The 114,192-nt window shown below is 70.6% G+C and carries 103 protein-coding genes (2 of these 103 only partly in view); 46 read left to right on the top strand and 57 right to left on the bottom strand.

Annotation, left to right across the window (positions count from 1 at the left end):
- The 4 genes from uppS to IEY88_RS05010 all read left to right on the top strand — a co-directional run.
- A protein-coding gene (gene uppS, locus IEY88_RS05025) for a polyprenyl diphosphate synthase (protein WP_189153575.1) crosses the window boundary here: on the top strand, positions 1-48 show its end. It extends 699 nt beyond the left edge of the window; only the last 48 of its 747 coding nucleotides appear in the window; its start codon lies beyond the left edge, outside the window; it ends in the stop codon at positions 46-48.
- 2 nt (positions 49-50) lie between these two features.
- Positions 51-773: a polyprenol monophosphomannose synthase gene (locus IEY88_RS05020; RefSeq protein WP_189153318.1), complete on the top strand. Its 723-nt coding sequence runs from the start codon at positions 51-53 to the stop codon at positions 771-773.
- A gap of 45 nt (positions 774-818) precedes the next feature.
- Positions 819-1,769 carry a polyphosphate kinase 2 gene (gene ppk2, locus IEY88_RS05015; RefSeq protein ID WP_268241208.1) on the top strand — a complete coding sequence of 317 codons (951 nt, stop codon included), beginning with the start codon at positions 819-821 and terminating at the stop codon, positions 1,767-1,769.
- A 344-nt stretch (positions 1,770-2,113) separates the two neighbouring features.
- Positions 2,114-2,734: a hypothetical protein gene (locus IEY88_RS05010; RefSeq protein WP_189153316.1), complete on the top strand. Its 621-nt coding sequence runs from the start codon at positions 2,114-2,116 to the stop codon at positions 2,732-2,734.
- Between the two features lie 4 nt (positions 2,735-2,738).
- On the opposite strand, the gene vanX is transcribed toward IEY88_RS05010, so the two are convergent.
- The 4 genes from vanX to IEY88_RS04990 all read right to left on the bottom strand — a co-directional run bounded on the left by vanX (position 2,739) and on the right by IEY88_RS04990 (position 5,991).
- Entirely contained in the window at positions 2,739-3,338 is a 600-nt protein-coding gene (gene vanX, locus IEY88_RS05005) for a D-Ala-D-Ala dipeptidase VanX (RefSeq protein WP_189153315.1), read from the bottom strand.
- A complete protein-coding gene (locus IEY88_RS05000; RefSeq protein ID WP_189153314.1) occupies positions 3,335-4,327 on the bottom strand; it encodes a D-alanine--D-alanine ligase family protein in 993 nt (330 codons plus the stop codon). The genes vanX and IEY88_RS05000 overlap by 4 nt, the downstream gene beginning before the upstream one ends.
- Positions 4,324-5,283, bottom strand: coding sequence for a D-isomer specific 2-hydroxyacid dehydrogenase family protein (locus IEY88_RS04995; protein ID WP_189153313.1), 960 nt, complete (start codon positions 5,281-5,283; stop codon positions 4,324-4,326). Before IEY88_RS04995 ends, IEY88_RS05000 begins: the two co-directional genes overlap by 4 nt.
- Positions 5,284-5,352: 69 nt before the next feature.
- Positions 5,353-5,991 (bottom strand): TetR/AcrR family transcriptional regulator, encoded by a 639-nt coding sequence (locus tag IEY88_RS04990; RefSeq protein ID WP_189153312.1) that lies wholly within the window; start codon positions 5,989-5,991, stop codon positions 5,353-5,355.
- Positions 5,992-6,125: 134 nt separating this feature from the next.
- On the opposite strand from IEY88_RS04990, the gene IEY88_RS04985 reads away from it, so the two are divergent.
- The 3 genes from IEY88_RS04985 to IEY88_RS04975 are packed head-to-tail and all read left to right on the top strand — an operon-like array spanning position 6,126 to position 9,619.
- Positions 6,126-6,929, top strand: a complete 804-nt coding sequence (locus IEY88_RS04985) for an SDR family NAD(P)-dependent oxidoreductase (protein ID WP_189153311.1) — start codon at positions 6,126-6,128, stop codon at positions 6,927-6,929.
- A gap of 3 nt (positions 6,930-6,932) precedes the next feature.
- On the top strand, positions 6,933-8,060 hold the full coding sequence (locus IEY88_RS04980; RefSeq protein WP_189153310.1) for a DUF5938 domain-containing protein: 1,128 nt from the start codon (positions 6,933-6,935) through the stop codon (positions 8,058-8,060).
- Entirely contained in the window at positions 8,060-9,619 is a 1,560-nt protein-coding gene (locus IEY88_RS04975) for an acyl-CoA synthetase (RefSeq protein WP_189153309.1), read from the top strand. Before IEY88_RS04980 ends, IEY88_RS04975 begins: the two co-directional genes overlap by 1 nt.
- On the opposite strand, the gene IEY88_RS04970 is transcribed toward IEY88_RS04975, so the two are convergent.
- A complete protein-coding gene (locus IEY88_RS04970) occupies positions 9,595-10,020 on the bottom strand; it encodes a hypothetical protein (protein ID WP_229693086.1) in 426 nt (141 codons plus the stop codon). The two genes, IEY88_RS04975 and IEY88_RS04970, sit on opposite strands and share 25 nt — an antisense overlap.
- Positions 10,021-10,138: 118 nt before the next feature.
- Positions 10,139-11,041: a pentapeptide repeat-containing protein gene (locus tag IEY88_RS04965; RefSeq protein WP_189153308.1), complete on the bottom strand. Its 903-nt coding sequence runs from the start codon at positions 11,039-11,041 to the stop codon at positions 10,139-10,141.
- A 45-nt stretch (positions 11,042-11,086) separates the two neighbouring features.
- Here IEY88_RS04965 and IEY88_RS04960 point away from each other — a divergent pair, with 45 nt between their 5' ends.
- Complete coding sequence (locus IEY88_RS04960) at positions 11,087-12,220, top strand: hypothetical protein (protein WP_189153307.1); 1,134 nt, start codon at positions 11,087-11,089, stop codon at positions 12,218-12,220.
- A gap of 62 nt (positions 12,221-12,282) precedes the next feature.
- Positions 12,283-12,891: a TetR/AcrR family transcriptional regulator gene (locus IEY88_RS04955; protein ID WP_189153306.1), complete on the top strand. Its 609-nt coding sequence runs from the start codon at positions 12,283-12,285 to the stop codon at positions 12,889-12,891.
- Here the strand turns inward: IEY88_RS04955 and IEY88_RS04950 are convergent.
- Together IEY88_RS04950 and IEY88_RS04945 are read right to left on the bottom strand one after the other, a co-directional pair.
- Entirely contained in the window at positions 12,888-15,935 is a 3,048-nt protein-coding gene (locus tag IEY88_RS04950) for an MGH1-like glycoside hydrolase domain-containing protein (RefSeq protein ID WP_229693085.1), read from the bottom strand. The two genes, IEY88_RS04955 and IEY88_RS04950, sit on opposite strands and share 4 nt — an antisense overlap.
- A gap of 24 nt (positions 15,936-15,959) precedes the next feature.
- Entirely contained in the window at positions 15,960-17,114 is a 1,155-nt protein-coding gene (locus tag IEY88_RS04945) for a glycosyltransferase (RefSeq protein WP_189153305.1), read from the bottom strand.
- Between the two features lie 45 nt (positions 17,115-17,159).
- On the opposite strand from IEY88_RS04945, the gene IEY88_RS04940 reads away from it, so the two are divergent.
- Positions 17,160-17,813, top strand: a complete 654-nt coding sequence (locus IEY88_RS04940) for a class I SAM-dependent methyltransferase (protein WP_189153304.1) — start codon at positions 17,160-17,162, stop codon at positions 17,811-17,813.
- Here the strand turns inward: IEY88_RS04940 and IEY88_RS04935 are convergent.
- A complete protein-coding gene (locus tag IEY88_RS04935) occupies positions 17,770-18,393 on the bottom strand; it encodes a cation diffusion facilitator family transporter (RefSeq protein WP_189153303.1) in 624 nt (207 codons plus the stop codon). The genes IEY88_RS04940 and IEY88_RS04935 overlap by 44 nt on opposite strands.
- Positions 18,386-18,703, bottom strand: a complete 318-nt coding sequence (gene cmtR, locus IEY88_RS04930) for a Cd(II)/Pb(II)-sensing metalloregulatory transcriptional regulator CmtR (protein WP_189153302.1) — start codon at positions 18,701-18,703, stop codon at positions 18,386-18,388. Before cmtR ends, IEY88_RS04935 begins: the two co-directional genes overlap by 8 nt.
- A 234-nt stretch (positions 18,704-18,937) precedes the next feature.
- Between cmtR and IEY88_RS04925 the strand changes: the two genes are divergently transcribed.
- On the top strand, positions 18,938-19,513 hold the full coding sequence (locus tag IEY88_RS04925) for a class I SAM-dependent methyltransferase (protein ID WP_189153301.1): 576 nt from the start codon (positions 18,938-18,940) through the stop codon (positions 19,511-19,513).
- Here IEY88_RS04925 and IEY88_RS04920 read toward each other — a convergent pair.
- Positions 19,500-20,183, bottom strand: a complete 684-nt coding sequence (locus IEY88_RS04920; protein WP_229693084.1) for a TetR/AcrR family transcriptional regulator — start codon at positions 20,181-20,183, stop codon at positions 19,500-19,502. The genes IEY88_RS04925 and IEY88_RS04920 overlap by 14 nt on opposite strands.
- Positions 20,184-20,236: 53 nt before the next feature.
- On the opposite strand from IEY88_RS04920, the gene IEY88_RS04915 reads away from it, so the two are divergent.
- Together IEY88_RS04915 and IEY88_RS04910 are read left to right on the top strand one after the other, a co-directional pair.
- A complete protein-coding gene (locus IEY88_RS04915) occupies positions 20,237-21,640 on the top strand; it encodes an MFS transporter (RefSeq protein WP_268241207.1) in 1,404 nt (467 codons plus the stop codon).
- Between the two features lie 92 nt (positions 21,641-21,732).
- On the top strand, positions 21,733-23,094 hold the full coding sequence (locus IEY88_RS04910) for an alpha-amylase (RefSeq protein WP_189153299.1): 1,362 nt from the start codon (positions 21,733-21,735) through the stop codon (positions 23,092-23,094).
- A 211-nt stretch (positions 23,095-23,305) separates the two neighbouring features.
- Here IEY88_RS04910 and IEY88_RS04905 read toward each other — a convergent pair whose 3' ends face one another.
- From IEY88_RS04905 to IEY88_RS04890, 4 genes are all read right to left on the bottom strand, one after another.
- On the bottom strand, positions 23,306-24,439 hold the full coding sequence (locus IEY88_RS04905) for a S1 family peptidase (protein ID WP_189153298.1): 1,134 nt from the start codon (positions 24,437-24,439) through the stop codon (positions 23,306-23,308).
- A gap of 158 nt (positions 24,440-24,597) precedes the next feature.
- Entirely contained in the window at positions 24,598-25,698 is a 1,101-nt protein-coding gene (locus IEY88_RS04900; RefSeq protein WP_189153297.1) for a zinc-binding dehydrogenase, read from the bottom strand.
- Positions 25,695-26,135 (bottom strand): acyl-CoA thioesterase, encoded by a 441-nt coding sequence (locus IEY88_RS04895; protein ID WP_189153296.1) that lies wholly within the window; start codon positions 26,133-26,135, stop codon positions 25,695-25,697. The genes IEY88_RS04900 and IEY88_RS04895 overlap by 4 nt, the downstream gene beginning before the upstream one ends.
- Before the next feature lie 2 nt (positions 26,136-26,137).
- A complete protein-coding gene (locus tag IEY88_RS04890; RefSeq protein WP_189153295.1) occupies positions 26,138-28,507 on the bottom strand; it encodes a helix-turn-helix transcriptional regulator in 2,370 nt (789 codons plus the stop codon).
- Positions 28,508-28,730: 223 nt separating this feature from the next.
- On the opposite strand from IEY88_RS04890, the gene bdeA reads away from it, so the two are divergent.
- Positions 28,731-29,546 (top strand): bis(hydroxyethyl) terephthalate hydrolase, encoded by an 816-nt coding sequence (bdeA, locus tag IEY88_RS04885; protein ID WP_189153571.1) that lies wholly within the window; start codon positions 28,731-28,733, stop codon positions 29,544-29,546.
- 241 nt (positions 29,547-29,787) lie between these two features.
- Here the strand turns inward: bdeA and IEY88_RS04880 are convergent, their stop codons facing one another.
- Positions 29,788-31,032, bottom strand: coding sequence for an FAD-dependent monooxygenase (locus IEY88_RS04880; RefSeq protein ID WP_189153294.1), 1,245 nt, complete (start codon positions 31,030-31,032; stop codon positions 29,788-29,790).
- Positions 31,033-31,084: 52 nt separating this feature from the next.
- Here IEY88_RS04880 and IEY88_RS04875 point away from each other — a divergent pair, with 52 nt between their 5' ends.
- Entirely contained in the window at positions 31,085-31,654 is a 570-nt protein-coding gene (locus IEY88_RS04875) for a TetR/AcrR family transcriptional regulator C-terminal domain-containing protein (protein ID WP_229693083.1), read from the top strand.
- Positions 31,655-31,745: 91 nt separating this feature from the next.
- On the opposite strand, the gene IEY88_RS04870 is transcribed toward IEY88_RS04875, so the two are convergent.
- Positions 31,746-32,987: an MFS transporter gene (locus IEY88_RS04870; protein WP_189153293.1), complete on the bottom strand. Its 1,242-nt coding sequence runs from the start codon at positions 32,985-32,987 to the stop codon at positions 31,746-31,748.
- 281 nt (positions 32,988-33,268) lie between these two features.
- Here IEY88_RS04870 and IEY88_RS04865 point away from each other — a divergent pair, with 281 nt between their 5' ends.
- Positions 33,269-35,524 (top strand): NHL repeat-containing protein, encoded by a 2,256-nt coding sequence (locus IEY88_RS04865; protein ID WP_229693082.1) that lies wholly within the window; start codon positions 33,269-33,271, stop codon positions 35,522-35,524.
- Between the two features lie 3 nt (positions 35,525-35,527).
- Here IEY88_RS04865 and IEY88_RS04860 read toward each other — a convergent pair whose 3' ends face one another.
- Positions 35,528-36,526, bottom strand: a complete 999-nt coding sequence (locus IEY88_RS04860; protein WP_189153292.1) for a helix-turn-helix transcriptional regulator — start codon at positions 36,524-36,526, stop codon at positions 35,528-35,530.
- A 95-nt stretch (positions 36,527-36,621) separates the two neighbouring features.
- Between IEY88_RS04860 and IEY88_RS04855 the strand changes: the two genes are divergently transcribed.
- Positions 36,622-37,017, top strand: coding sequence for a RidA family protein (locus tag IEY88_RS04855; protein ID WP_189153568.1), 396 nt, complete (start codon positions 36,622-36,624; stop codon positions 37,015-37,017).
- Positions 37,018-37,107: 90 nt separating this feature from the next.
- On the opposite strand, the gene IEY88_RS04850 is transcribed toward IEY88_RS04855, so the two are convergent.
- Entirely contained in the window at positions 37,108-37,896 is a 789-nt protein-coding gene (locus tag IEY88_RS04850; RefSeq protein ID WP_229693081.1) for a PaaX family transcriptional regulator, read from the bottom strand.
- Positions 37,897-37,985: 89 nt separating this feature from the next.
- Between IEY88_RS04850 and IEY88_RS04845 the strand changes: the two genes are divergently transcribed.
- Genes IEY88_RS04845 through IEY88_RS04825 form a run of 5 tightly spaced genes read left to right on the top strand, consistent with a single transcriptional unit; the run spans position 37,986 to position 42,907 of the window.
- Positions 37,986-38,864, top strand: a complete 879-nt coding sequence (locus IEY88_RS04845; protein WP_189153291.1) for an SDR family NAD(P)-dependent oxidoreductase — start codon at positions 37,986-37,988, stop codon at positions 38,862-38,864.
- A gap of 11 nt (positions 38,865-38,875) precedes the next feature.
- Complete coding sequence (locus tag IEY88_RS04840) at positions 38,876-39,751, top strand: amidohydrolase family protein (RefSeq protein ID WP_189153290.1); 876 nt, start codon at positions 38,876-38,878, stop codon at positions 39,749-39,751.
- Complete coding sequence (locus IEY88_RS04835; RefSeq protein WP_189153289.1) at positions 39,748-40,206, top strand: MaoC family dehydratase; 459 nt, start codon at positions 39,748-39,750, stop codon at positions 40,204-40,206. Before IEY88_RS04840 ends, IEY88_RS04835 begins: the two co-directional genes overlap by 4 nt.
- Before the next feature lie 9 nt (positions 40,207-40,215).
- Complete coding sequence (locus IEY88_RS04830; RefSeq protein ID WP_189153288.1) at positions 40,216-41,532, top strand: MFS transporter; 1,317 nt, start codon at positions 40,216-40,218, stop codon at positions 41,530-41,532.
- Positions 41,471-42,907: an acyl-CoA synthetase gene (locus IEY88_RS04825; protein ID WP_189153287.1), complete on the top strand. Its 1,437-nt coding sequence runs from the start codon at positions 41,471-41,473 to the stop codon at positions 42,905-42,907. Before IEY88_RS04830 ends, IEY88_RS04825 begins: the two co-directional genes overlap by 62 nt.
- Here the strand turns inward: IEY88_RS04825 and IEY88_RS04820 are convergent.
- Positions 42,876-43,508, bottom strand: a complete 633-nt coding sequence (locus IEY88_RS04820; RefSeq protein WP_229693080.1) for a TetR/AcrR family transcriptional regulator — start codon at positions 43,506-43,508, stop codon at positions 42,876-42,878. The two genes, IEY88_RS04825 and IEY88_RS04820, sit on opposite strands and share 32 nt — an antisense overlap.
- 96 nt (positions 43,509-43,604) lie before the next feature.
- Between IEY88_RS04820 and IEY88_RS04815 the strand changes: the two genes are divergently transcribed.
- Positions 43,605-44,375: an SDR family NAD(P)-dependent oxidoreductase gene (locus IEY88_RS04815; protein ID WP_189153286.1), complete on the top strand. Its 771-nt coding sequence runs from the start codon at positions 43,605-43,607 to the stop codon at positions 44,373-44,375.
- Here the strand turns inward: IEY88_RS04815 and IEY88_RS04810 are convergent.
- A complete protein-coding gene (locus tag IEY88_RS04810) occupies positions 44,364-47,177 on the bottom strand; it encodes an ATP-binding protein (protein ID WP_189153285.1) in 2,814 nt (937 codons plus the stop codon). The genes IEY88_RS04815 and IEY88_RS04810 overlap by 12 nt on opposite strands.
- Before the next feature lie 53 nt (positions 47,178-47,230).
- Between IEY88_RS04810 and IEY88_RS04805 the strand changes: the two genes are divergently transcribed.
- Complete coding sequence (locus tag IEY88_RS04805) at positions 47,231-48,085, top strand: alpha/beta fold hydrolase (protein WP_189153284.1); 855 nt, start codon at positions 47,231-47,233, stop codon at positions 48,083-48,085.
- 220 nt (positions 48,086-48,305) lie between these two features.
- On the opposite strand, the gene IEY88_RS04800 is transcribed toward IEY88_RS04805, so the two are convergent.
- From IEY88_RS04800 to IEY88_RS04775, 6 genes are all read right to left on the bottom strand, one after another.
- The gene (locus tag IEY88_RS04800) at positions 48,306-48,665 is read right to left on the bottom strand and encodes a sunset domain-containing protein (RefSeq protein ID WP_189153283.1); all 360 of its coding nucleotides are present in this window, start codon (positions 48,663-48,665) and stop codon (positions 48,306-48,308) included.
- A gap of 9 nt (positions 48,666-48,674) precedes the next feature.
- A complete protein-coding gene (locus IEY88_RS04795) occupies positions 48,675-49,640 on the bottom strand; it encodes a hypothetical protein (protein WP_189153282.1) in 966 nt (321 codons plus the stop codon).
- Between the two features lie 103 nt (positions 49,641-49,743).
- Positions 49,744-50,262, bottom strand: a complete 519-nt coding sequence (locus IEY88_RS04790) for a hypothetical protein (RefSeq protein ID WP_189153281.1) — start codon at positions 50,260-50,262, stop codon at positions 49,744-49,746.
- On the bottom strand, positions 50,255-51,361 hold the full coding sequence (locus IEY88_RS04785; RefSeq protein WP_189153280.1) for a hypothetical protein: 1,107 nt from the start codon (positions 51,359-51,361) through the stop codon (positions 50,255-50,257). The genes IEY88_RS04790 and IEY88_RS04785 overlap by 8 nt, the downstream gene beginning before the upstream one ends.
- Positions 51,362-51,534: 173 nt before the next feature.
- Positions 51,535-51,921, bottom strand: a complete 387-nt coding sequence (locus IEY88_RS04780) for a FixH family protein (RefSeq protein WP_189153279.1) — start codon at positions 51,919-51,921, stop codon at positions 51,535-51,537.
- Entirely contained in the window at positions 51,918-53,252 is a 1,335-nt protein-coding gene (locus tag IEY88_RS04775) for a DUF8832 domain-containing protein (RefSeq protein ID WP_189153278.1), read from the bottom strand. Before IEY88_RS04775 ends, IEY88_RS04780 begins: the two co-directional genes overlap by 4 nt.
- 135 nt (positions 53,253-53,387) lie before the next feature.
- On the opposite strand from IEY88_RS04775, the gene IEY88_RS04770 reads away from it, so the two are divergent.
- Positions 53,388-54,521: a sensor histidine kinase gene (locus tag IEY88_RS04770; protein WP_189153277.1), complete on the top strand. Its 1,134-nt coding sequence runs from the start codon at positions 53,388-53,390 to the stop codon at positions 54,519-54,521.
- Positions 54,518-55,177 carry a response regulator gene (locus IEY88_RS04765; protein WP_189153276.1) on the top strand — a complete coding sequence of 220 codons (660 nt, stop codon included), beginning with the start codon at positions 54,518-54,520 and terminating at the stop codon, positions 55,175-55,177. The genes IEY88_RS04770 and IEY88_RS04765 overlap by 4 nt, the downstream gene beginning before the upstream one ends.
- A 29-nt stretch (positions 55,178-55,206) precedes the next feature.
- Here IEY88_RS04765 and IEY88_RS04760 read toward each other — a convergent pair whose 3' ends face one another.
- The 4 genes from IEY88_RS04760 to IEY88_RS04745 all read right to left on the bottom strand — a co-directional run bounded on the left by IEY88_RS04760 (position 55,207) and on the right by IEY88_RS04745 (position 59,087).
- Positions 55,207-55,833: a hypothetical protein gene (locus IEY88_RS04760; protein WP_189153275.1), complete on the bottom strand. Its 627-nt coding sequence runs from the start codon at positions 55,831-55,833 to the stop codon at positions 55,207-55,209.
- A 94-nt stretch (positions 55,834-55,927) separates the two neighbouring features.
- Positions 55,928-56,572, bottom strand: a complete 645-nt coding sequence (locus IEY88_RS04755; protein WP_189153274.1) for a response regulator transcription factor — start codon at positions 56,570-56,572, stop codon at positions 55,928-55,930.
- A complete protein-coding gene (locus IEY88_RS04750; protein ID WP_189153273.1) occupies positions 56,557-57,609 on the bottom strand; it encodes a hypothetical protein in 1,053 nt (350 codons plus the stop codon). The genes IEY88_RS04755 and IEY88_RS04750 overlap by 16 nt, the downstream gene beginning before the upstream one ends.
- Positions 57,606-59,087 (bottom strand): sensor histidine kinase, encoded by a 1,482-nt coding sequence (locus tag IEY88_RS04745; protein ID WP_189153272.1) that lies wholly within the window; start codon positions 59,085-59,087, stop codon positions 57,606-57,608. The genes IEY88_RS04750 and IEY88_RS04745 overlap by 4 nt, the downstream gene beginning before the upstream one ends.
- 107 nt (positions 59,088-59,194) lie before the next feature.
- On the opposite strand from IEY88_RS04745, the gene IEY88_RS04740 reads away from it, so the two are divergent.
- From IEY88_RS04740 to IEY88_RS04730, 3 genes are read left to right on the top strand one after another with little or no spacing between them, the layout of a single operon-like run.
- Entirely contained in the window at positions 59,195-59,767 is a 573-nt protein-coding gene (locus IEY88_RS04740; protein ID WP_229693079.1) for a VanZ family protein, read from the top strand.
- Between the two features lie 39 nt (positions 59,768-59,806).
- Positions 59,807-60,472, top strand: coding sequence for a response regulator transcription factor (locus tag IEY88_RS04735; protein ID WP_189153271.1), 666 nt, complete (start codon positions 59,807-59,809; stop codon positions 60,470-60,472).
- Positions 60,465-61,541, top strand: coding sequence for a sensor histidine kinase (locus IEY88_RS04730; RefSeq protein ID WP_189153270.1), 1,077 nt, complete (start codon positions 60,465-60,467; stop codon positions 61,539-61,541). Before IEY88_RS04735 ends, IEY88_RS04730 begins: the two co-directional genes overlap by 8 nt.
- On the opposite strand, the gene IEY88_RS04725 is transcribed toward IEY88_RS04730, so the two are convergent.
- Positions 61,516-62,103, bottom strand: coding sequence for a GrpB family protein (locus IEY88_RS04725; RefSeq protein WP_189153269.1), 588 nt, complete (start codon positions 62,101-62,103; stop codon positions 61,516-61,518). The two genes, IEY88_RS04730 and IEY88_RS04725, sit on opposite strands and share 26 nt — an antisense overlap.
- Before the next feature lie 100 nt (positions 62,104-62,203).
- Entirely contained in the window at positions 62,204-64,321 is a 2,118-nt protein-coding gene (locus IEY88_RS04720; RefSeq protein ID WP_189153268.1) for a discoidin domain-containing protein, read from the bottom strand.
- A 180-nt stretch (positions 64,322-64,501) separates the two neighbouring features.
- Here IEY88_RS04720 and IEY88_RS04715 point away from each other — a divergent pair, with 180 nt between their 5' ends.
- Positions 64,502-65,410: a DUF1996 domain-containing protein gene (locus IEY88_RS04715; RefSeq protein WP_229693078.1), complete on the top strand. Its 909-nt coding sequence runs from the start codon at positions 64,502-64,504 to the stop codon at positions 65,408-65,410.
- 42 nt (positions 65,411-65,452) lie between these two features.
- Here IEY88_RS04715 and IEY88_RS04710 read toward each other — a convergent pair whose 3' ends face one another.
- The 5 genes from IEY88_RS04710 to IEY88_RS04690 all read right to left on the bottom strand — a co-directional run bounded on the left by IEY88_RS04710 (position 65,453) and on the right by IEY88_RS04690 (position 73,392).
- On the bottom strand, positions 65,453-66,196 hold the full coding sequence (locus IEY88_RS04710; protein WP_189153266.1) for a substrate-binding domain-containing protein: 744 nt from the start codon (positions 66,194-66,196) through the stop codon (positions 65,453-65,455).
- Positions 66,193-68,331 carry a discoidin domain-containing protein gene (locus IEY88_RS04705; protein ID WP_373294020.1) on the bottom strand — a complete coding sequence of 713 codons (2,139 nt, stop codon included), beginning with the start codon at positions 68,329-68,331 and terminating at the stop codon, positions 66,193-66,195. Before IEY88_RS04705 ends, IEY88_RS04710 begins: the two co-directional genes overlap by 4 nt.
- 164 nt (positions 68,332-68,495) lie before the next feature.
- A complete protein-coding gene (locus tag IEY88_RS04700; protein WP_229693077.1) occupies positions 68,496-69,524 on the bottom strand; it encodes a LacI family DNA-binding transcriptional regulator in 1,029 nt (342 codons plus the stop codon).
- Positions 69,518-72,121 (bottom strand): glycoside hydrolase family 3 C-terminal domain-containing protein, encoded by a 2,604-nt coding sequence (locus IEY88_RS04695; protein WP_189153264.1) that lies wholly within the window; start codon positions 72,119-72,121, stop codon positions 69,518-69,520. The genes IEY88_RS04700 and IEY88_RS04695 overlap by 7 nt, the downstream gene beginning before the upstream one ends.
- A gap of 77 nt (positions 72,122-72,198) precedes the next feature.
- The gene (locus IEY88_RS04690) at positions 72,199-73,392 is read right to left on the bottom strand and encodes an ROK family transcriptional regulator (protein WP_189153263.1); all 1,194 of its coding nucleotides are present in this window, start codon (positions 73,390-73,392) and stop codon (positions 72,199-72,201) included.
- A 197-nt stretch (positions 73,393-73,589) separates the two neighbouring features.
- Between IEY88_RS04690 and IEY88_RS04685 the strand changes: the two genes are divergently transcribed.
- From IEY88_RS04685 to IEY88_RS04665, 5 genes are read left to right on the top strand one after another with little or no spacing between them, the layout of a single operon-like run.
- On the top strand, positions 73,590-75,248 hold the full coding sequence (locus tag IEY88_RS04685) for an ABC transporter substrate-binding protein (protein WP_189153262.1): 1,659 nt from the start codon (positions 73,590-73,592) through the stop codon (positions 75,246-75,248).
- Positions 75,245-76,276, top strand: coding sequence for an ABC transporter ATP-binding protein (locus IEY88_RS45420; RefSeq protein ID WP_373294019.1), 1,032 nt, complete (start codon positions 75,245-75,247; stop codon positions 76,274-76,276). Before IEY88_RS04685 ends, IEY88_RS45420 begins: the two co-directional genes overlap by 4 nt.
- Entirely contained in the window at positions 76,273-77,253 is a 981-nt protein-coding gene (locus IEY88_RS04675) for an ABC transporter permease (RefSeq protein ID WP_189153261.1), read from the top strand. Before IEY88_RS45420 ends, IEY88_RS04675 begins: the two co-directional genes overlap by 4 nt.
- Complete coding sequence (locus tag IEY88_RS04670) at positions 77,253-78,134, top strand: ABC transporter permease (protein ID WP_189153260.1); 882 nt, start codon at positions 77,253-77,255, stop codon at positions 78,132-78,134. The genes IEY88_RS04675 and IEY88_RS04670 overlap by 1 nt, the downstream gene beginning before the upstream one ends.
- The gene (locus tag IEY88_RS04665) at positions 78,131-79,120 is read left to right on the top strand and encodes an ABC transporter ATP-binding protein (protein ID WP_189153259.1); all 990 of its coding nucleotides are present in this window, start codon (positions 78,131-78,133) and stop codon (positions 79,118-79,120) included. Before IEY88_RS04670 ends, IEY88_RS04665 begins: the two co-directional genes overlap by 4 nt.
- Before the next feature lie 38 nt (positions 79,121-79,158).
- Here the strand turns inward: IEY88_RS04665 and IEY88_RS04660 are convergent, their stop codons facing one another.
- Genes IEY88_RS04660 through IEY88_RS04640 form a run of 5 tightly spaced genes read right to left on the bottom strand, consistent with a single transcriptional unit; the run spans position 79,159 to position 86,933 of the window.
- The gene (locus IEY88_RS04660; protein WP_189153258.1) at positions 79,159-82,083 is read right to left on the bottom strand and encodes a CBM35 domain-containing protein; all 2,925 of its coding nucleotides are present in this window, start codon (positions 82,081-82,083) and stop codon (positions 79,159-79,161) included.
- A gap of 34 nt (positions 82,084-82,117) precedes the next feature.
- Positions 82,118-82,978 carry a carbohydrate ABC transporter permease gene (locus tag IEY88_RS04655; RefSeq protein WP_189153257.1) on the bottom strand — a complete coding sequence of 287 codons (861 nt, stop codon included), beginning with the start codon at positions 82,976-82,978 and terminating at the stop codon, positions 82,118-82,120.
- A complete protein-coding gene (locus IEY88_RS04650; protein WP_189153256.1) occupies positions 82,975-83,934 on the bottom strand; it encodes a carbohydrate ABC transporter permease in 960 nt (319 codons plus the stop codon). Before IEY88_RS04650 ends, IEY88_RS04655 begins: the two co-directional genes overlap by 4 nt.
- Before the next feature lie 3 nt (positions 83,935-83,937).
- A complete protein-coding gene (locus IEY88_RS04645) occupies positions 83,938-85,302 on the bottom strand; it encodes an ABC transporter substrate-binding protein (RefSeq protein WP_189153255.1) in 1,365 nt (454 codons plus the stop codon).
- 17 nt (positions 85,303-85,319) lie between these two features.
- Positions 85,320-86,933, bottom strand: coding sequence for a glycoside hydrolase family 13 protein (locus tag IEY88_RS04640; protein WP_189153254.1), 1,614 nt, complete (start codon positions 86,931-86,933; stop codon positions 85,320-85,322).
- Between the two features lie 145 nt (positions 86,934-87,078).
- Between IEY88_RS04640 and IEY88_RS04635 the strand changes: the two genes are divergently transcribed.
- Both IEY88_RS04635 and IEY88_RS04630 read left to right on the top strand, forming a co-directional pair.
- The gene (locus IEY88_RS04635; protein WP_189153253.1) at positions 87,079-88,104 is read left to right on the top strand and encodes a LacI family DNA-binding transcriptional regulator; all 1,026 of its coding nucleotides are present in this window, start codon (positions 87,079-87,081) and stop codon (positions 88,102-88,104) included.
- The gene (locus tag IEY88_RS04630; protein WP_189153252.1) at positions 88,101-88,418 is read left to right on the top strand and encodes a hypothetical protein; all 318 of its coding nucleotides are present in this window, start codon (positions 88,101-88,103) and stop codon (positions 88,416-88,418) included. Before IEY88_RS04635 ends, IEY88_RS04630 begins: the two co-directional genes overlap by 4 nt.
- A gap of 262 nt (positions 88,419-88,680) precedes the next feature.
- On the opposite strand, the gene IEY88_RS04625 is transcribed toward IEY88_RS04630, so the two are convergent.
- The 5 genes from IEY88_RS04625 to IEY88_RS04605 are packed head-to-tail and all read right to left on the bottom strand — an operon-like array spanning position 88,681 to position 95,785.
- Positions 88,681-91,401 carry a DUF5682 family protein gene (locus IEY88_RS04625; protein WP_189153251.1) on the bottom strand — a complete coding sequence of 907 codons (2,721 nt, stop codon included), beginning with the start codon at positions 91,399-91,401 and terminating at the stop codon, positions 88,681-88,683.
- Entirely contained in the window at positions 91,398-92,510 is a 1,113-nt protein-coding gene (locus tag IEY88_RS04620; protein ID WP_189153250.1) for an ATP-binding protein, read from the bottom strand. The genes IEY88_RS04625 and IEY88_RS04620 overlap by 4 nt, the downstream gene beginning before the upstream one ends.
- 31 nt (positions 92,511-92,541) lie before the next feature.
- Positions 92,542-93,906: a VWA domain-containing protein gene (locus IEY88_RS04615; RefSeq protein WP_189153249.1), complete on the bottom strand. Its 1,365-nt coding sequence runs from the start codon at positions 93,904-93,906 to the stop codon at positions 92,542-92,544.
- Positions 93,903-95,318 (bottom strand): hypothetical protein, encoded by a 1,416-nt coding sequence (locus tag IEY88_RS04610; protein ID WP_189153248.1) that lies wholly within the window; start codon positions 95,316-95,318, stop codon positions 93,903-93,905. Before IEY88_RS04610 ends, IEY88_RS04615 begins: the two co-directional genes overlap by 4 nt.
- Positions 95,288-95,785, bottom strand: a complete 498-nt coding sequence (locus IEY88_RS04605) for a hypothetical protein (protein ID WP_189153247.1) — start codon at positions 95,783-95,785, stop codon at positions 95,288-95,290. The genes IEY88_RS04610 and IEY88_RS04605 overlap by 31 nt, the downstream gene beginning before the upstream one ends.
- 718 nt (positions 95,786-96,503) lie before the next feature.
- Here IEY88_RS04605 and IEY88_RS04600 point away from each other — a divergent pair.
- The gene (locus IEY88_RS04600; RefSeq protein ID WP_229693075.1) at positions 96,504-98,138 is read left to right on the top strand and encodes a CocE/NonD family hydrolase; all 1,635 of its coding nucleotides are present in this window, start codon (positions 96,504-96,506) and stop codon (positions 98,136-98,138) included.
- A 2-nt stretch (positions 98,139-98,140) separates the two neighbouring features.
- Here IEY88_RS04600 and IEY88_RS04595 read toward each other — a convergent pair whose 3' ends face one another.
- From IEY88_RS04595 to IEY88_RS04570, 6 genes are all read right to left on the bottom strand, one after another.
- The gene (locus IEY88_RS04595; RefSeq protein WP_189153246.1) at positions 98,141-98,872 is read right to left on the bottom strand and encodes a hypothetical protein; all 732 of its coding nucleotides are present in this window, start codon (positions 98,870-98,872) and stop codon (positions 98,141-98,143) included.
- 122 nt (positions 98,873-98,994) lie between these two features.
- Entirely contained in the window at positions 98,995-99,738 is a 744-nt protein-coding gene (locus tag IEY88_RS04590; protein WP_189153245.1) for a hypothetical protein, read from the bottom strand.
- Between the two features lie 10 nt (positions 99,739-99,748).
- On the bottom strand, positions 99,749-100,231 hold the full coding sequence (locus IEY88_RS04585; protein WP_189153244.1) for a hypothetical protein: 483 nt from the start codon (positions 100,229-100,231) through the stop codon (positions 99,749-99,751).
- A 122-nt stretch (positions 100,232-100,353) separates the two neighbouring features.
- The gene (locus IEY88_RS04580; protein ID WP_189153243.1) at positions 100,354-102,276 is read right to left on the bottom strand and encodes a GH36-type glycosyl hydrolase domain-containing protein; all 1,923 of its coding nucleotides are present in this window, start codon (positions 102,274-102,276) and stop codon (positions 100,354-100,356) included.
- Between the two features lie 45 nt (positions 102,277-102,321).
- A complete protein-coding gene (locus tag IEY88_RS04575; protein ID WP_189153242.1) occupies positions 102,322-104,658 on the bottom strand; it encodes a VIT domain-containing protein in 2,337 nt (778 codons plus the stop codon).
- Positions 104,655-105,221 carry a MerR family transcriptional regulator gene (locus IEY88_RS04570; protein WP_189153241.1) on the bottom strand — a complete coding sequence of 189 codons (567 nt, stop codon included), beginning with the start codon at positions 105,219-105,221 and terminating at the stop codon, positions 104,655-104,657. The genes IEY88_RS04575 and IEY88_RS04570 overlap by 4 nt, the downstream gene beginning before the upstream one ends.
- A gap of 132 nt (positions 105,222-105,353) precedes the next feature.
- On the opposite strand from IEY88_RS04570, the gene IEY88_RS04565 reads away from it, so the two are divergent.
- The 5 genes from IEY88_RS04565 (at position 105,354) to IEY88_RS04545 (ending at position 110,073) form a co-directional block, all read left to right on the top strand.
- The gene (locus IEY88_RS04565; protein ID WP_189153240.1) at positions 105,354-106,343 is read left to right on the top strand and encodes a hypothetical protein; all 990 of its coding nucleotides are present in this window, start codon (positions 105,354-105,356) and stop codon (positions 106,341-106,343) included.
- Positions 106,340-106,864, top strand: a complete 525-nt coding sequence (locus IEY88_RS04560; RefSeq protein ID WP_229693074.1) for a GNAT family N-acetyltransferase — start codon at positions 106,340-106,342, stop codon at positions 106,862-106,864. The genes IEY88_RS04565 and IEY88_RS04560 overlap by 4 nt, the downstream gene beginning before the upstream one ends.
- A gap of 81 nt (positions 106,865-106,945) precedes the next feature.
- Complete coding sequence (locus IEY88_RS04555) at positions 106,946-108,076, top strand: BMP family lipoprotein (RefSeq protein ID WP_189153560.1); 1,131 nt, start codon at positions 106,946-106,948, stop codon at positions 108,074-108,076.
- 204 nt (positions 108,077-108,280) lie between these two features.
- Entirely contained in the window at positions 108,281-109,123 is an 843-nt protein-coding gene (locus IEY88_RS04550; RefSeq protein WP_189153239.1) for an MEDS domain-containing protein, read from the top strand.
- Entirely contained in the window at positions 109,120-110,073 is a 954-nt protein-coding gene (locus tag IEY88_RS04545) for an anti-sigma factor RsbA family regulatory protein (protein ID WP_189153238.1), read from the top strand. Before IEY88_RS04550 ends, IEY88_RS04545 begins: the two co-directional genes overlap by 4 nt.
- Positions 110,074-110,085: 12 nt before the next feature.
- Here the strand turns inward: IEY88_RS04545 and IEY88_RS44030 are convergent, their stop codons facing one another.
- Positions 110,086-110,442, bottom strand: a complete 357-nt coding sequence (locus tag IEY88_RS44030) for an STAS domain-containing protein (RefSeq protein ID WP_229693073.1) — start codon at positions 110,440-110,442, stop codon at positions 110,086-110,088.
- Between the two features lie 250 nt (positions 110,443-110,692).
- Between IEY88_RS44030 and IEY88_RS04535 the strand changes: the two genes are divergently transcribed.
- From IEY88_RS04535 to IEY88_RS04525, 3 genes are all read left to right on the top strand, one after another.
- Positions 110,693-111,424 carry a ZIP family metal transporter gene (locus IEY88_RS04535; protein WP_189153236.1) on the top strand — a complete coding sequence of 244 codons (732 nt, stop codon included), beginning with the start codon at positions 110,693-110,695 and terminating at the stop codon, positions 111,422-111,424.
- Positions 111,425-111,608: 184 nt separating this feature from the next.
- Positions 111,609-112,748, top strand: a complete 1,140-nt coding sequence (locus IEY88_RS04530) for a glycosyltransferase (protein ID WP_229693072.1) — start codon at positions 111,609-111,611, stop codon at positions 112,746-112,748.
- 154 nt (positions 112,749-112,902) lie between these two features.
- Positions 112,903-113,328 carry a hypothetical protein gene (locus IEY88_RS04525; RefSeq protein WP_189153235.1) on the top strand — a complete coding sequence of 142 codons (426 nt, stop codon included), beginning with the start codon at positions 112,903-112,905 and terminating at the stop codon, positions 113,326-113,328.
- A 273-nt stretch (positions 113,329-113,601) separates the two neighbouring features.
- Here IEY88_RS04525 and IEY88_RS04520 read toward each other — a convergent pair whose 3' ends face one another.
- Positions 113,602-113,760 carry a hypothetical protein gene (locus tag IEY88_RS04520; RefSeq protein ID WP_189153234.1) on the bottom strand — a complete coding sequence of 53 codons (159 nt, stop codon included), beginning with the start codon at positions 113,758-113,760 and terminating at the stop codon, positions 113,602-113,604.
- Positions 113,757-114,192 carry the 3' portion of a hypothetical protein gene (locus IEY88_RS04515; RefSeq protein ID WP_189153233.1) on the bottom strand. The gene runs 215 nt beyond the window's last position, so the window shows 436 of its 651 coding nt (coding positions 216-651); its start codon lies off the right edge, out of view; its stop codon occupies positions 113,757-113,759. Before IEY88_RS04515 ends, IEY88_RS04520 begins: the two co-directional genes overlap by 4 nt.

The following is a 114,192-nucleotide window of genomic DNA, read 5'->3' as shown; positions in this document are numbered from 1 at the left end:
TTGGACTTCCTACGCGCCCTGCGCTCCTACTCCGACTCACGAGGATGACGATGGACCAGAAGGTCACCGTGGTCGTGCCGACCTACGACGAACGCGAGAACCTGCCCGTGCTGGCCGGCCTGCTCGCCGCACTGGACGTGCCGAACCTGCACGTCCTGGTTGTCGACGACGGCTCCCCCGACGGCACCGGAGCCTTGGCCGACGCACTGGCGCTCGACGGCCCGATCCCGCTCACCGTGCTGCACCGCACCGAGAAGAACGGCCTCGGCCGCGCCTACGTGGCGGGCATCCTGAAGGCACTGGGCGACGGCGCCGACGTGGTCGTGCAGATGGACGCCGACCTCTCCCACCCGGCCGGTGCCCTCCCCGCCATGCTCGACGTGTTGCGCACCACGGACGCCGCCGTCGTTCTCGGCTCCCGCTACGTACCGGGCGGCTCGGTCGCCGACGAGTGGAAGTGGCACCGCAAGGCGCTGTCCGCCTGGGCGAACTTCTACGTCAACGCCATCCTGCGGCTGCGCGTCAAGGACGCCACCGCCGGGTTCAAGGCCTGGCGCGCCGGCACCCTCCGGCAGATCGACGTCGCGTCGGTGCGCAGCAACGGGTACGCGTTCCAGGTCGAGATGAACCACCGCGTGGTCCGGCGCGGGATGCGCATCGCCGAGGTCCCGATCCGGTTCGAGGAACGGGCGGAGGGCGCGTCGAAGATGAGCCTCGCGGTGCAGGTGGAGTCGGCGGTCATGCCGTGGAGGCTGCTGTTCCGGAAGAGCTGACACAGAACGGTTTTTGGTCGCGAGACGTCGGGTATGTACGAATTCGTGACTGTCGATCCCGCAGAGCTGCTCGCCGAGGGCTACACCGCCGAGTTCCCCGACAACGACGAACCGATCCTCCTCGACGCGAACGGCCGCGAGGTCCTCACGTGGCAGGAGAACTACCCGTTCACCGAACGGATGTCCCGCTCCGAGTACGACCACCTCAAGCGCCTGATGCAGATCGAGCTGCTCAAGCTCCAGCACTGGGTGGCCGACACCGGGCAACGCCTCGTCATCCTCTTCGAGGGCAGGGACGCGGCCGGCAAGGGCGGCACCATCAAGCGGTTCACCGAGCACCTCGACCCCCGCGGCGCGCGCACGGTCGCTCTCGACAAGCCGAGCGAGCGCGAACGGGGTGAGTGGTACTTCCAGCGCTACGTCCGCGAGCTCCCGACCGCGGGCGAGATCGTGCTGTTCGACCGGTCCTGGTACAACCGCGCCGTCGTCGAGCACGTCATGGACTACTGCACCAAGGCCGAGTACGACCTGTTCATGCGGCAGGCCCCGCTGTTCGAGCAGATGCTCGTCGAGGACGGCGTGCTGCTCGTGAAGCTGTGGTTCTCCGTGTCCCGCAACGAACAGCGGACCCGGTTCGTCATCCGCCAGATCGACCCGGTGCGCCAGTGGAAGCTCAGCCCCAACGACATCAAGTCGCTGGACCGCTGGGACGACTACACCGAGGCCAAGGTCGCGATGCTGCGGTCCACCGACACCGACATCGCACCGTGGACCGTGGTCAAGAGCAACGACAAGAAGCGCGCCCGCATCGAGGCCATGCGCAGCGTCCTCGCCCGTTTCGACTACGACGACAAGGACGCGGACGTCATCGGCACGCCGGACGTCCGCATCGTCGGGTCCGCGGCGACGTTGCTGGAGGAGGGCGAGGACGAGACCGCGCTGAGCCCGACGCCGATCGCGCCCGGCACGGAACCGGGCCCCGGCTTACACCCGTGACACGAGGCCTGCTCCACCCCCGCCGTCGCGCCCGGCACAGAACCAGACCCCGGCTCACACCCGCGACACAGGGCCTGCCCGCTCCACCCCCACCGTCGCGCCCGGCACAGAACCAGACCCCGGCTCACACCCGCGACACAGGGCCTGCCCGCTCCACCCCCACCGTCGCGCCCGGCACAGAACCAGGCCCCGGCTCACACCCGCGACACAGGGCCTGCCCGCTCCACCCCCGCCGTCGTGCCCGCGGCGAACCAATCGCCAGGGGTGACGCGGGGGCCAGCCTCACCACGACCACTCCGGCCCACCCCAGTGATCATCGGCGCCGCCGCCGGTTGACTTCCCTCATGACCTCACCGCTGCCCCGGCGCACCGCCATGCGCGCCGCCGCCGTCGCCGCCACCACGGCGTTCGCCGCCACCACGGCGGTCGTCGCCACCCCCGCCGCGAACGCCGAGTCCCGCGGCAAGGAAGTCCGCGAGTCGTTCACCGTGCGCGACAGGCGGGGAAGGCAACGGGTGCTGGCCGACACCCGGCGCCCACCCGTGCTCATCGGCGGCGAGGTGATCCCCGCCGAGCAACGCCAGGGTCCCGAACACGGCACCTACCTCATCTTCAACGACGAGAACGGGTCCGAGCGCGGTGGCGTCGTCGCCGGGGCGTCGGAGGCGAGTCTCTCGCTCGACTACGTCAACGCGCAGGCGCTCACGCTCGGCACGAAGTGGCAGGGCGAGCACGGTGCGGCGGCGTTGTTCTTCAAGCAGATGCCGGACCCGGGTCTGCCCGCCGGGCAGACGCCGCCGATGCCGACCAGGGTCGAGCTCGTCTGGTCCACGGGGGACGGCGCCGTGCTCGCGCTCAACGACTCGAAGGGCCGGCCGCGCATCGTCCTCTCGGTGGATGCGGGTGACGTGCCGAGCATTCGCGTGCTGGACGAGCACGGTGCCGTGACCTCCCGCCTCCTCTGACCGTTCAGCCGACCGGGAAGTCGAAGTAGGTGTCCGGGTAGGGCTCGTCGATCAGCGTGTAGTGCCACCATTCGCTGTCATAGCGCCGGAACCCGCACGACTCCATGATCGAACAGAGGTGCCGCCGGTTCGCCGTCTCGGCCTCGCCGACCGGGGCACCGTGGTGCGAGATCGGATCCATCAGGTCGTGGTCGCCGCCCATCGGCGCGAGCTCGCCGGTGTCCAGGCGGTAGAGCGTGAGGTCGACGGTGCTGCCTCGGCTGTGGCCCGATCTCGTTGCCACGTAACCCTGTTCGAACATCTCCGCCCTGGTGATGCGCGGGTGGTGGCGTGCCTTGGTGCGGCCGTCCTCGGGCTGCGAGGCCCAGCGCAGGAAGCAGTCGACGGCGCGTTGCGGGCGGTAGCCGTCCCACAGCAGCAGGCCGAAGCCGAGCGACTCGGCCTTCTCGTGCGCCTTCTCCAGTGCGGCCGCCAACGCGCGGGTGCCGGCGACGCGGTTGACCAGGTAGCCGTCGACGGGCTTGCCGGTGAAGTTGTCCCACGTGGCGTACTTGGCGTCCCAGCGGATTCCGGGCCCGTCCACGAAGACGAAGTCGGCGTTCACTGGAGCTTGCCCGTCATCGCCAGCGACACCAGCCGGTCGATCACGTCGCCGAGCGACAGGCCCGCCGCCGCCATCATCCTCGGGTAGCGGCTGTAGGAGGTGAGGCCGGGCATGGTGTTGACCTCGTTGAGGACCACCTTCCCCTCCGGTGTCAGGAACATGTCCACGCGAGCGAGGCCCGTGCAACCCAGTGCGCGGTAGACGACCTGCGCCGTCTCCCGGACGAGCGCGCGTGACTCCGCCGGGATGTCCGCCGGCACGATGAACGTCGAGTTCTCCGAACCGGACTCCGGCGTGCTCTCCTGGTGGATCCGGAAGAACCCGCGGGTCAGCGCGACGCGGTCCAGTTCGCCGACGACCAGCTCCTGGTCGTCGCCTAGGATCGAGCAGCCGATCTCGCTGCCCGCCACGGCCGCCTCGATCACGACCTTCGAGTCGTACTGCCGGGCGACCTCCAGCGCCACGCCCAGCTCGTCCTCGGTGGACACCTTGGTCACGCCGAACGACGAGCCCGACCGCGCCGGCTTGACGAAGACCGGGTAGGTCACCGAGTCCGGCACGTCCGTCCAGAAGTCCGGCGTCGCGACCCCGGCGCTGCGGGCGACGACGTACGTGAGCGACTTGTCCATGCACAGCGCGGAACTCTGCACGTCGCAGCCGACGTAGGGAATGCCGGACAGTTCGAGCAGACCCTGCACCGCGCCGTCCTCGCCGTGCCGGCCGTGCAGCACCGGGAAGATCACGTCCAGGCCGATCGTCTCGAACCGCCCGTCGTCCAGGACCAGCAGGCCGCCGGGCGAGAGCACGACCCGGCGGCCGTCGTCCGCGCCCGGCCCCGAGCACAGCTTCCAGTCGCCGCCGCGTGTGATCTTGATCCAGAACGGGTCGTACTCGGCCGCGTCGAGGCTCCGTGCGACCTCCTGGGCGGACTTCACCGAGACGGGGTGCTCCTCGAACGACCCGCCGAAGATGACGCCGATCCTGATCATTGCGTTCCCCCGTTTTCGAAGCTGAGGCAGTTGATGAGAGTGTTTTCCACGGTGTCGCTGAGCGAGTGGTCCGTGTAATAGGCCGTGTGCGGGGTGATCAGCACGTTCGGCATCCGTTGCAACCGCGCCAGATCGCTGCCGACCTCTCTGGCGCGGCAGTCGGTGTAGAAGATTCCTTCCTCACCTTCGAGGACGTCCAACGCCGCGCCGCCGAGCCTTCCGCTGTCCAATGCCTCGATCAGGGCCTTGGTGTCGATGAGCGGGCCACGTCCGGTGTTGACGACGACGGCGCCGGGTTTCATCTGCGCGATTCGGTCGCGGTCGAGAAGGTGGCGTGTGCCTGGGTTCAACGGCACGTGCAGCGTGACGATGTCGCTCACCCGCAGGAGTTCGTCCAGCGGCACGTAGTCGGCCGAATTGCAGGGCCGGCTGTCGTGGGCCAGCACGCCGCAACCGAAGCCGCGCAACCGGTCCAGCACGGCCACGCCGATGCGCCCCGTGCCGATCACACCGATCGTCAGGTCGCGCAGCTCCCGTCCGCGCGTCGCGTTCAACCGGTAGTCGTGCAGGTCAGCGCGCCGGAGAACGGACCTCACGTCCCGCACTACCATCAGCATCGACATCACCGTGAAGTCGGCGACGCTGTCAGGTGAGTAGGCGACGTTCCCGACGGTGATGCCCAGGCTTTCGGCGTGCGCCACGTCGATGTGGTCGAAACCGACGCTGCGAGTCGAGATGTACCGGACGCCCACACGACTCAACGCCAGCAAAGAGGAATCGGTGACCCGGAACCGGTGCCCGACGCTGACGCACCGGTTTCCGCGCGCCAGTCCGGCATTGGCCTCGGACACCGGCGACGCGGTGATGGTCGGCGTCACTCCGCAGCGGGGCGCCATTTCCCGGAACAGGGCGGCCTCGTCCTGCTCGCACCCGTAGATGGTGATGCCTGTTGCCATGCCCCGAAGTCAACGAGACACGGTGTTGCGAGCGGGTATGCGGTTCTCGATACGTCCGCGATAAGACCGCTATCCGGCCTTGGTCACCAGCATGTCGATCACGCCCGGCAGTTCGGCGCGCAACTGGGCGACGGTGTCGGTGTTGCCCGTGAAGTGGTGCAGCAGCGCGCGTTGGAAGATTCCGTCGAGCGTCACGTAGATGGTGCCCGACGACGCGGCGGGCGTGCCGCCGAGCAGCTCTGCGTAACGGCTCACCACCCGCCACACCATGTCCTCGCGGTGGCCGTCGATCTCCAGCACGTCGGCGCGGAACGACTCGTCGAACAGGCTCTGGTTGCGCAGGTCGTACCAGAGGCGGTGCAGCGTCGCGTCCTGGCCGAGGGTGTCGAAGAACATCGCCACGAACCCGGCGCGCAGCTGCTCCGCCGTCGTCGACGTCGCCACGACCTCGTCGTAGCGCGTCACGCAGACGACCTCGTACTGGCGGACCGCCTGGGTGATCAGGTCGCGCTTGTCCTCGAAGTAGTAGTGCAGGACGCCGTGGGAGAACTCGGAGTTCTGCGCGATCTCCCGCAGGCTCGTGCGCGCGTACCCCAGTTCGGCGAGCGTGTGCAGCGTCGCCACGGCGAGCTCGGTCCGCCGGGCGTCGAACTTGTCGACCTGCCGGCGGGCGATGCGGTCCTGCTTGCGCGAAGCGACTTCTGTCACGCCCCGGAGCCTACCGCTCACTGCGACAAACCTTGACCATTCGTCCAACAAATCTTGGACAGTCGTCAAGGAAAAACTTGACGACTGTCAAGGAATAGCTAGTGTGTGAGCCAACTCACCGAGGAGGCGACTCAATGACGAGTTATCAGCTGAGCGGACGAAAAGCGCTGGTCACCGGCGGTGCGCGTGGCCTGGGAGCAGGCATGGCGCAGGCCCTCGCGGCGGCCGGGGCATCGGTCCTGATCGGCGACGTGCTGGAGGACGAGGGCAAGCAGACCGCCCAGGATCTGCGTGACTCCGGAGCAACGGCGGAGTTCGTGCCGCTGGACGTCACCGACGACGCGAGCTGGGCCTCAGCGGTGAGCACGGCCGTCGACGCCATCGGCGGCCTCGACATCCTCGTGAACAACGCGGGCATCGAGATCACCAGCCTGATCACCGAGCTCGAGACCGCGGACGTCCGCAGGATGCTGGACGTGAACGTGCTGGGCACCGCGCTCGGCATGAAGCACGGCCTGCGCGCGATGCGTCCCGGTGGCGCCGCGGGCAACGGCGGCTCGATCATCAGCGTCGCGTCCGTCGCGGCGACCATCGCCTTCCCCGGCATCAGCGTCTACTCGGCGACCAAGTCCGCCATCGACCGCCTGACCAGGGTCGCGGCCGCGGAGTCCGGCAAGCTCGGCTACGGCGTGCGCGTCAACTGCATCTACCCCGGCCTCACCCCCACCGCGATGGGCAACCAGCTGGCCGTCGACTGCGCGCGGCTCGGCCTCTTCCCGTCCGTCGAGGCGGCCGTCGGCGCGGTGGTGGGGCTGACGCCGCTCGGCCGGCTCGGGCAGGTCGACGACATGGCCGACGCGGTGGTGTTCCTCGCGTCCGACGCCTCGAAGTTCATCACCGGGGCGGGTCTCCCGGTCGACGGCGGAATGGGGATGTAGCAGATGCCTACTGACAAGCCTGTCGTCGTCTACGGAGCCTCCGGCTACACCGGGCGCCTCATCTGCGAGTACCTCCGCGAGTACGGGATCCCGTTCCTCGCCGCCGGCCGCGACGGCAAGAGGACCGAGGAAGCCGTCGGCGCGGTACCCGGCATCGACACCGTCTCCTACGACGTCGCCGAGGTCGAGCACACCGAGGAGGCGCTGACCGAGGCGTTCACCGGCGCGAAGGTCGTGCTCAACACCGTCGGCCCGTTCTCCCGCTACGGCCACGAGGCGGTGCGGGCGAGCCTGAACGTCGGCGCGCACTACACCGACACCAACGGCGAGCAGGACTGGATGATCGACGCCGACGCGCGGTACGGCGTCGAGTTCGCGAAGCAGGGTCTGCTGATCTCCCCCGGCATCGCGCAGATGTACACGGTCGGCGAGATCGCCGCGCAGATCTGCCTGGAGCAGCCCGGACTGGACACTTTGGACATCGGGGTGTTCTGGAAGGGTTATCCCACCGTCGCTTCCACGAACACCATCCTCACGAACGCCGCGTTCTCGAAGGCGTACTACCTCGAGCAGAACGAGTACGTGGAGTGGCCCGGCGACGCGGGCCTCTACGAGCTCGTCGTGCCCGGCCAGCACGAACTGGGCCTCGCGCTGCCGTGGGGCGGGACGGCGCATCCGGTGTGGTTCAAGAGAGATCCGCGCGTGGCGTCGGTGCGGGCGCTCGGCGGCGTGTTCAACCGGCCGTTGATGCTCGGTGTGCCGCAGATCGTCGCGGCCGCGCTCCAGGAGATGGAAGGCAAGTCGGACCAGGAGAAGTACGAGATCGTCGACGCGTTCTCCGCGCAGGTGCGCAGTGAGATGCCGCCGCGCGAGAACCCGCGGATCAACATCTCGCTCGACTCCGTGCACGCCTCGGGTCCGCTGGGCCGCGCGCACTGCGTGATCCACGGCAACTGCAACTACAAGCAGACGGCGTTGCTGAACGTGCACGCCGCCGTGCACCTGTTGCAGGACGCGCCTCGCCGTGTCGGGTTCGCGTCCGGGTGCCAGGCGTTCGGGCACCGCGAACTGCTGGGTGCGCTGCGGTCGTTCGGCCTGGTCCTCGACCCGATCCTCGAAGTGCACCGCTGATGAGGCTGTCCGACTACCTGGACAAGGGCGCGTCGCTCGGAGGTGACGCGCCCTGCCTCACGACCGGCGGCTCGACGCAGAGCTACGCCGAGGTCCAGCGGCGCTCCCGGGAGATCGCGGGGGCGTTGCAGGGCAGCGGGATCGGGCCGGGTGACCGGGTCGCGGTGCTGTCGGCGAACGACCCGCTGGCGCTCACGTGCGTGTTCGGCATCTCGCGGGCCGGGGCGGTGTGGTGCCCGGTCAACCCGCGCAACGAGGCGGCGGAGAACCGGGAGCTGCTCGACCTGTTCGGGTGCCGCTGCCTGTTCTTCCAGGCGGGGTTCGCCCCGCTCGTCGATCGCATCCGGGGTGATCTGCCGGCACTGACCACGCTGGTGTGCCTGGACGGTGAGGCGGAGGGCGCGATCACGTTCGACGCCTGGCTCGCGAAGTGCGGACGTGAGCCGGAACCGGTGGCGGTGGCGGACGACGACCTGTGCGTGCTGGCGGGCACCGGCGGCACGACCGGCCGTCCCAAGGGTGTGCGGCTGACCGGGCACAACCTGGAGACCGCGACCGCGCTGACGCTGATGAGCTACCCGTTCCGCCACCGGCCGCGCTACCTGGCGCTCGCCCCGCTCACGCACTCGGCGGGCGTCCTCACGTTCCCGATCATGTCGCTGGGCGGCGAGACGGTGATCATGCCGGCGCCGGACCTGGGCGAGTTCCTCGCGCTGGTCGAACGTCACCGGATCACGCACGCGTTCCTGCCGCCGACCGTGATCTACGGCCTGCTCGACCACCCCGCCCTCGACTCGACGGACCTCGGTTCGCTGCAGTGCCTCTGGTACGGCGCCGCGCCGATGTCCCCGGTGCGGCTGACCGAGGCGTTGCGGCGGATCGGGCCCGTCATGGGTCAGCTCTTCGGGCAGACCGAGGCGCCGAACATGATCGCGACCCTCTCCCCCGCCGACCACTTCCTGCCGGACGGGTCGATCGCCGTCAACCGGTTGTCGTCCGCGGGCAGGCCGTCACCGCTGACCCAGGTCGCGATCATGGCGGCGGACGGCGAGCTGCTGCCGCCCGGTGAACGCGGCGAGATCGTCGTGCGCGGGCCGTTGGTGATGGCCAGCTACCACGAGAACCCGGCGGCCACGGCCGAGGTGAGCGCGTTCGGCTGGCACCACACCGGCGACATCGGGTACCTGGACGCCGACAACTACCTGTTCATCGTCGACCGCGCCAAGGACATGATCATCACCGGTGGGTTCAACGTGTACTCGGCCGAGGTCGAGCAGGCGTTGCGGGCGCACCCGGCGGTCCAGGACAGCGCGGTGGTCGGGCTGCCCGACGAGAAGTGGGGCGAGCGGGTGACGGCGGTCGTGCAGCTGCGTGCCGCGGGCCACGCCGACCCGTCCGCGCTGATCGCGTTCGTGAAGGAGCAGCTGGGTAGCGTGAAGGCGCCCAAGCAGGTCGAGATCTGGCCGGACCTGCCGCGGTCCAAGGTGGGCAAGGTGCTCAAGGCCGAGATCAGGCAGCGACTCGCGGCGGAGGCTCACGGCGCAGGCACTCGCGCCTGACTCCTGGCCGGGATCACGAGGATCACCGACAGCACAACGAGCAGGCTCAGCAGGACGACGTTCAGCGCCTGGTCGAGCGGCTCGTACATGTGCAGCATCGTCAGGTGGTAGAGGAAGTGCAGGCCGTTGAACACCAGCAGCGCGGCACCCGCCAGCAGGGCGACGGCCTGCTTCCTCGCATGGATCAGCGCCACCAGGCTCAGCGCGGTGAACGCGAGGTAGAACGCGCCGACGTCCTTCGCGAAGTGCTCGTTGTACGGGCCGAGCTGCGGCAGCCAGCGCAGGCCGAAGCCGGGGAACGTGTCGTACCAGGTCCGCGGGGCGAAGTAGGCGAAGAACCCGACGTACGCCGCCGTGACGGCGTTGAAGGCCAGGCTGATCCGGTCCAGCAGGAGTTTCACGTGGGGATCCCTTGTTCGCGCCAGGGCACGAACGTAGGAAACCTGGATATCTGATGTCAAGGTTCGAGCCCTGCGTCGGGTGGCCTGCCGACCGAGTCGTGCATCACCCCGGCAGCGCCTACCTCACGACGTCGTCCAGCGCCTCGTCCGCGTGGTCGGCGCCGGTGAGGGTGGCGCCGGTCAGCGTCGCACCGGCCAGGTTCGCGCCGGTGAGATCGGCGCCGGTGAAGTCGGCCCGCACGGCGACCGCGTCGCGCAGATCGGCTCTCATCAGGTTGGTGGCGGTGAACTTCGCGTGGGCGAGGGTCGCCGCCGTCAGCCGCGCGCCGGTCAGGTCGGACCCGCTGAAGTCCGCGTCGGTCAGGTCGGTCTGGGCGAAGTCGGCGCCGCGCAGGTCAGCGTTGGTCAGGTCGACGTGCAGGTTCCGCCAGCGGTTGTCGTTCTTGCCGCTCGCGTCGACCAGCGTGGACAGGTGGCGGTTCAGGATGCGTTGCGCGGTGAGGCGCACCTGCACCTCCTGCTGGCTGCGTTCGAACAGGTCCTCGCTCTGCCCCTGGCTGGGCGGGGTGTGCGGCATCCGCAGGTAGGCGCAGATGACGTTGACGATCGTCGCGCGCTGGTCCGGTGCCCCGATGCCGACGCGTTCGAGCGCGTACAGCCCGGCCAGCCGCACCGGCGCCTTCTCGCTGCCGAGCTGGTCGGCGGCCTTCGTGTACAGCTCGGTGATCCGGCGCTCGGCGGCGTCGAGCTGGTTGGCCGCGTCCGCCCGCAGCTGGCGGCGGAGTTCGAGCTCCGTCGACCGCTGCTTGCGGGCGGCGAGCCACAGGGCGACGAGGCCGCCCGCCGCCACGACGATCGTGCCGGCGACCTTGACGACCTCGAGACGTGCTTTGGTGACCGGCCGGTCGTCGCCGAACTGCCAGAGCAGCACGACCGTGCACCCTGCCGCGATGGCGAGCAGCCCGACACCGATGAGTGCGATCGCCCGGTTGCCGAGGGCGGACCCCTGCTCGTTTGCCATAGATCATTAGTGACAGATCGAAGCCGGGATGTCACGGTTGGGGTCATGGGGATCTTCGCGCGCCGGACGGTGGACAGGCTGAGGCGGCGGGCGACGAGCGAGCAGAAGCTGTTCGACGCGTGCGTCCGGGCGGGTGACGCGGTCGGCGCGTTGCGGCACAGCGACCTGCAGGAACGGGCGATCGCGGAACTCGTCGAACGCGAGCCCGGCGAGAACTTCCACCGGTTCCAGCTGGCCGGTGTCCTCTACAACCGCGCGACGGTGCTCGACGCGATGGGCCTCGGCGGGGAAGCCGTCGACGCCGGACGGCGCGCGGTGGAGACCTACGCGACGTTCGACCCGGTCGGTGGTGCCTCCAGCGCGGTGCAACGGCAGCTGCGCGAGCTGCGGGCGGACGGGTTCGCCGCCGAGACACTGATCAGGCACACCGCCGACGCCCGTGCCCGGCTGGCCCGTCTGCTCGCCAAGTACGAGGGCTCGATCCAGGCCGACGCGGTGCACCGGCACGGCAAGGCCGCGATCGAGACCTACGAGGGCCTGCTGCGTCACGGCACCGAGACGACGCAGGCCGACCTCGACCGGGTCACCGCCCAGTACGAGGCCGCCCGGGAGCACCTCCGCCGACCGGCGAAACCGGTCGACCGCCGGCAACCCGCCAAGGCCCCCAAGGACAGCCGGGAGCTCAAGGCCACCCGCGACGCCATCACCCGCATCGAACGGACCGTCGCCAAAGATCCGACCGGCGTCGCCCGCGTCGCAAACCGGTCCGCGCTCGCCCGCCTGCACTACGACCAGGCCGCCCTGCACAACAACATCGGCAACGGACCCGAAGCCGTGCAGGCCGCCCGCACCGCCGAACGCCTCTACACCGACGTCGACCCGACCCACGGCGACCCGGCGCGCGTGGAGGCGGCGGTCAGGGAGTTCCGTCGTCTGCACCCCGGCTCGGTGGACGAGTTCGAGGCGCTGATCGGCGACGCGGCGAACGCGCGGTCCCAGCTCGCGTGGATGCTCGCGTGCCACCACGGCGCACCCGAGGCGGACACCGTCGAACGGCTCGGCACCAAGGCGATCCGGACCTACGAGCAGCTCGTCCTCGTCAGCCGCACGTACGGCCCCGACGACCTCCGGCTCGTCGCCGCCCAGGTCGCCCAGGCCCTCGCACTGCTCCGCCGCTGACCACTTCGGACGGTGTGCGTCCTTCCGCGGCCGAGCCGAGATCAACGGGTACCGTGCGGGTCGTGGAACCTGTCGCGCTGCCGTTGGGCCGTCCCCGCGAAGAGCGGGCCGACGCCGCGCGCAATCGCGCCCACCTGATCGAGGTCGCCCGCGAGATGGTCGCGGAACTGGGCGCGGACAAGGTCACGATGGACGGCCTCGCCGAACGCGCCGGGCTCGGCAAGGGCACCGTGTTCCGCCGTTTCCGCACGCGTGCCGGGATCTTCCACGCGTTGCTGGACGAGGAGGAGACGCGGTTCCAGCAGCAGGTGATGAGCGGGCCACCGCCGCTGGGACCGGGCGCCCCCGCGGTCGAGCGGCTGGTCGCGTTCGGCCGAGCCCGGCTCGAATTCCTCGTGCAGCACACCGTCCTCGCCCGCGCGTCGCTCGACCCAGGTCAGCCGATCCCGTCCGCCGCGAGCCCCTCGCGCTTCCACGTGCAGGTGCTGCTGGCCGAGGCCTGTCCCGGCGCCGCCGCGAGCGGCACGCTGGCGTTGCAGCTCGTGGCGGCGCTGGAAGGGCCGATCCTGCTGTACCTGCAGGCCCAGGACGGTGACGCGCCCGACCCGCGCACGGTGGTGAACGACCTCATCACCAGCTGGCAGGTCCTGGTCGAGCGCGTCTGCGGTTAGGGCTTCGTGCGCACCGTGAACCGGTCGATCGTCACCGTGCCCGCGTCCAGCCTCAGCCCGAGCCCCGGTGCCCACCCCGCGACCACCGCCGGATCGACGACCGAGCCGATCGGCGCGGACCGCAGCAGCGTCCACCGGTTCGCGTGCTCCTGCCAGCTGGTCAGCTGACCGTTCTCGACCACGACGGCGAGCCGGTCGCCCGGTGCCCAGGTCAGGGCCGCGCAGCAGCCGCCGGTCGCCTCGTCGCCCTTGCGGGACCCCGCCACCGTCACGTCGACGCCCGAGGCCTTGCCCGCGTTGTTGAACCAGGCCAGGGCGAAGTCGCGGTTCCCGGCGGTCTGGCCGAGGAACAGGCTGTCCTCGGGTGCCGAGCCCGCGAACGACCTCGGTTCGACGATCACCGCGGTCCCGCGCGCGGAACCGGCCACCGGCGCGGCCAGCACCGAACCCGCACGAGTCCCGGAACTCGCGGTCAGCACGCCGTTCGCGACCCTCAGCGCCGGCGGCGGTTCTCCGAACGGGCCGTCGACGCGGTACGAACCGATCCGGTCCGTCTCGAACGTGTCATCCCAGACGACGTTGGCGTAGGAGGCGGGATCGAAGACGGTCTGAGCGGAGCTCAACGCCGACGTGACACCACCGTCACCGGAAGCCGTTGCCAGCACACGGATCGGCACCCATTCACCCAGCTTCAGGCCGGCGGGAGCCGTGACGCGCCACCGGGTGACGAGACTCTGACCTGTCGCGAGTTGCGCGGCATAGGCAGAAGACAGCGGCACGGCACTCCACCCCGGCGGCACGGCGAGCGTCGCCTGAACACCGCGCAACAGTTGCTGCGCCTGCACAGTGGTGCTCGTCTCCACGGCACCGGCCCGCACCGCGAGATCGTCCGGAATCGATGCGCTCAACCCCCGCACGGGCACTCGCCACGACGAGAACGACGTGATGCCGACAGCTCCACCGTCCGCGCGGCGCGGCAGGACGCGCACCCGGCTGGTGGTCAGCGCCGGTTGCACCAGGACGCGGTTCACCTGACGTGCCACCGGTTGCGCGGGAGTTCGCTGCTGGCCGGGCACGTCCCGCCACTGGCCGTCCCAGTACTGCAGGTCGAACGTCGCCGGCACGCGCACTCCCCCGCCGTCGTCGTAGAACACGACGCGGAGGTCCGAGATCGACGTCGGCGCACCGAGGTCGACCTCCAGCCAGTCGGCGGCGTTCGGGCTGCCGTACGACGTCCAGCGCGTGCCCGGCACGTCGAGGTGGAAGTCCTGGCCGTCGATCGCCTTGGTGGGCGGGTCGGCGCTGTAGCTGTGGGACGCGCGGGCGGTGGGGAACCCGGTGCGGCTGACGTTCGCGAAGTCGTCGACCAGCTCCGCCACGTCCGCCGAGGTGCGCGCCGGGATCGTCAGGCGCACCGCCGCGAGGCCTGCCTGGCTGTGGGTGAGCCTGCCGTCGACCCAGACGCGCAGCCCGGCGCCCTTGCCGTAACGGTTGCCGTCCCTGTCCCACAACACGGTCAGGTTGTGACCGTGGTACGGCACGTTCTCGGCGGCGAAGTGGTTCCAGGAGTCCGGGACCAGAGGCGCGATCGACACCTCGTTCCCCAGCTGCGGCCGGATGCCGAGCAGGCCCGAGAGCACGTTGTCGTTGAACGTCGAGTGGTTGTAGTCCTCGCTGTGGCCCTTGCCGTCGTACAGCCAGCGGTTCTCGTCGGGGTGGTGGGCCTCCGCGACGTACGGCTCGCCGTTCTTGCGCTGTGTCAACGCATAGCCGCGCAGCACCGCCAGGTAGTCGTCACGATCCACATAGGACTGCGCCGGGTAGTCGATCAGCAGGTTCGCCATGGCGGTCAGGGTCTGGCTGGTCGCGAACGGCCAGCTGGGACCGTTCCAGCGGCAGCACCCGGTGAGCGCGTCCTTCATGAACCACGGGCTGCGGCGTTCGGCGGTGGTCGGCCCGTACGGGGACGCGAACCCCTGCGGGTCGGTCAGCTGCGCCCACGCCGCGCTGTTCGCCGCCGGGGGCATGTGAAAGTACCAAGGCACGAAGCCGATCTCTTCGCGGTCGGCTAGCTTCGTGCGGCCGGGGTTGCCGTCGCGCATCACGTGCTTGTAGAACTTGCCCGCGTCATCCCACAGCCACCGCTCCTGGTTGGCCTTGAGCGCTTCGGCAGCCTGGTCGAACCGTTGGGCGGCAGCGGTGTCACCACGTGACCGGTACAGCTCGGCGATCGCCTTCGCGTCGCCGTACTGGTAGGCGTTGAGCGTCGGCCGGAAGCCATCGCCGCCGTGGTAGGGATCGGGGCTCTGGTAGGAGCTGACGGTGTACTCCATCGCGTCCCACACCGGCGTCTGCCAGTAGAGGCCCAGGTCCTGGTTGAACTGCGGCGACCAGCGCTCCCACTGCCGTACGAGCTCGGGCAGCCGGTCCGTGGCGAACCGGGAGCGCCCGTCGACGGCGGCACGCGCGGCCACGGCGTCGGCGGCCCAGAACGAATACTGGTGGGACCAGTCGGTGGTGTTCTTGTTCAGGAAGTCGGAGGCCGGCTTGGGACCCGCGCCGGAACCGCGCAGCCAGTAGTCGACGTAGTCGTCGAGGTAGCGGTGGTCGCGCAGCCAGCGTCCCTCGTAGACGTGGTGGCCCGCCGCCGCGACGATGCCGCCGTTCGGGGCCGAGTAGCCGACCGGGCCGAGGAACTCGGAGACGATCCAGCCGTCCTTCGGGCCGGTGTACTTCAGCGCCTCGCGGTAGGTGCGCCAGCGGTAGTAGTAGGTGTCGCGGATGTCCCGGTCGGGGAGGTCGACGAACGGGATGTTCGCCTCGTACCAGGCCGGTTCCGGCACGTTCCCGAGCAGGTCGGGGTGGTTGAGGAAATGGGTGCCCGCACCGACCGCGGGGTACAGGTCAGGCGCGAGGCTCTCGCGCTCCGTCACCGGGTCCAGGCCCAGCGCCGTCGCCGGGGGCCGGTCCGCCGCCGCCACCGCCGGCCAGGTCGTAGAAATCGATAACGCCGCCACCACGAGCATCGTCATTGACACGCGCATGAGCCCATTGAAGTGGGAGCGCTCTCAACGCGCAAGACTCAACGCAGTCCGACACACCTCCACAGGATCTCGAACATCCGCGATCGTCCCCGCCGCCCGAGCCGCCGCGGCCGCGAACCCCGGGTCACCAAGCACCCGCGCCACGGCGTTCCGGAGCCCCTCCGCGGTCGGCGGCCGCACGATCAGGCCGCTCCCCTGCCGCGAGACCCGGCACGCCATCTCCCACTGGTCGCCGCCACCGGGCACCACCACGACCGGAACGGCCGTCCGCAAGGCTTTGACCAGCATCCCGTGCCCGCCACCGCACACCAGCACCGCGGCCTGGCGCAGCAGCGCGTCCTGGTCGCCGGGCCCCGACCGCGCCCACCGCGGCAGGTCCGGAACGGGGGCGAACGAGGACACCACCGCCCGCACCCCCATGTCCCGCAACGCCTCCAGCGTCGTCTCGGCCATGCCCCGTGCCCCGGTCCACGCCGTCGACGGCGCGATCATCACGAGCGGGGCGTCCCCCGGCGGCGGGCTCAGCGTCGCGCGGCTCGCCTCCCACAGCAGCGGTCCGACCACGTGCGCGTCGCGCGGCCAGTCCGGACGCGGCACCTCGAGCGCGGGCAGCGTCGCGATCAACCGCGCCGCCGGGCCGGGCCCCGCCGCGGGAAGCCCGATCCGTTGCCGCACGACGGCACGCTGCCGTTCGCCCTGCCGCAGCGACCGGGCCGTGAACGCCCGCAACACCGAGTCCCGCAGCCTGCCGCGCACGCCGGTCCCGGCAGCCAGCCCGCTTCCCATGGGCGGCAACCACTTCGACGGTTCGTAGAGCGGGTGCGGCGACAGCTGCACCCACGGCACGCCGACCAGTTCGGCGGCCATGCTCGCGCCCAGCGCCAGCACGTCGCACACCACCAGATCGGGCCGCAGGGCGGCGAGTTGGGGGGCGAGCGTCGTCGCCAGCACCCCGGCCTGGTCGCAGAGCGCGAGCCCGAGGTCGGGCACGTCCTTCAGGTCCTCGAGCGACAGGCCCGTCACCCGCGACGCCGTGATCCCCTCCGCGGCCGCCGCCTCGACCCAGCGGTCGCCGGTGAGCAGGATCGGGGTGTCACCGGCTTCGGCGAACCTCAGGCACAGGGCGATGGCCGGCACCACATGACCGGGATCGCCTCCGGAGACCACGACTGCGCGCACCGGTCACATCTAGCACCTGGCCGCCGGTTCGGCGATGGTGAGGGCATGGATCAGGCGCGCTGGCAGAACTACTGGGACCGCAAGTCGGCGACCTACGACCGGGAGATCGGCGTCCTGGACCGCCGCGTCTTCGGCGACTCCCGCCGGTGGGCGTGCTCCCAGGCGACCGGCGAGGTGCTGGAGGTCGCCGTCGGCACCGGCCTCAACCTGGCGCACTACCCGGCCGAGGTCCGGCTCACGGGCCTGGATCTGAGCGAGCGGATGCTCGGCCTCGCCTGGTCCCGCGCCGCCGAACTGGGCCGCGAGGTGACGTTGCGGCAAGGCACCGCGCACTCCCTGCCGTTCGCCGACGCCTCGTTCGACACGGTGGTCTGCACGCTGGGCCTGTGCGCCATCCCGGACCACGAGACCGCGACGAACGAGATGGTCAGGGTGCTGCGGCCCGGTGGCCGGCTGATCCTCCTCGACCACGTCGCGAGTTCGTCCCGGCTCGCGCGGGGCGTGCAGTGGTTGGTGGAGCGGATCACGGTGCCGATGGCGGGCGAGCACTTCCTGCGCCGCCCGTTGCGTCTGGTCGAGGCCGGCGGCCTGGACGTCGAGCAGCGTCAGCGCTTCAAGCTCGGCGTGGTGGAACGGCTGGTCGCCCGCAAACCGGTCAGCAGCAATGGTGACCGCGCCACGCCTCACGACCTTCCTTGACCGCCACGACGGCGATCACGAGCGCGGCCAGCGGGTCGGCCCACCACCAGCCGAACAGGCTGTTCACCACGAGCCCGACCAGCAGCACCGCGGACAGGTAGGTGCACAGCAACGTCTGCTTCGAGTCCGCCACCGCGCTCGCCGACCCGAGCTCCCGGCCGGCCCTGCGCTGCGCCCAGGACAGCCACGGCATGACCAGCAGCGACACCGCGGCGAGCACGATGCCCACCGACGAGTGCTCGGCGCGTTCGCCCCGCACCAGCGACAGCACCGACTCGACCGACACGTACGCCGCCAGCACGAAGAACGACACCGCGATCACCCTGAGCGCGGCCCGTTCCCGCTTCTCCGGGTCACGCCCGGCGAACTGCCAGGCCACGGCCGTCGCCGACGCCACCTCGATCACCGAGTCCAGCCCGAACCCGATCAGCGCCGTCGACCCCGCCACCGTGCCGGCCGCGAGCGCGATGACCGCCTCGACGACGTTGTAGGTGATCGTCGCGGCCACGAACATCCGCACCCGCCGCCGCAGCACGAGCTTCCGCTCGTCCACGACGGGCGCGCAGCATGCGTCACCCATCGACGCAGTCCGGTCCGGGCTCGACGGCCAGCACGACGTCCACGAGCTCGCTGATCGCGCGCTTCAGGTGCGGATCAGCCAGCTCGTAGCGCACCTGCCGGCCCTGGTAGGTCGCGACGACCAGACCGCACCCGCGCAGGCAGGACAGGTGGTTGGAGACGTTCGACCTGGTCAGCTCCAGCGTTTCGGCGAGTTTCGCCGGATAGCCGGGGCCGTCGAGCAGGGCGATCAGGATGCGGCACCGCGTCGGGTCGGCCAGGGCGCGGCCGAGCCGGGCGAGAGCCGCCTCCCGCGTCTCACAAGTCAGCATGAATCGAACTGTACAGCCAAGGCTGAACAGTGGTCAGGGACGGACGCGGTCCGTCGCGCAGCCGACCAGGAGCATCACCAGGACGGCCGCGAGCGCGTGGTCACCGCTGAGCGCGAACACGCCCGCGAGTGTGAGCCAGAGCACAAGCCTCATAAAGCGAGGTTAGGGACCGTACGAGGGACTCCGCATCTCATTTGGGCAAGGCTTGATGGTCCCTTAAGCAAAAATGGAAACGTGACGACCCGCGAGTTCTGGGACCAGCACGCCGCGACGTTCGACGACGAGCCCGACCACGGACTTCGCGACCCGCGGGTGCGCCGCGCCTGGGCCGATCTCCTGCTTCCCCTGGTTCCCCCGGCCGCCTCCGTCGCCGATCTCGGGTGCGGCACCGGCAGCCTGTCCGTCCTGCTCGCCGAGGCCGGCCACGAGGTGCACGGCCTCGACCTGTCCGAGGAGATGGCGCAGGCCGCACGGTCGAAGGCGGCGGCGGCAGGCGTGATCGTCGGCTTCACCACCGGCGACGCGGCGCACCCGCCGTATCCGAAGGCGTCGTTCGATGTCGTGCTGGCGCGGCACGTGCTGTGGGCATTGCCCGACCCGGCCGCGGCGCTGGAGCAATGGGTGTCGTTGCTCAGGCCGGGCGGTCTTCTCGTGCTCGTGGAAGGCCGGTGGTCGACCGGCGCCGGACTCACCGCCGCCGAGGCGCGCGAGCTGGTGAACGGGGACGCCGTCGTCACCCCGCTGACCGACGAGGCCCTGTGGGGCCGGGAGATCGACGACGAGCGCTACCTGCTCGTCAGCCGGCGGTAGGCAGCCCGTCGAGCATCAACCGCAGGGCGAACTCGAACCGCTCGTGCCCCTGACCGGCACCGAGCTTGTCCGCGTGCTCGACCGTGTGCGGGAAACGGCTCGCCGGGAGCATTTTCAGCCGTGCGAGCATCTCCGCGCCGTCCATCTCCCCACGCAGTGACGACTCGAACGTGTACGCGCTGACGTACAGCAGCACGGCGTCGATCGCCCACACCGCCGCCTGCACAGGCACGCCACCGGCGAGGAAGAGCCCGAGCACGCCCTCGGTGATCCGGAGCGTGTCGAGGTTGGCGGGCGGGGCGTTCAACGCGGCCCGCGCGATGCCCGGATAGCGCAGGAACTCGTCCCGCAGCTGACCGCAGACGTCGAGCACCTGCTCACGCCACCGTTCGGCATCCGGCGCGGGCACCACCACGTTCTTGCTGAGCGTCCCGATGAGCAGGTCGTCGAGGTCGGCCTTGTTGCGCACGTGCGCGTAGAGCGAGGCGGGCCCGGTCTGCAACGCGGCGGCGACGCGGCGCATGGTCAGCGCGTCGAACCCCTCGGTCTCCACCAGCGCCAACGCCGTGCTGACGATGCGCCCGACCGTGATGGGCTCTTTGCGCACTGGGGGCGGCTCCTCCAGCGCGGCGATCTGCGTCGCCCATTCCTCACGGGACCTGCGGTTCATGAGCCTGATCATACCAGTTGACCCGAACAGTGTTCGTGAGTAGAACAGTGTTCGTGACTGCCTACGGACTGCGCTCGCCGCGCTCGTTGCGGGAGGCGTGGATCGCCCTCGCCGGCCTCTCCGCGGTGTTCCTGTTCGAGATGCTCGACAACTCGATCCTGAACGTCGCGCTGCCCACGATCGGCCGTGACCTGCACGCTTCGACGACCGCGCTGCAGTGGGTCTCGAACTCCTACGCGGTCGTGTTCGGCGGCCTGATGCTGGTGTTCGGCGCCGTCGCGGACCGCTTCGGCCGCCGCCGCTTGATGCTCGCCGGACTCGTACTCCTCGGCGTCGCGAGCCTGGCGACGCTGTTCGTCACGTCCGTGGGCGGCCTTATCGCCGTGCGGTCCGTGATGGGCATCGCCGCCGCCATGACCACGCCGGGCTCGATCGCACTGGCGTTTCGGCTGTTCCAGAGCGACGACCTGCGCGTGCGCGCGATGACGCTCATCTCCACCGTGGGCCTGGTCGGCCTGGCCGTCGGCCCGCCGCTGGGCGGCTTCCTGCTAGCCGTCGCTCCCTGGCAGGCGTTGTTGCTGATCAACGTGCCGATCGCGGTGCTGGCGCTCGCCGGCGTCGGCCGCGGGATCGGGCCCGACACGGACCTGCACCGCAGCCCCGCCGACTACCTGGGTGGCGTGCTCGGCACAGCGACCATCGTGCTGGCGCTCGTGACGCCGACGCTCTTCGTCGAAGGCTCCTGCACCGCGTGGGCCGCCGCCGCACTGACCGTTGTCGCCGGTGTCCTCTTCGTAATTCGCGCGCGCACGGCCAGCCATCCGTTGCTCGACCTGAAGCTCGTCGCGAGCCCGCTGGTCGCCAGCGGGCTCGCGTACAAGGCCGCGACCGGACTCGCGGCGGCCGGCCTCACCTACCTCGTGACGCTCCAGCTGCAGCTCGACTGGGGCTGGTCCCCCGCGCTCGCCGCCGCCGGGATGCTGCCGCAGGTCGCGGTCCTCATCGCCGCGGGCCCGGTGGTCAACCGCTTCGTGCGCTGGGCGGGCCTCGACCGCGCCGTGGGGCTGGGCTCCCTCGGCGTCGTCGCCGGACTGGCCGTCTACGCGCTGCTCGGCCGCCTCGGGTACGCGCCGGTCGCCGTCGCGCTCGTGCTGGTCGCGATCGGCATCCGCGTGGTCGGCGCGGTCGCGGGTGTGAACGTCCTCAAAGGCCTGCCGGAGAGCCGGACGTCGATCGGTGCCGCCTTGGTCGACACCGCGTCCCAAGTCACGTCGGCGGCGGGCGTGGCCGTCAGCGGCACGGTGCTGGCGGTGCTGTTCGCCGGTGGCATCGCGCAGCCCGGCTGGAGCGCCGGGCAGACCGCGCAGTTCGAAACGGCGGTCACGATCGGCAGCCTGGCGCTGACGGCGATGGCAGCGGCTTTGGCCGGTTGGGCGTTCGTCCGATCGCGGCACTAGGCCGAATTACTCCGGAAAGTTCTTGCAACGCTTTGCCCGGTGTGCGTGCAGGTGCTACGACGTGAGGTGAACCCCTGCAGCAAGGAGACAACGTGGTTTCCTCGGCTTCGCGCACCCTGCTAGCGGTGCTGCTGATCGTCGGACTGTCCACACCGGTGCAAAGTCTTGCGGCGCCACCGGGCGCCAAGGACGTCACCGTCACCCTGTTCCAATGGCCGTTCGCCCGCGTGGCGTCGGAATGCACGAACGTGCTGGGCCCCAAGGGCTACGGCTACGTCGAGGTCTCGCCCGCGACCGAGCACGTCCAGGGTCCGCAGTGGTGGACCAGCTACCAGCCCGTCAGCTACCGGATCGCCGGGCGCCTCGGCGACGAGAACGCCTTCCGGAACATGGTCACCACGTGCCACAACGCGGGCGTGAAGGTCATCGCGGACGCGGTCATCAACCACATGAGCGCCGGGTCGGGCACGGGCACCGGCGGGACCGGCTACTCGAAGTACAACTACCCCGGCGTGTACAGCGACTGGGACTTCCACTCCTGCCGTTCGCACATCACCAACTACCAGGACCGCTACAACGTCCAGAACTGCGAGCTGGTCGGTCTGTCCGATCTGGACACCGGCAGCGACTACGTGCGCGGGGCGATCGCCGGCTACCTGAACCGGTTGATCTCGATGGGCGTCGACGGGTTCCGGGTCGACGCGGCCAAGCACATGGCGGCCGGTGATCTCGCCGCGATCAAGGGCAAGCTGACCAACCCCGGCGTGTTCTGGGTGCACGAGGTGATCTACGGCGCGGGCGAGGCGGTGCAGCCCAGCGAGTACACGGGGTCCGGTGACGTGGACGAGTTCCGCTACGCCTACGACGTCAAGCGGGTCTTCCAGAACGAGAACCTGGCCTACCTGCGCAACTTCGGGCAGTCGTGGGGCTTCCTGCCCAGTGGCCAGGCACGGCCGTTCGTCGACAACTGGGACACCGAGCGCAACGGGTCCACGTTGACGTACAAGGACGGTTCGACCTACACGCTCGCGAACGTCTTCATGCTGGCGTGGAACTACGGTGCGCCGCAGGTGTATTCGGGCTACGAGTTCACCGACAAGGACGCCGGTCCGCCCGGCAACTCGGTCTGCTACAGCGGCTGGAAGTGCCAGCACGCGTGGACGCAGATCGCGAACATGGTGTCCTTCCGCAACACCGTCGCGGGCACCGACGTGAACAACTGGCAGGACAACGGGTACGACATGATCGCGTTCGGGCGCGGCAACAAGGGTTTCGTCGCGATCAACCGCGAGCCGTTCGCGGTGAGCCGCACGTTCCAGACCGCGCTGCCCGCCGGGAGTTACTGCAACGTCCAGGAGAACGGCTGCGTTCGCGTGACCGTCGACTCGCAAGGCCGGTTCACGACGACGCTCGGCGCGGGCACCGCCCTCGCCCTGCACGTCAACGCTCGCTAGTGGGGCGGCTCGGAACGTTGGCGAGGTAATCCACGCTCAGCAGGGCACCTCGTGGTACTGCCCCCACGCCCCCGTACAGCCAGTACGAGGACGTGGGGGCAGTACCACGATGCACCCGTCTGACCGCGCATTCCCCCGGCAACGTTCCGAGCCACACCACTAGAAATCACCGGCTGTCCACCGCACAAGGCGGTGGACAGCCGGGAGTTCATCAGGCCGTGTGCAACCTCAGGCCGTACACGTTCAGGATCTCGTTGATCGGCTGGAACCACGTGCGACCGCCGCTGGTGCAGTTGCCGTAGCCGCCGGACGTGACACCCTGGGCCTGGTCACCGGTGATGAACGAGCCACCGGAGTCGCCACCCTGGGCGCACACCGAGGTGCCGACCATCTGGTAGACCGCGCCCTGCTGGTAGTTCACGGTCTCGTTGCGGCCCTGGATCACGCCGCAGTGCCACTGCGTCGTCGAACCCGAGCGGCAGACCGAGGTGCCGACGGGCGCCTCCCACGAACCGCGCACCAGTGCGTCGGGCACCCGGCCCCAGCCGAGCACGACCGGCACGGTCCACCAGCCACCGCCGGTGCGGACCCAGGCGTAGTCGTTGCCGGGGAACGAAGAACCGGCGAAGTTGCCCTGGAAGGAGCGGTCCCAGCCGTAGACGGCCGCGCCGTTGCCACCGCAGTGGCCCGCCGTGACGTAGCCGCCGTGCACCGAGAAGCCGATGGAGCAGCGGACGTTGCCCGTGTAGTACGGGTCACCGCCGACCGTGCCCGCCGCGTACGTCTGCGGCTGCTGCACGCCTTCGGTGCGCACGGTGATGGAGCCGAACTGACGTGCCTTGTCCAGGAACGAGGCCACTTCGGCGGTCTGCTTGCCCGCCTCCACGTCGACCACGACGGTGCCGGTGCGCGGGTCGGGGCGCCAGCCCGCGACCGCGGCCGGCACGGCGCCGGTCGCGGACAGGGCGTCGAGGCGGTTCTTGTGGGCCGCCATCGAGTTCGCCGAACGTCCGACGACGACGGCCTCGGCGCCGGTGGCCTCGACCTTGCGGGCGGCGGCCTTGTCGGTCACCGCGACGACGAGGCGGTTCTTCGCCTCGTCGAACCAGCTGCCAGCAAGTGCGGTACCGGCAGCGCTTTCGGCGCGCGGGGCCAGGACCGACGCGCCTTGTTCCTTCTCCAGACGCAACCGCGCCTGGGCCTCGGTCAGCCCGAACGCCGAGCTCATCGCGGTGAGCAGGCCGGGTGACATCGCCTTCTCCGACGCCTGGGCAGGCACCGTGAAAGTCGACCCGACCAGCACGAGTGCCAGCGCGGGCACGATTCTGGGCATGGTGAAGCGCATGCTCTTCTCCTTGTCCGTGCAGGGATCGCTACCCGCCCCGTTGCGGGCAGCGACGAACATGAGAGCGCTCTCACCGTGGCGCAGGACAGCCCCGGTGGTCAACAGCTGAAACCGGAACTGTCCTGCCCGACAAATGCCCGAACGGGCGGAACCGGGCACTACTCCATCACGACGACCTGCCGGACGGCCTCTCCGGAGGCGAGCTTGGCGAAACCGTCGTTGATCTCGTGCAGCCCCAGCCGCCCGGACAGCAGGCCGTCGACCGGCAGCCGTCCCGCGCGGTAGAGGTCGACGAACCTGGGCACGTCCCGACGCGGCACGCACGAACCGAGGTAGCTGCCCTTGAGCGTGCGTTCCTCGGCGACCAGGTTCAGCGCCGGCAACGACACCGTGCGGTCGGGGTGCGGCAGGCCGACGGTGACCGTGGTGCCACCGACTGCCGTTGCGGCGTAAGCCTGTTCGAGCACGGCCGCGACACCGGTCGTGTCGATGACCTTGTCGGCGCCGCCCCCGGTCAGGTCCCGGACGTGCGCGACCACGTCCGGACCGCCCGCGGCCTCGTGCGTCGCGCCGAGCGTGAGAGCGAGCTCGCGCTTGTGCTCCACCACGTCGACCGCGACGACCTGCGTGGCACCGGCCGTGACCGCCGCGAGCACCGCCGCCAGACCGACGCCGCCGAGGCCGAACACCGCGACCTTCTCCCCCGGCTTCACCTCGGCGCTGTAGAACGCCGCGCCCGCGCCGGTCAGCACGGCGCAGCCGAACAGCGCGGCGACGTCGAGGGGCAGGTCCTGCGGGACGAGGGTGGCCGAGCGGTCGGAGATCACCGTGTACTCGGCGAACCCGGACACGCCCAGGTGGTGGTGCGGACGTGTGCCGTCCGGAAGCGTCCACCGGCGCCCGCCGCTGAGCAGCGTGCCGTCGCGGTTGGCCGCGGCTCCCGGTTCGCACAACGCCTGACGGCCCGACGCGCACCGCCGGCAGGCACCGCACGCGGGCACGAACGACAGCACGACGTGGTCGCCCGCCTTGAACTCGGCGTTCGAACCCGCCTCCACGACCTCGCCCGCTGCCTCGTGGCCGAGCACCATGGGCAACGGCCGGATGCGCGAGCCGTCGATCACCGACAGGTCGGAGTGGCACAGGCCGGTGGCGTGCACGCGCACCAGCAGTTCGCCGGGGCCGGGCGGGTCGAGTTCGAGGTCCACGATCTCGAGCGGCCCACCGACCCCGGTCAGCACCGCACCTCGCGTCTTCACGCCACCACCAGACCTTCCATCGCCGTGCGCAGGGTCGCGGGGATCTCCACGGGCTTGCGCGTCTCCCGGTCCACGAAGACGTGCACGAAGTGGCCCTCCGCCACGACGTCCTCGCGTCCCTCGAAGAAGAACCCGACCTCGTAGCGGACGCTCGAGCGGCCGAGGTGCCCTACCCGCAGCCCGGCGTCCACCGCCTCCGGGAACGAGATGGAGGCGCGGTAGGTGCAGTGGGACTCCACGCAGAGCCCGATCTGCCGCCCGGCCTGGATGTCCAGCCCGGCGCCGATCAGCCACGTGTTGATCACCGTGTCCATGAACGCGTAGTGGACGACGTTGTTCACGTGGCCGTAGACGTCGTTGTCCGCCCACCGGGTCGGAATCCGCTGCCAGTGCCGGTAGTTCTCGCGCAAGACCCATCCCTGCTGTTGATCGGACATCGTCAGCCGAGTCTCCTGGTGAGCTCGACCCTCGACCGCACGCCGAGCCGCGCGAAGATGTTGCGCAGGTGGTGCTCGACGGTGCGGTGGCTCAGGAACAACCGCGCGGCGACCTCGCGGTTCGTGGCGCCCTCCGCGACCAGTCTGGCGATCTGCGCCTGCTGCGGCGTCAGACCGGGGTGGTCCTTCGGTTCGCTCGTGGAGTCGCCGGCCGCGCGCAGTTCGGCGCGGGCCCGCTCGACCCAGTGATCAGCCTGGTAGGACTGGAAGATGTGCACGGCCTCGCGCAGGTGTTCGCGCGCCGCCTTGGGTTTGCGCCCGCGCCGCAACCGGTTCCCGTACAGCAGTTCGGTCTTCGCGAGTTCCATGGCCGTGCCGCTGGCCCTGTGCAGCCGGATCGCTTCCTCGAAGTGCTCGTCGGCCGTGCCGCTCTCCAGCAGACCGTGGCAGCGGTGCGAGAGAGCGAGCCGGGCCGTGCTCCCCGTGGCGCCGGCCCACCTCTCGAACGGTTCCAGCGCTCTGTCCCCTGTGGACGGTTTGCCGCACGCCACGGCGGCCTCGACCACGTGTGGTGCGGCCATCACCTTGATGCCCGCGTGCCCGGGGTTCAGCCGGAGCCGTTCGAGCGCGTCTGCGGGCCGGTCGCGGGCCAGGTCGACGCACGCGAACGCCCAAGCACCGAACGTGCCGGGCCGGGTGAGTCCGCGCTGGGTGATCTGCTCGGTGGCGGTGTCGATGCGGTCCAGCGCCGTGTCGGTGTCGCCGCGGAGCGCCGCCAGCAGCGCAAGGATCGTCAGGTGGTCGACGACGGCGTTGTGCTGGCCGATCGCCTTGGCCGCGTGCACGCCCTCCGTCGCGGCGTTGAGGGCGGCCGCGTGCTGGTCCAGCAGCAACGCCGACAACGCCCGGTACACCAGCGCCCACGGCACCAGCGCGGTGAACCCGCTCTCGCGCGCCGCCGTGACCGCGCTGGTCGCCATCTCGTGCGACCGCGTGGCGTCGCCCAGCACGTAGGCGGCCTGGCTCGCCCAGATGCGGGCCTGCGGTCCGGGGACCTGGTCGGCCAGGTCCACGACGGTGCGCAGCGCGGGCAACGCCTCGTCGTGCCTGCCGTCGAACGTCGCCAGCATCCCGGTGAGGTGGTCGAGCGTGATCCGCGTCGCGGGCGGTTCGTCGGGGCAGCGGATCTCCTCGGCGAACTCGGCGACCGCCGTGTAGCGGCGGTGGTCCCCGGCGATGCTCGCCGCCTCGCCCGCGAACCCGAGCGCCGCCACCGCGAGCCCCCGTTGCGTGCCGACCAGGCCTTTCGCCGCGCGGATCAACCGGTCCGCCGCCACGTCCGGCAGGCTCTCGCCGAGGTCGATGCCGCCGACCACCAGGTCCATCAACGCCCTGAGCTCCGGCGTGTGGGTCATCTTCGTCGCCGTGCGCAGAACGGCCCGCGACCGGTGCGGCGCCCCGTGCGCCCAGTGGTCGGCGGCGGCCTTGAGCAGGTGACGCGCCTTCTGCTCGGGGTCGGTCGTGAGGCGGGCCGCGCGGTCGTGGTCGCGGGCGGCCCTCGCGAAGTCGCCGCACAGACGCGCGTGCTCGGCGTGGACGGTGAGGGCCTCGGCGAGCCCGGCGTCCTGCGTCGTCACGGCCTGGTGCCACGTGCGGCGGGCACCCAGCGGCAGGCTCTGCGCCAGTTCGGCGTGGGCCAGGCGGCGCTGCGCCAGCGGCACGTCCACCCGCAGAGCGGACCGGACCAGCCGGCGCGAGTCGAACAACGGCCCCGCCTCGATGACCGCCTGCAGGTCGAGCGACTCGGCGTCGACCTCCTCGTCGACCGCCGCGAGGGCGACGACGTGCTGCGCCTCGGGAGACAGGGCGGCGAACAGGGCCCGCCACCGCAGTCGCAGCGAGCTGTTCTCCGGCAGCACCTCCGGCGCGGGCGCGATGCCTCCGAGCTGCGCCGACGTGAGCGCTCCAGCCAGCTCGACCAGTGCCAGCGGGTTCCCGCAGGCCAGGTCCGCGAGGTCGGCGGCGAGGGTGGAGGGCAGGCCGGGCACGAGGTCGTGCAGCACCCGCACGCTCGTCGCCGCGTCGAGCGGATCGAGCGTGACGCTGGGCAACCCGCGCGGCTCGCCCTCGGTGGCGATCAGCAGCACCGCACGCGTACCGGCGACGTCGTGCGCAAGCCGGATGAGGTCGTCATCGACCTCGGGCACATCCACGCACATCAACGCGTCGTAGGTGTCCCTCACGGCGTTGAGCAGTGCAGTCTTGCCCGAACCGGCTTCACCGCGCAGCACCAACACCCCGCCGCACCCAACGCGCGCACGGTCCACCAACGCGTCCACGGCGACGCGTTGCCGCTCTCGGCCACGCAGCATCGGCCCAGTCTTACGGCGGTAACGGCTCCACCGGAAGGGGTAGGCGCCAAATTCACCTACCACCGTTAGTTTTGCCTTCGAAGTTGTTCACCGAGACCGGTGGTTGCACCGATGCGGACCCGGTCACCGTGGTTGCAGGGTCGAGGTCGTTCCCCCGTTCCCCCTGCCGAATGAGGTGTACAACGCCGTGCAACTCCGCACCCTGCTCCCCGTCGCGCTGTCCATGGTGCTGCTGGGCGGCACCGTCGCCCAGGCCGCCGACAACCCCTACGAACGAGGCCCCGCACCCACCAACTCGAGCATCGAGGCGTCCCGCGGCTCGTTCGCCGTCTCGGAGACCTCGGTCTCGTCCCTGGTGAGCGGCTTCGGCGGCGGCACGATCTACTACCCGACCAGCACCTCCGCCGGCACGTTCGGCGCGGTCGTCATCTCCCCCGGCTACACCGGCACCCAGTCGAGCATCTCGTGGCTCGGCCCGCGCCTCGCGTCCCAGGGCTTCGTGATCTTCACGATCGACACGAACTCGATCTACGACCAGCCCGACAGCCGAGCCTCACAGCTGCTGGCGGCACTCGACTACCTCACCCAGCAGAGCACCGTGCGCACCCGCGTCGACGCGACCCGCCTCGGCGTCATGGGCCACTCGATGGGCGGCGGCGGCACCCTCCGCGCCGCCAGCCAGCGCCCGGCTCTCCAAGCGGCGATCCCGCTCACCGGCTGGCACACCACGAAGAACTGGTCGTCCGTCCGCGTCCCGACCCTGGTCGTCGGCGCCGAGAGCGACTCCGTCGCCCCGGTCTCGTCGCACTCCGAACCGTTCTACACCTCACTGCCGTCCACTTTGGACAAGGCGTACCTTGAGCTCAACAACGCCTCGCACTTCGCCCCGAACTCGTCCAACACGACGATCGCGAAGTACAGCATCTCGTGGCTCAAGCGGTTCATCGACAACGACACCCGCTACGAGCAGTTCCTCTGCCCGGCGCCGGGACGTAGCACGCTGATCGAGGAGTACCGGGACACGTGCCCGCACTCCTGATCGTCTGAGCACGGGTCGCGGCGCCAACCCGAGCGCGGGGCGCCGCGACCCGACCCTGTTCTGCCGAGCACGGTCATCCGCACCTCGCCGGACAGCCGATGCGGCCGCGTCCCCACCAAGGGCCCCGGCAACCGTCGCAACCGCCCGCACCGTCACCGCGTGCTCGGTGTCCCCGTCCAACGCCAGGCTCAACGCCTCGGCCGACCCGACGCCGGTCACGGCCCGCAGGACGTGCACCACCTCAGCTGACCGCGGCGAGGTGCCCGTCGGGCCGCACGAGCCCGGCGGGCGTCTCCACGTGACGCCCGGACCGCAGCCGCGCGAAGAGCGCGCCGCCGTCCGGCACCCGTCGCCCGGTCCCGTAGTCGACGTCGAGACCGGACAACCGTTCGGCCAGCTCCTTCGACATGTCCGGTGCGGACGCGATCAGCCCGCTCAGCACCGCGCGCAACGCCTGCCCCTCGGGTGAATACCCGGTCATCAACGCCGTCTGGGCCCTGGTGTGCCGCAACAGCTCGGCACCCACCGGGTGGCGTTCGGAGTGGTAGGTGTCGAGCAACGCGGCGTCCGCCCGCCCGGCCACGACGGCGGCGAGCTTCCAGCCGAGGTTGTGCGCGTCCTGGATGCCGACGTTCATGCCGACTCCCCCGGCCGGGAAGTGCATGTGCGCGGCGTCGCCCGCGAGGAACACGCGGCCGGACCGGTACGACACGGCCTGGCGGGTGGCGTTCCCGAAGCGTGACAACCACTTCGGGTCGCGCAGGCCGAAGTCGGTGCCCGCGATCGCACGCACCGTGGCCCGCAACTCGTCCAGGGTCAGCTCGCCTGGCCACTCGGCGCGGTTCGTGGCGGAATCGCCGCCGACGATCCGGTGCACACCACCGGGCAACGGCACGACCATCAGCCCACCCGAGGGTCCGGTGACGCTCGCGAACCCCCGCGCGGGCGGCTCGTCGAGGACCACGTCACCGAGCCAGCCCCACGTCGTCGCGTCGGTGCCGGCGAAGTCGATGCCGGCCGCTTCCCGCACGGTGCTGCGCACGCCGTCGCACCCGACCACGTACCGCGCGGCCACCACCTCGCCGTCGGCCAGCGAGACGCCCTCGGGCACCAGAGCGGTCACCCGGCACCCCCGCCTCACCGTCGCGCCCATCTCCAGCGCCCGCTCCTGAAGCAGTTCCTCGGTGCGGGCCTGGGGCAACGCCAGCGTGAACGGGTACGGCGTGTCCAGGACCGAGAAGTCGAGGCGGTCGGACAGCCCGCCGAAGTGCCCGTTGGGGATCCGCAGCCCCTCGGCGAGGAACGGCTCCGCGACGCCCCGGCAGTCGAGGACCTCGATCGTGCGGGGGTGGATCGTGAGCGCCTTCGAGTTCGGGTCCCGCTCCCGCCGCGTCTCCAGCACCGCGACGGACGCCCCGCCCAGCCGCAACTCCCCTGCCAGCCAGAGCCCGGTCGGCCCCGCACCCACCACCACGACGTCGTGCATGACAACTCCTCTTGGTCACTGACCAACACCTGACGTCGAGTAGACTAGGTCAGTGACCAAGAGTCAAGCGGACGTGGTGCGGACCGCGCTGGAGATCCTCGACGAGCGCGGCGCCGAGGCGGTGTCGATGCGGGCCATCGCCCAGGAGCTCGGCGTGCGGATGAACACCGTCCTGTGGCACGTCAAGACCAAGGCACGGCTGGAAGAGCTGATGGCCGACGCGATCGTCGCCGGCGTCTCGCTCGACGACCTGCCCGCCCACTGGCAGGACCGCGCGGCCGAGATCGCCCGCCGCTATCGCAAGGCCCTGCTGGCGCATCGGGACGGCGCCGCGGTCGTCGCGGGCACCTACGCCGCCGAACCGGCCACGTTGGACACCGCCGAGGCACTCGTGGCCGCGTTGCTCGAAGGAGGGCTCCCGCCGAAGGAGGCCGCCTGGACGTGCTGGGGCGTCATCTACTTCCTCCTCGGCCTGGCGCAGGAGGAACAGGCGCTGCCGCCCAGTTCCGAGGGCTTCGACGTGGGAGAACGGCCGTCGCTGCGGCGCGTTCTCCCCTTCCTCGCCGAGGAGTCGTTCGACGAGCGGTTCGAGTTCGGGATCGCCAGGCTGCTCGCCCGGTGACATCTGCACGTCATGCCCCGGTGACGTCGTCGAGCGCTCCCCGTGCGGGACCCCGCATCGGCTTCTGGCATCAGCACACGATGGCGTGGGGTCACGTCTGGCTGCGGTACTTCTGACCGCGCAGCACCGGCGACACCCACGCCGCGGCGACGCCCGCCAGCAACACGGCGAGACCGGCGGCGAGCCCCGCCCGCGGATCACCGGCCGCGACCGACAGCACGCCGGCCAGCCCCGCGCCGAGGGGCTGGCCGAGACCCCAGGCCACCATCCGCGCCGTCGTGTTCACCCGCGACTGCAGGTCCTCCGGGCACACCTGCTGCCGGTAGGTGATCCCGTTGATCACCGCGACCGCGCCGGTGACGCCCCAGCACGTCGCCGTCGCGCACAGCACGAGCCAGTGCCCGCTGACCAGCACGAGGACGCCGCTGAGCAGCGAGAGCGGCAACGCGGCCAGCGCCACCTTCGCGTTGCCCCAGCGTGCCGTGACCCGCGGGAACACCCGTGACGCGACGACCGCGCCCACGCCCCAGCAGCTGAACAACACGGCCAGCCGCGCGTCCCCCTTCGGTGCCACGCCCAGGACCTGGTCGGCGAACGGCACGAGCACCGCCATCCACGCGCCGCTCGCCACCGAGTGCGTGGCGCCGACAAGGGTGAGGACGCGGATGATCGGTTCGTGCCAGAGGAACCGCAGGCCCTCTTTCACGTCCGTGACGAGTTCGCTCCCGCCGCGCACCGGCCGTGGATTGGCCATGCTGCTGGTGATCGCGCGCAACAACAACGCCGAACCCACGGCCGTCAACGCGTTCACGGCCAGCAACGCGGCCGGGGCGACGATCGCCACGAGCAGTCCCGTCGCCCCCGGCACGACGAGTTCCACGACGGTCGTGCGCCCGTACAACGTCGAGTAGGCGGCGGCGAGCTTCTCCTTGCCCACCAACGCGGGCAGCGCGCCGAAGTTCGCCGCGTCGAAGAACACGAACGCCGTCTGCGTCGTGAACGCCACCACGACCACATGCGGCGCCGTCAGCCCGCCGGCCAGCCACGCCAGCGGCACGCTGAGCAGCACGGCGGCGACCGCGAGGTCCATCGCCACCATCATCAGCCTGCGGTCCAACCGGTCCGCGAGAGCACCGGCCAGCAGCCCGAACACCAGGTACGGCAAGGCTTCCGCCGCCGTGACGGCCGACGTCCAGCCCGCCGAGCCGGTCAGCTGGTAGACGAGGACGGGCAACGCCACCGCCGACACCACGGCGCCGACCACCGATAACACCCGCGCGTTCAGGTAACGGCTGAAGTCGCGCCCGGACGTACCGGCGCTCGTGTCCCCCATCGCCCCAGCGTAGGAATATCCGTGTTTCGACGGAAGACGACCTGGACGACGCAATCCACCACCTGATTGCCGCAGGCCGTCCAGAGCGGGTCACACGACCTGTACGTCCTCACTGATCCGTCCGCGCGACGCCGAGCCGCATTTGGTGAAATTCCGCGATAATTCGGCGATTACATCTCCGCTGGCATCAGGAATATTCGGTAACGCATTCTTCGAAACATCGACTCCTTTCGGTGTGTTCCGGACGTATGTCCGGTTCATCTCACCCGAACGGAGCTGCCATGAACCACTCACGGCACCGCGCCAGACCGGTGCTCGCGCTCACCACCACGTCGTTCCTGCTCGCCGCACTCGCCGTACCGGCGTTCGCCGCACCGGTCCCCGGCACCGACGTCCTGTACACGCTCGACGCCGATTTCGACAACGGCGTCTCCCAGGACGTCAACCACGACGCCCCGAACAACAACCAGCTCCAGCTGAACCGTTCGACCGTCTTCTTCCCCTACGTCAACGTCGCCGCCTCGGCGCGCGGGACAATGGTCCGCATCGACGTGAACACCGGCCAGATCGTCGGTGAATGGGCCTCCGCCCCGGACGGCCGCGGTCGCAACCCGTCCCGCACGACCGTCGACAAGTTCGGCAGCACGTGGCTGTCCAACCGCAACGAGGGCGCGGGCGGCCGGGGCTCGGTCACCCGCATCGGTGTCATCCAGGGCGGCACGCGCGTCGACTCCGACGGCACCGCCAACCCCGCCGGCGACTACCTCAAGGGCCCCTTCGCCTACAACAAGTGCGTCGACCGCGACCAGGACGGCCTGATCGCCACCAGCCGCGGCCTCGGTGACGTCCGCCCGTGGACCAACGCGGGCGGCGCCGACGACAACGGCGGCGTCACCACCGCCGCCGACGAGTGCGTCATCAACTACGCCCGCGTCACCGGCAGCAACACCCGCACGGTCGCCGTCGACGCCCAGAACCGCCTGTGGACGGGCGGCCAGGACCTCGACCACGAACTGCTCGACGCCGACGGCCAGGCCACCGGCACGCAGTTCAACGTGGGCTGCGGCGGCTACGGCGGTCTGATCGACAAGGCCGGCACGCTCTGGTCCGCGCGCAACTTCGGCACCCTGCGCTACGACCCCGTCGCCGGCACCCACGCGTGCCTCGACGGCACCCACGGCGACTACGGCCTCGGCATGGACCCGGTCACCGGCGAGATCTGGCACACGAACTTCTCCGGCAACCGCGTCGCGAAGCTCGCGCCGGACGGCACGCTGCTCGGCGCGTTCGGCCACGGCAGCCAGAACGCGCAGGGCGTCGCGGTCGACAACGACGGCAACGTCTGGGTCGCGCACTCGTTGAACGGTGCGACCACGGTCGGGCACCTGCGCACCGACGGCACGTACGTCGGCAACGTCCCGCTGCCCGGTGGCGTCGGCCCGACCGGCGTCGCGATCGACAGCAACGGCAAGGTGTGGGTCACCAACATCAGCACCAACAACGCGCAGCGCATCGACCCGGACGCCGGTCCGGTCGGCGGCGGTGGTCACACCGTCGGCGCGGTGGACATGACGGTCGACCTCGGCGCGGGCGCCGGTCCGTACAACTACAGCGACATGACCGGATCGGTGCTCGGCGAGATCACCGCGCCTCAGGGGACGTGGAGCGTCGTGCAGGACGGCGGCACCAACGGCCGTCCGTGGGGCACGGTCACCTGGAACACCGAGGCGCAGGGCGCCGTGCCGCCGGGCACGTCGATCGTCGTCGAGGCGAGGACGTCCGACACGGAGGCGGGCCTGGCCGGGCAGAGCTTCACACCGGTGAGCAACGGCGTCACGTTCGCGAAGACCGGTCGCTACATCGAGGTCCGGGCGACGCTGACCGCGAACGCGGCCGGTGACAGCCCCGTCCTGTCCGACCTGCGGATCAAGACGTCCGAACGCACCGGCGTGTTCTCCTGCCAGGCCACCGCGCTCAACCTCGCGGGCATCGTGTCGACGAGGGCGAACCCGCAGGACGTCCCGTGCGTCGACGACCACGAGACGCTGGCGAACGTCCAGCTCAACGCGGGCATCCTCACCGTGCGGGCCACCGCGCTCGACGCGAGGACCGACCAGACACCGGACGACCTCACGGGCACCGCGCCCGCGACGACCGACCTCGCCACGGGACGGGCGCGCATCGAGCAGACCCGCGTGACGAGCGGTCTGCTCACGATCGAGATCGGCGTGATCGAGTCGAACGCGTCGGTCACCTGCGTGGCGGGTACCGGCGGCCTCGTGCCGCAGTTCGCGGGGTCGTCGACGATCGCCTCGTTGAAGATCAACGGGCTGTCGGTGACCGTGGGCAGTGCGCCGCTGACGATCCCGCTGGTGATCGGGTCGTTGCGGCTCAACAGCACGACGACCACCGCGACCAGCGTGGTGCAGCAGGCCGTCGTGGTCGACACGCTGCTGACCGACGTGGTGATCGGTGAGGCGAAGGCCAACGTCGAGGCCAAGCCGGGTCATCCCGGTGGCTCGCCCTGCCGGGTCTGATCCTCACTCGGGCGCGAGCGATTCCGGCCGCTCGCGCCCTTCCCCGTACCGGGCGGCCACCGCACCCGCCCGGTCCCGCAGCGACTCCCGCAGCCACTGCGGCTCCAGGGCTTCCGCGCCCGTGGACAGCTGCCACACCGCCCACTCCGCGTGCCGCGAGTCCTGGAAGGTGACCTCCATCCGCAGCCACTCCCCGTCCGGTTCCTCGGCGAGCACGGCCAGCGCGGTCCCCACCAGCTCCTCCCGCCGCGCCGGACGCACCCGCAGCACCACGGCGACCTGCTCCCCGCCGGCCCGGAACCGCGTGCCGCGCTCCTGCCAGACCCGGTCCAGGTCCACCCGGTCCGGCCGCTGCGCCGGTTCGTCCAGCTCCTCGGCGGCGAGGATGCGCGACAGCCGGTAGGTCCGGTCCTCCCCCAATCGCGTGGCCAGCAGATACCCCTGCTCCCGCACGGTGACCAGTCCGATCGGGTCGACCGTGCGCCACTCCGGCTCCGCATCCCCGGCCTCGTAGCGGATCCGCAACCGGTGGCCCGCGAACACCGCGCGCCGGACCTCCGCCACGACCTCGTCCGGCAGCTCCTCCTCCGCCACGCGCCGCGAGAGAAGGTCGATCTCGGGGTCGATGAGCAACCGTTCCGCCGCACCGGCGGCCGTCCGCCGGTAGCTCTCCGGCAGCGCGTCGACCACCTTCAGCATCGCCGAGGCGAGCGACGAGCCGAGCCCGAACACCTGCGCGCCCCGCCGGGAGCCGGCGACCAGCAGGGCGAGCGCCTCGTCGTGGTTCAGGCCGGTCAGCTCGGTCCGGAAACCGGGCAGCAGCGCGAAACCGCCGTGCCGGCCGCGTTCGGCGTAGACCGGGACACCCGCGGCGGACAACGCCTCGATGTCGCGCAGGACCGTCCGGGTGGAGACCTCGAGCTCGCGGGCCAGGGTGGCCGCCGACAGCTGACCGTGCCGCCGCAGCAGCAGGACCAGCGACACCAGCCGGTCGGCACGCATGCGAGAACCGTACGGGAATACGTGACACAGGATGTCGTGTATTGCTTGCGACGCTCACGGCACTGTCGAAAAGATCGAATGGAGCTGTCGTGGCTGTGGAACGAACGCCGGTCAACCCGTGGACGTGGTCGGCGGAGCTGGGCTACCACCAGGGCGAGGTCGTGACCGGGCAGAGCAGGACGCTGTACTGCGCCGGGCAGACGTCGATGAACGGCGACGGCAAGCCCGAGCACGCCGGTGACATGGCGGCGCAGCTGGCACTGAGCCTCGACAACCTGGAGGCGGTGCTGGCCGAGGCGGGGATGACGCTCGCACACCTCGTGCGGCTGAACGTGTACACGACCGACGTCGACCTGCTGTTCCAGCACTACGGCGTGCTGGCGGCGCGGCTCGGCGCGGCACGGGTGGCCCCGCCGACCACGATGCTCGGGGTGAGCAGGCTGGCGCTGCCTATGCTGCTGGTGGAACTCGAAGGGACCGCGGTGGCGTGACCCGGTGCCGGCCTCGCCAGGCCGGCACCCCCGCCGTCAGCCGAGGCCGATCTGCTCCCGGTAGCGCCATTCCCGAGACAGCGCCACGCCCTAGCCGGCAACCTCGATCGACTCGATGGCGGCGACCGCGAGCGGGGTCGCGGTCTCGGCGTAGCGCGTGGCCAAGGACTGGAACAGCCTCTCGGCCTCGATCGCCGGCCAGTCGCACGCCAGCAGCTCGGCCGGCAGGTGGGGGTCCTGGCGCACGAGGTCGAGCCAGTCGCCGTGCAGCAGCAGCTGACGGGCCAGGTCGTCGGGCAGCGACGCGTCCGGCTCGCGCCACCTCGCGAGGAAGTCCTGGTAGCGGGCGGCGATCGCGGCCGTGTCGAACGCGCGGCGCGCCAGGTCCACGGCCTCGGTCGGCTTGGCGTGCTGGGCGGTGAAGACCGTGACGTTCTCCGCGAGTCCCTCGACCAGCCCGGTCACGTCGTGCGTGCCGGGGGCGATCCACAGACCGTTCTGCACCGGGCCGAAGCCCGCCCACTGCAGTTGCGAGCGCAGGTCGTGCCGTTCGCCGCGCCGCCCCTCCGGCAGGGAGAACCCCACCAGGGTCCAGGTGCCGTCCCAGTCGCGGTTGACGGCGCCGCGCTGCCAGATCCGCCGTTCACCGTCGCGCAGGACGTCCGTCGCGCGCGGGGTGAGTCCGAAGTAGACCTTGCGGCCGCTGCGGTGCTTGGTGAGCAGGCCGCGTGAGGCCATGCGCGTCAGCGTCGAGCGCACCGCCTCCTCGGAGACGTCCACGCGCCCGAACACGTCGATCACGCTGCCCGAGTAGACCGCGATGCCGCGGCCGAACACGTACAGGCCCAGGAAGTTGAGCATCAAGGACTGGGGCGTCACACTGCTCACGATACATGTTGGGCAGCATCTAGACGAGCGTCATGAATATGCCCTACTTTGGTCGCGACGCCACGGAGAGGACACGCTTGATGGAGCTGACGGGAAAGGTCGCGATCGTCACCGGTGCCGGCCGCGGGCTGGGCAGGGCTTACGCGGAAGCGTTGGCGCGCAACGGGGCCCAGGTCGTGGTCAACGACGTGGACGAGTCGGCCCAGGAGGTCGCGGCGGACATCGGCGGCCGGGCGGTCGTCGCGCCGGTCGGACCGGCCGAGACCGCCGAGGCGCTGGTCGCCACCGCCGTGGAGGAGTTCGGACGGCTCGACGTGCTGGTCACGAACGCCGGCATCCTGCGTGACCGGGTGCTGTGGAAGATGACGGACGACGACTTCGACGCCGTGATCAACGTGCACCTGCGCGGCACCTTCACCTGCGCCCGCGCGGCGGCCGTGCGGATGCGGGAGCAGGGCACGGGCGGCAGCCTGGTGCTGGTCGCCTCACCCGCAGGGCAGCGCGGCAACTTCGGGCAGACCAACTACTCCGCCGCCAAGGCCGGGATCGCCGCCATGGCGCGGACCTGGGCGCTGGAGCTCGCCCGGTCGGACGTCGCCGTCAACGCGGTCGTCCCCGTCGCCGCCACCGAGATGACCCGCACGATCCCGGCGTTCGCGCCGTTGATCGAGGAGTCCGAACGGACGGGCGCGCCGCTGCCGGCGTGGGTGCGGCGCGACGAGGGCCTGGGCACGGTCGAGGACGTCGCCTCCCTGATCGTCTACCTCGCCTCGGACGCGGCCAAAGGTGTCACGGGACAAGCGATCGGCATCGGCGGCGACCGGCTCGCGCTGTGGTCGCACCCGGCCGAGAAGCAGGTGCTGTTCGCCGACGGCGGGTGGGACGCGGCCGCCATCGCCGGCCGTTTCGGCGAGTTCGAGCCGGAGACCTACGGGATCCCGGCACCGGTGGCACCGTGAACGTTCCCAAGATGAATGTCGACGAACTCGTCGCGATCGACGTCCACACCCACGCGGAGGTCTCCGGCGACGGCCACAGCTCGCTGAGCCCCGCGCTGCTCGAAGCGTCCGCCAAGTACTTCAAGGCAGCCCACCGCCAGCCGACGATCGCCGAAACCGCAGCGATCTACCGCGAGCGCAGGATGGCCGCGGTGATCTTCACGGTCGACGCGGAGCACGCCACCGGCCATCCGCGCATCTCCAACGAGGAGATCGCGGCCTCCTGCGCCGAACACGCCGACGTGCTGATCCCGTTCGCGAGCGTCGACCCGTGGAAGGGCCGCACGGCCGTCCGCGAGGCCCGCAGGCTCGTCGAGGAGCACGGAGTGCGGGGCTTCAAGTTCCACCCGAGCCTCCAGGACTTCTCGCCGGACGACCGGATGGCGTACCCGCTCTACGAGGTGATCGAGGAACTCGGCGTGCCCGCGCTGTTCCACAGTGGACAGACGGGGATCGGTGCCGGCGTGCCCGGTGGCGGCGGCATCAGGCTCAAGCACTCCAACCCGATGCTCGTGGACGACGTCGCCGTCGACTTCCCGCACCTGCGGATCGTGCTCGCGCACCCGTCGTTCCCGTGGCAGGACGAGGCGCTGGCGGTGGCCACGCACAAACCGTTCGTGCACATCGACCTGTCGGGCTGGTCGCCGAAGTACTTCCCGCCGCAGCTCGTCCGCTACGCCAACACCCTGCTGCAGGACAAGGTCCTGTTCGGCTCGGACCACCCGGTGATCACCCCAGACCGCTGGCTCGCCGACTTCGCGAAGATCGAGATCTCCGACGAGGTCCGCCCCAAGATCCTCAAGCACAACGCCGCTCGCCTGCTGGGACTCGTGAAGGAGGACGCGTGACCATCTCCGTCCAAGGAATCGCCGGACTCAAGGCCCTGGCGGGCAGAAGCCTCGGGCACACCGACTGGCTCCAGATCGACCAGGGCCGCGTCGACACGTTCGCCTCCGCCACCGACGACCACCAGTGGATCCACGTCGACCCGGAACGCGCCGCCACCGGCCCGTTCGGCGGCACGATCGCGCACGGCTACCTGACGCTGGCCCTGCTCATCCCGTTGATGACCGAACTGCTCGAGGTCTCGGGCGTGCGGATGAGCCTCAACTACGGCCTGGACAAGGTGCGGTTCCCCGCGCCCGTCCCGGTCGGCGCCAAGATCCGGCTGCTCGGGCAGGTCGCGTCCGTCGAGGACGTGCCGGGTGACGGCGTCCAGCTCACCGTCGACTTCACCGTCGAGATCGAGGGCTCCCCGAAGCCCGCTTGCGTAGCACGTGCCGTCTACCGCCACTACACGTGAGGTGAAGCCATGGCGCCAACAACGCAGTTACGCCGTGCCGTCGCGTCGAGCTTCCTCGGCAGCGTGATCGAGTACTACGACTTCCTGCTCTACGCCACCGCTTCCGCGGTCGTGTTCAACAAGGTCTTCTTCTCCTCGCTCGACCCGCTGGTCGGCACGATCGCGAGCTTCGGCACGTTCGCCACCGGCTACCTCGCCCGCCCGATCGGCGGAATCCTCTTCGGACACTTCGGCGACCTGCTGGGGCGCAAGAAGATGCTCGTGCTCACCATGGGCCTGATGGGCGTCGCGAGCTTCCTGATCGGCCTGCTGCCCACCTACGCGCAGGTCGGCTGGCTCGCACCGGCCGGACTGGTCCTGCTGCGGGTCGTGCAGGGCATCTCCGTCGGTGGCGAGTGGGGCGGCGCGGTGCTGATGTCGGCCGAGCACGCCACCTCGCGGCGCGGGCTGTGGGCGAGCTTCACCAACGCCGGCGCGCCGTGCGGCATGGTGCTGTCAACGGCCGCCCTCACCGGCACCGCCGCGCTGGTCGGCGAGCAGGCGTTCCTCGACTGGGGCTGGCGCGTACCGTTCCTGCTGAGCGTGGTGCTGCTGGGCATCGGGCTGTTCGTGCGGATGAAGGTCGAGGAGACGCCGGTCTTCAAGGCCGAGCGGAAGCGGGGCTCCATGCCGCTGGTGGACGTGCTGCGCAACCACCCGCGCACGTTGCTGCTCAGCATCGGCGTCGGCCTCTCGGCGTTCGTCGCGCAGTCGACCCTGACGACGTTCGTGCTGGCGTACGGCGTGCAGGCGGGCAACAGCAGGCAGATGATCCTGAACGCGCTGACGTTGTCCTCCGCACTGGCGGTGATCGGCATCATCGGCTGGTCGGCGACGTCCGACAGGTTCGGGCGCCGGCCCGTCGTGCTCGTCGGCGCGGTGCTCATGGCCGCGTTCGGGTTCGTGCTGTTCCCGTTGGTGGACAACGGTTTCGTGGTGATCGCCCTGGTGCTCGGCCAGGCCGTGATCCACCCGATGATGTACGGGCCGCTCGCCGCGCTCTACAGCGAGCTGTTCAACACCGGCAGCCGCTACACCGGCGCCTCGCTCGGCTACCAGATGGCGGGTCTGGGTGCCGGGCTCGCGCCGTTGCTCTTCGCGCAGGTGCAGAAGTCGTCCGGCACGGGCGCGATCCCGTTCATCCTCGCGGCGTTCTGCCTGCTCACCGTCGTCTGCACGGTGACGTTGCACGAGACCAGCAGGACCAGCCTGACAGGAGACAGGAATGCGGAACGCGGGACTGGGCAGCTGGCCGCACCGCCGAGCACGCATGGCGCCGACGCGTGAAGCGTTCACCTACAACGGGGTCGCCACCTCGTACGCGGAGGTGGCGCTCCGCACGACCCGGCTCGCGTGGCAGTTGCGAGAGCTCGGCGTGCGGCACGGGGACCGGGTCGCGTACCTCGGCCCGAACCACCCCTCGTTCGCCGAGACCATGTTCGCCGCGCACCAGCTGGGTGCGATCTTCGTGCCGTTGAACTTCCGCCTCACCCCGGCGGAGATCAACTACCAGCTCGCGGACTGCGGGGCGCACGTGCTGGTACACGCGGCTTCGCACGTCGTGGAGCATCCGCGCGCCGTATCTCTGGACGTGTACGAGGACTGGCTTCTCGGCGGTTCGTCCGAAGTCCTGGACGAACCGGTCGGTGTCGACGACATCGCCCTGATCCTCTACACGTCCGGCACGACCGGCAGGCCCAAGGGCGCGACGCTCAGTCACGCCAACCTGCTGTGGAACACCTTCAACCTGATGATCGGGGTCGACGTCGCCTCGGACGACGTCGCGCTGGTCACGGCGCCGTTGTTCCACGTCGCCGCGCTCTCCCAGACGTTGCTGCCCACCTTCATCAAGGGCGGGCACAGCGTCATCACCTCGGGCTGGGACGTCGCCGAGTGCGTGTCGTTGATCGAGAAGCACCGGGTGACGTGGATGTTCGGGGTGTCCACGATGTTCGCCGACCTGGCCGCTTCCTCGCTGTGGAGCGGGGCGGACCTGTCCTCGTTGCGGGTGTTGCTGTGCGGCGGGGCGGCGGTGCCGGACTCGGTGATCCACACCTATCAGGACCGGGGGCTCGTGTTCTGCCAGGGCTACGGGCTCACCGAGACCGCGCCCGGTGCCACGTTCCTGGAGGCCGCCGACAGCGTAGACCGGGCCGGCTCGGCCGGCACCTGCGTGTTCTTCGGGGACCTGCGGCTCGGGGACGGCGGTGAGATCGAGGTGCAGGGGCCCAACGTCACGCCGGGGTACTGGAACGACCCGGTCGCGTCCGCGGCGGCGTTCACCGAGGACGGGTGGTTCCGGACCGGGGATGTCGGGCGGATCGACTCCGGTCACCTGTACGTGCTCGACCGGTTGAAGGACATGTACATCTCCGGTGGGGAGAACGTCTATCCCGCCGAGGTCGAGAACGCGATCACGTCACATCCGGACGTGGTCGAGGTCGCTGTGGTCGGGGTGCCGGACGCGCGGTGGGGGGAGGTCGGGCGGGCGTTCGTGCGGGCTCGGGACGGAGCCGTGGTGGATGCCGCCGCGTTGCGGGAGTTCCTGGGCTCCCGGCTGGCCAAGTACAAGATCCCGGTGCACGTCGAGGTGGTCGACGAGCTGCCTCGCACCGGGTCCGGGAAGGTGCTCAAGCCCGCGCTGCGGCGGTTGCCGTTGTGACGTCGTGGCGGGCCAGCACCGTCTGGACCGCCTCGTCCACCGAGTGGGCCATGGCCTTCTCGGTGGGCGCCCAGTTCACCAGCAGCATCCTGGGCCAGAACGCGAAGTTCGAGATCATGCCCAGGAACTGCGTGGCCGTCAGGACCGGGTCCTCGACCCGCAGCGTGCCCACGTCGTGCTCGGCCGCGAGGTAGTCGCGCACCGCGTCGAAGAACGGCTGCTTGCCCAGCTTGAACTGCGTCTGCCCGAGTTCGGGGAAGCGCGGCGCCTCCGCGATCACGATGCGGAACAACGCGACCATGCCCGGCCGCGTCAGCAGCGCCACGTACCGGTTGCCGAGCGCGGTCAGGCCCTTGCGCGGATCGCCCGGCTTCGGGGTGAGCGCGCCCTCGTCCGTGCGCCAGTAGTCCGTGACGATCGCGTCGAACAGCTCGGCCTTCGTCGGGAACTGCTTGAACAGCGTCGCCTTCGACACCCCGGCCGCGTCGGCGATGCGCGCCAGTGAGGTCTTGTCGTAGCCGGACTCGAGGAACAGCCCGGTCGCGGCGTCGACGATCGCCGCTCGCTTCTGCTCCGCCATGCGCTCGTGGTAGGTCGGCACGCTGCCCAGTATGCCATGAGGTGAGTCACTTGACTCACCATCGCCGCTGTGAGTACGTTCCGAGGTGAGTCACTCAACTCACCACTGGAGGAAGTCATGGGACGCTTCGACGGCCGCACGGTGCTCGTCACCGGGGCGACGAGCGGGATGGGCGCGAGCCACGTGCGGGGTTTCCACGCCGAGGGCGCGCAGGTCGTGATCGCGGCACGGAACTTCGACGCGGGTGGCGCGTTCGCCGAGGAACTGGGATCGCGGGCGTTCGCCGTGCGGCTCGACGTGACGTCGGAGGACGACTGGATCGCGGCGGTGGCTGCGGCTGCCGAGCGGTTCGGGCCGCTGTCGGTGCTGGTCAACAACGCGGGCGCCCAGCACCCGGCGGCGTTGGTCGAGGACACGGCGCTGGACGTGTGGGAGCGGACGCTGGCGGTGAACCTGACCGGGCAGTTCCTCGGCATCAAGCACACCGCGCCGTCGCTGCGGAAGGCCGGCGGCGGGGCCATCGTGAACATCGCCTCGACCATGGGCAACGTGGGTCAGGCGTACTACGCGCCCTACGTCGCCAGCAAGTGGGCGCTACGGGGCCTCACGCGCACGGCGGCACTGGAACTCGGGCGTGACGGCATCCGCGTGAACTCGATCCACCCCGGCGTGGTGTCGACGCCGCTGATCACCGAACCGGTGGCCGCCGGACAGCCCGCCATCGGCGACCTCTACTCCCCCGCCCCGTTCGCCGTGCCCCGCCTCGGCACGCCCGAGGAGGTCACCGCGCTCGTCCTGCACCTGGCCTCGGAGGACGGCGCGTTCGCGACCGGCGCCGAGTTCGTGCTGGACGGCGGCCTGCTGCTCGGCCCGGCGCTAGCGGCCTAGGAAGTCCGCCACCGGGCCGAACGTGAACAGCCCGGTGCCCGCCACCAGTTCGGCCTTGGCGGGCAACAACAACTCGTGCGCCCGCTGCCCGAGTTCGTCGTCCCGCAGTCTGGTGGCGGCCATCGACAGCAGGCACGCGCGGACCTCGGTGAGCAGGTCCGCCGGGCCGTCCGGGAGTGCGCGCGCGGCCTTCAGGGCCTCGTCGTGCGGTAGCGCCAGGGGACGGACCCAGTCCAGGTGCGGGCCCCAGTCGTCGGTCAGGTCCACTGTGGACGGTCCGTGCAGGCTCAGCAGGGCCAGGGGCAGGAGTCCGCGTTCCATGCCCCACATGCCGGTGCCCTTGACGCGTTCCGCCGCGGCCCGGTACGCGCGGTCGGCCTCGGTCTTCTTGTTGGCGGCCGCGAGTTTCAACGCCGCGTACCAGTCCGTGAAGACGGCGACCAGCGGCAGGTCGTGCTGCCTGGCCAGGTCGTCGGCGGCGGCCGCGTGCTCGTCGGCCGTGCCGAACTCGGCCAGTGCGGAGTTGGCCTGCACCAGGATCAGGTGGCCCAGCACCTCGTAGGTGACGTCGGTGGTGACCTTCAGGAGTTCGCGGCCGATCGCGGCGCGTTCGGGGGCCAGGCCGGTGCGGTGGAAGGTGTGCATGAAGCGGGCGTTCAGGGCGAACGCCTGGAGTGCGGGATCGTGCAGGCCGATCGCGATGGCCTCGGCTTCCTCTGCTTCCGGCAGGCGGGTGCCGGTGCCCCGGTCCTCCATCGCGATGGTGGCCAGCAGGCGGGCTCTGGTCGCGGTGGGGCCGGGGAAGGCGGGCAGGGTGCGTTCGGCGGCGGCGACCAGTTCGGCGGAGTGGGCCGGGTCGTCGTTGGTGGTCCAGATGCCGGGGACGTCGAACGATCCGATCGCCTTCGCCGTCTCCTGCGGCCCGCGGGCCAGCTTCACCGCCGCCGAACCGCGCTCCCGCGCCGCCTCCAGGTCTCCGCTCACCGCCAGCGCCCTCGCGAGGCCCGTCAGCAGGTCCAGCCGTTCGGAGCCCGCCGCGATCGCCGCCTTCCACAGGCGCACCGCCTCGCGCGGGGAACGCGTCCGGTTCGCTGCTTCGGCCAGCGCGCTCACCGCCGCCTCGCTCCTCGTGCCCGCCAGGGCGTAGTGGTGCGCGAGCGTTCGAACGTCGTCGCGGGGTAGCGCCTCCGCCACGGCGGCGTGCCAGCGAGCGCGTCTGGTCAGCGACACGTCCTCGTACAGGGTGTCGCGGACCAGCGCGTGCGTGAACCGTGCGTGCCCCGGCGCCACCTCTGCGACGAAACCTGCCTCCAGCGCCAGGTCCAGGGCGTCCAGCACGTCGTGACCGGCCAGTGCGGCGAGCAGGTCCACCTCGACGTCCCTGCCCAGCACGGAGGCCTGGTGCAGCACGGTCCGCGCCTCGGCCGGGAGCCCTGCCAGGCGGTGCCGGATCACGTCGCGCACACCCGCCGGCACCGAGCCGAGATCGCCGCCGGACGCGACCAGCCGACCCAGTTCCTTGACGTAGAACGGGTTGCCTCCGCTGCGTTCGTGGATCGCGTGCGCATCGCGCGGTCCGACGAGCGCGGCGACCGCCTGCTCGTCCAGGCCGCCCAGCTCGACGCGGGCCGGTTCGGCGCGCGCCAAGGCCTCCGACGGCACGGCGGAGCGTGAGGTCGCGACGATCAGCGCGCGGCCCGACAACGGCCGGGCGGTGAACGCCGTCAGCACCGCCAGCGTCTCTTCGTCGGCCTGGTGCAGGTCGTCCAGCACCACCAGCACCGGCGCGGCCGACTCCACAGTGGACACGATCGACAGGCGGAGCTCGAACCGGCCGGGCGCGGTGAGCTCCGATCCCAGTGCCTCCACGACCTGCTGCCACGGCCACGCCACCGGGGCGTCCTCCTGGCAGCGTGCCCAGACCGTCCGCCAGCCGCGGCTCGCCAGCACCTCGGAGAACGCCGTGGCCAGCGCGGTCTTGCCCGCCCCCGCCTCGCCCGTCACCAGCGCGAGGCCGAGGCCGGCGACCGGGACGGCGGCGTTCAGCGCCGCCAGTTCCAGGTCTCGGCCGACCAGTGACGACTCGGGTGGGGGTCGCAGGCGTGGTGACTGGGTCAGGATGTCCGACTCCAGCGTGCGGAGTTCATCGCCGGGATCGACGCCGAGGTTCGACACGAGGGCGTGCCGGGCATCTCGGACGGCCCGCAGTGCGTCGGCCTGGCGTCCCTCGCGGTACAGCGCCAGCGCGAGCAGGCTCCAGGCCTTCTCACGCCACGGGTGGTCGGCGAGGTGAGCCCGCAGGTCGGCCGCGACGCCCGCAGCTCGGCCGAGGGCGAGTGCGGCCTCGGCTCGGCGCTCGACGGCCACCAGTCGCAGTTCCTCCAGCCGGTCGATCTCGGCCCTGGCCCAGGGGAAGTCGGCGAACTCGACGTAGGCGGGACCTCGCCACAGGGCGAGCGCACTGTCCAGCACGGACAGGTCGCCGCCGAGCATGTCCTCGAACCGCCACGCGTCCACGTCGTCGGCCAGCAGCGCGTAACCGGTGCCCTCGGTGACGAGCAGCGACGAGGGGGTCCGGGGTGGACGGCCGGGCTCGAGGGCCTTGCGCAGGGCGCCGACGAACGTCTGCACCGTGCCGACGGCGCCGTCCGGCGGGTCTTCCCACAGGTCGTCGACGAGCGTGCGGACCGGGACGATCCGGCGGCGGGCGACCAGCAGGCGGGCCAGCACGGCGCGTTGCTTCGGGCCGCCGAGGCGGGCGGATCCCGCGGTCAGCGGGCCCAGCACCCCGAACGTCACCACCCGCTGACCCTAACGCTGATTCGTTGCTGATCGGCCCTCGGCACAGTGACGGCATGAACTTCGAACACCAGCGAGTCCAGGTCTCCCCCGGCGTCGAACTGAACGTCGCGATCACGGGCAGCGGCAGCCCGGTCGTGTTGCTGCACGGCTTCCCGCAGACCCACCTGATGTGGCGGCACGTCGCCGCCGGCCTGGCCGCCGACCACACCGTGATCATGCCCGACCTGCGCGGCTACGGCGACAGCGACAAGCCCGCCGACACCGGGACGACCTACGCCAAGCGCACGATGGCCGCCGACGTCGTGGAGGTGGCCAGGGCACTCGGGCACGACACGTTCGCCCTGGCCGGGCACGACCGGGGCGCGCTCGTGGCGTTCCGGACCGGGCTCGACCACCCCGAGCACGTCACGCACCTCGCGTCGCTCGACGTGCTGCCGACCCTGGACATGTGGGACGTCATGCGCGGCACGTCCGCCGCCGTCGGGTTCCACCTGTTCCTGATGGCCCAGCCGCCGGGGCTCGCCGAGCAGATGATCAGCGCCACCCCGGACGCGTTCTTCGGCCACTTCCTCGACATCTGGGCGCGAACGCCGTTCCCCGAGGACGTGCGGGCCGAGTACCTGCGGGCGAGCCGCGAGGCCGTCACGTCGATCGTCGCGGACTACCGCGCGTCGGCCACGATCGACGTCGAGCACGACACCGCGGACAAGCAGGCGGGCGCTCAGCTGAAGATGCCGGTCACCGTGCTGCAGCAGGACTGGGGCGCGGCGCTCGGGTTCGACGCCCGGGCGTTGTGGCAGGCCTGGGCTCCCGACCTCGACCACCGGACGGTCTCCTGTGGACACTTCATGGCGGAGGAGGCACCGGACGTCGTCGAGGCGGCGATCCGCGACCTGCTGAAGCGCTGATTCCTGCGCCGCGCGGGTGCTGGGCCAGCTGCGTGCCGAGTTCGTGAAGACCCCGGAGCACGCCGAGCACCTGGCGTCCTCCGGGCAGCGCGCTGGCCGAGCCGGCGTGGCCGCCGAACGGGACTGGACGGACTTCCGGGCCGTCTCACCGCGCACGAGCCGATGCTCGGCTTGGTCGCACCGCACCACCGGCCCGGTAGACCGCGTAGACCCGAGGGTTTTAGACCTTGACGCGGCCCTTGGTCGTCCACATCCGGTACCCGGCCGACAGCGCGTCCGCCTCCGAACGGAACGTCATGTCGCCCTTCATCCGCCGGTAGTACGGCGAATCGGGCGTGTGGTAGACCATCGTCTTCGAGTTCCCCTTGACCGGCAACGGTTCCGGCTTCTTCGGGGCGGGCGCGACCGGCTGCTCGGCGATCACCACCTGCTCCGCCGCCGGGCGGGGCGCGGGCAGGGCGAGGCGCGTCTTCGGGCGCTCGGGCTGCAGGCGGCCCCGCACCGACAGCCACGTCACGAGCGAGCCGACGCCGAAGGACACCAGGCACAGCAGGAACATCTGCGAGAACAACCAGAGCACAGCGGACTCCTAACGGACGACGACGTCGACCTGGCGGGTGGCCGGGTCGTACTCGCCGCCGGGGGCGGGACGGGTCTCGATGGCGATCAACGCGGGCGACACGCCCTGGCCGACGAGGACGTCGCGGACCATCTCACCGCGCGTCGTCGCCATCGCCTGGTCCGTGCCGTGCGCCACCAGCGTGATCGAGGCGCGCGGTGCGACGAGCAGCATGCGGCCGACGCGCTGGATCAGCACCGGGCCGTGGCCTTCGTACGCCGTGGTGCCCTGCACGAACCGGATCGCGCCGTTGCCGTTGACCAGGCGGGAGATCGAGTCGTGCAGCGCCTCGACGTTCAGGTCGCCGACCGCCGCGGACGGGCCGATCTCGATGCGGTCGGTGACCTGCAGGCCGTTCGCCGCTTCCTTGACGGCGTCGCGGACCGCGGTCGCGCGTGCTTCGTCGGGCACGCGGGCGGCGACCACGACCTGTCCGTTGTGGACGGTTGTGGTCACGTCGGACACCTTGGCGGACAACGCGGCGTCGAGCACGCGGCCGATCACGACCGGCGGGATCGGCAGCAGGCCGCCGAGCCGGAGCGCGGCCGTGACGCGGTGGCCGTCGGACCGCACGGCTTCGAGCAGCGCACGGCGTTCCGCGTCGTCGGCGACCGCGCCGGACACCAGGATCTCACCGCCGCGCACCGCCACGAGCAGTTGCTCGGGTTCGGCCGCGCGCACATCGGTGCTGCCGACGCCGGACACGTCGGACACCACGGCGCGCACCGCGTCGACCGAGCGCGGCGCGACCTCGCTGACCACCACCGAACGGCCCTGCACCGCGACAACACCGTGGTACCCGGCCTTGCCCAGCGCTGTTCGGACGTCGGAGTCCAACGCCCGTTCGATGCCACCGCCGTAGACGAACACGCCGGTGGCGGCGAGCAACGCGGGCACCAAGAGCCCGCCGATCCAAACCGCGTGAGGCAAACGCACGGCGCAGGGTTATCGGACCTCGCGACCGAAAATCCAGCTCGTCCAGCCTTTCGGACCGAACTTCACCCGGTCAGGTGGCCGGGTGAAGCCCAGATCCGGTCTGCTAGTCGACCGTGGCGCGCGTCCGCCGCCAGGCGATCACGATCAACGCGATCAGGCCGAACAGCGGGATCGTGCTGATCGCCCAGGACAACCCCATCGGCGGCCCCGGCTGCTCCATCACCTGGAGATTTTTCAGCTCCCCGGTCCCCGCGCCCGCCGGTCCGTTGATGTCGAACCGCATGGTCCACGTGCCGGGCGCGGGCATTGCGTGGATGTCGAGGCCCCAGACCTCCCGCTTGCGGGGGTGGCGGGCGAGCGGGCCGTCGTCGTCCTCCGCGCCGTTGTAGAACATCGTCAGCGTGCCCGTCTTGCCCGTGATGCCGTCCTCGGGCGCGAAGGTGAAGTCCAGCGACTGCATGGCCTTCACCGGCCACGTGCTGAAGCCGATGGTCAGGTCGTACGGCCCGGCCTGCACCTTCTCGGTGTGCACGACGTTCACCGGCTCGAAGGCGAGAGCCGGAGCGGTCAGGCCGAGCAGCAGCGCCACGGTCCCCGCGAGTCCCAGCAACGTCCTACGCATGGCTGTTGTCCTTTGCTGGTGCGAGGTGGCGGAGCATGTGGCCGAACCGCCGGCCGAGCATCCCGGCGAGGGCGCCGAGCACAGCACCCGCCACGACGGTCGCCAGGAACCGGTCGATAGCGGGGAAGTTGCTGCCGTACACGAACATCCGTTGCAGCGGCGCGCACGCCGTGATGATCACGCCGCCGACCGCGCCGACCAGCCACGCGGGCAGCTTGTGCAGCAGCTCGACGGCGACCGCGACGAGGATCAGGCTCATCGGGATCATGTTGGGCAGGCCGGGGATGCCGTCGGCGTAGTCGCGCAACGGCAGCCCGGTGGCGTCCGCGTAGACCTCGGTGGCCCACGGCGAGAACCACCAGAACAGGGCCTGCAGTGCCGCGACGACGACACCGACGGCCAACGCACCGCCGCGCCGCTTCAGCACGTACGCGCCCATGAACAGGATCATCACCGAGAAGAACGCGCTGCCGGCGTTGACCGTGTTGACGAGCCCGCCGGGCAACGCGCGCAGGCCGAGCACGGTCACCATGCTGAACGCGAGCAACGTGGCCGCGGCCCCGGCGACGCCGTAGGTCCCCCAGTTCTGGTCCCGCGCGACCGCGAAGATCATGACGGCGCCGACCATCGTGATCGAGATCGACAGCAGCAGCCCGATGTGCGGCGGCGAGTCGATCACGGCGTCGAAGCCGTACAGACCGTGCCACCACTGGTCCCACAGCCCGTAGACCAGGAACAGCGCCGCGCCGATGCCGGAGACGAGGTACCCGACTGGTGCGGCGAACGTGCGGCCGAAGACGCCGACCGCGCGGCCGCCGACCACCGGGTCGACCTCCTTGTCGCGCTTGGAGTTCGCCGTCGTCAGCAGCACGACGGCGAGGCTCGCGAGACCCGAGATCGCGCTGCCCGCGTACAGGAACAGGTGCGGCAGCGTGAAGAACGTGTCCGGGCCGACGTCGGAGTGCCACTGGATGTCCCAGGTCAGGCCGATCAGCGAGATCAGGGTGCCGCCGAGCACGACGCTCGCCGGGATCAACCCCCTCGGGACCGTCCTCGTCACCGGCGACGACGCCGCCGTCGCCGTGATGTGTGCGGTCATTTCCTCCCCCTTCTGGTGGTGTGGTTCAGAACGTTGCCGGTGAATTCGTGGTCAGACGGGTGTGTCGTGGTGCCTCCTCCACGCCCTCGTACTGGTTGTACGGGGGCGTGGGGGAGGTGCCGCGACGGACCCTGCTGGGCGCGGATACGCCGCCAACGTGCTGTGCCACGCCACTAGGTGAGCAGCAGCGGGATGACGACCCGCTCGCTGCGCAGTGACACGGTGATTTCCCATTGGCCGGCCATGAACAGGTCGACGCCCGCGACCCGGTACCGACCGGGGGCCTGCGGTGCCGCCGTGATCGGGGCGAGCGCGTGACCCATCTGCGGCATCGCCGGTTCGACCGTCACGTCGCCGTCGGCGGCGTTGCCGGAGCGGTCGGTGATCCGCAGGTCGAACGAGTTGCTGCCGGTCTTCGTGCTGGTGGGCGTGAGCTCGAACCGGAGTCGTGCGCTCTCCGCGAGGTGCGGCTGGGCCTCGACGCCCCGCGGCCACAGCACCACGAGCGCCGCGACGAGCGCGATCACCCCGCCTGCGACGGCGATCGACGAACGCCTCACTTCGAGACCACCTGCCCGGCCGGGACGTCGACGATCTTCGGCACGGTGACGACCGAGTAGTCGCGTTCGACCTGGATCCACACGAGGTACCTGCCCGGCAGCGGGAACGAGTAGGTGAACGGCACGTCCGGCCCGTACGCGGCGACGCTCTCGTCGGGCTTGTCGGGCATGCCCGGTACCGGCGGGATCATCGAGTGCACGTGGGCCCAGATCGGCGCGTTCACCGCGGTGCCGGTGACCGGGCCGACGACGATCATGTGCCCGAGCATCCCGAGCCACGGCTGCAGGTCGCGCTCGCCGAACTTCGCGGTGATCGTGCTCGGCCTGCCCGCCTCGCGGATCTCCAGCACCGTCTCGGCCTTCCCGTCGTGCTGGACCGCCTGTGCCGCACCGGAGACCTCGACGCTCGACCGCAGCAGTTGCACTCCCCCGCCCCTGCGGGCGATCTCGGCGGCGACCGCGTGCGTGCCCTGTTCGGGATCGGTCAGCCGGGCGCGGAACTCGCCGGGTGCCGTGCGGACCGGGTGCAGGTGGCGCAGGTGCCCGGACGGCGACACCACGACCAGGTGGACGAACGCGTTGTCGTGCACCAGCAGGTCGTCCACCGGCCGTCCCGACGAGCCGTCGGTGAGGCTGAGCACGAGGTCCCTGTCCTCCATGCGGGGCACCAGGTTCACCGGCGGGCGTGAGAAGTCCATGATGGACGTTCGCTCGTACGGGTTCATCACGTTGTCGTACGTGGGATCCAGCTCCGTGCCCGGTGCCGCGACAGGCGGAATGCTCGGCGAGAGCAACGCCGCCGTCACCCCGACCGCGATCGCCGTGACCATGCCCGCCGTGGGCACCAACGCGAGCCCGACCTTGCCGAACACCGCGAACAGCAGCGCTGCCAGCAACAGCACCCCGGCCGCGATGAACCCGCCGTAGGTCGCGTTCTCCCACGGCGACGGCACGAGCGCGGGCACGACGAACGGGATGGTCGCCTCGTCGACCGCGAGCTCCCACGGCCCGGGCCGGTCCACGTGCAGCTGCCCGGGATGGAACCCCGGCGTGGCACCGAGAACCACCTTGGTCGTGCTGCTCGCCGCACCCGCCGCGCGCAGGGTCAGCGTGAGCTCACCGGCCGGTGTCCCGGCGTGCGTCACCACGTCGACGTGCACCGGACCGGGCACTTCCGCGACCCGCCGGATGATCACCGTGAGGTCGCGGCCGCCGAGGCTCTGCGCGACGTGGATGTCGGCGCCGGACTGGGCACCGTCGGCCAGTGCGGGGGTCGCGATCCCCAGGATCGCCCCCAGCACGAGCAGCAAGGTCGCAACACGTCGTTTCATCGCGACCGAACGTAGCGATCATGGCGGGCCCGCCGCGTCACTGCCGAGACGGAAACCGGATCCCCCGCGCGGGGGATCTCCGACCCCTGTGCGGCGGGAGGACCTCAGGGACGCCATGGGGCAGGATTGCGTCCGATGGATCTGATCAAGCTCCCCCTCAAGCACCAGTCGTGGCTGGTCGCGGCCGTGTGCATGGTCGTGGACGGCGGTTTCGTGCTGCTCGACCGCGAACCGTTGGCGCAGACCGTGATCGTGCTCGTCCTGACGCTGGCCGTGGACGCGATGCTCGCGGGCCCCGCCCGGTTGTCCCTGTGGGTCGCGGCGGCGCAGGCGGCCGTCCCGGTGATCATCCTGATCTCGATGCGCAACGGGGCGGACGCCAACGACGCCGGCCTGCTGATCGCGGGTTACCGCGCGGGAGCGTGGCTGCGCGGCGGGCCCGCGTACACGTCGCTCGGGATGCTCTCGCTCAGCCTGATGGCGTGCATGTTCCTCAACGGCTACACGGTCCTGACCGCGGTGCTGGTGGCGGGCAAGGGCGCGCTGCTGCCGTGGCTCGTCGGCCGCTACACGACGGCTCGGCGTGCCTACCTGGCCGAACTGGAGAAGCAGTCGGCGATGGCGGAGAAGGACGCCAAAGCGGCCGTAACCAAGGCCGTCACCGAGGAACGCGGCGCGATAGCCCGCGACCTGCACGACGTGATCATCCACCACGTCAGCGCGATCAACCTGCACGCCGGCGCCGCGCGGCTCGGCCTGCCGGACGGCAACCCGAAGCTCACGAAGTCGTTGCGCGCGGTCGAGACGTCCAGCCGCGCGGCCATGGTCGACCTGCGGCACCTGCTGGACCTGTTGCACGGCGACAACTCCGAGGGCGCGCGGCAACCGGGGCTCGACAACCTCGACGAACTGCTCGACGGCGTGCGCGCGGCGGGCAGACCGGCCCGCCTGGAGGTGTGCGGGCAGCGGCGGGACGTGCCGGAGTCGTTGGACATCACGGTCTACCGGATCATCCAGGAGATGCTGACCAACGCCCTGCGGCACGGTGACGCGTCCGGTGTGACGGTGACCCTGGCGTACGCGCCGGACTCGCTGACCGTCTCCGCGTGCAACGTCACGGGTCCCGGCGACGACTCCGGCTCGGTCCGGCGGGGTCTCGTCGGCATCCGCAACCGCGCGGCCATGTTCGCGGGCACCACCCGGTCCGGGCTCGAACCGGACGGCCGGACCTGGCGCACCGTCGTCACGTTCCCCCTGGAGGCGTCATGACGTTGACGGTGCTGCTGGCCGACGACCACGCGATGCTGCGCTCCGGCATGCGCGCGATCTTCGACACGCAGGAGGACCTGACCTGCGTCGCGGAGGTCGCGGACGGCAGGGCCGCGGTGGCCGAGGTCGCGCGGCTGCGGCCGGACGTGGCGGTGCTCGACATCCGCATGCCGAAGCTGGACGGGCTCGGCGCGACGGAGATGATCCTGGCCGACCCCGCGAACCGCACGAAGGTCCTGCTGCTCACGACCTACGACACCGACGAGTACGTCTACCGCGCGTTGAAGGCCGGGGCCAGCGGGTTCCTGCTGAAGTCGCTACCGCCCGAGGAGCTGATCTCCGCGGTCCGGGTGGCGGCGCGCGGGGACGCGTTGATCGACCCGTCCGTCACGCAGCGGCTGATCGCGCGGTTCGCCGTCAGTCTCGCGCCTCCTCCGACGCCGCCGGAGCTAGAGCTGCTGACCGCGCGCGAACGCGAGGTGCTGCAGCTCGTGGCGGCGGCGTACAGCAACGCCGAGATCGCCGCGCGGCTGCACGTCGGGGACGAGACGGTGAAGACGCACGTCTCGCGCGTGCTGTCCAAGCTGGGGCTGCGGGACCGGGTGCACGCCGTGGCGTACGCGCACGTCAACGGGCTGGTGCAGACCCGGCGCTGATCCGCGGAGACCCCTCGTGACCCCGCGGGTCAGCTCTGCCAGACGACCGGCGACTTCACGTAGTCGTCGCCGCGGTTGTACTCGGCCGCCGCGACCTTCAAGCCGTCCTGGGCCGCGCTCAGCACGCACGTCTCGTAGGTCTCGCCGGACGCCTTGAACGTCTTGGGCGCGCTGGTGGAGTCGCACTTCGGGGTGTCACCGCTGATGATCACGCCGGTGCCCTTGCCGTCCTCGCCGAGGCCGCGCAGGCCGATCGACGTGAAGCTCAGGTCGGTACCACTGAGGTTCTCGACCTTGGCCCGCAGGTAGAACGGCGTGATGTTCTTGGCCTTGTCGCCGAACTTCGCCAGGTCCTCCTTCGCGCCCGCCTCGATGGCCGTGACGGTGATCGCGATGGTGCCGGTCTTGTCACCGGTGACGACGGGGATGACCGCGCGGGTGCCGACCTTGAGCTTCGTGCCGGGAGCGGTGACGTCCCCACCGGCGGGGACGGCCGGCTTCTCCTTGGACGCGCTGGTCTTCTCCGTGCTCGTGGCGGTGGTCGTCGTGTCGGTGGCGGGGGTCGCCGTGCCGGTGGTCTCGGAGCCGCAGGCCGACAGGAGCAGGCCCGCCGCCGCGACGGAGGCGATGAACAGGGGGCCACGGGCGTGCGTCACTGCGGGACTCCTCGGACTGCGGAACCTGGTTGCCCAGGACGTTAGGCCGGATGCCGGAGCGGTGGTATCGGTCGTTCACACCACACGCGGGCCGTCAGAGGTCGTCGAGGCCGATCAGCCCGTCCTGGATCGCCCGCGCGACGAGCGCCGCCTTCGTCGGTGCCTGCCGCCCGATCGCCGCGTACTTGACCCTGATCCGCTCCAGGTGGGAGTTCACCGTGCTGAGCGTGATGTTCAGACGTTGCGCCACGAACTCCTTCGACTCGGACTGGAACCACTCGACCAGGACCTCGGTCTCGCGCGGGGACAGCGCGGGCCTCGTCTCCGATCTGTCGCCCGCCAGCGCGCCCGCGAGCGCCGGCGGCGTGTACGACTGGCCCTCGGCCGCCGCCTTGACCGCCTGCACGAGGTGGTCGGCACCCTCGGCCTTGGTGAGGTAGCTGAGCGCGCCGATCTCCAGGCACTGCAGCACGATCTCGTCGTCCGCGCGCATCGAGTAGACGACCACCTTGCGCCCGTCCTCGACGAGCTTGCGCAGCTCGGCCGTGGCGGGCGCGACACCGCCGAGGTGCAGGTCGAGCACCACGACCTGCGCCTCCGCACCGGGTCCGGTCCACGCGACCCCGGGGTCCTCACCGCTCGCCACGAGCTCGACGCCCGCGGTGGACAGCCAGTGCGCGACCCCCGCGCGCACGACGGGATGGTCGTCCACCACGACCGCCGTCACGTCGTCCGCCATCTCGCCTCACTCCTGACCAGTCCGCTGTGGACACTCGTCTCGACCGTGACCGTCTCCGGTCCGCTCGTCGCCGGAACCGTCTCCGCCGCGTCCGCCACCACCGCCACGCGCACCTCGGTGGCCGTGCGCAACAGACTCACCTTCGCACGCCCGTTCGCGACGGCGAGCGCCTGGGCCATCGGCGCCACCAGTTCACGCCGCACCTCCGTCGGAACCGGCGTGGCCGTACCGCTAACAGCGAGCGAGACGACGACACCGCGCCGTTCGGCAACGTCCACACACGCGGTCAGCTCGTGCAGCAACGGGTCAGGCACGTCGTCGTTCTCCGCGAACAACCTCCGCAACTGCACGGCCGCCACGGAACACCGCAACCTGGTCGTCTGGTCGGCCACGCTGGCGCGTTCGTCGGCCAGGTCCGCGAGCAACGGCAGCAGCGCACCGAGCTGCCCCTCGAACCCGGCGCGCAGGTCCTGTTCCCGCTGGCGAGCCAACTCTTCTTTGGTGCGCGCGGCGTCGTGCTCAACCGCGGCCTCGGCGGCAAGGCGCGCGTCGCGGTGCAGGACACGCGTGATCACCAGGACGCCGAGCTGAAAACTGGTACCGCTGAGGACCACGACCCCAGCCGTCCCGACGTCACCACTCCCGTCGTGCGCGAACCACGCGATGCTGAAGCAGATGTGCGCGCTGAGCGCCGCCACCAGCGCTGCCGGCCGTTCGACCAACACCAGCAGCAGGTACCAGCCGACCAACCCGAACGCCCAGTCCGCCGCCCCGAACGACGCCCCGGCGGGCAGCGCGGTGGTCGCCAGCACCGACGCCGCGAGGGGTACGACGGCAAGGTAGGCGGGCGTAGGCGTCGCGGCGGCGACGTGTCCGGCGACGACCGCGAGCACAGCCGTGAGCAGCCCGTACGCGAGCCACGCCGTGGGGGCGTGCGGGTGGCTGACGAGGGTGGGCAGCGGGAGGACGAGTTGGACGGCGACTACCACGACCAGCAGGACCTGCCGGGTGATGGCGGAGACGGCGTGGTCGGTCATGGGCGGTCCGCCTCCGCGTCGTCGGCGGCGGCGTCGGTGGCGGCGGCGGCGGCGGTGGCGGCGGCGGTGGCGGCGGCGGTGGCGGCGTCGGTGGCGGTGGTGGTGGCGGTGGCGGCGTCGGTGGCGGCGGTGGCGGTGGCGTTGGCGGCGGTGGCGGCGGCGTTGGCGGTGGCGGTGGCGGTGGCGGTGGCGGCGGCGGTGGCGCCCGTCGTGGTGCGCCCACCGGCCGTGGTGGACTCACCCGCCGTAGCGGCGCCACCCGTCGTGATGCGCCCACCAGCCGTAGCAGACCCACCCGCCGTGATGCGCCCACCAGCCGTAGCAGACCCACCCGCCGTGATGCGCCCACCAGCCGTAGCAGACCCACCCGCCGTGATGCGCTCACCAGCCGTGGCAGACCCACCCGCCGTCGCGGCCCCACCCGCCGTTCCCCCCACCACGGCCCCGTCAGCCGCCACCCGATCACCCGCCACCCACTCCAACCACACGGAAGTCCCACCCACCCCAGACTCGATCACCGCGACACCCCCGACCGCCTCGAGCCGCTCCACCACCGATCCCCGCAGCCCACGCCGATGCGAAGGCACCTCACCAACCACGAACCCCCTGCCGCGGTCCTCGACCACGACCACCGCCCCCCGCCCCCGTCTCACCCCAAGCGCGGCCGCACCCGTGCCCGCATGACGCTCGACGTTCGTCAGCAACTCCCGCACGGCCCGCACGAACTGCAGCGCCACCCCGGCCGGCACCGGCACGACCTCGGCCTCCACCCGCACGTCCAGTGCGCTGTCCCGCGCCACCGCCGCGAGTGCGGCCCCGAGGTCGACGGTCCCCTGCGCGTTGCCGTGTTCGGCCAGCACGACCAGGTCCCGGCGCGCCTGCGCGGCCACCTCCGCCGGGTCACCGCCGTGCGCGGCCATCAGGAACGTCGATGCCGCCGTGTCGTGCAGCAGCGCGAGGTAGTCACGCTCCCGTCTGACCTGGTCGAGGGCGATGGCCGCGGCACGGCTCTGCGAGGCGGCGCGTTCCCTGAGCAGGTCGACCCGGCGGCTGGACCTGCGCAGCAGCTCGTACGCCAGCCGCGCCAGCACCGACTCCAGCACCGCCCGCACCAGCACGTCAGGGCCGGTCGTCACCACCTGGACGGCGAGCAGCGCGGCCGTCGCCGGGACGCTGACCTTCAGCGGCCACTGCCACTGCCAGGTGATCAGGGTTGTCGTGAGCACCGTGAGCACCCACTGGTCGGCGTCCGCGCCCAGCAGCACCGACAGCAGCACGACCCGGAGGAACGCCACCGGCAGCGCCGCGCGGGGGAACCGGAAGTCGGCGACCGTGCTCACCGCGACCGCCGCGAACAGCGACCAGCCCAGCGGCGAGTTCAGCGAGAAGGCGCCGAAGAGGCTGATCAGGACGACGCCGGCGCCGCGGACGGGACCCGCGAGACGGGACACCGTCGCAAGCAGCCTCGCCTCCAGCACGTCAGGCATTCTGCGTCAGGCGCTCATAAGCCATCCGGTCGGGGCATATCGTCCGCGTATCGGAAAACGCGTACGTCCTCGCAACGGACGACCGGCTTCAGTGAGGCGTGCTCAACACCTGGCAGGAGTGGGTCGGTACGGAGACCGGGGCCGTGGTCGGCTCCACCCTCGGGATACCGCTGGCCGTGCTCGCGATGCTGCTCCTGGCGCTCCACCGCAAGCGCACCACGCACCCGCACCCGCACCCGTGGCGGACGGCGCTGGCCGACGTCGGCATGGTCTACGGGACGCTGCCGTGGGTGTGGATCATCATGCTGCCGGGCTCGGAGCCGGGCACCCCTGGCGAGCTGAGCCTCGTGCCGTTCGCGGACCTGATCGACCTCGTCGAGCACCGCGACGCGGGGCAGATCGTCGGCAACATGCTGGTGTTCGCGGCGCTCGGGTTCTTCGCCCCGCTGAGGTTCGCGGCGCTGCGCTCGGTGTGGCGGGTGCTGGTGTTCGCGGCGGGCTGCTCGGCGTTCCTGGAGGTCCTGCAGTTCGTGCTGCGGCTGGACCGGGTGTCCTCTGTGGACGACGTGCTGCTCAACGCCGCCGGCGCGGCTCTGGCCTCGCTCGCGTCCCGGTGGTGGTGGCGCTTCAAGCCCACGCCGGTCGAGGAACGGCACCTGGTCGCCATCTGAATATGCGGACGATATGCCGCGCTGCCTAGGCTGGTTGCCATGCGCGTGCTGATCGTCGAGGACGAGCCCTACCTGGCCGAGGCCGTCCGGGACGGGCTGCGGCTGGAGGCGATCGCCGCCGACATCGCCGGGGACGGCGACACGGCACTGGAGATGCTCAGCGTCAACTCCTACGACCTCGCGGTGCTCGACCGCGACATCCCCGGGCCGTCCGGGGACGAGGTCGCGCGGCGGATCGTCGCGTCCGGCAGCGGCATGCCGATCCTCATGCTCACCGCGGCCGACCGGATCGACGACAAGGCGTCCGGGTTCGGGCTCGGCGCCGACGACTACCTCACCAAGCCGTTCGAGCTGAGGGAACTGGTGCTGCGGCTCAGAGCGCTCGCCCGCCGGCGCGCGTACGCGCGGCCACCGGTCAGCGAGATCGGTGGCCTGCGGCTCGACCCGTTCCGGCGCGAGGTCTTCCGCGACGGGCAGTACGTCGCGTTGACCCGCAAGCAGTTCGCGGTGCTCGAGGTGCTGGTCGGCGCGCAGGGCGGCGTCGTCAGCGCCGAGGAGCTGCTGGAACGGGCCTGGGACGAGAACGCCGACCCGTTCACCAACGCCGTCCGCATCACGGTCTCCGCGCTGCGCAAGCGACTCGGCGAACCGTGGCTCATCGCGACCGTGCCGGGCGTCGGTTACCGCATCGACGCGGATGCGTAGGGCTCCGGGACTCAGCGCCCGCCTGAAGTTCACCCTCAGCTACGCGGGGATCGTCGTCGTGGCCGGTGCCGTCCTGATCGCGGTGGCCTGGTGGTACCTGCTGCGCTTCGTCCCCGACAACGACCAGGGCCTGCTCTTCACGAGCCCCAACCGCTACCTGCTCTCCCGCATCTTCGGCAAGGCAGCCGCCGTCGCCATGCTGTTCCTGGTGGCGTTCGGCCTGCTCGGCGGCTGGCTCCTGGCGGGCCGCATGCTCTCCCCGCTCGACAAGATCGCGGACGCCGCGCGCCTGGCCGCGAAGGGCTCGTTGTCGCATCGGATCCGGCTGCCCGGCAAGACGGACGAGTTCCGCGAACTCTCCGACGCCTTCGACACCATGCTCGAGAAGCTCGAGTCGCACGTCGCCGAGCAACGCCGGTTCGCCGCCAACGCCTCCCACGAACTGCGCACCCCGCTGGCGATCTCCCAGTCACTGCTCGACGTGGCACGCCAGGACCCGGCGAAGGTCGACGGCGAACTCGTCGACCGCCTCCACACCACCACGCGCCGCGCGATCGACCTCACCGAGGCACTGCTGCTGCTCAGCCGCGGCGACCGCGGCACCTTCACCCGCGAGCCCGTCGACCTCTCCCTGGTCGCCGAGGAAGCCGCGGAAACCCTGCTGCCCCTGGCGGAACAGCGCGGCATCACCCTCGACGTCACCGGGGAACCCGCTGCCACAACAGGTTCCGCGGAACTGCTGCTGCGAGTCGTCACGAACCTCGTCCAGAACGCGATCGTGCACAACCTCCCGGCCGGCGGCACGATCACCGTCCACACCGAACCACAGCACCAGGCGTGCGTCCTGCGCGTCGAGAACTCAGGCCGCGTGCTCGCGGCGCACCTGGTGCCGACGCTCACCGAACCGTTCCAGCGCGGCGGCGAACGTGTCCGCGATGACGATCACGCGGGCGTCGGCCTGGGACTCGCCATCGTGCACAGCATCGTCCGCGCGCACGACGGCGCACTCGACATCGCCGCACGAGCGGAAGGCGGCCTGCGCGTCACGATCCGGCTGCCCAGCTCCTGAGCTGCGGCCCGATCTCGTCGAAGAACGCGGTCTTGGCACGGGTGTAGTCGTCGTAGTCCGGTCCGCCCGCGTGCTCGGCGGCAAGCCCGCGCTTGATCTCCTCGTAGCGCCGGGCCTGTTCGGGGTGGCTTCGCAGCCAGTCGCGGAAGTCCACCACGAACCGTGCGAACGGCGAGTCCGCGCGGCGGACGTGCAGGATCGCGCCCTCCTCCGGTGAGTGGAAGAGGCGCTTCTCGTAGGCGGAGTCGTCGGCCTCGTCCCCCGGCCTCCTGCTGTCCCGGTACACGCCGGGCGAGTCCGGCCTCGAACCGTGTGCCGGCACGAACGGAGTCGACGCCAGGAGTTCGGTCAGGCGGGCCAGCGACGGCAGGTCCGGCAGGCGCACCTGGAGGTCCACGATCGGTTTCGCGCCGAGCCCGGGCACCGCGGTCGACCCGATGTGCTCGTAGGCGAACCCGTCCGCCCCGGGCAGTGGCGCGAGCGCCCACCGCACCCCGGCGAGGAGGTGCCTGGCTCGCAACGGCCAGTCGGCGTCGTGGTCGACGATCACAGCGGGAGGCATACCTCGACAGTAGCCACTCGGGGGTTCACTCCGGCCTGGCCGACGGGTCGATGCCGGCCGTCGCCGCTCATGGTGACGTGAGCGGCGACGGCCAGGTTCGTCACCGCCGGTAGACGCCGAACTCGTACAGCGAGTAGCCCCAGCCGGTGCCGCGCTGGGTGGCGTGCAGCCGGACGTAGCGGCCGGTCGCCGTCACGTCGATCGAGTCCACTCCGCCGTTGCCGGTGGTCGTGCCGTAGACCGAACGCCAGTTGGTGCCGTCGTCGGACACCTGGATCTCGTACGCCCGGCCGTATGCGCCCTCCCACACCAGCTGCACGTGCTGGAACGTGGTGACCACGCCGAGGTCGACCCGGAGCCACTGCGGATCGGCCCAGTCGGTGGCCCAGCGCGAGTTCCCGTTGCCGTCCACGGCGTTCGACGGCGGGTACGGGGCGCCGTCACCGACCTGCTGGTACGACGAGGCCGTCGCGGGCCTGCCCTGCGCGACGTTCGTCCCGGCCGGTTGCGGTGCGACGACCCGGACCGACCTCGTCTCGATGCCGATGTTGCCGCGGCCGTCCTCGGCCATGACGTAGACCTTCCACACGCCCAGGCGGTCCGGGGCCGTGACGGTGAGCCGGTTTCCGCTGACCTGCACCGGAGTTGCGGCCAGACCGCCGCTGTTGTCGATGTACTTGCTGTTGAACGCCGCCGACCACGCGATCGCGTCGCCGTTCGGATCGGACGCGGCCACGTCGATCGTCAGCGGAGCCCCGGCCGCGACGGTCTGCGGCAGGGTCATCGCGGAGATCACCGGCGGGGTGTTCGACGGCGTCGCGCCACCGAACGCCCGTTGCACCGAGTAGAACGACAGGCGCTTCTTGCCCGCGGGCGTCAGGTTGAACCAGACCGCGCCGAAGTCGTACTCCGTGCCGTAGTGGAACAACGTGCCGCCGAACGAGACCCCGGTGTGGGCGGTGATGCAGTTCCACGCCTGCGTGTACCCGTCGCGCTTCTGCACGTCCGTGGGCTCGGCTGGCACGCCGTTGGCGTCGTTGGGCACCTCCCACTCCCCCGCCGGACCGGCCTCCGTGAGGATGTACGGCTTGGTGTACCCGCCCGAGATCCAGTCCTGGCGCACCTTGCAGACGTTGCCGTAGGAGTTCACCGAGTACAGGTCGAGATCGGGCGCGTGCGCCTTCAGGTACGCCCACGCACCGGTCCACGCGTCCGTGTTCGTCACCGGGTGGTTCGTGTCGATCGCGTGGATCGCCCGCACGGCCTCGTTGACGTACTTCGCGTACTCGACGCGCTGGGTCTCCAACTCGGCGCCCGAGTAGCAGTTCTGCAGGCCCAGGATGGACTCGTTGCCGACGTTCCACATGAGAACGCCGGGATGGTCCTTGTACTCGGTCACCCACTGGCGGATCTGGCTGAGCATGTCCGCCTTGTACTGCGTGTCCGTCACGTAGTTCACGCAGCCGCCCGAACCGGGGCCGCCACCGGGCTGCAACCAGAAGCCGTTCATCACGCGCAGACCGTTGGCCGCGGCGGCGTCGAGCAGCGGACGGGTCGAGGCGTCCGTGCCCCAGGTGCGCAACGTGTTGACGCCCATGGACTTGAGCTCCGGCATGTACCGCGCGGCATCAGCGGCCGGCGGTCCCCAGGTCAGGCCCTTCACCGTCCACGGCTGTCCGTCGACCGTGAGCTGCCAGTTGCCCTGCGAGCCGGTCACGCGCACGCCGGTGCCGGGTTGCGGGTTCGTGCCCTGGGTGCCGAACACCCGGAACTCCCACAGCGAGATCCCGTAGCCGTTGGCGCGCTGGGTCGAGTGGACGCGGACGTACCGGCCGGTGCCGGTGACGTCGAAGCCCTGCCTGCCACCGGTGCCCCCGGTGACGGACCTGATCGGCGACCAGGAGTCGCCGGTGGCGGAGACCTGGATCTCGAAGTTCGTGGCGAAAGCGGACTCCCAGTCGAGTTCGACCCTGGTCACGGCTGACGAGGCGCCCAGGTCGACCCGTAGCCACTGCGGGTCGCTCCACGCGCTGGACCAGCGCGTGCCCGGGTCACCGTCGACCGCCGCCGACGCGGGGGTGCCCGCGCCCTCGGCCGACGACGCGGTGACGGGTTTGCCTTGGGACAGCAGTGACGGCGCGGCACTGACCGTGCCCGGCGCGACTGCGAGTCCCACGAGCACGGCGAGCACCGTGCCGACGGAGCGGAGGCGGAACATTGCGTCTCCTGCGGGTTGGGGTGAGATGCGGGAGAGCGCTCTCACAACCCTGCCGGCGAATGTTACGAACCGAATTCGCCGATGTCAACGCCCGCCCTTGACACCTCGGGGACTGCGCGGGACGCTAATTGGGAGAGCGCTCTCCCAAGCCGGTTTCCCCACATCGGCAGGAGGACACCGTTGTCCCGAAAACTCAGCGCGCTGGCCGTCACGGCCGGCCTCGTCGCGGCCGTGTTCGCGGTCGTGAGCCAGTCGGCCCAGGCCGACGACTACGTCAGCCACCACGAGTTCCAGGCGAACTGCGCGTTCGCCACGGACCGCCCGGACGACCCGATCGTCTTCCCCGGACTACCGGGCGCGTCGCACCTGCACACGTTCCTCGGCAACAACTCCATCAACGCGAGCAGCACCAACGACTCGCTCCGGCAGGGCAGCACGAACTGCGTCACGCCGGACGACAAGTCGGCGTACTGGTTCCCCTCGGTGCTCAACGGCGACCAGGTCGTGCGCCCGATCGGCAACCAGGTCGTCTACTACAAGTCGGGAATCCTGAAGTACCAGGACGTCCGGCCGTTCCCGCCGGGCATGCGGTTCGTGGTCGGCAGTCCCACCTCGACGCTGGAGCAGTTCCGCGACCACCCCGGCGCCGTCGAGGGGTTCGAGTGCGGTGACAGCGCCAAGAACTGGGACATCCCGGCCTGGTGCGCGCCCGGCAGCCAGCTCAACGTCCGGTTCCAGGCGCCGAGTTGCTGGAACGGCCGTGACCTCGACTCGGCGGACCACAAGTCGCACATGGCCTACCCGGACCGCGCGACACTGGTCTGCCCGCCGTCGCACCCCGTGGCGGTGCCGATGATCGAGTTCAAGATGGCGTTCCCGGTCTCCGGGGACATGTCCAGGGTGAGGCTGTCGAGCGGCCGGGGCTACACCTGGCACTACGACTTCATGAACGCCTGGGACGCACCCACCCAGGCCGCGCTGGTCCGCCACTGCGTCAACGGCGGCCTGCAGTGCGACCCGCGCGGGTACGACCAGTACAAGCCCCATCGGGGTGCCGCCCTCGGACCGGACTACCGGTTGCCGCGGTGACGTCGGATTCCAGCACCCCGGGGCGCGAGCTCCGGGGTGTTCCTATTGCGGGGCCGACAACGTCGTGCCGGCCAGGAATTCGCACGACAGCAGCTCGTGGGACTGCTTCTGGGGCAGGCGCGCCAGCAGGTGCACGGCCCGGCGGCCCGTCTCCCACCTCGGCACGCGCATCCCGGTGAGCCCGAGCAGGTCGGTCTCCGGCACGTCGAGCGCCAGCACCGAGAGGTCGCCCGGCACGGAAAGACCCCGGCGCCGCGCCGCACGGACGAGTGCGGACGCGTCGTCGGGGTGTTCGGCGATCACGGCTGTCACGCCGATGCGCAACAGCTGGTCGAGCCAGACAGCCGGAGCGTGCATCCCCTTGATGCGCCAGACCGCCGCGGCATCACGGAAACCGTGCAGGCGTTCGACCGAGGCGACGCCGCTCGGCAGTCCGATGTAGACGATCTGGAGATGGCCGAGAGCCGCGGTGCGCGCGACGAGGTCGCGCACGCCCGCGGCGTAGTCGACGTCCACGTAGGGAACGTCCCCGGCGGTGCTGTCCCGTCTGCCGATCGACACGAACGGGATCGCGTTGTCCGCCAGGCATCTCAGGTCGTGCTCGTCGGCGGTGCGGTCGAGCAGGACGCAGCCGCTCAGGGCCACGTGCCGGGTGTCGACGAAGTCCAGGTCGGCGCACAGGAGCAGGCCGCTGCCCGCCCGGTGCGCCGCGTGACCTATGCCCGCCAGAGCGGGCGTGCTCTCACCGGGAATGCTGTCCCGGGAGAGCACGCCGATCAGACTCACGGATAGTTCACCAGGTAACGGACCTGGTTCGCGGTGTTCGCGACACCACCGACACCGTTGATGACGTTGGCGATCGTGCCCACGCCGCCGAGCGACACGGTGACCAGGTGCGTGAACCGGACGCCGGGACGGTTGGGCGCCTCGAAGCCGTTGTCCGTCACGATGCTCGGATCCGCCTGGTTGAAGGCGTACACACCGACACCGAACGCCTCGTGCGTCGTCACGTTGTCCGCGACCTTGTAGCCGGCCCAGCCCCGCTTCGAGCCGTTCATCCACGCGGCCTGGTTCGGCGGGTCGTACGGCAGCTCGTTCTGGTAGAGGTAGACCCGGCCGCCGTTGCCGTTCCAGATCAGGTTGTGCTGCTGGTAGTGCTCCACGAACAACCCGTACGCGATGACGTTGTCGCCGTTGACGACCACACCGTTCTGGCCCGGGTTCGCCGTCCAGCTCACGCCCTCACCGTGGTCCGCCCGCCACACCCAAGTGTGGTCGATGATCGTGTTGCGGCTGTTCACACGCATGCTGACCGTCGCCTTGCCCGCCTGCGACCCACCGACGCGCAAGTACACGTCGTGCAGTGACGTCGGGTTGGCGGCGTGGGAGTTCGCGCTCGAGTCGCCGATCTCCAGCAGCACCGGGGAGTTCTGCACACCGGCGTCGACCAGGAACCCGGCCAGCTTCACACCGTCCACATCGGACGTCGTCAGCGCTGCCTTGCCCGTGGTCGGCGTCAGCGTCGCGAGCCCCAAGCCGAGCACGACGGTGTTCGGCCGCGTCACGCGGATCGTGTCGTCGAGCTGGTGGATGCCGGGCGTGAGCAGCAGGTGCTTGCCCTGCGTGAGCGCCGCGTTGATCGTCGCGGCAGGCGTTCCCGGCTTGACGATGAAGAAGTCCGCGAGCGACACCGACGTGCCCGGGTTGCCGTTCTCCCAACTCGTGCCGCGCGAGTTCTGCCGCAGGGCCGGGACGAACACGCGGTACTCACCGGAGTTGTCGAAGTACAGGTAGGGCTTCTCCCGCGTGACCGGCGAGGTGTCGACCGTGGTGTGTGACGGGTTCGGGAAGTTGTTCGGCGGCGCACCCTGCGTCCCGGCGAACACCATGTTCCACACCGAACCCGACCAGCCGCCCGCGAGGTTGCTGTTGCGGGTCAGGAACTGCTGCTGCGAACCGGACACGGTCACACCATCGATCTTGCTGTCCACGATCAGACCACCGCTGGCCCAGCCGTCATACCCGTTCCACAGGTGCGCCTGCCCACGCAGATGCATCCGCCGGTACGCCGTGGCCTGCGACACCGCCCAACGCTCGACCTGGTTCGCCGGCAGCGTCACGGACAGGTTCTCCGCGCCACGCCAGAAGTTCTGCGTCGCGTTGCCGAGGTTGTTCGGGTCACTGCCCTGCTGCAACCAGTCCGCCTCCACCCGGATGTGCCCGTTGATGTTCACGTCATCCGGCATGAGCCCGAGACCGACGATCTGGGTGTAGAAACGCAGGTTCACATCGGCGTTGTAGCTGCCCGGCTTGAACAGCACAGCGTGGCGCTGCGGGCCGAACTGGTTGGTCTTCATCTGCGCCGAGATCGCGTCAAGCCGCGACTGCATCTCCGCCTGCGACGAACCCGGCCCGTAGACGTACACGTTCGGACCGAAATCGGGATTGCGCGGGTCAGTCGGCGTCACACCCGGCGTGTCCGGGGTACCGGTGTAGATCCCCAGCTCCCACAACGAGTAGCCGTAGCCGGTGCCGCGCTGGGTGCCGAGCACCCGGACGTACCTGCCAGACCCGCTGACGTCGAACGACTGGGTGCCACCCGTGCTCGTGGTCGTCGAGTAGACGTCACGCCAGGAATTCGCGGTGTCGGACACCTGGATCTGGAACGCCTTGCCGTACGCGCCTTCCCAGTTCAGCGCCACGCGGCAGACCTGCTGCGTGGAACCGAGGTCGACCTGCAGCCACTGCGGGTCGGAGAACTGCGAGGACCACCTGGTCCCCGCGTTGCCGTCCACCGCGGCGGAGGCGGGAGTGCCACCGCCCTCGACGGACGACGCCGTCGCGGACTTGCCGAGCGCGACGTTGGTGGTGCCACATCCGGCGGCGCCGGCTGGGGCGGTGCTGATGCTTGCGGTGGTCACGAGACACAGGGCTGCGGCAGCGAGTGCGGCCACCCTGGACAGGGGAGAGCTCATGAGCCTGCCTGACACGTTTGGGGCGAGTGGGCCCGAACGGTGACGCCCGTGGCACCGGGCGTCGGGAGAGCGCTCTCCCGCAGATTAACGCCTGATGTCGAGAAGGTCAATCACGCGGACGCCCGAAGGACGAGTTCCGGTTCGAAAATGACCGACCTCGGCCGCTCCTCCGGGTCGTCCAGAGCCGTGAGCAGCACTTCCGCCATCTTCGCGGCCATCTGCTCAACTGGCTGGCGGATGGTGGTGAGCGACGGGCGACAGGCCGCAGCAGGCGCGCTGTCGTCGAAACCGACCACGGCGACGTCTTCGGGAACGCGCTTTCCCGCAGCCAGCAGCACGTCCACGGCGCCCTGCGCCATCAGATCGTTCGCCGCGAACACCCCGTCCACCTCCGGGTGGTCGGCGAGCAGGCGGTGCATCGCCACCGCGCCGCTCGTCGCCGTGAAGCCGCCCTCGACCGTCGGCACGTACGGGAAACCGTTGCGCGCCAAGGCAGCGCGGAACCCGGTGAGCCGGTCCTGGCTGGCGAGCACGTCCAACGGCCCGGAGATCGCGGCGACGCGCGTGCGGCCGATCTCCGCGAACCGGGCAGCCGCCAGCCTGCCCCCTGCCTGGTGGTCGAGGTCGACGTAGCTGACCGGCAACGGCTGCCCTGGCCGCGCGTAGAGCACCACGGGCACGCCGGCCTCCAGCAGCCGGTCGGGCAGCGACTCGGCCGCGTGCGTCGTCACCAGCAACGCCCCGTCGGCGCTGCCCTGGCGCAGGAACTCCACGACCTCGGCCCTGGTCCGGTCGGTGTCCGCGAGCATCAGCACCGGGTGCACACCGCGGGTGCGCAGGAAGTCGACGACACCGGCGGTGACACGGCCGAAGAACGGGTCCACGAAGACGTCGGACCCGCCACCGGCCCCGGAGATGATCAGCGCCACCGTCCCGGTGCGGCGGGTGACGAGCGACCGGGCGGCGTGGTTCGGCGTGTACCCGGTCCGCTCGATCGCGTCGCGCACCGTTTCCTGCAGCTGCGGGTCGACGTTGCGGGTGCCGTTGACGACGCGCGAGACCGTCGCGCGGGACACCCCGGCGACCCTCGCGACGTCCTCGAGCGTCGGCGTGCCCTTGAGCATGACCCGTTTCACCACGGCCGAGGAGCGATCTCCGCCGTGAGCCGCGCACCACCGGCGTCCGGTCCGATCAGGACGGTGAACGGACCGGGTTCCACCTGCCATGTCCCCTCCCAGTGGCGAACGGCCTGGTCCGGCACCCGCACCAGCGCCTCCACGGCCTCCCCCGGTCCGGCTTCGACGACCGCGAAGCCCGCGAGCCACCTCCGGGGCCTCGGCACCGCGCTGTCCTCGCGGGCCAGGTAGACCTGCACGACCTCACGCCCACGTCGGCCGCCCACGTTCCGCACGGTCACCCTCACCAAGTCGCGTTCGATCCGCACTTCCTCGTAGTCCCACGAGGTGTAGCCGAGCCCGTGCCCGAACCAGTAGGCAGGCTCGTGAGCCGCCCACGCGCGATAGCCGATGTCGAGGCCCTCCTCGTACGGCAGCACGCCTTCGACGGGCAGGAAGTCCGCGACCGGCACGTCGGACTCCCGCGCGGGCCATGTCGTCGGCAACCGCCCGCCGGGTTCGCACTCGCCGAACAACACGTCCGCGAGCCCGTTCCCGCCTTCCTGCCCGGGGAACCAGGTGAGGAGCACGGCGGCGGCGTCGTGCCGCCACGGCAACAGCACCGGACCACCGGAGTTCACCACGACGATGGTGTCGGAATTCGCCGCGCACACGGCCGTGAACAGCGCGTCCTGCTCCCCCGGCAACGTCAGGAAACTCCGGTCCCGGCCCTCGCTCTCGATCGCGTCCGTGGTGCTGACCACCACGACCGCGACGTCGCTCCGGCTCGCCGCGTCGACAGCGGCGGCGAACTCCTCGCGCGCACAGGCCCGTGGCGGATCGGCGGCCAGCATCGAGGCCATGCCGCTGTCCTCCCCGAGTTCGCGCCGCGCGACCAGTTCGACCCGCGTTCCCCCGGTCAGCGGCACCTCCACCTCGTGATGGGGCGGGCGGAGGTGCTTCACGGCGGGGTCGTCGGTGTCGATCTCCTGCACGACGTCCAGCACCCGGTCCCCGCCGACGTCCAGCGTCAGCCGGCCGTAGCCCGCGACCGCGAGCCGCCAGAGACCGGGCGTGGTGACGTGCAGTTCGGCGCTGATCTCCAAGAGCGCGGCGCCCGGCACCTCCTCTGTCTCGAGGATGCGGCCGGTCAGGCGGTGCTCGCGGAACAGCACCTCGCCGCCTGGCCCCAGCACGCGCACCAGGACTGGCGCGGCCACAGGAGTCGGGCGGTCGTCGATGCGGACGCCGGGTTCGTGGACGACGTCGGTGAGCTCGGACAGCGCTGAGAACAGGGAGTTCTCGGCGGCCGGGTAGAGGCCGGAACTGCCGCCGCCCTGGACGCGGGGTGCGACGGCGCCGGGGCCGATCAGCGCGATGCTCCTGCCCGGCGGGAGAGGGAGGATCCCGTTGTTGCGCAGGAGGACGGTGCTCGCGGCCACCGCCTCGCGGAGGAGAGCGGTATCGGCGGCGGACTCTCGTGCGGTGAGCGGCGGGGTGTCGCTCTCGGCCTCCACCGGCTCCCGCTCTCTCCGCCGTTCGGCGAGCAGCGAGGCGGCGCTCTCGGCCACCGCGGGCCCCAACTCTCTCCGCCCTTCGGCGAGCAGCGGGGTGCCGCTCTCGGCCTCCGCGGGTCCCAGGTCCCCCCGCCGCGCAGCGAGCCACCCGTCACCACCATCCACGCCCGCAGGCTCCGGCCCACCCACCCGCGCACCGCCCTGGCCTGCCTCCTCCCGCGCAACACCCCCGCCCGCCTCCACGGGCTCCAGCGCCCCCACCCGTGCCGCGAGCCTCAGCAGCCGCACCACCTTGTCGTCGATCCAGCCCTCCTCCACCTCCCCCGCCTCGACCGCCGCCACCAGCCGATCACCCCACGGCCCCCAGGGCCCCGGCATCGCCAGGTCCTGCCCCGACACCGCCGACGCCACGGTCGTCCGCACCGCGCCCCAGTCCGACACCACCACCCCGTCGAACCCCCACTCGTCCTTCAAAGGCGTGGTGAGCAGCGGGTTCTCCGACATCGGGTGCCCGTTCACGCCGTTGTAGGCCGACATCACCGCCCACGCGCCCGCCGCCACGACCGCCTCGAACGGCGCGAGGTACAGCTCGCGGAGGGTGCGGTCGCCGACCCGGACGTCGTGGGTGAGCCGGTCGGTCTCGGTCTCGTTGGCGACGAAGTGCTTCGGTGCCGCCGCGACTCCGCCGGACTGCACGCCCCGCACGTAGGCGGCGCCGAGGCGGGCCGTGAGCAGCGGGTCCTCGGAGAAGCACTCGAAGTGCCGGCCGCCGTAGGGGGTGCGGTGCAGGTTCAGGACGGGGGCCAGCAGCACGTCCACGCCCTTGCGCCGGGACTCCGCCGCCAGCAGGACGCCCAGCCGTCGCACGAGGTCCTCGTCCCAGGTGGCGCCGAGGGCGGTCGGGGACGGCAGGGCCAGTGACGTGCGGCGTTCGTCCCAGCCCGGGCCGCGCACGCCTGCCGGGCCGTCGGAGAACGTCATGGCGCGCAGGCCGATCGACGGCTCCGCGCAGCTGCGCCAGACCGATCCCCCCGCCAGCAGTCGCACCTTGGCGGGCAGGTCGAGCTTGCCTGCCAGGCGGGCGAGCTCGTGGTCGTCGTGCACCGGGAACCTCCTTGGAGAGCGCTCTCCAAAGAGTCGGGGTGAGGCGGGCCTGTGTCAATGCGGCGGAAGGTCGCTTCTCAGTCCCGGTGGTGAGCGCCCGTCTCCAGCAGCACCGCGACCGGGAGCGTGGCCGCGCCGACCGCCACCGCGTCCGGGCCCGTCCGGCCCAGCTCGAGCCGCACCTGGCCGAACGGGTGGCGCAGCGCGTGGTCGGCCGTCGCGGCGACGATCTCGTCCAGCTTCCGCGCGCCGAGCGCGAGGCCTGCCCAGCCGCCGAGGACGATGAGCTCCGGGTTGAACAGGTTGACCAGGTTGGCGATCCCGGCGCCCAGGTAGCCCACGGACTCGTCCACCACCCGGCGGGCGACGGCGGATCGGGACGAGAGCAGGTCCTCCAGCGCGGACTGCTCGTCGAGCCGGGGAACGTCGCGGCGCAGCGCCTCGCGATAACGCCCGAGCATGGCTTCCGCTCCGGCGTAGGCCTCCAGACAACCGCGCGCCCCGCACCGGCAGCGCCGTCCGCCGTAGGCGATCGTGGTGTGGCCCCACTCCCCCGCGTTGCTGGTCGCCCCGCGGTGCACGACCCCGCCGGTCACCACGGCCACGCCGACACCCGAACCGACCAGCGCGATCACCGCGTGACGGGTGCCGCGGCCCGCGCCGAACCACATCTCGGCCTGCCCCTGGGTCTTCGCGCCGTTCTCCACGTAGAGCGGCGGTTCGACCCCGGCCGCGCGGAGCATCTTCTCCAGTGGAACGGCGTCCCAGCCGATGGTCTGCGCGTGCACGACGGCCGACGTCCCCTGCTCGACCGTGCCGGGCACGCCGACGCCGACACCCAGCACCGAGGACGCCGCGACCCCCGCCGCGGACAGGACCTCGCCGACGCCCGCCGCGATCAACTCGCAGACGGCGACCGGCTCCACGACGGCCAGCGGGTGATCCACAGTGGACAGTCGCGTCATGGCCAGGTCGAACAGCTCGACCTTGATCCCCGTCTCGCCGACGTCGACGCCGATGACGTGCCCGAACGCGGGGTTGACCCGCAGCAGCACGCGCGGCCTGCCGCCGTCCGACTCGACCGAGCCAGCCTCGACCAGCAGGCCCTCGTCGAGCAGTTCGCCGGTGATCGTGCTGGCCGTCGCGGCACTCAGCCCGGTCGTGGAACTCAGCTGCTGACGGCTCAGCGGCCCGTCCAGGAACAGCGCCGTCAGCAACACCGACCGGTTCTGCCGGCGGAGGTCCCGGACGGTCGCCCGTGTGCGCACCATGGGCGCCGAGGTTAGTTCGCGCCTAAAAATAAGCCTCGGGTCGTGACCTCTTCGTTATTGACTTGCCCGTGAGGTCAGGCGTCTACTCTACGGCGACCAGGGGCCTTCACCGGCCCCACCCGCGATGGCACGCGCGGTCACCTTCTCCCAGCGCTCACTTGATTCTTCTCGCTTTCGTTGGAGAACAAGGAGTTTCCATGAGAATCAGGCGTGTTTGCGCTGCCGTCACCGCGACCGCCCTGGCGTTCACCGGTGCCTGTTCGGCCACGAACCCCGGCAGCACCGGCAACTCCGCCGGCGTGCTGAACGTGGGTATGCCGAACGGACCGCAAACGGAGAACAACAACCCGTTCCTCAACTCGTCGGCGTCCTCGTCGCTGGGCTACCGGCGGTTGCTGTTCGAACCGCTCGCGATGGTCAACGAGGTCAAGGTGACCGACCAGCCGAAGCCCTGGCTGGCAACGAAGTTCACCTGGTCGGAGAACTTCCACAAGCTGTCGCTCACGATTCGCGACGGCGTGACGTGGTCCGACGGCAAGCCGTTGACGGCTGAGGACGTGGCCTACACCTTCGAGCTGCTCAAGAAGAACCCCGGGCTGAACATCGAAGGTGTTCCGTACCAGGACATCTCGTTCTCCGGCAGCGAGGTCACCGTCGGCTTCCCGAAGTCGCAGTTCGTCAACCAGAAGAAGATCCTCGAGCAGTTCGTGGTGCCCAAGCACCAGTGGTCGACGTTCTCCAACCCCTCGACCGAGACGTTGAAGGAACCGGTCGGCAGCGGCCCGTACACGCTGAAGTCGTTCACGCCGCAGACGGTGACGCTGTCGATCAGGGACAAGTACTGGCAGGAGCTCCCGAAGGTCAAGGAGCTGCGCTACACCTCCTACAGCGACAACAACGCGCAGACCAACGCGCTCGCGACCGGCGCGGCGGAGTGGAGCTTCACCTTCATCCCGAACTACCAGGCCGCCTACACCAGCAAGGACCCGAAGAACCACAAGCTGTGGTTCCCGCCGGTGCTCGGCGTGCACGGACTCTGGTTCAACACCAAGGCGAAGCCGTGGGACGACCCTGCCCTGCGCCGCGCCGCGAACATGGTGGTGAACCGCGACGACATCTTCATGCAGGGCGAGGCGGGGTACTTCTACCCGAAGGTCGACAACATCACGGGCATCCCGACGCCCGCCGGTGAGTCGTTCATCGCGCCGCAGTTCAAGGGCAAGTTGGTGACCGTCGACGTCGAGGGCGCCAAGAAGGCGCTGACCGAGGCCGGCTACACCTTCGACGGCACCACCTTGAAGGGCAAGGACGGCGCTCCCGTCACGATCACGCTGACCGTGCCGTCGGGCTGGTCGGACTACGTCACCGACCTGGAGATCATCAAGGACAACTTCGCCAAGATCGGCATCAACGCGACGGTCAACCTGCAGAACGCCGACGCGTGGACGAAGGCCCTCGACACCGGTGACTTCGGTGCCGCGATGCACTGGACCAACAACGGCCTGACGCTCTACGACATCTACCAGTCCATCATGGACGGTGCGTTGTACAAGCCGATCGGCACGCCCGGGGTGAACGGCAACTACGGCCGTTACGAGAACTCCGCCGCCACCAAGGCCCTGGACGACTTCGCGAACGCTCCCGACGAGTCCGTCCGCAACGCCGCCCTGCACGAGCTGCAGAAGATCTTCGTGCAGGACATGCCCGTCATCATCACCTCGGCGGCCAACGGCGGCGGCCAGTACAGCACCAAGAACTGGGTCGGCTGGCCGAGCGAGCAGGACCAGTACGCCCCGGTGCAGCCCACGCTGGAGAACGCCCTCGACATCGTGCTGAAGCTGAGGCCTGCCTCGTGACGGCCGAGGTAGCGCCGGCGGTCTCCGGAACGATCTCGACAGAGATCGTTCTGGAGGCCGACGGCCTCACCAAGCACTTCCCGATCAGCGCACCGTTCTCCCGAACGAAGAAGGCGGTGCGCGCCGTCGAGGGGGTGTCTCTCCAACTGCGCAGAGGCCACGTCACCGCGCTCGTCGGCGAGTCCGGGTCGGGCAAGTCGACGGTCGCGCGGCTGCTCGCCCAGCTCTACCCGCTGACGTCCGGCGAGATCCGGTTGCACGGCCAGAACGTCGCCGTGCAGCGAGGATGGGCGCACGGGCGCAAGTTCAAAGCGTACTGCCGACGGGTCCAGATGATCTTCCAGGACCCGTTCGCCTCGCTGAACCCCGTGCACACCATCCGCTACCACCTGACGCGGGCCCTCACCATCCACGGCAACCGCGGCGACGACCTGGAGAAGTCGCTCGCGGACCTGCTGACCCGCGTCCACCTGACCCCGGCGGACCGGTACCTCGACAGGTACCCGCACGAGCTGTCCGGCGGGCAGCGGCAACGCGTCGCGATCGCACGGGCGCTGGCCGCGAGCCCAGAGGTGCTGCTGGCGGACGAGCCGGTGTCCATGCTGGACGTCTCGATCCGGCTCGGTGTGCTCAACCTGTTGCGCGACCTGAAGGAACGGCTGCACCTGTCGATCCTCTACATCACGCACGACATCGCGTCCGCGCGGTACTTCGCCGACGAGACGGTGGTGATGTACGCGGGTCAGGTCGTCGAAGGTGGTGACAGCGAGAAGGTCACGCAGAAGCCGGCACACCCGTACACGCAGTTGCTGATCGAGTCGGCCCCCGATCCCGACCGTCCGGCTGTGGAGGAGAAGGACGGCGGTTCCGGCGAACCGCCGTCGCTGATCGAGCCACCGCCGGGCTGTCGGTTCCACCCCCGCTGCCCGTTCGCGATGGACGTCTGCCGAACGGACGTCCCGCCGCGTTTCGAACTGGGCGACGGGCACTTCGCCGCGTGCTGGCTGTACCGGGAGGAGGCCGCGTGAGCTACCTCCTCAAACGGCTGGCCTTCTACCTGCTCACCGCCTGGGCCGCCGTCACGATCAACTTCTTCGTGCCGCGGATGATCCCCGGCGACCCGGTGCAGGCGCTGATCACCAAGCAGCGCGGGCAGATGACGAGCGAGGCGGTCCGGTCGCTGTACGTCCTCTTCGGACTGGACAAGAACGAGAGCCTCGCGAGCCAGTACTTCTCCTACCTGGGTCAACTCCTGCGCGGTGACCTCGGGATGTCGTTCACGTTCTTCCCGAGCCCCGTGTCGGACGTGATCAGCGACGGGCTGCCGTGGACCGTCGGGCTGGTCGGCATCACGACGGTGATCGGGTTCCTGCTCGGCACCGCCGCCGGTGCCGTGGTGGGCTGGCGGCGCGGCACGTGGGCGGACTCGCTGATCCCGGTCACCACGTTCGTCTCGTCGATCCCGTACTTCTGGCTGGGCCTGGTGGCGATCGCCGTGCTCACCGGACCCGGCAGCTTCTTCCCCGCGTCCGGCGCCTACGAGATCGGACTGGTGCCGAACTGGGACTGGCAGTTCATCGGCAGCACCGTGCAGCACGGTCTGTTGCCCGGGTTCACGATCCTGGTGTCGTCGGTCAGCGGCTGGATCCTGAGCATGCGCAACATGATGGTGACGGTGTCGTCGGACGACTACGTGACCGTCGCGCACGCCAAGGGCCTGCCCGAACGCCGGGTGATGCTCGCCTACGCCGCCCGCAACGCGTTGCTGCCCAACGTCTCCGGCTTCGCGCTGGCGCTCGGGTTCATCGTCGGCGGCACCCTGCTGGTGGAGATCGTGTTCTCCTACCCCGGTCTCGGCCTGCAGCTGTTCCAGGCGGTCGGCGCCAAGGACTACCCGTTGCTGCAGGGCATCTTCCTCGTCATCACGCTGTCCGTGCTGCTGGCGAACCTCCTCGCGGACGTCGCCTACCTCGCGCTCGACCCACGCACCCGCAGGGAGGCCTGATGCGCACCAACGCCAAGGCGCTCACCGGTGTGATCATGCTGGTCGTGTTCGTCCTGCTGGCCGTCATCGGTCCCTGGATCGCGCCGTTCGACCCGTCGATGCGCAGCAACGCGTTGCTGCAGCCTCCGTCGTCGATGCACTGGTTCGGCACCACGCACCTCGGTCAGGACATCTTCAGCCAGGTGCTCGCCGGTACCCGCAGCGTGGTGTTCGTCGGCGCCGTCGCCGGTGTCGTCGCGACCGTGCTCTCGGTGCTGGTCGGCATCACCGCCGGCTATCTCAGCGGAACGGCGTCGGAAGGGCTTTCGGCGCTGTCCAACGTGTTCCTGGTGATCCCGGCGCTGCCGTTGATCATCATCATCACCTCGTCGCTGCCCGAGACCAGCAACCTCACGATCGCGCTGGTGATCGGCCTGACCTCGTGGGCCTGGAACGCGCGCGTGCTGCGGGCGCAGACGTTGTCGTTGCGCCGGCGGGACTACGTGGAGGCGGCGCGGGCGAACGGCGAGTCGACGTGGCGGATCATCCTCTTCGAGATCCTGCCGAACCTCTACGCCGTGATCGCGTCCGGGTTCGTCGGCACCGTGCTGTTCGCGGTGATCTCCGAGATCACGCTGGCGTTCATCGGCGTCTCCGACGCGGGCGGCTGGAACTGGGGCACGGTCCTCTACTGGGCCCAGTCGCAGCAGGCGCTCGCCCAGGGCGCGTGGTGGTGGTTCGTGCCCGCCGGCCTGGCGATCGCGTTGCTCGGCACGTCGTTGTCCCTGGTCAACTTCGGCATCGACGAGTACGTCAACCCGCGCCTGCGCACCCGGTTCTCGATGCGCGGTGTCCGGATGCGCGTCGGCTTCACCCCCGTGCTCGCCAAGGAGACGTCATGAAGGATCGCATTCTCGAGGTGCGCGGGCTGGACGTCGACTACGGACTCGGCCCGGACGCGGTGCGCGCGGTCCGCGACGTCGACCTGACCCTGCACCGCGGCGAGGTCCTCGGACTGGCAGGGGAATCGGGCAGCGGCAAGTCCACTCTGGCCTACGGGATGACGCGGCTGCTGCCACCGCCGGGCGTGGTGGCGGGCGGTGAGGTGATCTACCACCTCGACGACGGCACGACCGTCGACCTGCTGCGGATGCGCGACGCGGACCTGCGGCGGCTGCGGTGGGCGGAGATCGCCATCGTCTTCCAGGGCGCGATCAACTCGCTCAACCCGGTGCAGCGGATCTCGGCCCAGTTGATGGACGTCCTCAAGGCGCACTCGGCCGGCTCGACCCCGCAGTCCCGGCAGGACCGGGCCCGTGAGCTGCTCAGCCTGGTCGGCATCGCCTCCGACCGACTGCACAGCTACCCGCACCAGCTGTCCGGCGGCATGCGGCAGCGCGTGATGATCGCGATGGCACTGGCCCTGGAACCGCGCGTCGTGATCATGGACGAGCCGACGACCGCGCTGGACGTGGTGGTGCAGCGGCAGATCCTGCGCACGCTGGTCGGCCTGCGTGAACGTCTCGGCTTCTCGGTCGTGTTCATCACGCACGACCTGTCGTTGCTGGCCGAGTTCTCGGACCGGATCGCGATCATGTACGCGGGGCAGGTCGTCGAGGAGGCGGTGTCGGCGGACCTCTACCGAACTCCCCTGCACCCCTACAGCGACGGGCTGCTGCGCTCGTTCCCGGCGTTGAAGGGGCCGCGGCGGGAGCTGTCGGGCATTCCCGGCTCGCCGCCCGACCTGCGGATGATGCCGAGCGGGTGCGCGTTCCACCCGCGGTGCCCGCGAGCGCTGGACGTCTGCGACGAGCAGGTCCCCGTGCTGGGGCAGAGCAGGGACAACCGGTCGGTGGCCTGCTGGCTGCACCCGGTCGCCGTGTCGTGAACCTGTGCGGCGCCCCGGACGGGGCGCCGCACCTGGCTCTACCAGCCGGAGTTGCCGGTGCCGCGTTGAACGGTGTAGCGGTTCTCGTCGTTCGCCATGCCCTGGCTGCCGGTGCCCTTCACACCCGACACGGCCACCCGGTCGAAGCGCCCGGTGCCGGTCACCAGGTTGAAGTGCAGGCCGTGCGAGCCCGCGTTGGACACGGCGACACCCTTGTCGTCGGTGAAGGCCTCGGTCGCCCCGCCCGTGCCGTTGACGCGGACGTTGTCGACGGTCAGGTTGGAGATCGCCTTGTTCCAGCTGAACAACAGGCCGTGGTAGCTGGAGTCGGTGATCTCCAGATCCTTCAGGACGAGTGCCCCGGTGATGTCGGCGCGTTCGGCGAACACCCAGACGGCACCGGTGTGGGTGTTCCAGTCCCAGTTGCGGGTACCGGCCCTGGTCAGCGTGGTGCGCTGCACGGCCGTGGTGCCGCCGAACGGCTTGGCGTCGTGCCAGCTGGACACCATGACCCCGGCGCCGTTGAACACCGTGTCGCTGATCAGGGAGTCCTCGATCCTGTTGTCGGTGCCGCCGTAGATCGCGGCGCCGTTGGCGAGGATCGGCAGCGAGATCGTGTTGAACGCGAACACGCTGCGGCTGACGGCGCTGTTCGGGTTCCAGGACCACATCGCCATGCCGTCGTCACCGGTGTTCCGGAAGCTGCTCTGCTCGACGCGGACGTTGTTGGCCGGCCCGTTGTTGCCGTTGATGTTCAGGCCGTCGGCCATGGTGTTGCGCACCCGAAGACCCGCGGCGTAGAAGCCGTCGGCCTGCTTGAGCCACAGACCCGTCTTGGCATGGTTGGCGGCGACGTTGAACACGGTCGACGCGGAGCCCGACTCGACCTCGATGAACGAGTCCGAGTTCGGTGCCTCGTCGGGGTCGCGGGTGGTGACGTCGCCGTCGAAGGTGAGGTCGGCGATCGTGGTGCCCGCACCGGTGATCGCGAACCCGCCGCGCCGGTTCGCTCCACTGAGGACGGTGTGCCAGATGCCCGCGCCACGCACGTCGACGCCGCTGACGTTCACGATGCTGTTCAGGTCGTACGCACCGGCGGGCAGCCACACGCCCTTGGTCGCGGTGCCCTGGGCAGCGGCGACGGCCGCGCGAATGCCGGCGCTGTCGTCCGCACCGTCACCGGCGTTGGCGCCGTGGGTGCGGGCGTCGACGTACCCGGCGGGCGCGGGCGTCGCGGTGGCGACCTCGGCGTCGAGCAGGTCCACCGTGATGTACGCGCTGGCCGTGGTGTCCTTGGCCAGGCGGATCACCGTGCCCGCCGGGTAGGTCTGCGGGAGCAGGACGCGCGCGTCGTCGAAGTAGCGGTGCGGGCGTGCCCCACCGGGGCCCTCGGCGAACGGGTAGCCGCCGTACATCCAGCTGTACTTGGAGGTCAGCGCCAGGTCGCGGATCTTGGTGCCGTTCGCGTAGACGGCCAGCGGCGCGGTGGTGCCGTCGGGAACGCTCGCCCGGACGGTGAGGGCGTTGGCGGGCTTGGTCAGCGTGACCTGCACGTGTTGGCCGGTGCCGGTGAGCGTGACGGCGCCGCGTCCGGAAGCCTCGGCGACGTCGGTGGTGTACTTGCGGCCCGGGGTGAGCTTTGTGCCGGTGGTGGTCCCGGCCTCGGCCTCATAAGTGGTGAACGGGACGGTCGCGCCCCGTGCGGCGAGGGCGGTCGAGCCGGTCACGGCGATGTTGTCGAGCTGCGCGCCCGCCGCGTCCTGGTAGCCGATGATGTTCAGGCCCTCGCGCAACGTCGCGGTGTGGGTGGCGGTGCGCCAGCCGCTGCCGCCGGTGAGGTTCAGTTGCGCGCCCTTGACGCCGTTGACGTAGGTGGTGACGGTGCCGCTCGCGGAAGCCGTGTAGCGCAACGAGATGGTGGCGGTGCCGGCCGCGGTCTGGTTGATCGTCCGGATGACCCGCGCGCCCGCACCGGGCAGTGACACCGCGCCGGATCCGGTCGCGCCCGCCGTGGTGGCCGTGACGGCACCTCCGCCGAGGAAGCCGCTCTCCAGCTCGACGGTGCCCTCCGGCGTGGGGGTGCTGTTGTCCGGGGAGAGGGCGACGCTGTCGAGGTTGACGTTGCCGTTGTCGGCGCTGCCGAAGGACACCGCGACAGCGTTGGATCCGACGGCGGTGGTGACAGCGATGCTCGCGGTCGCCCACGCGCTCCAGGACGCGGTCGCGGGCAGCGACACCTGCTGTGCCGCACCGTTCACCGTCACGGTCATGGTGCGCGATGAGCCGGTTCCGTTGGCGTAGCGCAGGTCCAGGTTTGCCCTGGTCGCCGTGGACGAGATGCTGAACGCCGCCACCGCGCCCCGGTTGGCGTCGGTGAACCCGCCGACGTACCCGCTGCCGGTGTGCCCGCCGTGTTCGGATTCCACCCGTGCACCACCGGACAGTCCGCCAGCCTCCGCCTCGACGACACCGGCGGCGGGGACCACCGGTTCCACCGAGAGGCTGTCGATGTTGACGTTGCCGTTGTCGGCACTGCCGTAGCGCACGGCGAGCGTGTTGGCGCCCGCGTTCAGGGTGACGTCCTGGCTCACCGTCCCCCACGACGCCCAGCCCGCGGTGGCCGGGAGCGAGAGCTGCCGGATGCCGCCGTTGACGGCCAGGGTGACGGTGCGCGCGCCGCCGGTTCCGTTGGCGTAACGCAGGACCAGCCGGTTCGCCCCGGCCGTCGATCCGCTCGTGGTGACGGTGAACGCGGCGTTGCCGCGGTTGGCGTCGGTGAACCCGCCGACGTACCCGCTGCCGGTGTACCCGGAGTGTTCGGTCTCGGCGCGGGCGCCGCCGGACAGTGCGGCGGACTCGGCCTGGTGGACGGTCGGAGCGGCCGAGACGGCGGTGATGCCGCCCGCCACGAGGGCAGCAGCCAGTACCGCGACCTTGGCGGCCGCGGGGAGTTTTCTCAACATCGTTGTTGTTCTCCTAGGCGAATCGGGACAGGGCCTAGCCTTTGACCGCGCCTTCGAGCGCACCGCTCTGCAGGAACAGCCGTTGGAACACCAGGAACAGCGCCACCGGGATGACCGACGAGATGGCGAGCGCGGCGAGGAACACGTCGAGCTCGACGTAGCGCTGCAACGCGGGCAGCCGCACCGAGAGCGGCTGCACCGCCGGGTCGGGCAGCACCAGCAACGGCCAGAGGAAGTCCTTCCAGCTGGCCACCACCGCGAACACCGACACCACGCCCAGGATCGGGCGCGAGAGCGGCAGCACCACCGACCAGAACACCCGCACCGGACCGGCGCCGTCGACCCGTGCGGCCTCCAGCACCTCGCGCGGCAGGTTCGCGAAGAACCGTTGCACCAGCACGACGTTGAACGCGCTGGCACCGGCGGGCAGCCACACGGCCCAGAACGTGTTGATCATCCCGGTGCGCACGACCGTCAGGTACAGCGGCACCAGCAGCACGATCGCCGGGACGAACAACGTGCCGAGCACGACCGCGGTGACCAGTGGTCCGTAGCGGGGCCGCAGGACCGCCAGCGCGTACCCGGCCGTGGTGGCCACGACGAGCTGCACCAACCACGACCCGGCGGCGAGGACCACGGTGTTGAGGAAGTACTTGTCGATCTCCACCCGCGTCCACGCGGTGACCAGGTTGGCGAGGTCGACACCGGTGGGGAAGATCGTCAGCGGCGCGCGCAGGGTGTCCTGGGTGGGCGTGATCGCGGCCTTGGCGAGCCACAGCATCGGCCCGAGACCGGTGAGCAGCAACCCTCCCAGCAGCAACGCCTGCACCGCGCGCAGCGTCCGGCGGATCGCCGGGGTGGCCCGTTCGGACGGGGAGATCAGCCCGCGCTTCACGTCGCACTCCAGGACTTCGTCACCCGCAGGTAGAGGGCCGAGAGGACGGCCAGCACGGCGGCGAGCATGATGCTCAGCGCGGTCGCGGCGCCGTAGTCACCACCGAGGCTGCTGCCGAAGGCGTAGTCGTAGATCAGCAGCAGGACCGTCATCGTCGAGTTGGCCGGGCCGCCGCCGGTGAACAGGAACGGTTCGAGGAACACCTGCGCGGTGCCGATGATCTGCAGGATGAACGTCACCAGCAGCACTCCGCGCAGCCGCGGCAGGGTGACGTGCCAGATCTTGCGCCAGATCCCCGCGCCGTCGATCTCGGCGGCCTCGTACTGCTCGGCGGACACCCCGGCGAGCGCGGCCAGGTAGATGATCACCGTGCCACCCGCCGCCGCCCAGGTCGCCTCGAGCACCAACGCGGGCATGGCGCTGCCGGGGTCCTGCAGCCATTGCCACGGACCCAGGCCGACCCAGCCGAGCACGGTGTTGAACACCCCGGACGGGCTGGCGTCGTAGAAGAACTTCCACAGCAGCACGGCGACGACCGGCGGCACCACCACCGGCAGGTAGGCGAGCGCGCTGAACAGGCCGCGCCGCGCCCGGACCTCGCTGATCAGCACGGCGGCGACCAGCGGGATCGGGTAGCCGAACACCAGTGCCAGCGCCGCGAACCACAGCGTGTTGCCGACCGCGGTCCACAGCAGCGGGTCGCCGAGCACCTGGGCGAAGTTGTCGAGCCCGACGAAGTGCACCGGGCCGACGAGGTTCGTCCGCTGGAAGCTCATCACCACCGACTGCGCGATCGGCGCCCACGAGAACACCCCGAACACCACCAGCAACGGCAGCAGGAACAGCAGGTTCGTCAGCCCGCCGCGACGGGCCCAGGTGACCGGAGAACGCCTGCGCCGGGGCGCCGGCGGCGGTGCGACGACCGCCGCCGGACGTGCTGGGGACTGGACGGCCACCGCTCAGCCCCGGCCGATCGTGCTCTGCGCGTCGGCGTCGGCCGCTTTGAGCAGCGCGGCGACGTCGGCGCCGCGGTCGGTCAGCAGCTTCTGCACTGTCGTGTCCAGGATTTTGTAGACCTCCTGGGTGGACTTGGTGGGCTCGGTGACGAGCGGCTGGTCGAACATCCTGTCGGTGTAGGGCTTCATCTGCGTCAGCGGCACGTTCACGTACTGCTTGACCCACTCCTGCTGCTTGTCGTAGGTGGCGCGGTCGACCACCGGCAGCGCGGGCACGCCCACGGGCTGCTTGGTCTCCGACAACGTCTTCGCGTCGGCGACGGCGGCGTCCTGGTTCGTGAGTTTGCCCATGTAGTAGAAGTCGATCCACTTCACGGCGGCGTCCCTGCCCCGCTCGCCCGCGTTCGAGCTGACGACGGCGAGCGTTCCGCCACCGAGCACACCCGCGTCGGGCTTGTCGGCCAACGGCAGCGCGGCGACGCCGTAGTCGGCGGGCTTGAGTCCGTTCTGGGTGAGCAGGTTGCCGTAGTTGCCGCCGCCCGAGACGTACATCCCGATGCGGCCGGCGGCGAAGTCCTGGTTGATGCCCGCCCAGTCGTAGAGGAAGTTCGCGCCCATCGAGTTGTCGTCCCACCGCATGGCGCGCAGCGTGGTGAGGACCTCGGTCATCTCCGGGGTGTCGACGGTCGCCTCGGCCTTGTCGCCGTCGATCTTCTCGGTGCGGCCGCCGAACGCGTAGTCCAGCGTGGTGAGGATCCAGCCGCCGGTGTTGCCCTGGGTCATCTGCGCGTAGCCGGCCTGACCGGTGCGGTCGGTGATCTGCTTGGCCGCGCTGCGGACCTCGGCCCACGTCGTCGGCGGCTTGTCCGGGTCGAGTCCCGCCTGGGTGAACAGGGTGCGGTTGTAGTGCAACGCCTGGCCGTAGGCGGCGATCGGGACCGCCCACTGCTTGCCGTCCGCTGACTGGCCCGCCTTCGCGACGGTCGGGTTGAGTCCCGAGGTGTAGGGCAGCGCGGCGACCCGGGAACTGATGTCGGCGATCTGCTTGCGTTCGATGAGCCCGCGGCCGTCGGTGAACGGCACGGTCAGCACGTCCGGCGCCGTGCCGCCCGCGAGCTGCGCGGTGAACGTCGCCGCCGTCCAGGTGTACTCCTGCGGCTTGACGTCGATGTCCGGGTTCGCCTGCTCGAACTGGGCGACGCGGGCGTTGAACGCCTCGATCGCCTTGCTCTCGAGCCCGGCGTCCATGGCGACGGTGAGGACGACCTTGCCGTCGGCGTTGAGCTCGTCGTCGGGGCTGGAGCCGCACGCGGTCATCAGCAGTGGCAGAACGAGAGCAGCGGCGAGTGTTGAGCGGTAAGACTTCATCGTCTCTCCAGGGGGAACTACGCGCGCAGCCACACGGCGGCGTCGGTGGGCAGGCGGGTCCCGTCGAGCGGGGCGCTGGTCAGCAGGACCTCGTGGTGCGCAGGCAGCGGGAGCGGGTCGGGGCCGAAGTTGACCACGCACACCACGTCGTCGCGGCGGAAGGCGATCGCGTCCGGGCCCAGGTCCACCCAGTCGAAGGACTCCCCGCGCAGGCCTGGTTCGGAGCGGCGGGTTTCGAGCACGGACCGGTACAGCGAGAGCATCGACGCGGGGTCGTCGTGCTGCGCCTCGACCGACCGGCTCCCCCATCCCTCGGGCTGCGGCAACCAGGTCGGCTCGCCGTCCTCGGGCCCGAAGCCGTGCGATGGGCCGTCCTTGGTCCAGGGCAACGGGACGCGGCAGCCGTCGCGTCCGGGATCGACGCCCTCCGAACGGAAGTGCATCGGGTCCTGCAGCACCTCCAGCGGCAGGTCCTCGACCTCAGGCAGGCCCAGCTCGTCGCCCTGGTAGAGGTAGAGCGTGCCCGGCAGCGCCGCCGTCAGCAGTGCCGCCGCCCGCGCGCGCCGCTCCCCCAGCCCGAGGTCGGTGGGTTCGCCGAAACGCTTGGCCAGGAAGGAGAACGACGTCTCCGCTCGGCCGTACCGCGTCACCGGACGGGTCACGTCGTGGTTGGACAGCACCCAGGTGGCGGGCGCGTCGACGGGCGCGTGGGCGTCCAAAGTGGACGCGATGGATTCGCGCAGCTCCTTGGCGTCCCAGGGGCGGCCCATGAAGTCGAAGTTGAACGCCGAGTGCATCTCGTCGGCGCGCAGGTAGCGGGCGAACCGCTTCTGGTCGTCCAGCCACACCTCGCCGACCAGCACCCGCGGTTCATCGTAGGAGTCCGCGACGGCACGCCAGCCGCGGTAGATGTCGTGCAGCTCGTCGCGGTCGATGAACGGGTGCTCACCGGCGGCGTAGGTCTCCGGCACCTCGGGTAGCGCCGGGTCCTTGACCGGCATGGACGCCGAGTCGACGCGGATGCCCGCCACGCCGCGGTCGAACCAGAACCGCAGCACGTCCTCGTGCTCACGCCGCACGTCGGGGTGGTTCCAGTTGAGGTCGGGCTGCTCGGGCGCGAACAGGTGCAGGTACCACTGGCCGGGCCGGCCGTCGGCCTCGGTGACGCGGGTCCAGGTGCCGCCCGCGAAGCTCGACCGCCAGTTCGTCGGGGGGAGGTCGCCCTCGCGGAACCAGAAGCGTTCGCGCTCGGGCGATCCGGGCCCTGCTTTCAGTGCGGCCTGGAACCAGGCGTGCTCGCTGGACACGTGGTTGGGCACCACGTCGACGATCGTGCGGATGCCCAGCGCGGCGGCGTCGGCGATGAGCGCCTCGGCGTCGGCCAAGGTGCCGAAGGCGGGGTCGATCGCGCGGTAGTCGGCCACGTCGTAGCCGCCGTCGGCCATCGGCGAGAGGTACCAGGGCGTGAACCAGATGGCGTCGACACCCAGGTCGCGCAGGTGGCCGAGGCGCGACCGCACGCCGGCGAGGTCACCGACCCCGTCCCCGTTCGCGTCGGCGAAGCTGCGCGGGTAGATCTGGTAGATCACCGCGCCGCGCCACCAGGGCGCGTCCGGCTTGTCCGTCGTCACGGTGCGTTTCCCCTCGTTCGAGACCAGGCGCGCAGCAGTGCGCCGATCATCGCTGATCAGAGTAGGTATAGCGCTATATCTGCGTGGTGTGGAAAGCTAGCCTGCGGCACGGTGGGTGTCAACGGCGGAAATCGGAGGGGCGCACTTGCGGGTCACCTTGAAGGACATCGCGGAGGCGGCGGGCGTCAGCGTGATGACCGTGTCGAACGTGATCAACGGCAAGAGCGCGCGGGTCTCGACGGAGACCATCGAGCGGGTGCGCCGGATCATCGACGAACGCGGGTACGTGCCGAGCGCGTCGGCCCGCAGCCTGGCCGCCAACCAGTCCCGCCTGATCGGCCTGCTCGTGCCCGCCGCCAGCGAGGACAGCCTCGCGATCAGCCCGCACAACATCGCGATCATCGGCCAGATAGAGCGCAGGCTCCGCAAGCGCGGCTACCACCTGCTGCTGCGCGGCGTCGCCGACACGTCCGAGATCGGCGAGGCGCTGCGCTCGTGGAGCCTCGACGGCGCGGTGCTGCTGGGCTTCCTGGACGAGGAGGTCGCCGACCTGCGCCGCCAGGTCACCGGCGCTACCCCCGTGCTCGCGATCGACAGCTACTCGGACAACCCGCTGACCACGGGCGTGCGTTCGGACGACTTCACCGGCGCCCGCCTGGCCGCCGAGCACCTGCTCTCGCTGGGACACCGCAGAATCGTCTTCGCCGGCCCGTCGTTCACCGACGTGGGCGTGGTGCACGAACGCTTCCTCGGCTTCCGCAAGGCGTACGAAGAAGCGTCTGTGTCCTTTGCGGACTGTCCTGTCGAGACCGTGAACACAACGCACGAGAACGGCGTCGCGCTCGGCAGGCGCCTGCTCGACACCCACCCGGACGCGACGGCGGTGTTCGCCACCGCGGACATCCTGGCGATCGGCCTCATCGAGGGCCTGCGGGAGGCCGGGGTCGGCGTCCCGGACAGGGTGTCCGTCGTCGGCTTCGACGACCTGGACATCAGCGCCTACATCACGCCGAAGCTGACGACCATCGCGCAGGACATCGTCGGCAAGGCCACCCACGCCGTCGACCGCCTGCTCACCCTCGTCGGCGGCGGCGACCGCCCCGCCGACCACCTCGTCCTGGACGTGCGCCTGGTGACCCGCCACTCGACGGCGCCGCCCAGCTCCCGATGACCGCGTCGAGGCCGCTCGCCTGGGTGCGCCAGTCGAGCCGGTTCGGGCTGCCACCGGCCCAGCGCCGGCCGATCCGGTTCAGCGCGTCGCGGTCCGCGGCCCACACCCAGGTCCGCCCGCCGGCGTGCGAACTGCTGGTCGTCGTCGCAGGAGTTCGAGCGACGTCGCAGAACTCGGTTCGAACACCACCTCTCGTGAGCTCCGGGCTCACGATGGCCGCGTCCGCCAAACGCATTGCGGTGTCGAGATACCAGGTGTCGCCGGTCGCACGCCACACCTCGGCGAACCCGCCGACGGCCAGTCCCTGCCTGTAGGTCCACACCGTCTGGCCGTTGTTGCGGCAGTCATTGTCAGCCCATCGTTGACGAGGCCCGGGTCCGCCTCGGGACTCCCGTGACACAACGAGGAAGGCCCTCTCCCCAGACCGTCGCTGCAGCGGGACGGCCGGTGAGCACGGCCTCGCCGCCGACTCACCGGCCCGTCGCCGCGCGGGACGGGCGCCGCGCGGGACGGGCGGTGAGCGGGACGAGCGGTGAGCGGGACGGGCGGTGAGCGGGCGCCACCCGGACTGCCGGTTCAGGTGGCCTCCAGCGCCTCCAGCGCCACCGCGGTGTCCGGGTGGCGGTCCAGCAGCACCACCCCGCCGGGCGCGGCCTGCCACGAGCCCTCGCACCCCAGCAGGTCCGCCAGCGCGTCGCAGGTGGCGGGGTGGGAGCTCAGCAGCGCCAGGCCCTTTCCGGTGGTCGCGCGCACCGCGACCGGTGCGGGTTGGTCGAGCCACGGCGGCACCCACTCGTCCAGGGCGGGGAGTCTGCCGGGGAACAGGCGGCCCGCTTCGCGGATCAGCAGCGGGACGAACTGTGCGCCTCGGGAGCGCAGGGTGCTGATCAGGGTGGGCAGCCAGGGCAGCAGCAGTGGGTCTGGCAGGTGGGCGAACGCGTTGGACATCGTCTCCACGACGAAGTCCACCAGGCTCGGCACCGGGTCCAGGGCGTGCACGAAACCGCTGAGGTAGCGGGGATAGCTGGGCAGTGACAGCGGGTTGCCCAGCAGCGCGTCGCAGCGGGCTCGCAGTTCGGCGCGGGGCAGGGTGCCCAGGTGGACCTGGGCGGCCCACAGCAGCGCCACCTTCGACGGTTCCTCCGGGTGGGACTGCGTCACCGCCAGTTCCAGCTGGGTGCGGTCGCAGCCCAGGGACAGGGCCAGGGACTCCATGCTGAACAGGAAGCCGAGCATGGCGGCCACCTGGTCCACGCCGGCTTCCTCATCTGTGAACGCCGTCGGCAGCAGGGTGCAGTAGTGCGCGTAGCCGGTGCGGACGAAGGACTCGATCCACTGCGGCAGCACGGGTTCGTTCGTGCGGTAGTAGGCGAGCAGGCGGCGGGACCGGCGCAGTACCTCCGGGGCGCCGTCGACCGTGCGTTCGCCGGCCAGCACCGCCAGCGCTCGGGTGCCCAGTTCGCTCGCCAGGCGTGGGCTGTGCAGGTAGCGGATGGCGTCCTCGACGGCTTCGAGGACGCCCGCGGCCGTCGCCTGCGGGGCGTAGGCGCTGCGGCGCAGGCGTTGTTCCACCACCTGTTCGACGCTGACGCCCTCGTAGCCCAGTTCGATCAGGGAGCGCTGGTGGGTGCCGAGGGCGAGGTCCCAGGACTCCTGGATCGGGCGTTCGCCCAGTTTGCGCTCGCCCATGATCGGGCGGGCCGCGCCGTGCGGCATCAGGTAGCGCAGCATCCACAGCAGGTTCGAGCAGGGCTCGAGCTCCGGCCGTGAGGCGATGTCGAGCAAGGCCCGCTGCACGCCGCGTTGCTGGAGCTTGAGGTCGAGCGGAGCGAGGCGGTCGTGCACGTCGCGGGCCAGCGGTGGCAGCGCGTCGTAGCCGACCTGCCCGATGCGGTCGCCGCCCATCATGATCTCGACCAGGCGCCCGACGTCCCGGCGGCCGGGCACGACGTCCTTCTCGATGCAGGTGACCGCGGCGTCCTGGAAGTCGTACGGCGTCGGCCTCGCCCGGTCGCGCAGGCCCGCCAGCAGGATCGAGGTCTCGAATACCGCGATGGCGTCGGCGGTGGAGGCCAGGTAGCCGTTGCGGCGGGCCGCCCGCACGATCTCCACGGACCAGTCGAGCAACTCCGCCTCGTCGAGCCGGTCCAGCACCGGCGGGCGCTGCAGGAAACCGGAGAGCTGGTCGGCCGTGGCGAGGTCCGCGGCCGGGCCGGGCAGCGCGGCGGGCTTGCGGGCCTTCTTCGCACCCGCCTGACCGGCGAGCTGGAACGGTTTCACCTTGGTGCGCCGCAGGTTCTTCGCCCACTCGGTGGCCGCGATGGACACCGAACCCGCCGCGAGACCGAACTGCGCCTCGATCGCCGCGTGGCTCGACGGGATCAGGCCGTGCTGCCACACCGTCGCGCTGCGCGGGCTGATCACGAAACCGTCGCTGCCGTCGACGCCGAACTCCGCGACCCGGCTGGCCGCGTGGAAGGCGCCGCAGACGTACAGGCAGTCCGCCGGGTCCGCGCCCGTGGCGGCCAGGTGCTCGCGCATCCGGGTCCACATGTACCGCTCGCGGTCCTCGTCGACGCGCACCCGGTGCGGATCACCGGGCGCGAGCCGCCGGAACAGGCTGCCGATCAGGAACATCACCTGGCGGTACGTGTCGTGGTCGCTGTCGCCGAGCGGCAGCTCGACGTACTGGTGCCACCACTCCGACCAGTGCCGCACCTTGCCGTGGTGCAGCAGGTGTTCTTCCAGCTCGGCGAAGCGCGGCCGCAGGTCGCCGATCTCCACACCGACCGCGTCGCCGTGCAGCGCGTCCTCGTCCGCCTGCTTCGTCTCCGGCGGCTGCCACTGGAACACGTGGTCCGAGGAGCGGTCCACCAGGACCAGCTCGACACCTGGGGTGTCGAGCGCGTAGGCGATCGCCTGGTACTCCGCGGACGCCTCGGTGATCGGCGCGACCACCGACAGCGGCGCCCACTCGGCGGGGAACCCGTCGACCTCGCTCGAGAACGCCTGCACCGCCACGGGAAGACGGCAGTTGCGCAGCTCGGTGAGCAGCGGTGCCATGTCCTCGCACAGCTCCAGGTAGATCACCTTCGGCTGCTTGTCGCGCAGCCGACGGGCCATGGCCACCGCGGACGACGGTGAGTGGTGGCAGACCGGGAAGATCTCCAGCGGCTCGGAGACCGCCCGGTCGACGTCGTCGACCATGCCGAGCAGGATGCCCTCCAGGGCACCGGGTCCGTCGGCGAAGGCCGTCGCCGCCTCGGTGAGCTGCGTGCGCAGCGACTCGAAGCTCACGAGAGGGTGGCGATCGTGTCACGGCCGCCGGCCAGGAACTCCGGCCATTCCCCGCCCTCGTCCTTGCCGCGCGGCTCGACCACGCCGTGCAGGTACTTGTTCATGATCGCCAGGTCCTCGGGTGCCCGCCGCGACAGCGACCCCACGAGCGACGAACCGAGCGTGCGCGCGGTCAGCGCCTTCGTGCCGAAGAAGTTGCTGTGCAGGATGGCGTCCTCCAGCACACCGATCTGCTCGGCGGTGGAGAGCGCGGACTCCAGCTTCTCGTCGTCGCTGCCCGCCGCGGCCGAGGCCGCGCGCAGGTCGGCGAAGCTGCGCAGCAGCACGTCGAGCAGGGTCGGCGGCACGTCCAGCTCGATCTGGTGGCGGCGCAGCAGTTCCTCCGTGCGGAACCGCACGATCTCGGCCTCGCTCTTCTTGTTCGTCACCACCGGGATGCGCACGAAGTTGAAGCGCCGCTTCAGCGCCGACGACAGGTCGTTGACGCCGCGGTCACGGCTGTTCGCGGTGGCGATGACCGAGAACCCGGGCTTGGCGAACACGATGTTGTCGCTGTCGAGCTCCGGCACCGAGATGTACTTCTCGGACAGGATGGAGATCAGCGCGTCCTGGACGTCGCTGGTCGAGCGGGTCAGCTCCTCGAACCGGCCGATGGTGCCGGACTCCATCGCGTTCATGATCGGCGACGGGATCATCGACGCGCGGGACTGGCCCTTGGCGATCACCATCGACACGTTCCACGAGTACTTGATGTGGTCTTCGGTGGTGCCGGCGGTGCCCTGCACCACCTGCGTGGAGTTGCGGGAGATCGCGGCGGCCAGCAACTCGGCGAGCCAGCTCTTGCCGGTGCCGGGGTCGCCGATGAGCAGCAGGCCGCGGTCGGACGCCAGCGTGACGATCGCCCGCTCGACGATGCCGCGGTCGCCGAACCACTTCTGCGCGATCTCCCGCTCCAGGCCGTCGGACCGCTCGGCGCCCAGGACGAACAGGCGGATCATCTTCGGCGACAACCGCCAGGAGAACGGCTTGGGGTTGTCGTCGACCGACTCCAGCCAGTCGAGTTCCTCGGCGTACTTGAGCTCGGCGGGGGCGCGCAACAGGTCGGACATGGTCTCGTGGTGCCTTTCGAGCAGAAGGAGGTCAGGAGGTGAGGAAGGTCTTGAGCTCGTGGACGAGCTTGCGGACGTGGCCGGAGACCACCGGTGTGCCCAGGTCCTTGAACCGCTCGCGGAACCACGGGTTCACGCTGCCGCGGCCCGAGCTCGTGACGGAGCCGACCGGGATGAACTTGGCGCCAGAGCGGTGGATCGCCGCCATGCAGTCGAAAAGTTGCTCGATGCGGGTCTCGTAGAAGTCGGAGATCCACACGACCACCGTGTTCGCCGGCTCGGCGATCTTCGCCTGGGCCATGGCCATCGCGACCATGCCGTCGTTGCCGCCGCCGAGCTTGGTGCGCAGCAACGTCTCGAACGGGTCGTTCACCCACGGCGTGAGGTCCAGCGCCTGCGTGTCGTAGGCGATCAGATGCACGTCGACCTTGGGCAGCCCGGCGAAGATGGACGCCAGGATCGCGCAGTTGACCATCGAGTCGACCATGGAACCGGACTGGTCGACCACCGCGATCAGCCGCTGCGGCGTGGTCTTGCGCGCCGTCTGCCGGTAGTAGAGGCGGTCGACGTAGAGCCGCTCCTCCTCCGGGCTCCAGTTCGTCAGGTTCTTCCAGATGGTGCGGTCGAGGTCGAGGTTGCGGAACACCCGCTTGGGCGGCACCGACCGGTCGAGCGTGCCCGCCGAGGCCTTCTCGACCTCGGTCCGCAGCACCTCGGCCACCTCGTCCACGTACCGGCGGATCAGCGACTTGGCGTTGGCCAGCGCCACCCCGGACAGGTTGTCCTTGTCCCGCAACAACTGCTCGATCAGCGACATGCTCGGCGTGAGCTGGGCGGCGAGCGCCGGGTCCGCGAGCACCTCGCGCAGGCGCATGCGCTTGACCAGATCCGCTTCCATGGCACCGAGTTCGGGGCCGATCCGCGGGATCAGGGTGCTCAGGTCCGGCGCGCCGGACCCGTTCCCGGTGCCGGTCCGGCCCGCCTGCCGGCCGCCTCCGCGCAGCTGGCCCGGCTGACAGCCCAGTGCGCGTTCGAGCCAGCCCGCGTCCGCCTGCCAGCGGGACAGCTGCCCGGCCGTGACGGGACCGGAGCCGGTGCTGAAGACGTTGAGCAGCACCTTCGACACCAGCGCGGCCCGCCGCACCTCGGCCGCCTTGTCGCGCTCGTCCTCCGCTTCGGGGACCATCACGCCGTCGAACTCGGCGGCGAGATCGGGATGGCGCTGCACGATCGAGTCGATCCCCGCCTGCGCGTCGAGCAGCGCGGGCGGCAGGCCGATGTCCTGCAGCACGGCCAGGCTCGCGGACTCCAGTGTGGACTGTTCCTCGTGGTCGAACAGCCGGGACAGCAACCGCCAGTAGAGGACCTGCCGGCGGTTCTCCTGTGCGTCGGTCATTTGCGCAACAACCTTCCGGCGCGCTCGCGGAGCACCGTCGCCGCGTCGGTCGCGGCCTTCTCCGCCTTGACCCCGGCCTTGTCCGACGCACCACCGGCCCACGCGCCGGCGTGCACCGCCACGGTCTTCTTGCGCGCGGTGGTCTCGACGGCGAGCGGCTGGACGCGGAACGTGCCCGAGTCCCAGCGCAGCAGGCCGATGCACGCGCTCGACGCCGCCACCGCCTCCGGGGTGAGCGGCCCGGCGGCCGGGACCCGGTCGGTGTCCACGGCGACGGGCTGCCCGGCGAACGAGAACGTCAGCGTCTCGCCGGTCTGCTCGGTGAGGTAGCCCTCCAGGAACACCGGCACGGCGATGCGGGCCGGGTGCCGGTCGAGCGGCGCTGCCGGCGACGTGGTCGCGGCAGGCAGGACGACCCGCGCGGTGACGAAAGGATCAGCGGGTGCGCCGGGCTTGGCGTGCTCGGCCTGCCACAGCAGGTCGCCCTCGGCGGTGATCGGCATGCCGGTGAGGTCCATGGACCTGCCCTCGCTGACGGCCGCCAGCAACGACAGGTGCGGCCGCAGCAACTGCCAGATCCCGGCACCGATGATCGTGTCCGGCTTCGGCGCGGACACGCTGGCGCGCACCAGCCGGGGCGCTCCTCCGCCGGCCGGTTCGAACACCGCGTACACCTGGGCCTGCGCGGCGGTCGCGTGCTCGTGCAGGTCGACGCCCAGCGGCAGCAACCGGCCGGTCACCGTGCTCGTGGGCGCCTCCGTCACCCCCGGCAACGTCAGCAGCAGCGCACGTGACCACAGATCTCCCCAGCGGCGCACCGGAATCCGCTCCAGCGCGGAGCCGGGGCACGACGCCGCCAGCTCGGCCGCGAACCCGTCGAGCACCGCGGCCAGCCTGCGCAGCCGAGGCTCCGGCAGCAGTGCGGAGACCACCGGCGCGGCGCCGGACACCAGGTCGTGGTCGATGCCCTGCCACCCGGCCCTCGCGAGGTCGGCCAGCCAGGACCGCGCGGCCAGCAACAGGTTCTCCGCCTGGCCGCCTCCCGCCACCGGAATGCTCGCACCGGCCTGGACACGTCCGGTCGCCTGCTCGATCCGCTCCACCAGCGCGTCGTGCACCGAGCCGAACAACGCGATCCGGGCCGCCGCAAGGGAAAGGAGGTGCTCCTCCCCCGCGGCACCGGCCGCCGCCTTCTCCGCGGCCTCCGCCACCCTGGCCCCCAGCGGGGACGCCGCCATCGCGTCGGCCAGCGCCACCAGCCCGGCGGCCTGGGCGGGTTGCGGCCGCAGCAGCCCCGCGGTCAACGCCTGGTCGGCACCGGCGACCGCGGCCAGCACCTCGTCGATCCCGTCGACGGGATCCACCAGCAGATCGGCGCGCATCACACCACCGCCCTGGTCGGCGGGAACCACTGCAGTTCCGGCACCGGTGCCGTCGTCGGAGGAAGCTCCACATAGGCCAGATGACGAAGGAAACGGCTGAACACCTGTGCCGCGGCCGCACTATCCGCCTGCGACGGCCGCGTCCCCGTCATGACCGAGTGGATGGACTGCGCGTCCACGTCAGCGCCCTCGACCCGCAGGTACCGCGCCACCCGCTCCGCCCCGTACTGCAGCACCGCCTCGGTGATCAGGGCGTGGATGTGGTTGCAGAACGACCCCCGCGCGCCACCGCACGGCCGGTTGTTGTTGGTGCTGCAAGCGAACTCGTAACTGCCCGCCGCCACCGACGAGACGTACACCCTCTCGATGTCCGACCCACTGGACACCACCCCCTGCAGCCGCCCGTCCGCCAGCTCCACGAACGGCACCTTGGCGAGCTTGCGCGGCCGTGCGGGTGGCAACACCCGCGCCGTGCTCGCGCTTTCCCAGTCCGACAACGATTCCTCTCCTTGCCCCCGAGCGAGCCGATCCGCCTGTCCGGCGGTGTGGGAACGACGTTAGCGGCGACCACCGACAATTTTTGACCGCTCGGGGCCGCCGGGCGGATTTCGCAGGTGAACGAGTTTCAGTTCATTCACTGAACCACGGAGTGCTTCAGTCGAGTTCGTTCACTGAACTACCGGTTCGACGTCCTCTGAGGACGGTTCGACGAGTTGCGATGAGATGACCGACGGCGGGCTCTTCCTGGTCACCGCGAGGACGAGCGGCTGGGCCCGCACCCAGGGTGACGCCGGGACCAGGGCGTTCATTCGCGAGACCTACCAGCGCGCCGACGCGTTCCTGTTCGACGGCGGACGTACGCTCTGTTCGCCGGCTCGTGGGGACGCTCACAGAGGCCGACTTCCCCGGTTCGGAGCCTGTCCTGCGAGCGCTGAACGCCCGACCCAAGTACGAGGCTCACCGATCCGGACTGGGCAGGCACACCGCGGTGTCCAAAGATCGCGCCATCGCGGACCTTAGGGTGGCGACCCAGGTCTACCGGCCAGTCGTCCTCGGTACTGGCGCTGGAACAACCACAGGAGAGGACCTTCCGATGGGCCGCCTACGACAGGGCCGGCGGGCAACACCGCCGAGATCGCGCACCTCACCCGCCGCCGCGACCAGTTGCGGAGCGGCTGATCGACATGGTGCCCCCGTCCTGATAGGAACGATCACGTGGGCACACGACCTCGGTTCGACCTCGTCGGCAGGGCGGCCGGCCTGCTCGGGCAACGGCTGCTGAAGCTTCCTCCCGCCATCTCACGTGACGTGACCGTGGAACGGGATCTGCGGATCCCCACCCACGACGGGCAGACGCTGCTGGCGAACCACTGGGCACCGGCCGGCGGCGACGGGCCCACGGCGGTGATCCGGTCGCCCTACGGACGCAGAGGACCGCTCGACTGGTTGTACGGGCGGGCACTCGCTGAGCGCGGTCTGCACGTCCTGACCGTCAGCTGCCGGGGCACGTTCGGCTCGGACGGCGACTTCCGCGCGATGCGGCACGAACGCGAGGACGGCCTCTCGGTCCTGCGCTGGCTCGCCGGGCAGCCCTGGGTCGGCGACGTGGTGCTGACCGGCAGCAGCTACCTCGGCTACACCCAGTGGGCCGTCGCGGCGGAGGCTCCCGTGCGGGTCAGGGCGATGGTGCCGCACGTGACGTCGTCCCGGCTGGCGCTGTCGTTCCTGCGGCCGGACCGGTTCGAGGTGGAGACGCTGCTGGACTGGTCGGTGAGCACGGCGACGCAGGAGCGGCCCGGCGCGATGATGCGCGCGCTGCTCGGCGTCGGACGCAAGCGCGTCCGGGCGGCCATGAGCACGTTGCCGCTGGTCGACGCCGACACCGCCGCGCTCGGCCGGCGGTGGCCGTTCTACCAGGACTGCCTGCACCACGACCAGGACGACCCGTTCTGGTCGAACGAGGACCACTCGCCGTCCGTCGGCGACGTGACCGTGCCGGTCAGCTCGATCGCGGGCTGGTACGACATCTTCCTCGCCGATCAACTCCGCGACTACAAGGTGCTCGCGGCGGCCGGCCGTGAGGCGCACCTGACGGTCGGGCCGTGGTGGCACGGCCACGTCGGCGGGATGGCCGCGGTGCTCGGCGACACCGTCGGCTGGGCCGCCGCCCACGCCCGCGGCACCGAGCCGCCGAGCAAGCCGCCGGTGCGTCTTTTCGTGATGGGCGTGGACGAATGGCGTGACTTCGAGCAGTGGCCGCCCACCGGGTACACCCACCAGCGCTGGCACCTCGCTCCCGGCGGCGAACTCCGTTCCGCACCGGGCACCCAGGCGCCGCCGACGTCGTTCACCTACGACCCCGCCGACCCGACGCCGTCACTGGGCGGGCCGAAGCTGGAGAGCCGCGGCGCCGGTCCCGTCGACAACCGCGAGCTGGAGGCGCGCGACGACGTCCTGGTCTTCACGTCGGACGTGCTGGACGCCGACGTGGAGGTGATCGGCGAGGTCACGGCCGAGGTGTGGCTGCGCGCGGACCGCCCGTCGTGCGACCTGTTCGTCCGTCTGTGCGATGTGGACGGACGCGGAAAGTCGCTGAACGTCTGCGACGACCTGGTGAAGGTGCGGCCGGACGGCGTCACGAAGGTGACCGTCGAGCTCTCCCCGACCGCGCACGTGTTCCGGCGCGGGCACCGGATCCGGGTGCAGGTGTCGGCCGGGGCGTTCCCGCGGTTCGCCAGGAACCTGGGCGACGGCGGCCCGGCGCACACCGCGACGGAACTGGTGCCCACCGGGATCGAGGTCTTCCACGACGCGGATCGCCCGTCCGCGATCCTGCTGCCGCGGAAGTGAGCTCACCAGTCGTTCAGCGTGCTGACCAGCATCGCACCGGCCACCAGCGCGAAGAAGGCACCCGTCAGGATCTCGAACACCAGGCCGGAACCGGTGGCGAAACCGTAGGCCAGGCCGTGGGTCACGAACCCCACCGGCACGACGCTCAGGAACATCCAGCAGAACAAGCGGAACGCGAGCATGAAGAACCCGTCCCACCACCCGAACAGCAGCCCCCACAGCAGCACGCCCACGCCGAGGTGGGCGAGGTACGACCACCAGCGCAGTGAGGAGCCGCTCTCCGGCAGGAACCACGCCGCCGCGCCCATCACCTTCACGCCGACCACTTCGCCGCGCCAGAGCTGCAGCACGGCCTCCTGCCCCTCCGGTGCCGCGGCGTAGAAGGACGACGGGACGTCACGGGCGCGCCGGGACCCGTCAGCTCGTTGCCAGGTGACCTCGTGGTGCACGGTCGTGGTCGTGGTCGTGGAACCGTTGGCGTCGGTGTGGGTCGAGGTGGTGGTGTAGGTGCGCCGGGCGACGATGGAGCCCTTCTCGGCGTCGAAACACCCTCCGGCACCCTGCTCGCACGCCGAGACTTCGCGGAACTCCCTTGTCCGCTCGAACGGTCCGGCCGCCCCGGCCAGCGCCACCACCAGCACGCCCAGACCGCACACCACGACGAGCCACCGTCCGAGGGCGCGTCCGGGCAACCTCATCCGGCGCAGCGTCCAGCGACGCCAGCGGAATCTCATGGCGTTCCCCCTGCGGTGCGGTCACCGGTGCACGCCGTCCCCTCGGCGCACTGCACGATATCCACTCCGACCGTCCGGCAGAATGCCGATAAGAGGGCAAAAGCTGGACAACTCCCGATGACTCACTTCCGCGGCGGCGCCAGGCAGAACCTGGCGTAGTAGACGAACGCCCGCGAACCGGTCCAGCTCGGCAGTTCCAGCTGCTCGCCGCCGTTCAGGATCTTGTCGCCGTTCGTGTCGCCCTTCTGGATCACCTTGGTGTAGACGGACTTGCCGTACTGAGTCCACTGTGCACCCGTGAGCGCGTCAGGACCGAACCGTCCGGCAAGCAGACGGGCCGCGTAGTCGACGATGGCCTCCACGGTCGGCTCGCCGGCGTCGGAGAACTTCGGGCGCGGCGAGCCTTGCTTCTCCGCCTTCGTCATCGCCGAGAACGCGACGTCGCAGGCCACGTCCTTGAGGATGTCGTGCGCGGCCTCGGCCAGCTTCTCCTTGACGGACTGACCTGTCCGCACGGTGTCCGCTGCGGCCTGAGCCTGGCTTTGAACGATCGTCCGGTCCGCGTCGGCCGCCTGCTGGACCTCCTGGATCTCCTCGAGCCCGCGCTTCATGCTCGCGAGCGCGTCGATCTTCGCTCGGTCGGCACCGGACTTCGGAGCGGCGCGGAGCACGTCGTCCACCTGGGTGCCCAGGCTCCCCAGATCGGTGGAGCCGCGCAGGATGTCGTCGGTGGCGGGTGCGCGCTGGATGACCTCGTCGGCGCTGCCCGACCACGTCGACGGTGGCGGGCACTTCGCCGCCGTCGCGAACACGGCGAGGAGCGAGACACCCAGTGCCACCGTCGTTCTCGTCCACGCAGGAGGCATGTCACTCACCTCATCGCGGCGCGGATGGCGACCACCATGCGATCGCGTTCCACCGCGTTCTTCCGGGAGATGTTGGCTGTACCGCGGCTGTTGAGCACACCGATCTCGGTGACCGCACCGCCGACTCCCGTGACGACGAGGGTCGGCGGGTGGTGAGCCGCGGCGGTCCACCCACCGCGACACCCGTCAGCCCGCCGAAGTCCTCCTGCTCGACCAGCCCGCCGAGCTTCTCGGGCAGGCCGGCGACGAAGTCGGGCGCGCCGGCCTTGCCCAGCGCCCAGGTAAGCACCTTCACCACGTCGGTGACGTTCAACGGCGTGAACACGAGGCGCTTCGTGGTGAGCACGAGGTCACCACCCACCGAGGTGAGACCACCTGGCCGGAAGGACGCCACGGCGCGAGTGACCTCGTCTTCGCCTACGGCCAATGTGACGGGCAGCGGGCTTTTGCCGCTGCCACCGAGGAGGCCGCTGAAAGCATCGAGCACGGACATGGTGTCCTCCCTGCTACGACTGGTACCTCCCTCTCGCATTACTGCGTTGCGCGGTTACAGCGCTCACCCGAATGGCCCAGTCCGGGCTGGCCTCGGTCAGGACTACGGCAGTCGTTGGTCCGTCACGCACGTACGCCGAATCGAGGCACTCCGAGCAGTCGCAGGTAGGCGAGCAACGGCTGCGAGTGGCTGTGCAGGTTGGCGACGGGGTACGCCTGCATCGCGGTGCCGAAGTCGGGCAGCGCCCACGTCTCGCCGGGGCGGTCGCTGTCCGGGGCGAGGTAGCAGTCGGGGCCAGAGAGCGTGCCCGGCCACACGTCGGGATAGGCGGCGGTGTGCGCGTGCAGGGTCATGCGGCGCCACTCGTCCCATGCGAGGTCCTGGTCGTGGAGGGAGGCCGCCCAGATCAGGGTCATGTTGACCGAGACCCACACCTGGCCCTGGGTGCCCTCGGGGACGGGCCAGCGGTGGCGGGCGCCCAGCGGTGAGCCGGCTCGGCAGGTTTCGTCGATGGTCTGGAGCAACGCGCGTGCCTGGTCGGGGGTGGCTGCGCCGCACAAAATCGCCCACGGCTGCACCTCCAGCCACAGGTCGTGGTCGCCGACCACGTGACCGCCGGGGCCGTGGGCGCGCCGGAACCAGCGGCCGTTCCACTCCATTGTGACGAGCGCCTGGAGGCCGGCGGCGCGGGAGCGTGCTTCGGACGCCGTCGCGGTGTCGCCCAGGCGGTCGGCGAGGTCCGCGTAGAACGGGAGGACCCAGGCGGCCATGGCGGAGTTCAGGACCGACTCGCCGCGTTCGATCATCAGCTCACGGTCCACTCCGGACTCTTTGATGGCGAGGTCGTTCCAGTCTGCGTTCAGGATGCGGACGTGGCCGTGCTCGCCCACGCCCACCTCGTCCACGAAGAACCTGAACTGGCGCCGCAGGTTCTCGGCGAGCGGGACGGGATCGGCGTGGTGGCACGGGTGGTAGGGCACGGATGAGCCGAACGCGTCGAGGTCTCCGGTCACGGCGGCGTACTCGGCGGCGAGCCAGAGGGCCCACAGGTTCTGGTCGGACGGGCGGAACAGCTGTGTCCACGGCTGCTTGCGGCCGTCGAGCGCGTACGGCAGGTCGCCGTCCGGGCTGCCCCAGGCGCAGGTGTTGCGCAGCACCGACAGTGCGAGGTCAGGCTCGAGGTGGACCAACGGCAGCGCGTGCTGCAGCGGATCCCTTGCGGCGCCGTTGAAACCGTGGCGGAACGAGTAGGCGGAGCCCTGGTTCAGGGTGTGACCGCCGAGCACGCCGTCCGCGCAGGCGGCACCGGTGAGAAGTGCGGCGTGCCACGGGATTTCGACGGCCACCTCCGGTGCGCGCGAGGAGACCGGGTCCGGAAGACGTTTCCTCAGGCCCGCCAGGCTTTCCTCGTAGACCGCCGCCGGGTCGGCGGGGCCGTCGAGCAGGCCGAACCGGAACCACGCGGTCGTCCGCTGCCGGGGCGGGATCTCCAGCGCGACCGCCACTCTCAGCAGCCCGGCGGTGGTCTCCACCCTGTCGCCGCCGAAGTGCTCCAGCGCCACCACGGGTGCGTCCGGCGGGGCGTCTCCGCGCGACGGGCCGAACTCCAGGTTCACCTCACGCGGCCGGACCCCCCATTCCTCGGTCAGCTCGCCGCGCAGCACGCCGTCGCCGTCGTTGCTCACTTCGACCCTGATCAGCACCCACGGCACCTCGCCCTCCGGGCACAGGACCGTGCGCTCCACGCCACCGACCTCGACTCGGAAGAAGTTCGGGCCGAACAGCTTCACCGGGGCGGCGTCCGACGACACCGCGCCGAAGCGGGCGATGCCGGTGCGTTCGGTGATCCACCGGCAGCCGAGGTGCTCGTCCCAGACGCCGGTGAGCCCGTCGCTGTCGGCCACCAGGGTGATCCGGCGGTTGCCGACGTGCACCCAGTGCCGCGACGACGGCGGGTCGATGATCGGGTCCCACGGCCGGGGGCCCGCCCGGTACTCGAACGCGGGCAGGCCCTCGGCCGTCGTCCACTCCCCGAACGCACTCACACGGGAAAGCGTTGCGGCAGAACCCTCACACGGGCAATCGTCCGTTCAGCGCCAGAACCTCCTGCGGCGCTCCGGCTCGGCGGTCTTGCCCGCCACGAACCCCCGCAGCACCTCCAGCGTCCGCGCCCACAACCGGTCGACGTCCCCACCGGCCGTGATCTCCGCGAACAACGCGCGCAGCGGCTCGTAGGCAGGTCCGGTGCGGCCGCCGACGAGGATGCCGAGCCGGCTGGCCAGGTCGGCGAGCAGGTCACGGCGTTCCCACGACGGCAGCGCCGCGTCCTGCTCCAGGCGCCCGATCTCCCGCGTCACGACCTCGCGCAGGTCGGCCGGCTCGGCTGCGGGAGGCATCGGCATCGATCCGGGCGGAGCGATCGGTGCCTGCTTGGGCGCGGACCGGCCGCCCGAACGGGCGTGCAGCGCCTGGGGTGCGGGCGGGGGCATCGCCGCGTCGAACGAGACCGGTGCGGCCGCGAACGGTGACGGGGCAGCGGCGAACGCGGGCGGCCCTCCGGCGAACATCGGCAGCCCAGGAGCCTGCGGTTCCCAACCGGCGGGCTGTTCGACCGGCTGCACCACCCGGTGCACCGTCCCGTCGGACACCACTCGCTCGTCCACCGCCACGAACGCGGTGAAGCGGCACAGCACACCGAACCGCAACGACGTCCGCACGATCGACGACTCCAGCGTCCGGTCGCCGGCCGCGTACCGGTCCTCCAGGTCGCGCAGCGCGGCACGGGCCCACTGCGAGCGAACGGCGGACGAGGTGTGCTCGCGCACCGCCACCGTCTCCTCCCAGTCCGCACCGTCCCGAGTCTTGCCGCGCACGGTGCAGGACTCCGGCGCCGCACCGCGATACCGGCCGAGCGCCACCAGCGGCACACCGGGGTAGATGGCCGTGGGCAGCCGGGGCAGGTCGGATCCGGGCGACACCACCACGTCGGTGACGACCGGCGCGCCGATCCGCCGCTGGATGTGCGTCATCGCCTCGTCGAGCCGGTCCTCGCTCTCAACCAGTTCGCAGCGACCCGCCCCGGCCGCGGCCAGCCTGCCGAGGAAACCCGCGTTGACGGCCGTGTCGATGCCGACGGCGTGGATCCGCGTCCGGTTGATCAGCGGGGTGATGTCGCGCAGCACCTGGTCCTCGTTGCCGACCTGGCCGTCCGTGACGAGCACGAGGACCGGGTCGCGTCCCGAACCGGCGTCGGCCAGCGCGCTCAGGCCCTGCCGCAGCGGCTCGTACATCTCGGTGCCTCCACGCGCCCGCACGGCCGCCAGGTGCTCGACGGCGCGGAAGCGGTGGCGGTCGGTGGCCGTGACCAGCCCCGAGCCGAGCTCGGCCGGCCGTTCCACCCGGTCGTCGAAGGTGATCACGGAGAACGTGTCGTCCGCGGTCAGCGTGTCGACGATGCGGGCCGCCGCACGCCGGGCCGCGACCATCTTCCAGCCCGACATGCTGCCGGAGCGGTCGAGCAGCAGCACGACGTCGCGCGGGCGGACCGGTGCCTCGGATTCGGGCGGCAGGACCGTGAGCTGGTAGGTGCCCTCCCCGCTGTCGTCGAGGTCGGGCACGCACACGACCGCCGAGCTGTTCCCCTGGTACGCCAGGCGAAGCACGAAGTCGCGGTCGACGTTCTCCCCCGGCGTGACCGAGACCGTGGTGCCCTCGGTGACGACGGTGTGCAGGCTCGACCGCACCTCGCCGAGCTCCAGCCCGGCGGGGTCGATCTCGACGGCGATGCCCAGCTCCACCGGGTTCGGGAAACCTGGCAGCAGCACCGGCGGCGTGATCCGCGAGGCGTCCGGCACCAGGTCCGTGTCCTGGGCGTGCCCGTCGCCGACCGACGGCCCCTCCAGCGGCGTGCCCGGCACGTAGCGGGGCGCCACGACCAGCGGGAACCGGAACGTGGCCGCGCCGTCCTCGAACACCAGCGGCCCCACCAGGGTCAGCTCGACCACGACCCGTTCGCCCGCGGGGATGTTGCCCACGCGCATGGTGAACACGTCGGGCCGTTCTTCCTCCACGATGGACGCCCGATTGCCCGCGGCGATCGCGTCGTCGTACGTCTGACGGGCCTGGGCACGCTCCTGCAGGTCGGCGGCCACCGTGCGGTCGCCGGCGGTCATCTTCATGCCGGTGACGGCGGCGCGGTCCGGCAGCGGGAACACGTAGGTCGCTTCGAGCGCGGTGTCGTGGGTGTTCACGAACCCGGCCTTCACCACCGTCCGGCCGACCAGGCCGGTGATGGAGGCGCGCACGTCGAGGAGCTCCAGCGGCAGGTTGCCGCGCTCGGTGCGCAGCGCGCCGACACCCGCGTCCTCGGTCGTCCGGCCGACGCGGTCGGCTTCCCCGGTCTTCATCGGGGCGACGGACAAGGTCATGACGATTCCCTTTCGTTGAGCAGGCCACGGGCGGCGAGCAGGTCGAGCAGTGGCCGGGCGGCGGCGGCGATGTCCGCGCGGTCGGCGGCGGTCGGCGTCCCCGGCACGAGGACCACGGCGCCTCCCCCGAGCGCGACGCCGTGGAGGGCGAACGCCTCCGCGGGCGCGGGCGGCGGGGCCGGTGCGGCAGCGGGTTCGGCCCAGAACCTGGGGCGAACGGCCTCCGGCTGTGGTGCGTCACCGGGGGCGAGCAGGTCTTCCGGGACGCGGGCGAGGGCCGCCAGCGTCGTGTCGGTGGCGCCCGCGAGTTCGGCTTGGATGTCGGCCAGCGTCCTCCCCTGCGACTGAAGTCTCTTGACGGCCACCAGCTGGAGCAGGTGGCGCCGCTCGTACAACGCGGTGCGGCCGCGCATCGCCGAAGGTCTGTCGACCAGCCCCGTCGTCGCGTACCAGCGGACGGCCCGCCGGTCGGGAACGTCCCGGACGCGGCCGTTGGGCGCGCCGGGGTACTCCGCCGACAACGCGGCGGAGACGCGGTCCAGCAACTCGTCGAGCGTCCACACCCCACGATAGTGACACTGCAATCGTGACAGTGTCAACGTTGCAGCCTGATGATGTTCACGCCTGGTAGCCGGGTACCGTCCAGCGCGTCCGCGTGCCCCTGTTAGCCCCCGACATGAGGACGGAGAGCACGAGTGACCACGGACGAGATCGGCACCCTGGCCGATCACAGCGCCGAGCTGGGCCGTTTGACGACCAAGAAGGCCCAGATCCACTACGCGCTGGAGCACATGCCGCGCGGTGGCACGGTCGAGGACGTCCGGCGCTGGCTGCACAAGCAGGGCCAGGTCGTGCCCACCAGCTCCCACGCCAGGGTGATCGTGAACGAGTGGCGCGCCCGCAACGGCATGACCGACACGGGCGGCCACGCGCTGCTCACGCCGGAGCTGATCGCGGAGCTCGACAAGGCGGAGACGCCCACCCCCGACACTCCGGAGGCTCCCGCGGCGGAGCCGTCGAAGCCCGCCGGCGCCAAGGGCTTCTACTTCGTCGCGCTCATGAGCATCGGCGTCAGCGTCGACACCTCCTGGCGGTTCTTCGAGCAGCGCCTGGGCATCACCGACGTCGTGGAGCGGGTCGTCCTGTTCTCCGTGATGGAGGCGGCGCTCGTGGCCTGCGGCTGGGCGATGCGCGGTGGCGTGCGCCAGAACGGCCGCCCCGGCCCCGCCCGGCTCGTCGCGTGGGCGCTGACGGCGTTCGCCGCCTTCGCGGCGTTCAGCCTGTCCGGCCCGGTCGCCGGTACCGCCCGCGTCCTGCTCGGACCGGTCCTGGGTCTCGTCATGCTGCACCTCGCGCTCGGCATCGAGATCCGCGCGGCCCGCCGGCACACGACCACCTGGGCTCACGTGGGCCGGGAGGTGCGGGAACGCCTGCTGTCGTTGCTGGGTCTCGGCGACGACGGCCGCGACGCCCTGGCACGCACCCGTGACAAGGCCGCCCTGCGCGCCGCGAAGCTGTCGGTCGCCAGCCGCTGGACGCCCCGCCGCAAGGCCCGTCTGCGCAAGGCACTGCACGCCTCGCACGTCGCGCACGACCCGGTCCAGCGCGACCGGATGCTGCGCGAGCTCGGCGTGCTCCAGCACGCGGACAAGCTGGCCGAGACCACCCAGCCCGCACCGTGGTGACACCGGTCCTGATCTCCGACACCGGCCTCGCCGGGGAGATCGCCGCCCTGATCAACCGCGTGTACGCCGCCGCGGAGGAAGGGATCTGGCTCGACGGCAAGGGCCGGACCACCGAGGGCGAGGTGGCAGGGCTCATCGCCGCCGGGCAGATCGCGGTGGCCCGGTCCGGCGAACGCATCGTGGGTTCCGTGCGCGTCCATCAGCTCGACGACGGCGCGGGTGAGTTCGGCATGCTGGTCGCCGCGCCGGAGGAACGCGGTACCGGCATCGGGACGGACCTCGTGGCGTTCGCCGAGGCCTGGGGGCGGGAGCGCGGCGCCGCGGAGATGCAGCTGGAGCTGCTGGTTCCGCAGGGGTGGGCGCATCCGGTGAAAGAGTTCCTCCGGGGCTGGTACACGCGCATCGGCTATCGGCTGGTGCGCAAGGACAGCCTCGAGAGCGCCTATCCGTTCCTGGTGCCGCACCTCGCCTGCCCGTGCGACTTCCTCGTCTTCCGAAAAGATCTCGTTCCCAGTAGGTGAACTCTCAACCGGTTCGATCGAGGTGCGAGGTACCGTCCGCCTCCTGAGCCGAGTTTGAGGAGACGAACCGTGCGTCGTCGTATGCGTGGCACCGCCGTGGCCGCGATCGCGCTGACCAGCCTCATGGTGGTGAGCGCCTGCGCGAAGGACTCCGGTGGAGGTACCGCTCCCACCGGGTCGGCCGGCGGCTGTGAGTTCGCGGAGCCGCCCACCGCGCCCGTCGCGTCGAGCACCAGCGCCGCCGCCGGTGGCGACAAGGTCGACGGCAGTGCGTTGAAGATCGGCCTGGCCTACGACATCGGCGGCCGCGGTGACGCGTCGTTCAACGACCTCGCCGCCGCCGGGTTCGACCAGGCCATCAAGGACATGGGCGTCAAGAAGGAGAACACCCGCGAGCTCTCCGCCGCCCCGAACGAGGACGAGTCCGCGAAGCAGACCCGGTTGCGCCAGCTCGCGTCCGAGGGCTTCAACCCGATCGTCGGCGTCGGCTTCGCCTACACCGAGTCGCTGCGGGTCGTCGCACCGGAGTTCCCGAACGTCAAGTTCGGCCTGGTCGACTCCGCCGTGGAGGGTGTCGCCAACGTGACCCCGCTGGTGTTCGCCGAGCAGGAGGGCGCGTTCCTCGCGGGCGTCGTCGCGGCCTACCAGAGCAAGAAGTGCCACGTCGGCTTCGTCGGCGGCGTGGACATCCCGCTGATCCAGAAGTTCGAGGCGGGCTACAACCAGGGCGCGAGGACCGCGGCGCCGAAGGTCACGATCGACAAGAAGTACATCACCCCGGCCGGCGACTTCACCGGCTTCCAGGACCCGCCGAAGGGCCAGGAGGCCGCGAAGGGCCTGATCGACAAGGGCGCCGACGTCGTCTACCCGGCCGCGGGCGCGTCCGGCATCGGCGTGTTCGCCGCGGTGAAGGAGGCGGGCGTGCTGGCGATCGGCTGCGACGCCGACCAGTACAACCAGCCCGCGCTCGCGGCCAACCGCGACGTGATCGTGGCGTCGAGCCTCAAGCGCGTGGACGTCGCCGTGTACGACTTCTTCCACGCCGCCGCCAGCAACGACATCGCGTCGCTGCCCAAGGTCTTCGACCTCAAGTCGAACGGCATGGGCTACGCGACGTCGGGCGGCAAGATCGACGCGAAGCTGCAGGGCATCCTCGAGGGCTACAAGGCGCAGATCATCGAGGGCAAGATCAAGGTGGCCGACCAGGTGTAGCGGTCGAACGCCGGGAGGCTCGTGGACCGCGGCGAGCTCGAGTCCCGAACGAGCGGGAGATCGGGTGGAAGCAGGGCCCGGAAGTCCCTTCGGCGCGGCCTGGGACCAGGTGCACGGCTCAGCCCGGCCGCGCACCGCGCCGTGCTGGTCCACCCGAGGCTTGACCTGGGAGGTCGTGCGGGTCCGGGAGGTTAAACTGCGGTGGTGCGCAGGTCGGGATTGGCGGAGAACACACATGGGTTGGGCGCCCATGATCACGCGTGCTGGCGGTACGAGGAAGCACGCGAGTTCCATGCTCATGTCCGCGAGTTCTTGTCCGACGGGCTCGCCCGCGGCTACCGGGTCTGGTACACCGCGTCCGGCGATGTGACGGCGCTGGCGGGCGATCTGCGCGGCATCGACGGGATCGACGAGGCCCTGGCTTCCGGGGCGGCTCAGGTCTCATCGCTGGACACGCAGTACCCGGTCGGCGCACCGATCGACCCTGCCGCGCAGGTGCGTGCGTACGCAGAAGCGACCCAGGAGGCCCTGGCCGCCGGGTTCACCGGCTTGCGCGTGGCTGCGGACTGCACACCGTTGGTGGGCACTCCGGAGCAGCTCGACGCGTTCGCCCGCTACGAGCACTTGGTGGACCACTACATGACCAGCAGCCCGCTCTCGGGGATGTGCGGCTACGCGAGTGACGCCGTGGACGAGCAGGCGTTCGGGCAGGTGGCCTGCATGCATCCGAACACCAACTCGCCCTCGCCCGGTTTCCGGTTGTACGCCGCCGGCGACGACGGGACCGCATTGGGTGGTGAGACCGACCTCGTTCCGGGAGAGCTGTTCAGCCTGGCTCTCGTCCGCGCCGGCCTGCGCCCGAGAGACGGGCGGATCGTGCTCGAGGCCGGTGGCCTGGAGTTCCTCGACCACAACAGTCTCCTGCGCCTGGCCGGGCATGCCGCAGACCGGGACGCGTTGCTCGTGCTGCGCACATCATGGCCAGGGGCTGCCCGTCTGGTCGACCTGCTCGACCTGACCAACGTGCGCGTGGAGGCAGCATCATGACGGTCGCGGAGCTGCCGCCTTCGGAGCGTTTCGTCCACCCCGCGCTGTTCTACGGCACGGATGAGCAGTACCTGGACGCGCTCGTGCCGTTCGTCACCGAGGGCCTGGAGCGGACGCAGCCCGTGGCCGTGGCGGTGCCCGGCGCGCGGCTGCGGTTGCTGCGTGAGGCGCTGGGCGATGCCGCGCACGAGGTGACGATGATCGACATGGAGGTCGCGGGCCGCAACCCGGGCCGGATCATTCCCACCGTCCTGCGCCGGTTCGCCGACGGCCACGACACCGTGCACGTGCGGATCGTCGGTGAGCCCATCTGGGCGGGTCGTACCGATGCCGAGTACCCGGCGTGCGCCCAGCACGAGGCGTTGATCAACCTGGCCTTCGCCGGCCGCGACGTCACCATCGTCTGCCCGTACGACACCTCCACGCTCGACGAACGTGCACTGGCCGATGCCTTGGTCACCCATCCGGTGGTGTGGGAGGGCGCTCGGCGTCTCAAGAGCGATCGATACGACCCCGACGACGTCATAGGGCGTTACAACCAGCCGCTGCCGGCCGTCAGCGACGCGGTCGAGATGACGATCGAGGGCACCGCCGACCTGCGCGCCGCGCGCGGGTTCGCCGTGGCCCACGCACACCGCCTGGGTCTTCCCGACGAGCGGATGGCCGATCTCCAGCTCATCACCGGCGAACTGGTGACGAACAGCCTGCGGCACACCGGCGGGAACTGCCGTCTGCGCGTCTGGCGCCATCACGACCACCTGGTCTGCGCGGTCGAGGACGGCGGGCACCTGGACGACCCGCTCGCGGGCCGCCGCCCGCCCGCACAGGAGCAGTTCGGTGGTCGCGGACTGCTGTTGATCAATCAGCTGGCTGATCTCGTCCGCACGCACACCACCAGACACGGCACCACGGTCCACGCGCTCCTGGCACTCTCCTCGCAGGCACGCTGACCACGGCCGGCCTCACGACCGTGGGCAGCCGACGGCCTCCTCGATGGTCGGATGGAACGGGAGAACGTTCTCCAGCCCGACGACCCGGAACAGGCGCATCAGTTCACGGTTGAGGCCGGCGAGGCCGAACGAGCCACCGGCGACCCGAGCACGCTGGTAGGCGACGACGAACACGCTGATGCCGGTGGAGTCGCAGTAGGTGAGACCGGCTCCGTCGATGACGAGACCGGTGCTGAGGTCGAAGTCGACCGTGTCGAGCACCTTCCACACCTGAGGGCTCGTGTGGAAGTCGAGTTCGCCGGCGACCCGCAGCACGGCGACACCCGTCGGATGCGGTTCGAGAGTGGCGATGCTGGCCTGTCTGGTCAACCGGTTCTCCTGTGCGACGGATGGGCGTGGCGTGAACTGGCTGCGGAATGCGGCGCCGAGCAGACCGGAGGTGCTGCCGGCTCCACGAGTCGCGGAGAGGGTCGTACCGCGACAGTGTCTCACCTGGTTGCGCCGGACGGGTCGGGCGATGCGGACGAGGATGCGCCGATGCGCCTCGCCCGCGAGGTAAACGCCTGCCTTAGGTGAACGGGCTGGTGTGGCCGACCAGTCGGCCGTCACAATGAGCGGCATGCTGACAGCGGTGCTGTACGGCTTGGCCGCATCGAGTGCGCTGGTGATCGGCGCGGTCGCCGGCTCCCTGTGGCGGCCGCCGCGGTGGATCACCGGTGTCCTGCTGGCCTTCGCCAGCGGCGCGCTGATCTCCGCGCTGGCGTTCGAACTGTTCGAGGAGGCGTTCCACCTCGGCGGAGCGGTGCGATCCGGACTCGGCCTGCTGGCAGGGGCGGCCACGTTCGTGCTGGTGGACTCCGCTCTGGACCGCTACGTCACCGGCCACGCCGGACCTGGGCAACGAGAGGTCGCGAAGACCGGTGCGAGCGGCGGTGTCGGCTTCGCGCTGCTCGCCGCGGTGACTCTGGACGGGGTGCCGGAGAACCTCGCACTCGGGGTGTCCCTGGCCAGCGGTGTGTCGCTGACGTTGCTCGTGGCGATCTTCTTCTCCAACCTCCCCGAGTCGCTCGTCGGCGCCGTCGCCATGCGCGAATCGGGGCGGAGCAGGCGCGCGGTGATCATGACGTGGGCGGCGTGTGCGCTGCTGCTGGCGGGCGCGGTGGTGCTCGGCAGGCTGGTCGCGGGAGGACTGAGCGACGCCGTGCTGGCCGTGGCGCTGTCCTTCGCCGGCGGGGCGGTGATCGCGTCGCTGGCCGACACGCTGATGCCCGAGGCGTTCGAGCACGGGCGGCCGCTCAACGCCTTCGCCACAGCCGGAGGCTTCTTCCTGTCCTTCATCCTCGCCGCCTGACCGGCCCGCCCACCAGATCAGGCGCACCTCGCTCGACCTCTGCACACAGGCACTTCGCCCTGCAGACAGCTGCGTCGGTTTTGAATCGATTTTCGGCGGGTAGCTCCATCCTGACCTCATGGCGATGTCACGGCGAGGAGGACCGCATGCCGACAGCTGACCGTGCTCCCTGTCGGGAGTTCAGATGAGGATCGCGATGGTGTCCGTGATGGCGAACCCGCTCACCGAGGGCACAGGACAGGGGGCACACGTTCAGCAGATGGCGGCGGCCTTGTGCCGACTGGGGCACGAGGTCACCGTCTACACGCGACGGACGACGCCGAAGTCTCACGACCGGGTTCGCACCGACGAGAAGTTCGAGGTCGTGCAGGTGCCTGCCGGCCCGGCCGAGCCCCTGTCCGGTGACGAACTGGTTGCACACCTCGGAGAATTCGCCGAGTTCCTCGCCGAGGAGTGGCGACTGTCGTCGCCGGACGTCGTGCATTCGCACCACTGGCAGTCCGGGCTGGTCGCACTGATCAGCGCGCATCGCGTTCAGGTACCCGTGGTGCACTCGCACCACGGCCTCGGGGTGGCGGACGACGAGAAACGCGCCGACGCTGAACGGCTGCTCGCTCGCATGGCGTCGTGGACGGTGACGACGTGCACGCAGGAAATCGCCCAGCTCATGCAGCTCGGCGTGCGCCGCACACAGGCCTCGGTCGTGCCGGCCGGGGTGGACCTGGACCTGTTCAAGCCGGAGGGGCCGGCTGCCGCACGGGGCAGCCTCCGGCGCGTGGTCACGGTGGGCAGGCTCGAGCCGGGCAGCGGGTTCGCCACCGTTGTCGCCGCCTTGTCCGTCGTGGACGACGTCGAGCTGGTGATCGTCGGAGACAAGGCACAGGCCAATCCCGTCGCCGCGCAGTTGCGGAAGCTCGCACGTACGCTCGGCTCGCTTGATCGAGTCGTGTTCGCGGGCGTCGTGCCGCAGGTCAAGATGCCCGCTCTGCTCCGGTCAGCTGACGTTGTCGTGTGCATGCCCAGATCCGAGCCGTTCGGGCTCGCCGCACTCGAGGCGATGGCGTGCGGTGTTCCGGTGATCGCAACGGCAGTCGGCGCGTTGACCGACGTGATCACGCACAACGTGAGCGGTCTGCACGTCCCACCGAACGACGCTCGCGCACTCGCGCGCTTGCTACGGCTACTGCTCGCCGACGACACCAAACGGCAGGAACTGGGTGTCGCGGCGCGCGACCGCGTCGCCGCCCGCTACTCGCGAGAACGGCTGGCGAACGAAGCGGTGGCGGTGTACGAGCGGGTGGATCCAGTGCACGGCAACGAATAGCCCTGCCGGTTCTCGCCGTCGAGGGTTCGTCGGCGCTCGACCACCGGCCGTGGGCTGAGATGACGCACCATCAGATCGCACAGACGGACGAACCTGCGAGACCCCGCGAGTGTCGTTCGTCCGCGCTGGTAGGCGCGTTCGTATCGTGCGGGGTGTGGGAAATGATCAAGAGGATGGCCAGGAGCCCCCAGACCTCGGCATCGAGAATGTCGAGGAGCCTCCAGACCTCGGCATCGAGATGGTGCCCGTCGCGCTGGCGGGGTTGCGCGCCGAACTCAGCGAGGCCCGCGGCCTGGCCCGCGAGCTCGCCGGACTGACGCCGGACCAGGCCGACAGCGCGTGGTGCGATCAGCTCGAGTACGAGTACCACGACGTCGGCGTCGGCCAGGCCACGATGGCACGGCAACTGGATCGGTGGCGCCTCACTCACCCCGACGCTCCGGGACTCGACGAGCTTGCCGAACTCATCGCCGACGTGGAACCGGTTCGCCAGGCGCTGCTGCAGCAACTCGCCCGGCTGCGCTGTGCGGGAGGTGTCAGCGGGACCCCCAGTCTGCCGGGGAGCGGAGCTGATCCGTGACGGACTCCGCCTTCGCGCGTGAACTGCCGTGGACGCGTTGCGGTGCAGGCTTTTAGCCAGTCGCCACATCACCTGATCTAGTGGTTTTGGCGCGTCGCCACGTGATCTGCGTACTCACTTGATCAACAGTGCTCCCATGAGCAGGACACCGATCTTCGACGAGCTTTACGCCGAGTACGTTTCGAGTACATCGACGACGGAGACGTTCACGGCTCCGCGTTCGCTTGCCACGTCAGCCGCGCACGAACCACGACGCGAAACGCCGGCATTCCGCTACGTGGCAAGACATGCCGCCTTGCAGCGGCGGCGCGGGAACTGACGACGCGCGTTCGCTGCCGTGGTCGCCCAGAGCCGCTGCCCGGCAGAGCCGCCGAGCACGCCGAACAGCGTGCCCAGCGGCTGGTGACGCAGCTTGTCGACGTTCGTGTTCACCGCCCTCGCCGCAGCAGCTTCCACAGCAGCAGCGCGACCGCCGCCGCGCCTGCCGCGACCACCGCCGGGTGCTGGCGGGCCTGCCGGACACCCTGCTCGACGCGCTGCTGCACGGGCTCGGGCAGCCCCTCGACCGCCTCGAGGACGGTCACGCCGACCTGCGTCGCCACGACGCCGGCCCTGTCGCCGACCTGGCCCGCGATGACGGTCGCCTTCTCGCTCACCTGGCCCGCGACAGCGCCGGCCTTCTGGCCGACCTGGGTCGCCTTCTCGCTCACCTGGCCCGCGACAGCGCCGGCCTTCTGGCCGACCTGGGTCGCCTTATCGCTCACCTGGGCGGCCGCGACGGCCGCCTTCTCACGGGCCTGCTCCGCCGCCACGCCAACCTTCTCGGCGACGGCACCGGCCTCGCCGGGCTTCTCCCCCGCCTTG

The sequence above is a fragment of the Lentzea pudingi genome (genome assembly GCF_014646255.1).
Classification (GTDB): domain Bacteria; phylum Actinomycetota; class Actinomycetes; order Mycobacteriales; family Pseudonocardiaceae; genus Lentzea; species Lentzea pudingi.
Note: the sequence above shows the minus strand (reverse complement) of the source record. Positions and strands in the feature narration are given on the sequence as shown.

What these genes read in the sequence shown, in the direction of transcription:
- IEY88_RS05000 (WP_189153314.1), bottom strand. Translation starts at nt 4,327, where the DNA reads ATGATCAGGATCGGCGTCATCTTCGGCGGGTCGTTCGAGGAGCACCCC.
- IEY88_RS04645 (WP_189153255.1), bottom strand. Translation starts at nt 85,302, where the DNA reads ATGAAGTCTTACCGCTCAACACTCGCCGCTGCTCTCGTTCTGCCACTG.
- IEY88_RS04895 (WP_189153296.1), bottom strand. Translation starts at nt 26,135, where the DNA reads ATGTCCGATCAACAGCAGGGATGGGTCTTGCGCGAGAACTACCGGCAC.
- IEY88_RS04590 (WP_189153245.1), bottom strand. Translation starts at nt 99,738, where the DNA reads ATGCCTCCTGCGTGGACGAGAACGACGGTGGCACTGGGTGTCTCGCTC.
- IEY88_RS04770 (WP_189153277.1), top strand. Translation starts at nt 53,388, where the DNA reads ATGGATCTGATCAAGCTCCCCCTCAAGCACCAGTCGTGGCTGGTCGCG.
- IEY88_RS04665 (WP_189153259.1), top strand. Translation starts at nt 78,131, where the DNA reads ATGAAGGATCGCATTCTCGAGGTGCGCGGGCTGGACGTCGACTACGGA.
- IEY88_RS04815 (WP_189153286.1), top strand. Translation starts at nt 43,605, where the DNA reads ATGGGACGCTTCGACGGCCGCACGGTGCTCGTCACCGGGGCGACGAGC.
- IEY88_RS04975 (WP_189153309.1), top strand. Translation starts at nt 8,060, where the DNA reads ATGAGGCTGTCCGACTACCTGGACAAGGGCGCGTCGCTCGGAGGTGAC.
- IEY88_RS04575 (WP_189153242.1), bottom strand. Translation starts at nt 104,658, where the DNA reads ATGACCTTGTCCGTCGCCCCGATGAAGACCGGGGAAGCCGACCGCGTC.
- IEY88_RS04620 (WP_189153250.1), bottom strand. Translation starts at nt 92,510, where the DNA reads ATGTCCGACCTGTTGCGCGCCCCCGCCGAGCTCAAGTACGCCGAGGAA.
- IEY88_RS04775 (WP_189153278.1), bottom strand. Translation starts at nt 53,252, where the DNA reads ATGAAACGACGTGTTGCGACCTTGCTGCTCGTGCTGGGGGCGATCCTG.
- IEY88_RS04840 (WP_189153290.1), top strand. Translation starts at nt 38,876, where the DNA reads ATGAATGTCGACGAACTCGTCGCGATCGACGTCCACACCCACGCGGAG.
- IEY88_RS04785 (WP_189153280.1), bottom strand. Translation starts at nt 51,361, where the DNA reads ATGACCGCACACATCACGGCGACGGCGGCGTCGTCGCCGGTGACGAGG.
- IEY88_RS04865 (WP_229693082.1), top strand. Translation starts at nt 33,269, where the DNA reads ATGAACCACTCACGGCACCGCGCCAGACCGGTGCTCGCGCTCACCACC.
- IEY88_RS04660 (WP_189153258.1), bottom strand. Translation starts at nt 82,083, where the DNA reads ATGTTGAGAAAACTCCCCGCGGCCGCCAAGGTCGCGGTACTGGCTGCT.
- IEY88_RS04965 (WP_189153308.1), bottom strand. Translation starts at nt 11,041, where the DNA reads ATGGCAAACGAGCAGGGGTCCGCCCTCGGCAACCGGGCGATCGCACTC.
- IEY88_RS04830 (WP_189153288.1), top strand. Translation starts at nt 40,216, where the DNA reads ATGGCGCCAACAACGCAGTTACGCCGTGCCGTCGCGTCGAGCTTCCTC.
- IEY88_RS04630 (WP_189153252.1), top strand. Translation starts at nt 88,101, where the DNA reads ATGACCGCGTCGAGGCCGCTCGCCTGGGTGCGCCAGTCGAGCCGGTTC.
- IEY88_RS04960 (WP_189153307.1), top strand. Translation starts at nt 11,087, where the DNA reads ATGGGGATCTTCGCGCGCCGGACGGTGGACAGGCTGAGGCGGCGGGCG.
- IEY88_RS04685 (WP_189153262.1), top strand. Translation starts at nt 73,590, where the DNA reads ATGAGAATCAGGCGTGTTTGCGCTGCCGTCACCGCGACCGCCCTGGCG.
- IEY88_RS04725 (WP_189153269.1), bottom strand. Translation starts at nt 62,103, where the DNA reads ATGCCTCCCGCTGTGATCGTCGACCACGACGCCGACTGGCCGTTGCGA.
- IEY88_RS04530 (WP_229693072.1), top strand. Translation starts at nt 111,609, where the DNA reads ATGAGGATCGCGATGGTGTCCGTGATGGCGAACCCGCTCACCGAGGGC.
- IEY88_RS04980 (WP_189153310.1), top strand. Translation starts at nt 6,933, where the DNA reads ATGCCTACTGACAAGCCTGTCGTCGTCTACGGAGCCTCCGGCTACACC.
- IEY88_RS04805 (WP_189153284.1), top strand. Translation starts at nt 47,231, where the DNA reads ATGAACTTCGAACACCAGCGAGTCCAGGTCTCCCCCGGCGTCGAACTG.
- IEY88_RS04755 (WP_189153274.1), bottom strand. Translation starts at nt 56,572, where the DNA reads ATGGCGGACGACGTGACGGCGGTCGTGGTGGACGACCATCCCGTCGTG.
- IEY88_RS04545 (WP_189153238.1), top strand. Translation starts at nt 109,120, where the DNA reads ATGACGGTCGCGGAGCTGCCGCCTTCGGAGCGTTTCGTCCACCCCGCG.
- IEY88_RS04585 (WP_189153244.1), bottom strand. Translation starts at nt 100,231, where the DNA reads ATGTCCGTGCTCGATGCTTTCAGCGGCCTCCTCGGTGGCAGCGGCAAA.
- IEY88_RS04720 (WP_189153268.1), bottom strand. Translation starts at nt 64,321, where the DNA reads ATGTTCCGCCTCCGCTCCGTCGGCACGGTGCTCGCCGTGCTCGTGGGA.
- IEY88_RS04905 (WP_189153298.1), bottom strand. Translation starts at nt 24,439, where the DNA reads ATGCGCTTCACCATGCCCAGAATCGTGCCCGCGCTGGCACTCGTGCTG.
- IEY88_RS04750 (WP_189153273.1), bottom strand. Translation starts at nt 57,609, where the DNA reads ATGACCGACCACGCCGTCTCCGCCATCACCCGGCAGGTCCTGCTGGTC.
- IEY88_RS04890 (WP_189153295.1), bottom strand. Translation starts at nt 28,507, where the DNA reads ATGCTGCGTGGCCGAGAGCGGCAACGCGTCGCCGTGGACGCGTTGGTG.
- IEY88_RS04870 (WP_189153293.1), bottom strand. Translation starts at nt 32,987, where the DNA reads ATGGGGGACACGAGCGCCGGTACGTCCGGGCGCGACTTCAGCCGTTAC.
- IEY88_RS04535 (WP_189153236.1), top strand. Translation starts at nt 110,693, where the DNA reads ATGCTGACAGCGGTGCTGTACGGCTTGGCCGCATCGAGTGCGCTGGTG.
- IEY88_RS05010 (WP_189153316.1), top strand. Translation starts at nt 2,114, where the DNA reads ATGACCTCACCGCTGCCCCGGCGCACCGCCATGCGCGCCGCCGCCGTC.
- IEY88_RS04860 (WP_189153292.1), bottom strand. Translation starts at nt 36,526, where the DNA reads ATGCGTGCCGACCGGCTGGTGTCGCTGGTCCTGCTGCTGCGGCGGCAC.
- IEY88_RS04845 (WP_189153291.1), top strand. Translation starts at nt 37,986, where the DNA reads ATGGAGCTGACGGGAAAGGTCGCGATCGTCACCGGTGCCGGCCGCGGG.
- IEY88_RS04690 (WP_189153263.1), bottom strand. Translation starts at nt 73,392, where the DNA reads ATGGTGCGCACACGGGCGACCGTCCGGGACCTCCGCCGGCAGAACCGG.
- IEY88_RS04670 (WP_189153260.1), top strand. Translation starts at nt 77,253, where the DNA reads ATGCGCACCAACGCCAAGGCGCTCACCGGTGTGATCATGCTGGTCGTG.
- IEY88_RS04985 (WP_189153311.1), top strand. Translation starts at nt 6,126, where the DNA reads ATGACGAGTTATCAGCTGAGCGGACGAAAAGCGCTGGTCACCGGCGGT.
- IEY88_RS04730 (WP_189153270.1), top strand. Translation starts at nt 60,465, where the DNA reads ATGCGTAGGGCTCCGGGACTCAGCGCCCGCCTGAAGTTCACCCTCAGC.
- IEY88_RS04880 (WP_189153294.1), bottom strand. Translation starts at nt 31,032, where the DNA reads ATGCACGACGTCGTGGTGGTGGGTGCGGGGCCGACCGGGCTCTGGCTG.
- bdeA (WP_189153571.1), top strand. Translation starts at nt 28,731, where the DNA reads ATGGTGCTGCTGGGCGGCACCGTCGCCCAGGCCGCCGACAACCCCTAC.
- IEY88_RS04995 (WP_189153313.1), bottom strand. Translation starts at nt 5,283, where the DNA reads ATGGCAACAGGCATCACCATCTACGGGTGCGAGCAGGACGAGGCCGCC.
- IEY88_RS04920 (WP_229693084.1), bottom strand. Translation starts at nt 20,183, where the DNA reads ATGAACCGCAGGTCCCGTGAGGAATGGGCGACGCAGATCGCCGCGCTG.
- IEY88_RS05020 (WP_189153318.1), top strand. Translation starts at nt 51, where the DNA reads ATGGACCAGAAGGTCACCGTGGTCGTGCCGACCTACGACGAACGCGAG.
- cmtR (WP_189153302.1), bottom strand. Translation starts at nt 18,703, where the DNA reads ATGCTGACTTGTGAGACGCGGGAGGCGGCTCTCGCCCGGCTCGGCCGC.
- IEY88_RS04595 (WP_189153246.1), bottom strand. Translation starts at nt 98,872, where the DNA reads ATGAGATTCCGCTGGCGTCGCTGGACGCTGCGCCGGATGAGGTTGCCC.
- IEY88_RS04615 (WP_189153249.1), bottom strand. Translation starts at nt 93,906, where the DNA reads ATGACCGACGCACAGGAGAACCGCCGGCAGGTCCTCTACTGGCGGTTG.
- IEY88_RS04765 (WP_189153276.1), top strand. Translation starts at nt 54,518, where the DNA reads ATGACGTTGACGGTGCTGCTGGCCGACGACCACGCGATGCTGCGCTCC.
- IEY88_RS04940 (WP_189153304.1), top strand. Translation starts at nt 17,160, where the DNA reads ATGGATCAGGCGCGCTGGCAGAACTACTGGGACCGCAAGTCGGCGACC.
- IEY88_RS04950 (WP_229693085.1), bottom strand. Translation starts at nt 15,935, where the DNA reads ATGCGCGTGTCAATGACGATGCTCGTGGTGGCGGCGTTATCGATTTCT.
- IEY88_RS04825 (WP_189153287.1), top strand. Translation starts at nt 41,471, where the DNA reads ATGCGGAACGCGGGACTGGGCAGCTGGCCGCACCGCCGAGCACGCATG.
- IEY88_RS04935 (WP_189153303.1), bottom strand. Translation starts at nt 18,393, where the DNA reads ATGGGTGACGCATGCTGCGCGCCCGTCGTGGACGAGCGGAAGCTCGTG.
- IEY88_RS04790 (WP_189153281.1), bottom strand. Translation starts at nt 50,262, where the DNA reads ATGCGTAGGACGTTGCTGGGACTCGCGGGGACCGTGGCGCTGCTGCTC.
- IEY88_RS04555 (WP_189153560.1), top strand. Translation starts at nt 106,946, where the DNA reads ATGCGTGGCACCGCCGTGGCCGCGATCGCGCTGACCAGCCTCATGGTG.
- IEY88_RS04735 (WP_189153271.1), top strand. Translation starts at nt 59,807, where the DNA reads ATGCGCGTGCTGATCGTCGAGGACGAGCCCTACCTGGCCGAGGCCGTC.